At 73.5% G+C, this 114527-nt stretch carries 96 protein-coding genes and 1 pseudogene (1 of these 97 running past the window's edge); 52 read left to right on the forward strand and 45 right to left on the reverse strand.

The window, feature by feature from the left end; genetic code table 11:
• Nucleotides 1–100 precede the first annotated feature (100 nt).
• Nucleotides 101–607, forward strand: a complete 507-nt coding sequence (locus ADL22_RS30180; RefSeq protein ID WP_066987010.1) for a MarR family winged helix-turn-helix transcriptional regulator — start codon at nucleotides 101–103, stop codon at nucleotides 605–607.
• A gap of 51 nt (nucleotides 608–658) precedes the next feature.
• Here the strand turns inward: ADL22_RS30180 and ADL22_RS30185 are convergent, their stop codons facing one another.
• Complete coding sequence (locus ADL22_RS30185) at nucleotides 659–1300, reverse strand: TetR/AcrR family transcriptional regulator (RefSeq protein WP_066987013.1); 642 nt, start codon at nucleotides 1298–1300, stop codon at nucleotides 659–661.
• A gap of 302 nt (nucleotides 1301–1602) precedes the next feature.
• On the opposite strand from ADL22_RS30185, the gene ADL22_RS30190 reads away from it, so the two are divergent.
• From ADL22_RS30190 to ADL22_RS30200, 3 genes are all read left to right on the forward strand, one after another.
• Entirely contained in the window at nucleotides 1603–2121 is a 519-nt protein-coding gene (locus ADL22_RS30190) for a PH domain-containing protein (protein WP_066987016.1), read from the forward strand.
• Nucleotides 2118–3746 carry a PH domain-containing protein gene (locus ADL22_RS30195; RefSeq protein WP_066987019.1) on the forward strand — a complete coding sequence of 543 codons (1629 nt, stop codon included), beginning with the start codon at nucleotides 2118–2120 and terminating at the stop codon, nucleotides 3744–3746. Before ADL22_RS30190 ends, ADL22_RS30195 begins: the two co-directional genes overlap by 4 nt.
• Nucleotides 3747–3849: 103 nt before the next feature.
• Nucleotides 3850–4260, forward strand: coding sequence for an SsgA family sporulation/cell division regulator (locus ADL22_RS30200; RefSeq protein ID WP_066987022.1), 411 nt, complete (start codon nucleotides 3850–3852; stop codon nucleotides 4258–4260).
• A 148-nt stretch (nucleotides 4261–4408) separates the two neighbouring features.
• Here the strand turns inward: ADL22_RS30200 and ADL22_RS30205 are convergent, their stop codons facing one another.
• Nucleotides 4409–5191, reverse strand: a complete 783-nt coding sequence (locus ADL22_RS30205; RefSeq protein WP_066987025.1) for a polysaccharide deacetylase family protein — start codon at nucleotides 5189–5191, stop codon at nucleotides 4409–4411.
• Nucleotides 5192–5346: 155 nt separating this feature from the next.
• On the opposite strand from ADL22_RS30205, the gene ADL22_RS30210 reads away from it, so the two are divergent.
• From ADL22_RS30210 to ADL22_RS30225, 4 genes are all read left to right on the forward strand, one after another.
• Complete coding sequence (locus tag ADL22_RS30210; RefSeq protein WP_066987030.1) at nucleotides 5347–6051, forward strand: response regulator transcription factor; 705 nt, start codon at nucleotides 5347–5349, stop codon at nucleotides 6049–6051.
• Nucleotides 6048–7655, forward strand: coding sequence for a sensor histidine kinase (locus ADL22_RS30215; protein ID WP_066987033.1), 1608 nt, complete (start codon nucleotides 6048–6050; stop codon nucleotides 7653–7655). Before ADL22_RS30210 ends, ADL22_RS30215 begins: the two co-directional genes overlap by 4 nt.
• Nucleotides 7652–8317 carry a GerMN domain-containing protein gene (locus tag ADL22_RS30220; RefSeq protein ID WP_066987036.1) on the forward strand — a complete coding sequence of 222 codons (666 nt, stop codon included), beginning with the start codon at nucleotides 7652–7654 and terminating at the stop codon, nucleotides 8315–8317. The genes ADL22_RS30215 and ADL22_RS30220 overlap by 4 nt, the downstream gene beginning before the upstream one ends.
• 127 nt (nucleotides 8318–8444) lie before the next feature.
• Entirely contained in the window at nucleotides 8445–8846 is a 402-nt protein-coding gene (locus tag ADL22_RS30225) for a DUF1992 domain-containing protein (protein ID WP_066987040.1), read from the forward strand.
• Between the two features lie 50 nt (nucleotides 8847–8896).
• Here ADL22_RS30225 and ADL22_RS30230 read toward each other — a convergent pair whose 3' ends face one another.
• The gene (locus tag ADL22_RS30230; RefSeq protein ID WP_066987043.1) at nucleotides 8897–10198 is read right to left on the reverse strand and encodes a DUF4185 domain-containing protein; all 1302 of its coding nucleotides are present in this window, start codon (nucleotides 10196–10198) and stop codon (nucleotides 8897–8899) included.
• A 184-nt stretch (nucleotides 10199–10382) separates the two neighbouring features.
• On the opposite strand from ADL22_RS30230, the gene ADL22_RS30235 reads away from it, so the two are divergent.
• From ADL22_RS30235 to meaB, 3 genes are read left to right on the forward strand one after another with little or no spacing between them, the layout of a single operon-like run.
• On the forward strand, nucleotides 10383–12269 hold the full coding sequence (locus tag ADL22_RS30235; protein WP_066987046.1) for a methylmalonyl-CoA mutase subunit beta: 1887 nt from the start codon (nucleotides 10383–10385) through the stop codon (nucleotides 12267–12269).
• Nucleotides 12266–14488 (forward strand): methylmalonyl-CoA mutase, encoded by a 2223-nt coding sequence (gene scpA / locus ADL22_RS30240; RefSeq protein ID WP_066987049.1) that lies wholly within the window; start codon nucleotides 12266–12268, stop codon nucleotides 14486–14488. Before ADL22_RS30235 ends, scpA begins: the two co-directional genes overlap by 4 nt.
• Before the next feature lie 11 nt (nucleotides 14489–14499).
• Entirely contained in the window at nucleotides 14500–15513 is a 1014-nt protein-coding gene (meaB, locus tag ADL22_RS30245; RefSeq protein ID WP_066987052.1) for a methylmalonyl Co-A mutase-associated GTPase MeaB, read from the forward strand.
• 15 nt (nucleotides 15514–15528) lie between these two features.
• On the opposite strand, the gene ADL22_RS30250 is transcribed toward meaB, so the two are convergent.
• Together ADL22_RS30250 and ADL22_RS30255 are read right to left on the reverse strand one after the other, a co-directional pair.
• Nucleotides 15529–16434 (reverse strand): LysR family transcriptional regulator, encoded by a 906-nt coding sequence (locus ADL22_RS30250; protein ID WP_066987055.1) that lies wholly within the window; start codon nucleotides 16432–16434, stop codon nucleotides 15529–15531.
• A gap of 37 nt (nucleotides 16435–16471) precedes the next feature.
• A complete protein-coding gene (locus tag ADL22_RS30255) occupies nucleotides 16472–16996 on the reverse strand; it encodes an ATP-binding protein (RefSeq protein WP_066987058.1) in 525 nt (174 codons plus the stop codon).
• 223 nt (nucleotides 16997–17219) lie between these two features.
• Here ADL22_RS30255 and ADL22_RS30260 point away from each other — a divergent pair, with 223 nt between their 5' ends.
• Nucleotides 17220–17453, forward strand: coding sequence for a DUF397 domain-containing protein (locus tag ADL22_RS30260; RefSeq protein ID WP_066987274.1), 234 nt, complete (start codon nucleotides 17220–17222; stop codon nucleotides 17451–17453).
• Between the two features lie 116 nt (nucleotides 17454–17569).
• Nucleotides 17570–18478 carry a helix-turn-helix domain-containing protein gene (locus ADL22_RS30265; RefSeq protein WP_066987061.1) on the forward strand — a complete coding sequence of 303 codons (909 nt, stop codon included), beginning with the start codon at nucleotides 17570–17572 and terminating at the stop codon, nucleotides 18476–18478.
• A 46-nt stretch (nucleotides 18479–18524) separates the two neighbouring features.
• Here the strand turns inward: ADL22_RS30265 and ADL22_RS30270 are convergent, their stop codons facing one another.
• On the reverse strand, nucleotides 18525–19343 hold the full coding sequence (locus ADL22_RS30270) for an SAM-dependent methyltransferase (RefSeq protein WP_066987064.1): 819 nt from the start codon (nucleotides 19341–19343) through the stop codon (nucleotides 18525–18527).
• Between the two features lie 211 nt (nucleotides 19344–19554).
• On the opposite strand from ADL22_RS30270, the gene ADL22_RS30275 reads away from it, so the two are divergent.
• Nucleotides 19555–20316: an ATP-binding cassette domain-containing protein gene (locus ADL22_RS30275; protein WP_066987067.1), complete on the forward strand. Its 762-nt coding sequence runs from the start codon at nucleotides 19555–19557 to the stop codon at nucleotides 20314–20316.
• A 9-nt stretch (nucleotides 20317–20325) separates the two neighbouring features.
• Nucleotides 20326–21228, forward strand: a complete 903-nt coding sequence (locus ADL22_RS30280; RefSeq protein ID WP_079064538.1) for a class I SAM-dependent methyltransferase — start codon at nucleotides 20326–20328, stop codon at nucleotides 21226–21228.
• Between the two features lie 19 nt (nucleotides 21229–21247).
• Here the strand turns inward: ADL22_RS30280 and ADL22_RS30285 are convergent, their stop codons facing one another.
• On the reverse strand, nucleotides 21248–21682 hold the full coding sequence (locus ADL22_RS30285; protein WP_066987280.1) for a DUF6314 family protein: 435 nt from the start codon (nucleotides 21680–21682) through the stop codon (nucleotides 21248–21250).
• A 218-nt stretch (nucleotides 21683–21900) separates the two neighbouring features.
• Between ADL22_RS30285 and ADL22_RS30290 the strand changes: the two genes are divergently transcribed.
• Both ADL22_RS30290 and ADL22_RS30295 read left to right on the forward strand, forming a co-directional pair.
• Nucleotides 21901–23370 carry an aldehyde dehydrogenase family protein gene (locus ADL22_RS30290; protein WP_066987069.1) on the forward strand — a complete coding sequence of 490 codons (1470 nt, stop codon included), beginning with the start codon at nucleotides 21901–21903 and terminating at the stop codon, nucleotides 23368–23370.
• Nucleotides 23358–24935, forward strand: a complete 1578-nt coding sequence (locus tag ADL22_RS30295; protein ID WP_420711612.1) for an APC family permease — start codon at nucleotides 23358–23360, stop codon at nucleotides 24933–24935. The genes ADL22_RS30290 and ADL22_RS30295 overlap by 13 nt, the downstream gene beginning before the upstream one ends.
• Before the next feature lie 30 nt (nucleotides 24936–24965).
• Here ADL22_RS30295 and ADL22_RS30300 read toward each other — a convergent pair whose 3' ends face one another.
• Nucleotides 24966–26045, reverse strand: coding sequence for a HoxN/HupN/NixA family nickel/cobalt transporter (locus ADL22_RS30300; protein ID WP_066987076.1), 1080 nt, complete (start codon nucleotides 26043–26045; stop codon nucleotides 24966–24968).
• Between the two features lie 221 nt (nucleotides 26046–26266).
• Complete coding sequence (locus ADL22_RS30305; RefSeq protein ID WP_066987081.1) at nucleotides 26267–27199, reverse strand: hypothetical protein; 933 nt, start codon at nucleotides 27197–27199, stop codon at nucleotides 26267–26269.
• A 229-nt stretch (nucleotides 27200–27428) separates the two neighbouring features.
• Here ADL22_RS30305 and ADL22_RS30310 point away from each other — a divergent pair, with 229 nt between their 5' ends.
• From ADL22_RS30310 to ADL22_RS30320, 3 genes are all read left to right on the forward strand, one after another.
• On the forward strand, nucleotides 27429–29705 hold the full coding sequence (locus tag ADL22_RS30310) for a heavy metal translocating P-type ATPase (protein ID WP_066987084.1): 2277 nt from the start codon (nucleotides 27429–27431) through the stop codon (nucleotides 29703–29705).
• 75 nt (nucleotides 29706–29780) lie between these two features.
• A complete protein-coding gene (locus ADL22_RS30315; RefSeq protein ID WP_066987087.1) occupies nucleotides 29781–30296 on the forward strand; it encodes a DUF6153 family protein in 516 nt (171 codons plus the stop codon).
• Between the two features lie 115 nt (nucleotides 30297–30411).
• Nucleotides 30412–31128, forward strand: a complete 717-nt coding sequence (locus ADL22_RS30320) for a DUF305 domain-containing protein (RefSeq protein WP_066987090.1) — start codon at nucleotides 30412–30414, stop codon at nucleotides 31126–31128.
• A gap of 91 nt (nucleotides 31129–31219) precedes the next feature.
• Here ADL22_RS30320 and ADL22_RS30325 read toward each other — a convergent pair whose 3' ends face one another.
• A complete protein-coding gene (locus ADL22_RS30325) occupies nucleotides 31220–31465 on the reverse strand; it encodes a hypothetical protein (protein WP_066987093.1) in 246 nt (81 codons plus the stop codon).
• Nucleotides 31466–31618: 153 nt separating this feature from the next.
• Nucleotides 31619–32074 (reverse strand): MarR family winged helix-turn-helix transcriptional regulator, encoded by a 456-nt coding sequence (locus ADL22_RS30330; RefSeq protein WP_066987096.1) that lies wholly within the window; start codon nucleotides 32072–32074, stop codon nucleotides 31619–31621.
• 174 nt (nucleotides 32075–32248) lie between these two features.
• Between ADL22_RS30330 and ADL22_RS30335 the strand changes: the two genes are divergently transcribed.
• Nucleotides 32249–33145 carry an MBL fold metallo-hydrolase gene (locus tag ADL22_RS30335; protein ID WP_199836408.1) on the forward strand — a complete coding sequence of 299 codons (897 nt, stop codon included), beginning with the start codon at nucleotides 32249–32251 and terminating at the stop codon, nucleotides 33143–33145.
• A 105-nt stretch (nucleotides 33146–33250) separates the two neighbouring features.
• Here the strand turns inward: ADL22_RS30335 and ADL22_RS30340 are convergent, their stop codons facing one another.
• The 3 genes and pseudogenes from ADL22_RS30340 to ADL22_RS30350 all read right to left on the reverse strand — a co-directional run.
• Nucleotides 33251–34174, reverse strand: coding sequence for an arginase family protein (locus tag ADL22_RS30340; protein WP_234430912.1), 924 nt, complete (start codon nucleotides 34172–34174; stop codon nucleotides 33251–33253).
• Nucleotides 34171–35376 carry a bifunctional glutamate N-acetyltransferase/amino-acid acetyltransferase ArgJ gene (argJ, locus tag ADL22_RS30345; RefSeq protein ID WP_066987099.1) on the reverse strand — a complete coding sequence of 402 codons (1206 nt, stop codon included), beginning with the start codon at nucleotides 35374–35376 and terminating at the stop codon, nucleotides 34171–34173. Before argJ ends, ADL22_RS30340 begins: the two co-directional genes overlap by 4 nt.
• 192 nt (nucleotides 35377–35568) lie before the next feature.
• Nucleotides 35569–36048 (reverse strand): annotated as a pseudogene (locus ADL22_RS30350) (MarR family winged helix-turn-helix transcriptional regulator); the annotation flags it as partial.
• A 338-nt stretch (nucleotides 36049–36386) separates the two neighbouring features.
• Between ADL22_RS30350 and ADL22_RS30355 the strand changes: the two are divergent.
• On the forward strand, nucleotides 36387–37712 hold the full coding sequence (locus tag ADL22_RS30355) for a hypothetical protein (RefSeq protein ID WP_066987102.1): 1326 nt from the start codon (nucleotides 36387–36389) through the stop codon (nucleotides 37710–37712).
• A 107-nt stretch (nucleotides 37713–37819) separates the two neighbouring features.
• Here the strand turns inward: ADL22_RS30355 and ADL22_RS30360 are convergent, their stop codons facing one another.
• The 7 genes from ADL22_RS30360 to ADL22_RS30390 all read right to left on the reverse strand — a co-directional run bounded on the left by ADL22_RS30360 (nucleotide 37820) and on the right by ADL22_RS30390 (nucleotide 47163).
• On the reverse strand, nucleotides 37820–39970 hold the full coding sequence (locus ADL22_RS30360; RefSeq protein WP_066987105.1) for a serine/threonine-protein kinase: 2151 nt from the start codon (nucleotides 39968–39970) through the stop codon (nucleotides 37820–37822).
• Nucleotides 39971–40155: 185 nt separating this feature from the next.
• Entirely contained in the window at nucleotides 40156–40707 is a 552-nt protein-coding gene (locus tag ADL22_RS30365; RefSeq protein WP_234430913.1) for a restriction endonuclease, read from the reverse strand.
• A gap of 175 nt (nucleotides 40708–40882) precedes the next feature.
• Nucleotides 40883–41092, reverse strand: coding sequence for a hypothetical protein (locus ADL22_RS30370; RefSeq protein WP_066987111.1), 210 nt, complete (start codon nucleotides 41090–41092; stop codon nucleotides 40883–40885).
• A 188-nt stretch (nucleotides 41093–41280) separates the two neighbouring features.
• Nucleotides 41281–43953, reverse strand: coding sequence for a SpoIIE family protein phosphatase (locus tag ADL22_RS30375; protein WP_079064539.1), 2673 nt, complete (start codon nucleotides 43951–43953; stop codon nucleotides 41281–41283).
• 233 nt (nucleotides 43954–44186) lie between these two features.
• Entirely contained in the window at nucleotides 44187–45185 is a 999-nt protein-coding gene (locus ADL22_RS30380) for an HD domain-containing protein (protein WP_066987114.1), read from the reverse strand.
• A gap of 85 nt (nucleotides 45186–45270) precedes the next feature.
• Nucleotides 45271–45951 (reverse strand): hypothetical protein, encoded by a 681-nt coding sequence (locus ADL22_RS30385; protein WP_066987117.1) that lies wholly within the window; start codon nucleotides 45949–45951, stop codon nucleotides 45271–45273.
• Between the two features lie 204 nt (nucleotides 45952–46155).
• Complete coding sequence (locus ADL22_RS30390; protein WP_066987120.1) at nucleotides 46156–47163, reverse strand: phospholipase D-like domain-containing protein; 1008 nt, start codon at nucleotides 47161–47163, stop codon at nucleotides 46156–46158.
• A gap of 282 nt (nucleotides 47164–47445) precedes the next feature.
• Here ADL22_RS30390 and ADL22_RS30395 point away from each other — a divergent pair, with 282 nt between their 5' ends.
• The 7 genes from ADL22_RS30395 to ADL22_RS30425 all read left to right on the forward strand — a co-directional run bounded on the left by ADL22_RS30395 (nucleotide 47446) and on the right by ADL22_RS30425 (nucleotide 54285).
• Nucleotides 47446–48087 (forward strand): class I SAM-dependent methyltransferase, encoded by a 642-nt coding sequence (locus ADL22_RS30395; RefSeq protein ID WP_066987123.1) that lies wholly within the window; start codon nucleotides 47446–47448, stop codon nucleotides 48085–48087.
• Between the two features lie 127 nt (nucleotides 48088–48214).
• Nucleotides 48215–50230, forward strand: coding sequence for an FAD-dependent oxidoreductase (locus tag ADL22_RS30400; RefSeq protein WP_079064540.1), 2016 nt, complete (start codon nucleotides 48215–48217; stop codon nucleotides 50228–50230).
• Nucleotides 50231–50445: 215 nt separating this feature from the next.
• The gene (locus tag ADL22_RS37050; RefSeq protein WP_066987127.1) at nucleotides 50446–50742 is read left to right on the forward strand and encodes a general stress protein; all 297 of its coding nucleotides are present in this window, start codon (nucleotides 50446–50448) and stop codon (nucleotides 50740–50742) included.
• 169 nt (nucleotides 50743–50911) lie between these two features.
• Entirely contained in the window at nucleotides 50912–51478 is a 567-nt protein-coding gene (locus ADL22_RS30410) for a hemerythrin domain-containing protein (RefSeq protein WP_066987130.1), read from the forward strand.
• Between the two features lie 50 nt (nucleotides 51479–51528).
• Complete coding sequence (locus ADL22_RS30415; protein ID WP_066987133.1) at nucleotides 51529–51945, forward strand: CBS domain-containing protein; 417 nt, start codon at nucleotides 51529–51531, stop codon at nucleotides 51943–51945.
• A gap of 278 nt (nucleotides 51946–52223) precedes the next feature.
• Nucleotides 52224–53921 (forward strand): cytochrome c oxidase subunit I, encoded by a 1698-nt coding sequence (gene ctaD / locus ADL22_RS30420; protein WP_066987136.1) that lies wholly within the window; start codon nucleotides 52224–52226, stop codon nucleotides 53919–53921.
• Between the two features lie 16 nt (nucleotides 53922–53937).
• Nucleotides 53938–54285, forward strand: coding sequence for a cytochrome C oxidase subunit I (locus ADL22_RS30425; protein WP_199836409.1), 348 nt, complete (start codon nucleotides 53938–53940; stop codon nucleotides 54283–54285).
• Nucleotides 54286–54341: 56 nt separating this feature from the next.
• Here ADL22_RS30425 and ADL22_RS30430 read toward each other — a convergent pair whose 3' ends face one another.
• Nucleotides 54342–55385 (reverse strand): helix-turn-helix transcriptional regulator, encoded by a 1044-nt coding sequence (locus ADL22_RS30430; protein WP_079064541.1) that lies wholly within the window; start codon nucleotides 55383–55385, stop codon nucleotides 54342–54344.
• A gap of 72 nt (nucleotides 55386–55457) precedes the next feature.
• Here ADL22_RS30430 and ADL22_RS30435 point away from each other — a divergent pair, with 72 nt between their 5' ends.
• Both ADL22_RS30435 and ADL22_RS30440 read left to right on the forward strand, forming a co-directional pair.
• A complete protein-coding gene (locus tag ADL22_RS30435) occupies nucleotides 55458–55895 on the forward strand; it encodes a VOC family protein (protein ID WP_066987139.1) in 438 nt (145 codons plus the stop codon).
• 76 nt (nucleotides 55896–55971) lie between these two features.
• A complete protein-coding gene (locus tag ADL22_RS30440; RefSeq protein ID WP_066987297.1) occupies nucleotides 55972–56649 on the forward strand; it encodes a CatB-related O-acetyltransferase in 678 nt (225 codons plus the stop codon).
• Between the two features lie 14 nt (nucleotides 56650–56663).
• Here the strand turns inward: ADL22_RS30440 and ADL22_RS30445 are convergent, their stop codons facing one another.
• Nucleotides 56664–58199, reverse strand: a complete 1536-nt coding sequence (locus tag ADL22_RS30445) for an MFS transporter (protein WP_107116446.1) — start codon at nucleotides 58197–58199, stop codon at nucleotides 56664–56666.
• A gap of 231 nt (nucleotides 58200–58430) precedes the next feature.
• Complete coding sequence (locus ADL22_RS30450) at nucleotides 58431–59330, reverse strand: aminoglycoside phosphotransferase family protein (RefSeq protein ID WP_066987146.1); 900 nt, start codon at nucleotides 59328–59330, stop codon at nucleotides 58431–58433.
• A gap of 902 nt (nucleotides 59331–60232) precedes the next feature.
• Between ADL22_RS30450 and ADL22_RS30460 the strand changes: the two genes are divergently transcribed.
• Nucleotides 60233–61423, forward strand: coding sequence for a cytochrome P450 (locus ADL22_RS30460; RefSeq protein WP_066987300.1), 1191 nt, complete (start codon nucleotides 60233–60235; stop codon nucleotides 61421–61423).
• A 112-nt stretch (nucleotides 61424–61535) separates the two neighbouring features.
• Nucleotides 61536–64934: an AfsR/SARP family transcriptional regulator gene (locus ADL22_RS36545; protein WP_324615626.1), complete on the forward strand. Its 3399-nt coding sequence runs from the start codon at nucleotides 61536–61538 to the stop codon at nucleotides 64932–64934.
• Nucleotides 64935–64973: 39 nt separating this feature from the next.
• On the opposite strand, the gene ADL22_RS30470 is transcribed toward ADL22_RS36545, so the two are convergent.
• Nucleotides 64974–65360, reverse strand: a complete 387-nt coding sequence (locus ADL22_RS30470) for a nuclear transport factor 2 family protein (protein WP_066987152.1) — start codon at nucleotides 65358–65360, stop codon at nucleotides 64974–64976.
• A 131-nt stretch (nucleotides 65361–65491) separates the two neighbouring features.
• On the opposite strand from ADL22_RS30470, the gene ADL22_RS30475 reads away from it, so the two are divergent.
• A complete protein-coding gene (locus ADL22_RS30475; protein WP_066987155.1) occupies nucleotides 65492–66130 on the forward strand; it encodes a TetR/AcrR family transcriptional regulator in 639 nt (212 codons plus the stop codon).
• Between the two features lie 51 nt (nucleotides 66131–66181).
• On the opposite strand, the gene ADL22_RS30480 is transcribed toward ADL22_RS30475, so the two are convergent.
• Nucleotides 66182–66925, reverse strand: coding sequence for a class I SAM-dependent methyltransferase (locus ADL22_RS30480; protein WP_066987158.1), 744 nt, complete (start codon nucleotides 66923–66925; stop codon nucleotides 66182–66184).
• A 460-nt stretch (nucleotides 66926–67385) separates the two neighbouring features.
• On the opposite strand from ADL22_RS30480, the gene ADL22_RS30485 reads away from it, so the two are divergent.
• Complete coding sequence (locus ADL22_RS30485; protein WP_066987161.1) at nucleotides 67386–67772, forward strand: hypothetical protein; 387 nt, start codon at nucleotides 67386–67388, stop codon at nucleotides 67770–67772.
• Nucleotides 67773–67808: 36 nt separating this feature from the next.
• On the opposite strand, the gene ADL22_RS30490 is transcribed toward ADL22_RS30485, so the two are convergent.
• The 4 genes from ADL22_RS30490 to ADL22_RS30505 all read right to left on the reverse strand — a co-directional run bounded on the left by ADL22_RS30490 (nucleotide 67809) and on the right by ADL22_RS30505 (nucleotide 74835).
• Nucleotides 67809–68582: a class I SAM-dependent methyltransferase gene (locus ADL22_RS30490; RefSeq protein ID WP_066987164.1), complete on the reverse strand. Its 774-nt coding sequence runs from the start codon at nucleotides 68580–68582 to the stop codon at nucleotides 67809–67811.
• Nucleotides 68583–68627: 45 nt separating this feature from the next.
• On the reverse strand, nucleotides 68628–71822 hold the full coding sequence (locus ADL22_RS30495; RefSeq protein WP_066987167.1) for an FAD-binding and (Fe-S)-binding domain-containing protein: 3195 nt from the start codon (nucleotides 71820–71822) through the stop codon (nucleotides 68628–68630).
• Between the two features lie 26 nt (nucleotides 71823–71848).
• The gene (locus ADL22_RS30500; protein ID WP_066987304.1) at nucleotides 71849–72970 is read right to left on the reverse strand and encodes an enolase C-terminal domain-like protein; all 1122 of its coding nucleotides are present in this window, start codon (nucleotides 72968–72970) and stop codon (nucleotides 71849–71851) included.
• A 65-nt stretch (nucleotides 72971–73035) separates the two neighbouring features.
• Nucleotides 73036–74835: a thiamine pyrophosphate-requiring protein gene (locus ADL22_RS30505; protein WP_066987170.1), complete on the reverse strand. Its 1800-nt coding sequence runs from the start codon at nucleotides 74833–74835 to the stop codon at nucleotides 73036–73038.
• 230 nt (nucleotides 74836–75065) lie between these two features.
• On the opposite strand from ADL22_RS30505, the gene ADL22_RS30510 reads away from it, so the two are divergent.
• On the forward strand, nucleotides 75066–75335 hold the full coding sequence (locus ADL22_RS30510; protein ID WP_066987172.1) for a hypothetical protein: 270 nt from the start codon (nucleotides 75066–75068) through the stop codon (nucleotides 75333–75335).
• A gap of 63 nt (nucleotides 75336–75398) precedes the next feature.
• Here the strand turns inward: ADL22_RS30510 and ADL22_RS30515 are convergent, their stop codons facing one another.
• The 4 genes from ADL22_RS30515 to ADL22_RS30530 form a co-directional block, all read right to left on the reverse strand.
• Nucleotides 75399–76646 (reverse strand): peptidoglycan-binding protein, encoded by a 1248-nt coding sequence (locus ADL22_RS30515; protein ID WP_066987176.1) that lies wholly within the window; start codon nucleotides 76644–76646, stop codon nucleotides 75399–75401.
• Nucleotides 76647–76717: 71 nt separating this feature from the next.
• Nucleotides 76718–77518: a hypothetical protein gene (locus ADL22_RS30520; RefSeq protein ID WP_159048743.1), complete on the reverse strand. Its 801-nt coding sequence runs from the start codon at nucleotides 77516–77518 to the stop codon at nucleotides 76718–76720.
• 4 nt (nucleotides 77519–77522) lie between these two features.
• Entirely contained in the window at nucleotides 77523–78035 is a 513-nt protein-coding gene (locus ADL22_RS30525) for a signal peptidase I (RefSeq protein ID WP_066987182.1), read from the reverse strand.
• Between the two features lie 128 nt (nucleotides 78036–78163).
• A complete protein-coding gene (locus ADL22_RS30530) occupies nucleotides 78164–78814 on the reverse strand; it encodes a hypothetical protein (protein ID WP_159048744.1) in 651 nt (216 codons plus the stop codon).
• Nucleotides 78815–79320: 506 nt separating this feature from the next.
• Between ADL22_RS30530 and ADL22_RS30535 the strand changes: the two genes are divergently transcribed.
• The 3 genes from ADL22_RS30535 to ADL22_RS30545 all read left to right on the forward strand — a co-directional run bounded on the left by ADL22_RS30535 (nucleotide 79321) and on the right by ADL22_RS30545 (nucleotide 83603).
• The gene (locus ADL22_RS30535; RefSeq protein WP_159048745.1) at nucleotides 79321–80202 is read left to right on the forward strand and encodes a MurR/RpiR family transcriptional regulator; all 882 of its coding nucleotides are present in this window, start codon (nucleotides 79321–79323) and stop codon (nucleotides 80200–80202) included.
• A 352-nt stretch (nucleotides 80203–80554) separates the two neighbouring features.
• A complete protein-coding gene (locus ADL22_RS30540) occupies nucleotides 80555–82882 on the forward strand; it encodes a hypothetical protein (protein WP_066987188.1) in 2328 nt (775 codons plus the stop codon).
• Complete coding sequence (locus tag ADL22_RS30545) at nucleotides 82869–83603, forward strand: response regulator (RefSeq protein WP_066987191.1); 735 nt, start codon at nucleotides 82869–82871, stop codon at nucleotides 83601–83603. The genes ADL22_RS30540 and ADL22_RS30545 overlap by 14 nt, the downstream gene beginning before the upstream one ends.
• Here ADL22_RS30545 and ADL22_RS30550 read toward each other — a convergent pair.
• From ADL22_RS30550 to ADL22_RS30565, 4 genes are all read right to left on the reverse strand, one after another.
• Nucleotides 83584–83994: a hypothetical protein gene (locus tag ADL22_RS30550; protein WP_066987196.1), complete on the reverse strand. Its 411-nt coding sequence runs from the start codon at nucleotides 83992–83994 to the stop codon at nucleotides 83584–83586. The genes ADL22_RS30545 and ADL22_RS30550 overlap by 20 nt on opposite strands.
• A 202-nt stretch (nucleotides 83995–84196) precedes the next feature.
• Nucleotides 84197–85150 carry a C40 family peptidase gene (locus ADL22_RS30555; protein ID WP_066987199.1) on the reverse strand — a complete coding sequence of 318 codons (954 nt, stop codon included), beginning with the start codon at nucleotides 85148–85150 and terminating at the stop codon, nucleotides 84197–84199.
• Nucleotides 85151–85218: 68 nt separating this feature from the next.
• Nucleotides 85219–86529 (reverse strand): SPFH domain-containing protein, encoded by a 1311-nt coding sequence (locus tag ADL22_RS30560; RefSeq protein WP_066987202.1) that lies wholly within the window; start codon nucleotides 86527–86529, stop codon nucleotides 85219–85221.
• A gap of 263 nt (nucleotides 86530–86792) precedes the next feature.
• On the reverse strand, nucleotides 86793–88016 hold the full coding sequence (locus tag ADL22_RS30565; RefSeq protein WP_066987205.1) for a globin domain-containing protein: 1224 nt from the start codon (nucleotides 88014–88016) through the stop codon (nucleotides 86793–86795).
• 213 nt (nucleotides 88017–88229) lie between these two features.
• On the opposite strand from ADL22_RS30565, the gene ADL22_RS30570 reads away from it, so the two are divergent.
• Nucleotides 88230–89861: a GAF domain-containing sensor histidine kinase gene (locus ADL22_RS30570; RefSeq protein ID WP_234430916.1), complete on the forward strand. Its 1632-nt coding sequence runs from the start codon at nucleotides 88230–88232 to the stop codon at nucleotides 89859–89861.
• 57 nt (nucleotides 89862–89918) lie between these two features.
• Here ADL22_RS30570 and ADL22_RS30575 read toward each other — a convergent pair whose 3' ends face one another.
• Together ADL22_RS30575 and ADL22_RS30580 are read right to left on the reverse strand one after the other, a co-directional pair.
• On the reverse strand, nucleotides 89919–90392 hold the full coding sequence (locus tag ADL22_RS30575; RefSeq protein WP_066987211.1) for a hemerythrin domain-containing protein: 474 nt from the start codon (nucleotides 90390–90392) through the stop codon (nucleotides 89919–89921).
• Nucleotides 90393–90449: 57 nt separating this feature from the next.
• Entirely contained in the window at nucleotides 90450–91661 is a 1212-nt protein-coding gene (locus ADL22_RS30580) for an MFS transporter (RefSeq protein WP_066987310.1), read from the reverse strand.
• A gap of 620 nt (nucleotides 91662–92281) precedes the next feature.
• Between ADL22_RS30580 and ADL22_RS30585 the strand changes: the two genes are divergently transcribed.
• Genes ADL22_RS30585 through narI form a run of 4 tightly spaced genes read left to right on the forward strand, consistent with a single transcriptional unit; the run spans nucleotide 92282 to nucleotide 99090 of the window.
• Nucleotides 92282–95980 (forward strand): nitrate reductase subunit alpha, encoded by a 3699-nt coding sequence (locus tag ADL22_RS30585; RefSeq protein ID WP_066987216.1) that lies wholly within the window; start codon nucleotides 92282–92284, stop codon nucleotides 95978–95980.
• 1 nt (nucleotide 95981) lies between these two features.
• Nucleotides 95982–97565, forward strand: a complete 1584-nt coding sequence (gene narH / locus ADL22_RS30590) for a nitrate reductase subunit beta (RefSeq protein WP_066987220.1) — start codon at nucleotides 95982–95984, stop codon at nucleotides 97563–97565.
• Nucleotides 97562–98359: a nitrate reductase molybdenum cofactor assembly chaperone gene (gene narJ, locus ADL22_RS30595; protein WP_066987223.1), complete on the forward strand. Its 798-nt coding sequence runs from the start codon at nucleotides 97562–97564 to the stop codon at nucleotides 98357–98359. The genes narH and narJ overlap by 4 nt, the downstream gene beginning before the upstream one ends.
• Nucleotides 98356–99090 (forward strand): respiratory nitrate reductase subunit gamma, encoded by a 735-nt coding sequence (narI, locus tag ADL22_RS30600; RefSeq protein ID WP_066987226.1) that lies wholly within the window; start codon nucleotides 98356–98358, stop codon nucleotides 99088–99090. The genes narJ and narI overlap by 4 nt, the downstream gene beginning before the upstream one ends.
• 92 nt (nucleotides 99091–99182) lie before the next feature.
• On the opposite strand, the gene nirB is transcribed toward narI, so the two are convergent.
• The gene (nirB, locus tag ADL22_RS30605) at nucleotides 99183–101960 is read right to left on the reverse strand and encodes a nitrite reductase large subunit NirB (protein ID WP_234430917.1); all 2778 of its coding nucleotides are present in this window, start codon (nucleotides 101958–101960) and stop codon (nucleotides 99183–99185) included.
• A 339-nt stretch (nucleotides 101961–102299) separates the two neighbouring features.
• Here nirB and ADL22_RS30610 point away from each other — a divergent pair, with 339 nt between their 5' ends.
• Nucleotides 102300–103004, forward strand: coding sequence for a sirohydrochlorin chelatase (locus ADL22_RS30610; RefSeq protein ID WP_066987232.1), 705 nt, complete (start codon nucleotides 102300–102302; stop codon nucleotides 103002–103004).
• A 30-nt stretch (nucleotides 103005–103034) separates the two neighbouring features.
• Here ADL22_RS30610 and ADL22_RS30615 read toward each other — a convergent pair whose 3' ends face one another.
• On the reverse strand, nucleotides 103035–104516 hold the full coding sequence (locus tag ADL22_RS30615; RefSeq protein WP_079064546.1) for a PucR family transcriptional regulator: 1482 nt from the start codon (nucleotides 104514–104516) through the stop codon (nucleotides 103035–103037).
• A 400-nt stretch (nucleotides 104517–104916) separates the two neighbouring features.
• Between ADL22_RS30615 and ADL22_RS30620 the strand changes: the two genes are divergently transcribed.
• From ADL22_RS30620 to ADL22_RS30645, 7 genes are all read left to right on the forward strand, one after another.
• Nucleotides 104917–106500 carry an MFS transporter gene (locus ADL22_RS30620; RefSeq protein ID WP_079064547.1) on the forward strand — a complete coding sequence of 528 codons (1584 nt, stop codon included), beginning with the start codon at nucleotides 104917–104919 and terminating at the stop codon, nucleotides 106498–106500.
• 89 nt (nucleotides 106501–106589) lie between these two features.
• Entirely contained in the window at nucleotides 106590–108245 is a 1656-nt protein-coding gene (locus tag ADL22_RS30625) for an amidohydrolase (protein WP_066987242.1), read from the forward strand.
• Nucleotides 108246–108452: 207 nt separating this feature from the next.
• Nucleotides 108453–109289: a hypothetical protein gene (locus tag ADL22_RS30630; protein WP_066987246.1), complete on the forward strand. Its 837-nt coding sequence runs from the start codon at nucleotides 108453–108455 to the stop codon at nucleotides 109287–109289.
• Between the two features lie 120 nt (nucleotides 109290–109409).
• Nucleotides 109410–109976, forward strand: a complete 567-nt coding sequence (locus ADL22_RS30635; protein ID WP_079064548.1) for an HPP family protein — start codon at nucleotides 109410–109412, stop codon at nucleotides 109974–109976.
• A gap of 304 nt (nucleotides 109977–110280) precedes the next feature.
• A complete protein-coding gene (locus ADL22_RS35570) occupies nucleotides 110281–110538 on the forward strand; it encodes a hypothetical protein (protein WP_159048746.1) in 258 nt (85 codons plus the stop codon).
• A gap of 264 nt (nucleotides 110539–110802) precedes the next feature.
• Nucleotides 110803–111156, forward strand: coding sequence for an STAS domain-containing protein (locus ADL22_RS30640; protein ID WP_079064549.1), 354 nt, complete (start codon nucleotides 110803–110805; stop codon nucleotides 111154–111156).
• 136 nt (nucleotides 111157–111292) lie between these two features.
• Nucleotides 111293–111700, forward strand: coding sequence for a hypothetical protein (locus ADL22_RS30645; RefSeq protein ID WP_066987255.1), 408 nt, complete (start codon nucleotides 111293–111295; stop codon nucleotides 111698–111700).
• Between the two features lie 107 nt (nucleotides 111701–111807).
• Here ADL22_RS30645 and ADL22_RS30650 read toward each other — a convergent pair whose 3' ends face one another.
• The 3 genes from ADL22_RS30650 to ADL22_RS30660 all read right to left on the reverse strand — a co-directional run.
• Nucleotides 111808–112872: an L-threonylcarbamoyladenylate synthase gene (locus ADL22_RS30650; RefSeq protein WP_079064557.1), complete on the reverse strand. Its 1065-nt coding sequence runs from the start codon at nucleotides 112870–112872 to the stop codon at nucleotides 111808–111810.
• A gap of 242 nt (nucleotides 112873–113114) precedes the next feature.
• The gene (locus ADL22_RS30655; RefSeq protein WP_066987258.1) at nucleotides 113115–113924 is read right to left on the reverse strand and encodes an amidohydrolase family protein; all 810 of its coding nucleotides are present in this window, start codon (nucleotides 113922–113924) and stop codon (nucleotides 113115–113117) included.
• 220 nt (nucleotides 113925–114144) lie between these two features.
• On the reverse strand, nucleotides 114145–114527 hold the 3' portion of the coding sequence (locus ADL22_RS30660; RefSeq protein ID WP_234430918.1) for an RDD family protein. 169 nt of this gene lie beyond the right edge of the window; 383 of the gene's 552 nt are visible here — the last part of the coding sequence; its start codon lies beyond the right edge, outside the window — the gene reads right to left on this strand; it ends in the stop codon at nucleotides 114145–114147.

Here is a 114527-nt window from a genome sequence, read left to right on the forward strand (position 1 = left end):
CCCCGACGTGGCCCAGCCCCCGCCCACGTACAGGCACAATGAGAGATCCGGCAGGGGACCGGAACGCCGGCCGGATGGATGGGCCGAGAGGAGAGTGCGGGTGACCGAGGACATCGTCGCGGGGGTGCTGCGGCAGTGGCAGCAGGTGCACCCGGGGCTGGACACCGGCCCGATGGCGGTGATCGGGCGGCTCAACCGCTGTTCCGCGCTGCTCCAGCAGGCCGCCGACGCGCCGCTGCGGCGGGCGGGCCTGACCCGCCCCGAGTTCGACATCCTCGGCACGCTGCGCCGGATGGACCGCGAGCTGACGCCGGGCCGGGTGGCGCGGGAGACCTTCGCGTCCGGCGCGGCGGTCACCAAACGCGTACGGCAGCTGGAGGCGCGCGGGCTGATCAGCCGCCGGCCGGACGACCGGGACCGGCGGGTGGCCCACCTCTCGCTCACCGGGGAGGGCCGCGAGGTCATCGACCGGCTGCTGCCCGAGCAGTTGCGCTACGAGGCCGCGCTGCTGGAGGGCATCGGCGAGGAGCGGCAGGAGGAACTGTCCACGGCGCTCAGCGAGTTGCTGGTGGTGCTGGAGGGGCGGCTGGCGAGCCTGATGGACTGAGGGCCGGCGGGCCGCAGCACGACGACCGCGCCCCGCCCCCGCCCCGCCAACTCACCCCGGACGCCCACCGCCCTCCGCCGGGCCCTCCCCCTCCTCCGGACCGAAGAGCCCGGCCAAGTGGCGGTCCAGCAGTGCGAGGGCCTGCTCAGGACTGTGCACCCCGAGCAGGGCGTACGAGGCGAGGCCGTCGGTGAGGCTGATCAGCAGCATGGCCTCGTCCTCGGTGGCGCGTTCCGGCGGGATCTCGCCGCGTTCGGCGGCCTGCCGCAGCTGGTCGGCGTAGAAGTCGCGGAGCTTGGGGATGCCGTCGCGGGCCTCGGCGCCGAGGGCCGGGTCGTGCACGGCGCGGGAGTAGTAGGCGGCGCTGACCAGCAGACCGGCGCGGCTCTCGGCGTCGAGCGGCAGCAGGGCGGCGCAGCAGGCGCGGAGGATGATGCGCGGGGTCGGTTCGGCGTCCAGGGCCTCGATGCGCTCCCGGATGCGTTCGGTGGCCAGCTCGTTGATGATCCGGAGGGCGTACAGCAGCAGGTCGTCCTTGCTGCGGAAGTAGTGCTGGACGCGGCCGAGCGAGACGCCGGCCTCGGCGGCGACGTCGCGCAGGCTGACGCCGTCCACGCCCCGGGTGTTCGCGAGCCGCCAGAGCGCCGCGGAGATCTCCTGGCGCCGGGCTTCGTGATCCACCTTCTTGGGCACGGGGGTTCCTTTCGTTGCCGGGTTCCACGAATCCATGCCGGATCCCGCCGGATCCGTGCCGGTTCTCCGCCGGACTCACCCCGGACCCCCGATGCGGCGTCCTTACCCGGTGTCCGGCCACCCACCAGCCAGCTTTTACAAGTCGCTCGTACCGTTATAACGTACGGGACGCAATACGAATGACTTGCCAAGCGCCTTGCCGAGTGACGTACCAAGTGACGTACCGCATGCCTGGCCAACGTGATTCGCCCACGCGACGCGCCGACGTCACATATCACGACGTATCACCCCAGGGGGACCGCATGCCCGACCACTCCGCACCACTTCTCCGGCCGCCGCGCCACCGCGTCGATCCGCGCGCCCGCAGCTGGTGGCGGGCGCAGGCACTGCTGGCGGTCAGCGGCCCGATGCTGCTGACGGCGGTGGCGCTGGGGGCGCTGTCGGCGCTCTTCTTCCCGGGGGCGCTGCCGTGGCTGGGGCCGCTGCTGCTGGTCGTCCTGGTGCTGCCGGCGGTGGGCTATCTCGTGGTGATGCCGCGGATGCGGTACGCGGTGCACGCCTGGGAGCTGGGCGAGCGGGCGGTCTACGCGGCGGGCGGCTGGTTCTGGCAGCGGCGGCGGATCGCGCCGCTGTCCCGGGTGCAGACCGTGGACACCCTGCGGGGGCCGGTGCAGCGGCGGTTCGGGCTGGCGACGGTGACCGTCACCACCGCCTCAACCGCCGGCGACATCAAGATCGTCGGCCTGTCCGAGGCGGACGCCGAGGAGCTGTCCCGGCGGATCGGCGAGGTCGCGCAGGACGTGCCGGGTGATGCCACATGAGCACCACTCCCACCGTTCCCGACACATCAGCAGCCCCCGCCCCGGAGTGGCGCCGGCTGAGTCCGCGCACGCTGCTGGTGCACTGCGGCTGGCTGGGGGCGCCGCTCGGATCGCTGGCGCTGACCGCGCTGGCCACCGGGGGCCGGATCACCACCGGGGCGTGGTTCACCCTCGCCGGGATCGCCGCCGCGTTCGCCCTGATGACCGCGGCCGGGCTGATCCGGTGGGCGCGGACGGACTTCCGGGTCACCGGCGAGACGCTGGACGTCCGCAGCGGACTGCTGACCCGGCGGCTGCGGAGCGTACCGCTGCACCGGATCCGTACCGTCGATCTGACCGCCTCGCCGCTGCACCGGCTGCTGGGCGTCACGGTGCTGCGGGCCGGTACGGCCGGTTCCGGTCCGGCCGCCGGTGAACTGTCGCTGGAGGCGCTCCCGGTGGCCGAGGGGGAGCGGCTGCGGGCCGAGCTGCTGGCCCGCGCGGACACCGGCGCGGCGGCCGAGGACCCGGTGCTGGCGCGGATCAGCTGGCGGTGGCTGCGGTACGCGCCGCTGACCTTCTGGGTGATCGGCGGGGTGTTCGCGGCGGGCGGTTCGGCGTACCGGGCGCTGCACGAGATGGGCATCGAGCCGTGGAAACTCGGTTTCGTATGGCGGGCGTTCGCGGAGTTCGGCAACGGGATGCTGTGGCTGACCGTTCCGGCGGCGCTGCTGGCGGTGATCGCGCTGGGCTCGGTGGGCGCGGTCGCGCTCTACGTCGAGAACTGGTGGGGCTACCGCCTGGAGTGGTCCGACGCGGGCACCCTGCGGGTGCGCCGGGGCCTGCTGACCACCCGGTCGGTGACCATCGAGCGGGCCCGGCTGCGCGGGGTGGTGCTGCGCGAACCGCTGCTGCTGCGGGCCGGCGGCGGGGCGACCGTACGGGCGGTGGCCGGCGGACTGGGGTCCGCGGAGGAAAACCGCAAGCGCAGCGGGCTGCTGCCGCCGGCGCCGCGCCGGGAGGCGGTCCGGGTGGCCGGCGGGACGCTGCGGACGCCGTTCCCGGACCCCGGTCCGGGCCCGGCGAGCCCGTCCCACCGGGCCCCGGCGCGCGCGACCACGAATCTGACGCTCCATCAGGACCTGGGTCACATCCGCCTGACTCCCCACCCCCGCGCCGCCCTCCGCCGCCGGCGGGTGCGCGGACTGCTCTACGGGGTGCTGCCGGGCACCGCTCTGGCGGCGGGTCTCGGGGTCGCGTTCACGCCGGTGCTGCTGCGCGTCGCGTGGATCTACGCGGTGGTGTCCGCGCCGGTGGTGTGGTGGCTGGCCCGGGACGCGTACCGGAGTCTGGGGCACGGTATCGCGGGGGCCCATCTGGTCGTCCGCGCGGGCACGTTCAGCCGGGACACCGTGGCGCTGCGGCGGGACGCGGTCGGGGCGTGGACGTTCACCACCTCGCCGTTCACCCGGCGGGCGGGGCTGGTGACACTGACCGCGGCGGTGGCGGCGGGCGAGGAGGCGTACCGGGTGCGGGATGTCGCGGCGGGCGCGGCGCCCGGCTTCGCGGCGGCGGTCACTCCGGGCATCCTGGACGAATTCCTCGTCCGCCCGGAGCGCGGCGGCGGCCCGGCGTCCTCGACATGACACAGATCACACCTAGGCGTGATGCACGGTGAGCCCGGACACACCGTCATACAGGACGACCGTTGCCCCGTGACCGGGGGCCGACAGTGAGGGAGCCGCCGCGATGCACACCGCCATCGACCATGCCGTTCAGGTACGACTCCTCGCGACGTCGGTCGGGCACTCGGTGCCGGCGGTGCTGCACTACCAGCGGGCCGATCCGCTGGCGGTGCGGATGACGTTCCCGCCGGAGATCTCCCTCGACGGCGCGGCGGTGGACTGGGCGTTCGCCCGCGATCTGCTGGCCGAGGGGCTGCGGACCTCGGCGGGCCGGGGGGATGTGCGGGTGCGGCCGTCGGGGCCGGACCGGACGGTGATGGAGTTCCACGCCGACGAGGGCATCGCCATGGTGCAGTTGCGGACCGAGGACGTCCGGCGCTTCCTGGCCCGCTCCTACGAGGCGGTGCCGGCCGGGGAGGAAGAGACGTTCCTCGGCGTGGACCGCGGACTGGCGGAGCTGTTCGGGACCGCGTGAGCGGGACCGGCCGGGCGCGCCACGGACACCGAACGGGCCCGGCCGGACGTCTCACGGACGCCGGACGGGCCCGGCCGGGCGCCTCGCACACCACAGGGCACGGGCCCGGACCCGGGCGCCCCGCCCCCGCGCGGCGCCCGGGGACGCCTCACCGCTCCGGGAAGCCGAAGCCGTAGCCCTGCTGCTTCATCCACGGCAGCAGCCGCTTCAGGGCTTCGACGGTGCGGGCGCGGTTGCCGCCGCCGTCGTGGAAGAGGACGGTCGGGCCGTTGCGGAGTTCGGCGCGGACCCTGGCGTCGATCGCGGCGACGCTGCCGCCCTCGAAGTCCTTGCTGTCGACGTTCCAGCCCAGCGGGCGCATCCCGTGGTCGGCGGCGAGCTTCCGGCTGTACGGGGTGAACGCGCCGCCGGGCGCCCGGTAGTAGTCGACCGTGGCACCGCCCGCCGCGTCCTCGATCATCTTCTGCGCGTCGAGGATCTGCCGGGCCTGGTAGCTCTCCGGCCGGTGGTCCATGCCGGTGTTGTGGCTGACGGTGTGGTCGCACAGCCGGTGCCCGTCGGCCACCACCTTCTTGACCAGCTCCGGGTGGGCTGCGGCCTGCGGGCCGATCATGCAGAAGGTCGCCTTGACGCCGTTCTCCTTCAGGACCGCGAGCACCCGCGGCGTCCAGACCGGGTCCGGGCCGTCGTCGATGGTGATGTTCAGGCTGCGGCCGGGGCGGTCCGAGGCGTGCGCGATGGACGGGTCGACGGGCGCGGTGCGCGGTGGCTGGGCCGACTTCCGGGCCGCGGAGACGGTGTCGGCCTCGGCGCTCGGCTGGAGGAGCGCGAACGCCCCCACCGCCGCCAGTGAAGCCACCGCCGCGGTCGCCACGCCGATGATCCCGCCCTCGACCCCGAAGCGCCGTCCCCTGCCGAAGCGCCGTGCCATGTCGTTCCCGCCCCTCATGTGCTGTGCTGGTGTGTCCTGTCGGCGGCGTGCTGTGCCCCATCGCACGGACGCCGTTCCACCACCACAGATGCACGCGAGCGCGAGCCGGATCCCCCTGTTACGGATCCATCATGAAACTTATCGATACTGGACCCATGCCACGTGTACTGCTGATCGAGGACGACGCCGCCGTCCGCGACGGGGTCTGCCTCGCGCTGCGGCGCCGGGGCCATGACGTCGCGGCCGCCGCCAGCGGCGAGGAGGGGCTGGCCGCGCTGCCGGCCTTCCGCCCGGACATCGTGCTGCTGGATCTGATGCTGCCCGGCAAGGACGGTTTCGAGATCTGCCGGCTGATCCGGGCCGAGCGGCAGCTGCCGATCATCATGCTCACCGCGCGCGGCGACGACCTCGACGTGGTCCTCGGGCTGGAGGCCGGCGCCGACGACTACATCGTCAAGCCGGCCCGCGGCGAGGTGCTGGAGGCCCGGATCCGGGCGGTGCTGCGGCGCACCGCGCTGCCCGCCGACGGGGCCCCGGCCGCCGAGCCGGGGCCCGCCCCGGTGGAGACCTACGGCGAACTGGCCATCGACCGGGCCGGGCTGGTGGTCAGCAAGGGCGGCCAGGATCTGGCGCTGGCGCCGTCCGAGATGAAGCTGCTGCTGTTCCTGTCCGCCACGCCGGGCCAGGTCTTCAGCCGCCAGCAGCTGCTGGAGCACGTCTGGGAGCACAGCTACCACGGCGACGCGCGGCTGGTCGACGCCTGTGTGATGCGGCTGCGGACGAAGATAGAGGACACCCCGCGCAGCCCCCGCTACGTCCAGACCGTCCGCGGCTTCGGTTACCGCTTCGGGCCGCTGTGAGGCGCCTGCGCCGCCTGGTGCCGGGCGTCTCCGCGGTGCGCGGGCTGCGCGCCCGGCTCGTGGTGGCGTTCCTGCTGGTCGCCGCGGTCAGCGCGCTGACCACCGCGGGACTGACGTACCGGGAGGCCCGGAACGCGATCCTCCAGCGCTCCCAGGACACCGCCGTCAACGACCTGCGGGCGCAGGTCGATTCGCTGGCGCCGGAGCTGACCGTGCCGCCGTCCCGGGCCGACCTGGACTTCTTCCGGGTGCAGCTGGAGCGGTCCGGCAAGTCCCGGGACTGGGACATCTCGGTGCACTACAACGGCATGCCGGACAGCGACGAGGGCGGGCTGCGCCGCGAGGTGGTGGTCCCGGCGGGCTTCAAGACGTCGGTGGAGAAGCGCCGGGTGCCGGCGTTCCAGCGCATCGACCGGGACGGCGATCCCTGGCTGCTGATCGGCATGCCGGTGCGGCAGAGCGACGGCGGGGCGTCCCCGCTGACGGTCTACGCGCAGCTGCCGCTGCGGGCCGAGGAGGCCAATGTGGAGGCGCTGGTGCGGGCCGCGCGGGGCGGGGCGCTGCCGGCGTTCGCGCTGGCGGTGATCCTGCCGCTGATCGCGGCGCGCGGGGTGCTGCGGCCGGTGCGCGGGCTGCGGCAGGCCGCCGGGCGGATCGCCGAGGGCAAACTGGACACCCGGCTGGTGGTCAAGGGCACCGACGAACTCGCCGACCTGTCGCGGACGTTCAACGAGATGGCGGCGAAGCTGGAGGAGAGCATGGCGGAGCTGCGCCGGATGGAGGCCAACTCCCGGCGGTTCGCGGCCGATGTCTCGCACGAGCTGCGGACGCCGCTGGCCGCGATGACCGCGGTCACCGACGTCCTGGACGAGGACGCCGACTCGCTCGACCCGGACACCGCCTCCGCGGTGCGGCTGATCAGTCAGGAGACCGGGAAGCTGGCGCGGATGGTGGAGGACCTGATGGAGGTCTCCCGCTTCGACGCGGGCGCCGCCGCGCTCCATCTCTACGAGGTCGATGTCGCGGAGACCATCCGCAAGACGCTGCAGGCCCGGGCCTGGCAGCAGCGGGTCGAAGCGGAGCTGCCGGACGGTGTTCGGGCCCGGCTCGATCCGCGCCGGCTGGACGTGGTGGTGGCCAACCTCGTCGGCAACGCCCTGCACCACGGCGGCGAACCGGTCCGGGTGGTGCTGCACGCGCCGGAGCCCGGCGATCCGACGCTGCTGATCGAGATCCGCGACAGCGGCCCGGGCATAGACCCCGAGGTGCTGCCGCACGTCTTCGACCGCTTCTACAAGGCGGACTCGGCGCGCGCCCGGTCCGAGGGCAGCGGGCTGGGGCTGGCCATCGCGCAGGAGAACGTCCGGCTGCACGGCGGTACGCTGCGGGCCGCCAACGCGCCCGAGGGCGGCGCGGTGTTCACCGTGGAGCTGCCGCTGCGGCAGGAGGAGGCGCCGGCCGGCGAGGAACCGGGCGAGCGGGACGGGGACGGGAACGGGGACGGCGGCGCTCCGCGGTCCGGTGCCCGGGACGGCCGCTCCCCGAAGACCGGTGCCTCGGACGCCGGTGCCCAGGACGGCGGGAAGGACGGGGACGCCCGATGACCACCCGACGGACGACCAAGCGAGGGACGGCGGCCCGGCGGACGACGGCCCGGCTGGCCGCGCCGGCGGCGCTGGCCGGTGCGCTGGCCGTGGCACTGGGCGTGGCGCTGGCCGGCTGCGGTATCGAGCCGACCGATGTGATCGACGCCGGAGAGCCCGCGTCCGGGCTGCGCGCCCCGGGCAAGCCGACGCCCGCCGACGTGCAGCTGTACTTCTACGGCCCGGAGGGGCTCCATCCGGCGACCCGGCGGGCGAAGGAGCCGCTGGACCCGCAGGCCGCGATCGACCTGCTGGCCGAGGGCCCGAACCACGCCGAGCGGATGCGCGGCCTGTCCAGCGTGCTCCCGAAGTTCCCGGCCCCGCTCACCGCGACCACCGGGCCGGGCCGCGTGGTGATCAACCTGCCGGTGAACGCCAAGCTGCTCGACCCCGCGTCGCTGAACCAACTGGTGTGCACCGCCGCCAACGCCCGCGTCCCCGGCGACAAGCCCCCCGGGCAGGTCACGGTCACCCTGATCGGCGACGGGGTGCGGGTCGGCCCGATGGTGTGCGGCGGCAACAACGCCTTCCCGCTGGTCCAGCCGACCCCGACCGGCCCGGGCGACACCGGCGGCGGGGGCGGCGGGAACGGCGGGACCGGCGGAACCAGCGGGGGCGACTGACCGGCCGGGTCCGGCCCGTTGCCGGGGCCGGGCCGGGGCGCGCCGCCGTCCCCGGGCCCGGCCGTACCGCCGCGCTACGGTGAAAGGCACGAGGCCCGTCCGTTCGCGCCCCTCGGGAGGATCGACGATGACCGAACGCAAACCCCCCGGCGTCAGCTTCGAGAGCTGGGTGGACAAGCAGATCCGCGAGTCCGCCGAACGCGGCGGCTTCGAGGACCTCCCCGGTTTCGGCAAGCCCCTCCCCCACCTCGACCGGCCCTACGACGAGATGTGGTGGATCAAGGAGAAGATGCACCGCGAGGACCTCTCCCTCCTCCCGCCGAGCCTGGTGCTGCGCAAGGAGGCCGAGGACGCCCTGCGGGCCGCCGCCGACGCGCCGAGCGAGGCCGCGCTCCGCCGCGTCCTGGCGGAGATCAACGAGCGGATCCGGGCCGCGCTGGCCGCCCCGCCCGAGGGCCCGCCGCTCAACCTCGTCCCGTACGACATCGAGGAGCAGGCCCGGCTGTGGCGCGAGCGGCACGGCGGGTGACCCTCAACGAGCTTGTATGGCAAGGGAGTTGAACCGCGCCACCGGGCGCCTCACCGCCCCGCCGCCGGCGCGAAGCGCACCCGCAGGAAGCGCGGCCGGTACAGCTCCACGTCCCCGTTGACGACCGGGTCGGCGGGCGCGCCGGGCGGGCCGAGCCAGTTGACGTCGTAGCTGACCAGGAGTCCGGCGCCGGTGGTGAACTCCGGGTGGAACTGCGGGTTGTAGACCGCGATGTGCGCCGGGTCGGGGCCGGCCGGGCGCGGCGGGGTGATCTGGCCGGCCGGGCCGTGCCACGGCCCCTGGGGCGCGCAGGACCAGTAGCCGGTGAACGTCCGCAGGCCGGCGGCGCCGCCGGCCGGGGTGTCCATGGTGAGCAGCACCCAGGCGCCGCCCGCGCGGGCGACGGTGAAGGCGCTGCCGGTGCCGCGCCGCCCGCCGCCGCGCAGCACCGGCGCGGCCCGCCCGGCGTCCGGCTGCCAGCGGGCGCCGTCCCAGAACCGCCAGGCCGCCGGGTCCGCGAGCCGGCCGGCCGGGACCCGGGCCAGGTAGGCGCTGTCCGCCGGGGTGGCGGGCGGGTCGTCGCCGCCGTAGACGTACGTCCAGGCGCCGTCGCGGACCGCCGCGGTGCCGTAGAGGACCCGCCGCGCCGGATCGGTGGCGGCGGGCTGCGTGGCGACCGGGGTGATCGACTCCAGGTGGAGGCCGGGCAGCGAGAGGGTGGCGACCTCGGTGCCGCGGGGCTTCCCGAAGGCCCAGGCGCCGGTGCCGGGGACGCGGTTCCACAGCAGGACCCGGACGACCCGGTCGGCGGAGCCGGGGGCGCGGAGTTCGACGGCCGCGTGGACCGGCCAGCGCCAGCCGCCGCCGGGCGGGTCGGGGAAGAAGGGGCCGGGCGCGGCCGGGGTGCCGCCGGTCAGGGTGCGTTCCGGGACGCCGGCCGGGGACATCACGACGAGGGAGTTGTGGCGCAGGTAGGGGGTGGCGCCGGTGGCGGTGGTGCGCCAGCGGTAGGGCTGCCCTTGGGGGTTGGGCGGCGGGTGGACGCGGTCGAGGAAGGTGTCGGAGAACAGCCACAGGGTCCGGCCGTCCGGGAGCCGTACGGAGTGGGTGCCGTCGCCGCCGGTCCAGTCGTCCGTACGGGTGTTGTCGTCGCCGTAGCGGGCGAAGGCGGCGGTGGGTCCGGGGTCGGCGGACCATCCGGCGGGGGCCTGGCCGGTGCAGGCGGCGCGGTCGTCGGGGGCGGGGTGCGGCGGCGGGACGGACAGGGCCGCGGCGACGGTGAGGAGGACGACGGCGAGCAGGGCGGCGGGGAGGGTGGCACGGGAAGTCGGCAGGGTCGGCGGGGTCGGCATTCCGCTCCTCGGTCGGGTGCCGGGCCACCGTAACGCGGCGGGCGGGGCGGGTGCGGGAGCGGCCGGGCGGCCCGTCCGGTGCGGGTTCGCCCGGCTACGTGGTGATCGGGTGGCGGGCCAAAGAGGGCAAGGTCACAGCCCGAGCCCCTGCTCCGGCTAACGGACGTTCGCCTAGCCTGCTGCCATGACCGCCGAGTCCCCCGAACTCCCCCTGGCCGCCGCGTTTCCGGCGGCGGACCGCGAGCAGTGGCAGCGTCTCGTGGCAGGCGTACTGCGCAAATCCGGCGCGTCCGAGGCCGCGGGCGACGCCGCCGAGGACGCGCTCGCCACCGATCTGGAGGACGGTATCCGCGTCCGTCCGCTCTATACGGCTGAGGACGCGCCGCCCCTGCCGGGCCCGCCCGGTTTCCCGCCGTTCGTCCGGGCGTCCCGGCCGCAGGGCACCGCGGTGTCCGGGTGGGACGTCCGCCAGCGCCACCAGGGCACCGACCCGCGCCGGGTCAACGAGGCGCTGCTCGCCGACTTGGAGAACGGCGTCACGTCGGTGTGGCCGGTCGTCGGCGCCGGCGGGGTGCCGGTGTCCGGCCTGGCCGAGGCGCTGCGCGGTGTCTATCTGGACCTGGCGCCGGTGGTGCTGGACGCGGGCGCGGAATTCCCGGCGGCGGCCGAGGAGTTGCTGCGGCTGTACGGCGAGTCCGGGGTGGCGTTGTCCGAGGCGGCCGCGGTGCTGGGCGCCGACCCGCTGGGCGTGCTGGCCCGCACCGGCGACGACCGGGGTCTGGCGGACGGGCTGGCGGCGGCCGCGCGGCTGGCCGGCCGGGTCGCGGAGCAGGCGCCGCGGATCCGCACGGTGGTGGTGGACGCGCTGCCGTACCACGAGGCGGGCGGTTCGCCGGCCGAGGAGCTGGGCGCGTCGCTGGCGACGGCGGTGGCGTATCTGCGGGAGCTGACCGCGGACGGCCAGGGGCTGGGCGTCGACGCGGCGTGCCGGCAGCTGGAGTTCCGCTACGCCGCGACCGCCGACCAGTTCGTGACCATCGCCAAGCTGCGCGCGGCGCGGCGGCTGTGGGCCCGGGTGGCGGAGGTGTGCGGGGCGTCGCCGGCCGCGGCCGGGCAGTCCCAGCACGCGGTGACGTCCACGGTGATGATGGCGCGCCGGGATCCGTGGGTGAACATGCTGCGGACGACGGTGGCGGCGCTGTCGGCGGGGCTGGGCGGCGCGGACGCGGTGACGGTGCTGCCGTTCGACACGGCGCTGGGCCTGCCGGACGCGTTCGCCCGCCGGATCGCCCGGAACACCCAGGCGGTGCTGCTGGAGGAGTCGCAGCTGGCGAAGGTGATCGACCCGGCGGGCGGCTCGTGGTACGTCGAGTCGCTGACCGCCGAACTGGCCCGCGCGGGCTGGGCGTTCTTCCAGGAGATCGAGGCGGCGGGCGGCCAGGCGGCCGCGCTGCGGTCGGGGATGATCGGCGACCGGCTGGCACAGACCTGGCGGCGGCGCAGCGAGGATCTGGCGCACCGGCGCGAACCGATCACCGGTGTCAGTGAGTTCCCGCGGCTGGCGGAGGCGCCGCTGGAGCGCGAGCCGGCGCCGGAGCCGGCCGGCGGGGGGCTGCCGCGGGTGCGGCGGGACGACGCGTTCGAGGCGCTGCGGGCCCGTTCCGACGCGCTGCTGGCGGCCCGCGGGGCGCGCCCGTCGGCGTTCCTGGCCGCGCTGGGGCCGGTCGCGGCGCACACCGCGCGGGTGGCGTTCGCCGCCAACCTCTTCCAGGCGGGCGGGATCGAGACGGTGGCCGAGCAGGTGACGGCCGAGACCGCGGCCGCGGCGTTCGCGGCGAGCGGCGCGCGGATCGCCTGCCTGTGCGCGAGCGACGCGGTCTACGCCGAGCAGGCGGCGGAGGTGGCCGCGGCGCTGAAGGCGGCGGGCGCGGTACGGGTGTATCTGGCGGGCCGGCCGGGCGAGCGCCGGGCGGAGTTCGCGGCGGCCGGGGTGGACACGTTCGTGTTCGCCGGCTGCGACGCGGTCGGGGTGCTCTCCTCGGCCCTGGATGTCACGGAGGTGGCGGCATGAAGGAAACGGCACCGCGGTCCGGCCCCATCCCGGACTTCAGCACGGTGGAGCTGGGCGAACCGTCCGGGCCGGCCGACGGCGGCCGGTGGGCGGAGGCGGTCCAGCAGGCGACGGGCAAGAGCGTCGCGGACCTGACGTGGGAGACGCCGGAGGGCATCGACGTCAAGCCGCTGTACACCGCGGACGATCTCGACGGCCTGGACTTCCTGGGCACGTATCCGGGCATCGCGCCGTATCTGCGCGGCCCGTATCCGACGATGTACGTCAACCAGCCGTGGACGGTGCGGCAGTACGCGGGCTTCTCGACGGCGGAGGAGTCCAACGCGTTCTACCGGCGCAATCTGGCGGCCGGCCAGAAGGGCCTGTCGGTCGCGTTCGACCTGCCCACGCACCGCGGGTACGACAGCGACCACCCGCGGGTGACCGGTGACGTCGGCATGGCGGGCGTGGCGATCGACTCGATCTACGACATGCGGCAGCTCTTCGAGGGCATCCCGCTGGACCGGATGACGGTGTCGATGACGATGAACGGCGCGGTGCTGCCCGTTCTCGCGCTGTACATCGTGGCGGCGGAGGAGCAGGGCGTACCGCCGGAGAAGCTGGCGGGGACCATCCAGAACGACATCCTCAAGGAGTTCATGGTCCGCAACACCTACATCTATCCGCCGCAGCCCTCGATGCGGATCATCTCCGACATCTTCGCGTACACCTCGCGGAAGATGCCGCGCTACAACTCCATCTCGATCTCCGGCTACCACATCCAGGAGGCCGGGGCGACGGCCGATCTGGAGCTGGCGTACACCCTCGCGGACGGGGTGGAGTACCTGCGGGCGGGCATCGCGGCGGGGATGGACGTGGACGCGTTCGCGCCGCGGCTGTCGTTCTTCTGGGCGATCGGCATGAACTTCTTCATGGAGATCGCCAAGCTGCGGGCGGCGCGGCTGCTGTGGGCGCGCCTGGTGGCGAAGTTCGAGCCGAAGAACCCCAAGTCGCTGTCGCTGCGCACCCATTCGCAGACCTCGGGCTGGTCGCTGACCGCGCAGGACGTCTTCAACAACGTCACCCGCACGTGTGTGGAGGCGATGGCCGCGACCCAGGGCCACACCCAGTCGCTGCACACCAACGCGCTGGACGAGGCGCTGGCGCTGCCCACCGACTTCTCGGCGCGGATCGCCCGCAACACCCAGCTCTTCCTCCAGCAGGAGTCGGGCACCTGCCGGGTGATCGACCCGTGGGGCGGCAGCGCGTACGTGGAGCGGCTGACCCACGATCTGGCGCGGCGGGCGTGGGCGCACATCGAGGAGGTCGAGGCGGCCGGCGGGATGGCCAAGGCGATCGACGCGGGCATCCCGAAGCTGCGGGTCGAGGAGGCGGCGGCGCGGACGCAGGCGCGGATCGACTCGGGGCGGCAGGCGCTGATCGGCGTCAACAAGTACCGGGTGGAGACCGACGAGGAGATCGAGGTCCTCAAGGTCGACAACTCCGCGGTGCGGGCGCAGCAGATCGAGAAGCTCAAGCGGCTGCGGGCGGAGCGGGACGAGGACGCCTGCCGGCGGGCGCTGCGGGCGCTGACCGAGGCCGCGAAGTCCGCGCCGGGCCCGGGACTTGAGGGCAATCTGCTGGCGCTGGCGGTGGACGCGGCGCGGGCGATGGCGACGGTCGGGGAGATCTCGGACGCCCTGGAGGAGGTCTACGGCCGCCACTCGGGCCAGATCCGTACCATCTCGGGTGTGTACCGAGACGAAGCGGGCCCCGCGTCGGGGGTCGAGCGCACCCGGGAGCTGGTGGCCGCGTTCGAGCGGGCCGAGGGGCGCCGGCCGCGCATCCTGGTGGCCAAGATGGGCCAGGACGGCCACGACCGCGGCCAGAAGGTGATCGCCACGGCCTTCGCCGACCTCGGGTTCGACGTGGACGTCGGCCCGCTGTTCCAGACCCCGGCCGAGGTGGCCCGCCAGGCGGTCGAGGCGGATGTGCACATCGTCGGGGTGTCGTCGCTGGCGGCCGGGCACCTGACGCTGGTGCCGGCGCTGCGGGAGGCGCTGGCGGCGGAGGACCGGGACGACATCACCGTCGTCGTCGGCGGGGTGATCCCGCCGCAGGACGTGCAGCCGCTGCGGGACATGGGCGCGGCGGCGGTGTTCCTGCCCGGTACGGTCATCCCGGAGGCCGCCCACGACCTGGTGCGGGATCTGGCGGCGGCGCTGGGCCACGAGCTGTAGGGCGGAGGGGCATGCCTGCGACGATCGATGTGGACCGGTACGCCGAGGGGGTGCGGGCCGGTTCCCGGGCCTGGATCGCCCGCGCGGTCACGCTGGTCGAGTCCACCCGCGCCGACCACCGGGCGGCGGCCCAGGAGTTGCTGGTGCGGCTGCTGCCGTACGCGGGGGCGGCCCGGCGGGTGGGGATCAGCGGGGTGCCGGGGGTCGGCAAGTCGACCTTCATCGACGCGCTGGGCTCGCTGCTGACGGGGCTGGGGCACCGGGTGGCGGTGCTGGCCGTCGATCCGTCGTCGAGCCGGACCGGTGGTTCGATCCTGGGCGACAAGACCCGGATGGAGCGGCTGGCGACGGACCCGGCGGCGTTCGTCCGCCCCTCCCCCACGTCGGGGACGCTGGGCGGGGTGGCGCGGGCGACCCGGGAGTCGATCGTGGTGATGGAGGCGGCCGGCTACGACGTGGTGCTGGTCGAGACGGTCGGCGTCGGCCAGTCGGAGACCGCGGTCGCCAACATGGTCGACACGTTCCTGCTGCTGACCCTGGCCCGTACCGGCGACCAGCTCCAGGGCATCAAGAAGGGCGTCCTGGAGCTGGCGGACCTGGTGTCGGTCAACAAGGCCGACGGGCCGCACGAGAAGGACGCCCGGTCGGCGGCGCGCGAACTGGCCGGTGCGCTGCGGCTGCTGCAGCCCGCGGACGCGGTGTGGACGCCGCCGGTGCTGACCTGCAGCGCCCGCGAGGGCACGGGGCTGAAGGCGGTGTGGGAGCGGGTCGAGCAGCACCGGGCGCTGCTGGAGTCGCGGGGCGCGCTGGCCGAGCGGCGGCGCGCCCAGCAGGTGGAGTGGACGTGGTCGATGGTCCGGGAGCGGCTGATGGACCGCCTCCAGGAGCATCCGGAGGTCCGCCGGCTGGGCCCGGAGGTCGAACAGGCGGTACGGGCGGGCGAGATCACCGCGACGCTGGCGGCGGAGCGGCTGCTGTCGGCGTTCGGCGCGGGCGACGGGCCGGGGAGCGGGCCGGCGGACTGAGCCGTACCGCGCCCGTCAGCCGAGCCGGTCCGGTACGGCGCCGCCGCCGGCCGCGAAGTGCGCCAGGGCCAGGTCCCGGAAGCGTGCGGCGGCCGGTGACAGATAGCTGTCGGCGCGCCGGACGAGGCTGAGGGTGCGGTGGCAGCCGGGCGCGTCGATCCGTACCCAGGCGATCGGTTCGTTGGCGGTGGCCTCGCGGGCGATGGTGGGCGCCAGGCCCACGCCGATGCCGGCCCGGATGAGGAAGAGCGTGACGCCCGGCTCGTCGCCCTCGCAGGAGATCACCGGCCGCTGCCCGGTCGGCGCGAACAGCCGGTCCAGCAGGGCGCGTTGCCAGTGCCCGGGGCGGGTGGTGATGAACGGTTCGGCGAGCAGGTCGGTGACCGCGACCCGCTCCCGGCCGGCCAGCCGGTGGCCGGCCGGGACGACGAGCTGGACCTCCTCGCGCCGCAGCCGGACGGTGTCGAGGCCGGGCGCGGCCAGCGGCTGGGAGGCGACGCAGTAGTCCACCTCGCGCGCCCGGAGCTGGTCGAGCATGGCGTCGGGGGTGGACTGGTGGAGGCGGACGGCGACGCCGGGGTGGGCGGTGCGGTAGTCGCCGAGCAGTCCGGCGAGCGGCAGCAGGGTCTCCGCGGCGACCGCCAGGCTGCCCTGGTCGAGCCCGGCCGCGTCGGCCAGCTCCCGCCGCCCGTCGTCGAGTTCGTCCAGCGCCCGCTCGACCCGGCGGAGGAACGCGGCGCCGTAGCGGTTGAGCCGGATGGCGCGGCCCTGCCGGTCGAAGAGCGGGACGCCCAGCTCGGCCTCCAGGCGGGCGATGGTGCGGCTCACCGAGGGCTGGGCGACGCGGAGTTCCTCGGCGGCCCGGCTGATGTGCTCCCGGCGGGCGACCTCGCGGAAGTAGCGCAGCGACAGCAGGTCCATCGGCTCCCGTCCCCCGGCGGTCGGCTCCCGCGGCCGGTCAGCCGCGCGCCATCACCGTAGCCCACACGGTTTTGCCGGAGTGGTCGGGCGGGGTCCAGCCCCAGGAGTCGCTGAGGCGGTTGACGAGCTGGAGTCCGCGGCCGGACTCGGCGAGTTCGCCGGCCGGGCGGAGGACGGGGGCGCGGGTGCCGCCGTCGGAGACCGCGCACAGCACTCCGCGGTCCTGGCGGGTCAGGGCCAGCCAGGCGTGGCAGAAGCGGCCGGCGGCGGGCGGGCCGGCGGGCCCGGCGGGGGCCGCGGCGCCGTGCCGGAGGGCGTTGGTGACGAGTTCGGAGACGATCAGGACGGCGGTGTCGGCCAGGCGGGGGCACATCCGCCAGCCGTCGAGGGTGGCGCGGGTGAAGCGGCGGGCCTCGGCGACGGTGCGGGCCGAGCCGCTGAGGGCGCAGGCGGCGAAACCGTCGGGTCCCGGCATCCACCACGTCTCCCGGCCCGTCGCGGCCGCCGGCGGCCGCTCGTCCCGGAGGGTGTCGTGCTCGGACTGTGCCGGGTGTGTGGTCATCACGTCTCCGCGAAGGGGCATACGGGGGTGGGCGCGTCGGGGACGGTCTGGGCGGGGCCGCCCCGGAGGGCTAATATCCTCGTCGGCCGTCCGACGCTGCAAGTGCATCTGCAATTACATCGACACGGACGGCCCCCCAGGGTCGGGATCACGCCAAGCTGGTCGCGGCCCGGCCCGGTCCCGAGCACACCCCCGCAACAGAGGAGCAGTGGTGAGCGAGACGATGACCAACGGCATGCCGGCCGACGCCCTGGAGGGCGCGATCTGGCGCAAGAGCCGCCGCAGCAACCCCAGCGGCAACTGCGTTGAGCTGGCAGTTCTTCCGGACGGAGAGGTCGCGGTGCGCAATTCCCGGCACCCGGCGGGCCCCGCGCTGATCTATCCGCGGGCCGCGATGGCGGCCTTCGTCCAGGGCGCCAGGGACGGCGAATTCGACGATCTGTTCGCCCGCGACTGACCAACTGCCGCTTCCGGCAAGGCCGTACGGCGTCATATGTCGGCCGGATAGTCGGCGCAGGAGTGACCCCGCACGGGGACACTGGGCATTCGCCCGACCACTCAGGGGAGTTACGCATGAGCGCCGCGCAGCCGAGCAGCGAACCGTCCCTGCGCCGCTATCTCGACCAGCCGCGCGGCGGCCCCACCGTGCTGCGCATCGTGCTGGGCACCCAGCTGCGCCGGCTGCGGGAGGCCGCCGGTATCACCCGCGAGGCGGCCGGGGACGCCATCCGCGCCTCGCACGCCAAGATCAGCCGTCTGGAGCTGGGCCGGGTGAGCTGCAAGGAGCGCGATGTCGCGGATCTGCTGACGCTCTACGGCGTCACCGAGGCGACCGCCCGGGACACCTTCCTCGCACTGGCCCGCCGCACCGGCACGCCCGGCTGGTGGCACCAGTACGGCGATGTCCTGCCCAGCTGGTTCGAGACCCACCTCGGGCTGGAGTCGGCCGCGTCGGTGATCCGCACCTATGAAGTGCAGTTCGTCCCGGGGCTGTTGCAGACCGCGGAGTACGCGCGGGCGGTGGCGCTGCTGGGCCACCCGGGCGCGACCCCGGAGGAGACCGAGCAGCGGGTCGCGCTGCGGGTGGAGCGGCAGCGGCTGCTGACCCTCCCGGACGCGCCCCGGCTGTGGGCCATCCTCGACGAGGCGTGCCTGCGGCGGCCGCTGGGCGGTCCCGAGGTGATGGCCGGGCAGGTGCGGCATCTGCTGGCGATGGCGCGGCTGCCGAACGTCACGCTCCAGGTCGCGCCGTTCGCGCTCGGCGGGCTCGCCGCGGCGGGCGGGCCGGTCACCATCCTGCGGTTCCTGGAGCCGGACCTGCCCGACATCGTCTATCTGGAGCAGCTGACCAGCGCGCTCTATCTGGACAAGCGCGATGACGTCGACCACTACCTGGCGGTGATGGACCGGCTCTCGGCACAGGCCGAGTCGCCGCGGGAGTCGCTGGCGATGCTGGAACGGCTGCTGGGGCGGGCGGGCTGAACGACCGGGCCGGCCCCGGCTTCCGCCCGCCCGGCCCCGGCGTCCGCTACGGCTTGCGGGCCACTCCCCCGTACTCGATCCACTCCAGCGTGAGCTGCCGGGGACCGGCGTCCGCCGGGTCCGGCCGCCAGGTGGAGACCTCCACCAGGCCCGGTTCCTCGATCTCCAACCCGTCGAGAAACGACCGGAGTTCATGCGCCTGGCGCACCCGGCCCCAGTTCCCCTGGGTGCTGACCCGCATGAACTCGGTGACGAAATCCCGAGTGGCGGCGTCCTCGCTCACCAGCTGACACACCACCAGAAAGCTGCCTGGCGCGAGCCGTTCGGCCACCCGGCGGACCAGTCCGGCCGGATCGTCGGCGTCCGGGATGCAGTGCAGCACCGAGACGAACAGCGCCGCGGTCGGCTCGTCCGGGTCGATCAGGCGGCGGACCTCCGGGCTGGCGAAGATACCGTCGGTGTCCCGCATATCGGCCTGGATGACCGCGGTGTTGTCGTTCTCCTCCAGCAGCGCCCGGCCGTGGGCCAGCACGATCGGGTCGTTGTCGATGTAGACGACCCGGGAGCGGGGGTCGACCCGCTGGGCTACCTCGTGGACGTTGTCCTGGGTGGGCAGGCCGGAGCCGTGGTCGAGGAACTGCCGGATGCCGCGCTCCTGCGCCAGCCAGCGCACCGCCCGGCGCAGGAACCGCCGGTTGTTGATGGCCAGCACCTGCGTACTGGGCACGACCTTGCTCAGCTCCTCGCAGGCGGTGCGGTCCACCGCGTAGTTGTCCTTGCCGCCGAGGTAGTAGTCGTACATCCGGGCCACGCTCGGGATGCTCACGTCAACGGCGCCGGACAGCGGCCGGATTTCTTGGCTCATTCCCCACTCTTCCCGTCGGATTGCGGTGCCGGTAACCGTACGTCCGCCGGGCGCGGGCGCCAACTGCCCTGCTGGCGGCGGCAGTCGGGCCGGGCGCGAGCGGGCCGGGCGGCCTTCTCATCCGGCTCTCACCGTCCGCTCACACTCCGGTCACCCGGCGTTTCTACGCTGGCGGGCGGGGCCGCGGCGGACGGCCCGGAGGAGAGCGCGCGTGTACCACCTGACCGGCGTGGAGAAGCACTACCGGCGCGGCGGTGACGTGGTCCGGGTCCTGGACGGCGTCGACCTCTACGTACCGGACGGCACGGTGCTGGCCGTGCGGGGGCGGCCCGGTGCGGGCACGTCCACGCTGCTGCGGATCCTGGGCGGGCTGGAGCGCCCGACCCGGGGCCGGGTGCTGCTCGACGGCACGGATCTGGCCACCCTCACCGCGTCCCGGCTCGGCCGGCTGCGCGGCGACGCGATCGGCCTGCTGGGCGGTGCGGACGGCGGCGCCACCGGCCCGGCCGCCGGGGCGACGGCGCGGCAGTGGGTGGCCGCCGCGCTGGTCCCGCTGGGGCTGCGGCCCGCCGACCGCCGGGAGCTGGCCGGGGCGGCGCTGGCCGAGGTCGGACTGGCCTGGGCGGGCGAGGTGCCGCCGGGGCGCCTGCCCGCCTCCGCGCGGCGGCGCGCGGCGCTGGCCCGGGCGCTGGTCACCCGGCCCACCGTGCTGCTCGCGGACCGGCCGACCGCGGGCCTGCCGCCGGACGGGCGGGCGGAGTTCGCGGCGCTGCTGGCCCGGGTGTGCGGCGAGCGGCGGCTGACCTGCGTCCTGGCCACCGGCGACGAGGAGCTGCTCCGGTGCGCGGGCCGCCGGGTGGTGCTCGCCGGGGGCCGGCTGACCGCCGAGTGGCCGGCGGCCGGGGCGGGCCCGGTGGCCGGTAACGGGCGGGCCGGGGCCGCGGCCTGGTGCGGACGCGGCGCGGGCCGGTAGAAGAGGACCATGACCACAGAGCAGAGCGAGTCCCCCGGGCAGGCGCCGTCGAAGCCGTCCGCCGCCACCGCGTCCGGCCTCCCGGACACCGCGGAGATGGTGCGCGCCAACGAGGCCAACTGGGACGCCCGCACCCCGGTGCACGCGGCCAGCGCGTTCTACGGCCTGGACGGGTCCCGGCGCCCCGACGACTGGTTCGCACCGTTCGAATGGGACGACCTCGGCGAGCTGGCGGACCGCGACGTCCTGCACCTCCAGTGCCATCTGGGCACCGAGACCGCGGCGTTCGCCGACCGGGGCGCGCGGGCGGTGGGCCTGGACTTCTCCGCCGAGGCGGTCGCGCAGGCCCGGCGGATCGCCGAACGGACCGGCCGGGAGCTGGAGTTCGTCCGGTCCGACGTCTACCGCGCGCGGGAGGCGCTCGGCGACCGCCGCTTCGACGTGATCTACACCGGCAAGGGCGCGGTGTGCTACCTCCCCGACCTGGCCGCCTGGGCCCGCACGGTCGCCGGACTGCTGCGGCCCGGCGGCACGTTCTACCTGGTGGAGTTCCACCCGCTGCTGAACGCCCTCGGCCCCACCCCGCCCGCGGACCCGGACACCCCGCCGCTGCTGCTCCGCCACGACTACCTCGCGGGCCGGGGCGCGCTGCGCAGCGACACCCCGACGACGTACACCGACGGTCCGCCGCTGGCCGGCGCCACGACGAGCTACGAGTGGCGGCACGGCATCGGCGAGGTGGTGAACGCGGTGGTCGGGGCCGGGCTCGCGGTGCGCACGCTGCGGGAGGTCGCGTCGCTGCCGTGGCCGCGGTTCGCGTCGATGGTGCCGGACGGCCACGGCTGGTGGCGGCTGCCGGACGCCGAACCGATCCTGCCGATGCTGTACGCGCTGAAGGCGGTCAAGCCGTAGCGCGGCCTCGGCCCCGGGGTCAGCGGGCGCGGCGGTAGACCGAGCGGAGCAGCTGGTCCTTGGCCGGGCCGGTGACCCGCCACCGCAGGTGCCAGCGGTCCGCATTCAGCGCGGTGAAGGTGCCCTCGTAGCGGTCGGCGGCGCAGGGGTGGTGGGCGGTCCAGCGGCCGGTGCGCAGGTCGAGATCGTGGAAGGGGCGGCCGTCGGCGAACGTGACCGCGGCGGTGCCGTCCGGGCGGGGGCCGATCCGCAGTGTGCGGGTCGCCGGGTGGACGGTGCCCTGCCAGGTCAGCTCGCCCTCCTCGAGGTGGACCAGGGTCCCGCCGGGGCCGTCCGGGCGGATCTCGGCGGTGCCGCGGAAGCTGCCCTCCGTGCCGGTCCGCAGGTCGTGGACGGCGCGCTCGATGTGCCAGCGGCCGGTGAGGTAGGCGGCGGTGTCGGCGACGGCGTACATGGCCCCATTCTCGCCGCGGCGGCGGGCGGTCACCCCATCGGCCCCACCGGCGGTCCGGCCCGGCGGCGCCCCGGCCGCGCACCGTGCGGTCCGGGTGCGCCCGCCTTACGCTCGGTACCGGCCTCACCACCGAGGGGGACCACCGCGCCCGGCCGCCCGTACGGCCGCGCCGCCCGTCCCCGGCCCGGACCGGACCGCGAGACCCGAAAGGCGCACCCATGCCGGAGCTGTTCATCGGCGGTCAGTGGACCGCGGCGGCCGACGGGCGGGTGCGGGAGATCCGCTGCCCGGCGGACGGCACACCGGTCGCGACCGTGGACGAGGGCGGACCGAAGGACGCGGCCGCGGCGGTGGCCGCCGCCCGGCTGGCGTTCGACGACGGCCCCTGGCCGCGCACCCCGGCCGCCGAGCGGGGCCGGGTGGTGGTGCGGGTCGCGGAGCTGCTGGAGCGCGACCGGGACGCGCTGGCCCGGGCCGAGTCGCTGGACACCGGCAAGCGGCTGGTGGAGAGCGGCTACGACATGGACGACATCGCGGGCTGCTTCCGCTACTTCGGCCATCTCGCGGCGGCCGGCGGCGGCGACCGGGTGGTGGACGCCGGGAACGACGCGGTGGAGAGCACCGTGCAGCATGAGCCGGTCGGCGTCTGCGCGCTGATCACACCGTGGAACTATCCGCTGCTCCAGACCGCCTGGAAGGTCGCCCCGGCGCTGGCCGCGGGCAACACCTTCGTCCTCAAGCCCAGCGAGCTGACCCCGCACACCGCGATCCACCTGATGCGGCTGCTGGCGGAGGCCGGGGTGCCGGACGGGGCGGCCAACCTCGTCCTGGGCACCGGCCCGCTGGTCGGCGCACCGCTGACCGAGGATCCGCGGGTGGACATGGTGTCGTTCACCGGCGGACTGGCCACCGGGCGGCGGATCATGGCCGCGGCGGCGCCCACGGTGAAGAAGATCGCCCTGGAGCTGGGCGGCAAGAACGCCAATATCGTCTTCGCCGACGCGGACTTCGACACCGCGGTGGACTACGCGCTGACGGCGGTGTTCCTGCACTCCGGGCAGGTGTGCTCGGCCGGGGCGCGGCTGCTGGTGGAGGACGGGCTGCACGACCGGTTCGTCACCGAGCTGGTGGACCGGGCGCGGCGGATCCGGCTCGGCGGCCCGTTCGACGAGCGGGCGCACACCGGTCCGCTGATCTCCGCGGAGCACCGGGCGAAGGTCGCGGCGTATGTGGCGGCCGGGCTGGCGGAGGGCGCGGTGCTGCGCTGCGGCGGCGCGCCGCCGGACGATCCGGAGCTGGCCGACGGCTTCTACTACCTGCCGACGGTGCTGGACGAGTGCACCCCGGACATGTCGGTGGTGCGGGACGAGTCGTTCGGTCCGGTGCTGACGGTGGAGCGGTTCCGTACGGAGGCGGAGGCGGTGTCGCTGGCCAATGACACGGTGTACGGGCTGGCGGGGGCGGTGTGGACGGGGGACGCGGGGCGCGCGCACCGGGTCGCGGACCGGCTGCGGGCCGGCACGGTGTGGATCAACGACTTCCATCCGTACGTACCGCAGGCCGAGTGGGGCGGGATGAAGCAGTCCGGGATCGGGCGGGAGCTGGGGCCGGCCGGGCTGGCGGAGTACCTGGAGGCCAAGCACGTCTGGCGGAACACCGCGCCGCGGCCGCAGCGGTGGTTCGGGTGACGGGTCCGGGCGGGCCGGCCGGCGACGCCGGACACGACGACGGGCACGACGACGGGGCGCTGGCCGAGCTGGGGTACAAGCCCGAACTCAAGCGCACGCTGGGCAACTTCCACACCTTCGCCGCCGGTATCAGCTATATCTCCATCCTCACCGGCACCTTCCAGCTGTTCTACTTCGGGGTGAGCCACGGCGGTCCGGCGTACTGGTGGTCCTGGCCGATGGTCTTCTGCGGGCAGCTGATGGTGGCGCTGTGCTTCTGCGAGCTGGCCGGCCGCTATCCGGTGGCCGGGTCGGTCTACAACTGGGCGAAGAAGCTGGGCGGTCCGCATGTGGGCTGGCTCGGCGGCTGGATGATGCTGACCGCGTCGATGGTGTCGCTGGCCGCGGTGGCGCTGGCGTACCAGGTGACGCTGCCGCAGATCTCGGCGTTCTTCCAGGTCATCGGGGACGGCACCGGGAAGACCGACGCGGCGGCCAACGCGGTGCTGCTGGGCACCGTCCTGATCACCTTCACGACGCTGGTCAACGCCTTCGGGGTGAAGCTGATGGCGCGGATCAACTCGGCGGGTGTGGCCATCGAGCTGGTCGCGGCGGTGGTGCTGATCCTGCTGCTGGCCGCGCATCTGGCCCGGGGCCCGTCCGCGGTGACCCAGACGTTCGGGCACGGCCGCGGGGAGAGCCTGGGGTATCTCGGCGCGTTCCTGACCGCCTCGCTGGCCTCGGCGTATGTCATGTACGGCTTCGACACCGCCTCGTCGCTGGGCGAGGAGTCCCGGGACCCGGCCCGCAACGCGCCGCGCGCGATCCTGCGGGCGCTGTGCGCCTCGTTCCTGATCGGCGGCCTGATCCTGCTGTTCGCGCTGCTCTCCGCGCCCGATCTGCGCGATCCGCGGCTGGCGGCGGACGGGCTGCAGTACGTGGTGCTGGCGACGCTCGGGCCGGCGGTCGGGCAGGCGGTGCTGTGGTGCGTGGTCATCGCGATCACGGTGTGCGAACTGGCCGTGCACACCGCGGCGATCCGGCTGGCGTTCGCGATGGCCCGGGACACCAATCTGCCGGCGTCGGCCCGGCTGGCGCGGGTCAGCCCGCGCTTCCAGACGCCGGTGCTGCCGGCGGTGGTCATCGGACTGGTGGGGATCGCGATCCTGCTGCTCAACGTCAACCAGCCGCAGATCTTCTCGGTGATCACCAGTATCGCGATCATCATGATCTATCTGGCGTATGTGATGGTGACGCTGCCGATGCTGGTCCGGCGGCTGCGCGGCACCTGGCCGCCACCGGGGCCCGGCACGTTCTCGCTGGGCCGGTTCGGGCTGCCGGTGAACGTGCTGGCGGTGGCGTGGGGCCTGGCGATGTCGGTGAACCTCGCCTGGCCGCGGGCCGCGGTCTACAACGCCACCGGCCCGCAGCACTGGTATCTGCGGTGGGGCGCGTTCCTGTTCATCGGCGTGGTGGCGCTGGGCGGCTTCGCGTACTACTGGTGCGTCCAGCGCCACCGCACGGGGGTGCTGGCCGCGCACGCCGCGGGCGGCGGGGAGGCCGACGAGGCGGCCCCGGCGCCCTGACCCGCGGCGGGCGGGCCGCGGCGCGGGCGGTCAGTCGGCGGCCGGTTCGGCCGCGGCCGGCTGGACGTGCGCGGTCCACTTCTCCTCGATCCGGGCGGCCTTCCACACCACCAGGGCCACGATCCAGGTGACGAAGAACAGGCCGACGATGACGAAGCCGACCATGTTGAGGTCCAGCCCGCCGATCCAGTCCCAGAACGCGCCGTGCAGGTCCAGCTTGTCGGCGAGCAGGCCGAGCAGCTCCACCGTCCCGATGATCAGGGCGACGGCGACCGACAGGCCGGTGATGGTGAGGTTGTAGTAGACCTTGCGGACCGGCTTGGAGAACGCCCAGCCGTAGGCGAAGTTCATGAACGAGCCGTCGATGGTGTCCAGCAGGCTCATCCCGGCGGCGAACAGCACCGGCAGGCAGAGGATCGCGTACCAGGGCAGTCCGGAGGCGGCGCCGGAGCCGGCCAGCACCAGCAGCGCGACCTCGGTGGCGGTGTCGAAGCCGAGGCCGAAGAGCAGGCCGAGCGGGTACATCTGCCATGGCTTGGTGATCGACTTCATCACGCGGCCCAGCAGGCGGTTCATCAGGCCGCGGTTGTTGAGCTGCTCCTCCAGCGCCGCCTCGTCGAAGTCGCCGGCCCGCATCCGCCGGAAGACGCCCCAGATGCCGGCCAGGATGACGAGGTTGATCGCGGCGATGACGTAGAGGAAGACGCCGGAGACGGTGGTGCCGATCAGCCCGGTGATCGCGTGGAGTTCGGAGTTGTCGTCCTTGACCGGTCCGGCGAGCGCCTTGACGCCGAGGGAGAGCAGGAACGCCAGCCCGAAGACGATGCTGGAGTGGCCCAGCGAGAACCAGAAGCCGACCGACAGCGGCCGCTGGCCCTCGTGCATCAGCTTGCGGGTGGTGTTGTCGATGGCGGCGATGTGGTCGGCGTCGAAGGCGTGCCGCATACCGAGGGTGTACGCGGTCACGCCGATGCCGATGCCGAAGCTCTTGGTGCCCAGGCTGTAGTGCTCCGGGGCCACGATCGCCACCAGCGTGAACCAGCCGATGACGTGGAGCGCGAGGATGAACCCGGCCATACCGGCCATCCGCCCCCACTCGGCGCGGGTCATCGACCGCGCTATCCGCTGCCGGCGCGACGGCGGGGCCTGACCGGCGAGGGTCGGGGAGGGGGAGGTAGGCATCGGTGACACTGCTCGCTTTCTTCTTCCGCCCCGGCCTCCGCCAGGGCACCCCGCCTACATTCCCGCTGGTTGGTTTTAGTTGCAACCAATGTGCAGTAAAACCTTGCGTGCCTGGTCAGGCGGCGTGGGGCAGGGGTGCGCGGCGAGGATCAGTGGTGGTGGCCGTTCTCCGTCGCGCCCGGAGCGGCCTGGGCGCCGTCCCCGGGGGCGCCGGCCGTACGGACGGTGAAGGCGGCGGTGTGGACCGTCCCCCGGTGCCGGAAGTCGAGGAAGAGGCGGTAGGTGCCGGCGCTCGGCGCGGTGGCGGTGAAGGACACCTCGGGGCCGGCCGGTGTCCGCCGGTCACCCGCTTCGCCGTTGGGGTGGACGTGCAGATAGGCCAGATCGCCGGAGCGCAGCGCGACCAGGTGCCCGTACGCGCCGAGGTAGGGGTCGAGGTCGGTGACCGGCTTGCCGTCCTTGGTGACGCGCAGCGTCAGGGCGGCGGGCGCGCCGGGGCGGAGGGTGCCGTCGAGGGTGACGCGGTAGCCGTCGGTCTCGGCGGTGGCGGCGGGCGGAGGCAGCTCGGCGGGCCGGTACGTGCCGGTGACCGCCAGGTCGGCGCCGAGCGTGCGGCCCTCCTGGGCGCCCTCGGGGGTGAAGTCGGCGAAGACGCGGTACCCGCCGGCCGCGGGCAGGTCGGCCGGGGTTGACCAGGTGCCGTCCGCGGCCCGCCGCGGGTGGAGGTGGCGGAAGACCGACAGGTCCCGGGACGCCACGATGAAGTGCAGCTCCTTGCCGTGCTCCCGGCGGTAGGCGGTGACCGGGCGGCCGGTGCGGTCGTCGCGGACCGCGAAGCGCAGTTCGGCGGGGGCGCCGGCGGCGACGGCCGGGGTCTTCAGGTCGAGGGTGTAGCCGCCCTCGGAGACCTGGAGCCCGCCGGGGGTTTCCGCCGCCTGGCCCTTCCCCGCCGTATGGCCGGCGTGCGCGGGGGCCGGGGCGTCCGCCGCCACGGGGCCCATCGCCGCGCCCACGCCGTAGGCGGTGCCGAAGGCCGCGGCGAGCGCGGTGGCGAAGAGGCCGGCTTTCAGTCCGGTGTGCATGGTGCGTTCCCTCCCCGAACGGGCCGCGGGCGGCGGGTGCCGCGAGCGAACGCGGCCGTTCAGCTCGGGCCAGACAATACCCCCTGGGGGTATCTCGTCAAGCAACCGGACCCCCTTGCATTCAATACGGGCGGGGGGTATACATTGAGCCGCATCGAGCGATACCCCCCTGGGGTATCTCGCCGCACCGCCCGTAGACCTTCTCCGTGAGCTGCGAGGAGCAGACGACATGACCACCACCAGTCCCGGCACTGCCGAGGTCGAGCTCGCCATCGGCGGGATGACCTGCGCCTCCTGCGCCGCCCGGATCGAGAAGAAGCTCAACCGCATGGACGGGGTCGAGGCCACCGTCAACTACGCCACCGAGAAGGCCAAGGTCACCTTCCGGGACGACGTCTCGGTGGGCGACCTGATCGCCACCGTGGAGGCCACCGGCTACACCGCCCAGGAGCCGGCGCCGCCCGCCGCGGCCGGCGGCGGCGCGGCCGAGCCCGGCGCGGCGGACGGCGGCGCGGCCGGCGACCCGCTGCGCCCCCTGCGGCAGCGGCTGGTCACCGCGGTGGCGCTGGCCGTCCCGGTGATCGCCCTGGCGATGGTGCCGGCGCTCCAGTTCACCTACTGGCAGTGGCTGTCGCTGACCCTGACCGCGCCGGTCGTCACCTACGCCGCCTGGCCGTTCCACCGCGCCGCCTGGACCAACGCCCGGCACGGCGCGGCCACCATGGACACCCTGATCTCGGTCGGCACCTCGGCCGCGTTCCTGTGGTCGCTGTGGGCGCTGTTCTTCGGTACGGCCGGCATGCCGGGAATGACCCACCCGTTCGAGCTGACCATCGGCCGCAGCGACGGCGCGGGCAACATCTACCTGGAGGCCGCGGCCGGCGTCACCGCGTTCATCCTGGCCGGCCGGTACTTCGAGGCGCGGTCCAAGCGCAAGGCGGGCGCGGCCCTGAAGGCGCTGATGGAGCTGGGCGCGAAGGACGTGACCGTATTGCGCGGCGGGCGCGAAGAGACCGTCCCCGTAGGGCGGTTGAGCGTCGGGGACCGCTTCCTGGTGCGGCCCGGCGAGAAGATCGCCACCGACGGCACGGTGGTGGAAGGCTCCTCCGCGGTGGACGCCTCGATGCTGACCGGGGAGTCGGTGCCGGTGGAGGTCGCGGCCGGCGACAGCGTCACCGGTGCCACCCTGAACGTCGGCGGCCGGCTGGTCGTCGAGGCGACCCGGGTCGGCGCGGACACCCAACTCGCCCGGATGGCCAAGCTGGTGGAGGACGCGCAGAACGGCAAGGCCGCCGCCCAGCGGCTCGCGGACAAGATCTCCGCGGTCTTCGTCCCCGTCGTCATCGGACTGGCGCTGGCCACCCTCGGCTTCTGGCTCGGCAGCGGCGCCGGACTGACCGCCGCCTTCACCGCCGCGGTCGCCGTACTGATCATCGCCTGCCCGTGCGCGCTCGGACTGGCCACCCCGACCGCCCTCATGGTCGGCACCGGCCGCGGCGCCCAGCTCGGCATCCTCATCAAGGGCCCGGAGGTCCTGGAGACCACCCGCAAGGTCGACACCATCGTCCTGGACAAGACCGGCACCGTCACCACCGGCCGGATGACCCTGCTGGCCGCGCACACCGCGGCGGGCACCGACCGGGCCGAGGTCCTGCGGCTGGCCGGCGCGCTGGAGCACGCCTCGGAGCACCCGATCGCCCAGGCCGTGGCGGCCGGCGCGAGCGCCGAGGTGGGCGCCCTGCCGGTGCCGGAGGACTTCGCCAACCTCGCGGGCCTGGGCGTCCAGGGCATCGTCGAGGGGCACGCCGTCCTGGTCGGCCGGGAGCGGCTGCTCGCCGAGTGGGCGATCCCGCTCCCCGACGAGCTGGCGCGGGCCAAGGCCGGCGCCGAGGCGGCCGGGCGGACCGCGATCGCGGTGGCCTGGGACGGGGAGGCCCGGGCGGTGCTGGAGGTGGCCGACGCGGTCAAGGAGACCAGCCCGGAGGCGATCCGGCGGCTGCGCGCGCTGGGGCTGACACCCGTCCTGCTGACCGGCGACAACGCGGCGGTGGCCCGCTCGGTGGCGGCCGAGGTCGGTATCGACGCGGACCGGGTGTTCGCCGAGGTGCTGCCGCAGGACAAGGTGGACGTGGTCAAGCGCCTCCAGCGGGAGGGCCGTTCGGTGGCGATGGTCGGCGACGGCGTCAACGACGCGGCGGCGCTGGCCCAGGCCGACCTCGGACTGGCCATGGGCACCGGCACCGACGCCGCCATCGAGGCCGGCGACCTGACCCTGGTCCGCGGCGACCTGCGGGCGGCGGCCGACGCCATCCGGCTCTCCCGCCGCACCCTGGGCACCATCAAGTCCAACCTCTTCTGGGCCTTCGCCTACAACGTCGCGGCGCTGCCGCTGGCCGCGACCGGCCTGCTCAACCCGATGATCGCGGGCGCGGCGATGGCCTTCTCCTCGGTGTTCGTGGTCGGCAACAGCCTGCGGCTGCGCGGCTTCCGGGCGGCGGACAACTGACCGGTCGGGCCCGGGCCCCGGGGGCGGGGCGCGGGCCCGGCTGCTCTACCCTCGGTCCGGGAGGAGGTCGAGAGCATGCGCGCGAACCGGCGGATCCGGGCGGCCGGTGCCTGGGGGCACCTGCTGCTGATCGCCGTCCTCGCGCTGGGCGTCTTCGCGATGCACACGCTCGGCCATCCGAGCGGGGACCGGGAGATGACCGCGGGCCCTGGGGCGGGGGTCGTCGCAGGTGCCGGCGCTGCCGCGTACGACGGCGGCGCGTATGACGACACCGCGTACGGCAACGCCGCGCACGCCATGGCCGCGATGTCCCCCATGGACCGCCCGGCCGCGCACCACACCAGCCACACCACCCACGCCCACCACACCAGCGGCCCGTCATCACACCACTCCCCCGGCGCGGGAATGGACATGACCTCGCTGTGCGTGGCCGTGCTGGGCGGCTGGGCACTGGCCTGTCTGCTGCGCCTGGTGGTGCGGCGGCGGGCCGACTGGCTGGTGCTCCTGCGCGCGAGCGCCCTGGCGGTGCTGCGTCCCAATCCCCCGCCGCGCCCACCCGATCTCGCCCAGCTGTCGATTCTGCGGATTTAGGCCGAACGCCACCGCGGGCGCTCAGCGCTGCCCGCACACGGTTCCGTTCCCCTTTTTTTCCGCGTACGGGGGCCTCCCCCTGCGTATCGACGAATCGACAGCACGAGGTATCGCCATGACCGCGCATCAGCGCACCCCCCGGCCTGCCCGCCGGCTCGCCCTCACCGGTCTCGCCGCCACCGCGGCCCTGCTCCTGGCCGCCTGCGGCAGCACCGGCGGCACGGACCAGGGCAAGGCGGCCGACCCCGGCCGGACCCCCTCGGCCACGGCCGGCTCCCCGACGGCCAACCCCGCCCCGGGGCCCGTTACCGACGCGGACGTGATGTTCGCGCAGATGATGATCCCGCACCACCAGCAGGCGCTGGAGATGGCGCGGCTGGCCGATGGCCGCGCCGCGGACCCGGAGGTCAAGCGGCTCGCCGCGGCCATCGAGAAGGCCCAGGACCCGGAGATCCAGCGGATGCGGTCCTGGCTCACGGCGTGGGGCAAGCCGCAGTCCGCGGGCTCGGCGCCGGGCATGGACCACGGTTCCGGCGGCATGCGGCACGGCTCGGCCGGCCACGGTTCCGGGGCTACCGACACGCCCGGCGCCTCCGGCATGTCCGGGATGATGTCCGACGCGGACATGAAGGAGCTGACGGCCGCCAAGGGCCGGGACTTCGACCGGAAGTTCGCGGCCATGATGATCAAGCACCACGAGGGCGCGATCGAGATGGCCAAGAACGAGCAGCGGCACGGCAAGAACCCGGCCGCCAGGAAGCTCGCCGACGATGTCGTCCGCGGCCAGTCCGCCGAGGTCAAGCAGATGAAGGCCCTCCTGGACCGGCTCTGACGCCCCCGGCCGCCGCGGCCCGTCCCGTCTCCTTCTGTCCTGCGGGCGGACCGCGGCGGCCCGGACGGCCAACGGGCCCGGGCCCCCGGGCTCAGCGGTAGTCGTCCTCGTCCAGCTCCACCACCCGCGCCTGCTCGGCCCGGTCGGCCTCGTCGGCCGGCTCGGGCAGGTCGGTGGTGGGCGGGGTGTCGCGCGGCGGGCGGAGGGCGGCCTGCTGCTCGGCCGCGTCCGCCTCCGGGGCCTCCACCCCGAACTCCGCGGCCTCCTCGCCGCCGACGAGGTCATCGGGGTCGTCGAGGTAATCGGGGTGCTCGGGATCGGTCGGTTCCACCGGCATGGCTGCCTCCTGGCGTGCTCGGTCACGGGACGCGCGCCGCGCCCCTTCCCTGCGCCTGTCCCCCGCGCCCGCCCGGCAACCCTGCCACCTGCGCACCTCACCCGTTCCGCCGCGCGGCCGGCCGGGGCCGTTCGCCGCCGCGCCGGACGCGCGTCAGCCGCGGGCCGGCGGCTCGCCCTCGGGCGGGTGGGTCATCGCCCGCTCCAGGAGGAGGCGGAGGGTGGCCCGCTCGGCGTCGGTGAGCCCGGCGAGCGGGGATTCCTCGCCGAGCAGCGCCAGCAGGCGGTCGCGGAGGGCGGCGCCCTGGGCGGTCAGTACGAGCTGCTTGGCGCGCCGGTCGGTGGGGTGCGGCCGACGCTCGATCAGCTCCTGCTTCTCCAGTTTGTCGACGACGAAGGTGGCGTTGGACGGCTCGCAGGTCATCCGCTCGGCCAGCTCGCGCATGGTCATCGGCCCGGTCAGCTCGCGCAGTGCGATCGCCTGCGGGGCGGTCAGGCCGAGCCGGCCCGCGCCGCGGCGGACGTGGTCGCCGATCCGCTGGGCCATCCCGTTCAGCAGACCGCACAGCTGGCGCTCCGCGACGGTCTGCGCTTCCGGGTTCGTCGTCATGCCCTCATCGTACCAAGTGCACCTAACCTAAATAATCCGAGCTTGAATGATTCAAGCTTGATGCTTATGGTGGTGGTGCCGCCGCGATGCGGCCCGTTTCGCCGGGCACCGCGGGCCCGGCGGCGCCCTGTCCTGCCCTGCCCGTCCGCCCGTCCGTCTTCCGGAGGTACCGCCATGAGCACATCCACCACCCCCGACGCCGACACCACCCGCCTCCGCCGCCCGGGCGTCGTGCGCTCACTGCGGCTCGGCGAGACCACGGTGACCTACGTCCCGGACGGCGCGGCGCGACTGTCCGGGCGCGGCTGGCTCCCGGCGGCCACCGAGGAGGACTGGGCGGCGTACGGGGAATATCTGGACGCCGACGGGTATCTGACGGCGGGCGTCGGCGGGCTGCTGGTGGAGCGCGGCGATCGCGCCCTGCTGATCGACGCCGGCTTCGGCCCCGGGACGCGTCCGGCCGAGCCCGGCAGCCCGGTGAGCGACCTGCGGGGCGGCGCGCTGCTCGACAACCTCGCCGCGCTCGGCCGCCGGCCGGCCGGCATCGAGGCGGTCGCCGTCACCCACCTGCACACCGACCACATCGGCTGGCTCCACCACCCGGCGCCCGGTGGCGACCGCCCCGCCCTCGCGCACGCCCCGTACCTGATACCCGAAGCGGAGTGGACCGGCCGCGCCCACCTCGCCGCGCACGGCACCGGCCCGGAGGTCCTGGCGGTGCTGGAGCCCCAGGTCCGGACCGTGGCGGACGGCGAGGAGATCTTCCCCGGCGTCCGGGTCCACCTCTCCGCCGGCCACACGCCCGGGCACGCTTCGTACGTCATCTCCGGGGGCGGGCGGCGGCTGATCGCGTTCGGCGACGCGCTGCACTCGCCGGTCCAGATCAGCCACCCGGAGTGGTACGCCGCCCCCGACCACGACCGCGCCGCCGCCTCGGACGCCCGCCGGCGGCTGGTCGCCGAACTCCAGGAGCCGGACACCCTCGGCTTCGGCATCCACTTCGCCGATGTCGTCTTCGGACGGGTACGGGCCGAGGGCGCGGGGGTGGTGTGGGAGGCGGTGGATGCCTGAAGCGGTGGATGCCTGATCCAGGGGATGCCTGAACCGGCTGCGGCCGGGCGGCCGCCGGGCGGGCGGTGGGGCGCCCGGCCGACGCCCGGCCGCTCGTACCGGCCTCTAGCGGAAGACCGGGCCCGCGAAGAGCCGGTGCAGCACCGCTTCCGCGGCCTGGTCCCCTTGCCCCTCGCCGTCCCCCTCCCCCGGCGCGTACTCCGTGACGCCGAAGCCCGCGACCGGGAAGGCGTCGGCGAGCGCGTCCAGGGCGGCCGCCAGGCGCGCCGGGTGGAGGCCGCCGGGCTCAGGGCAGGAGAGCCCGGCGAAGTGGCCGGGGTCCAGCACGTCCAGGTCGAGGTGGACGTAGACGCGCCGGGCACCGGTGGCCGCCACGGCCGCGACCAGCCGGCCCGGGTCGTCCAGGCCGGCGACCGGGACGGAGCCGATACCGGCCTCGGCGGCGAACCGCCGCTCCCCGGGGTCGAGGGCGCGTACGCCGGCCAGTACCACCTGCCGGGCGGCGAGCCGGCCCGCCGGCGCGGGCACCAGCTCCGCCGGGCCGTCCCCCAGCAGCGTCCGCAGCACCATGCCGTGGAAGCCGCCGGACGGGGACGACTCGGGGGTGTTGAGGTCGGCGTGGGCGTCGAACCAGACGACCGCCAGCTCGTCCCCGTGGCGGGCCACCGCGCGGGAGACCGGCCCGAGTTCGGCCCCGCAGTCCCCGCCGGCGGTCCGCAGCGTTTCCGCGCCCCAATCGTCCAGGGCCTCCCGGGTGGCCCGCAACGCGCCCGCCAGCACGTCGAGATGGCGTACGCCGCCCTCGGTACGGCCCGGACCCGCGCTGACCGGGACGACGGTCCGCCGGGCCGCGGGCAGCAGCGCGCCGAGCCGGTGCGCCCCCGCGGCCAGCCGGCGCGGCTCGCCCGCCGCCGACCCCTGCCACTGCGGAACGATCAGCAGCCGCCGCGACGACGGCCCCGGCCCGCCACCGGTCCCCTCCGGCGCGCGGCCCTGGTCCGGCCCGCCGTGCCGCCCCTGTCCGCTCATGTCGTGTAGTCCGCGTTGATCCGGACGTAGCCGGCGGAGAGGTCGCAGCCGAACACGGTCGCCGTACCACCGCCGATACCGAGCCCGACCGTGATCTCGACCTCGCTGGCCCGCAGCTCCTCGGTGAGCTTCGCCAGCGTCTCGCCGGTCGGTTCGGCCGGATACACCTCCGTGCCCCCGAAGGCCACGGTGACCCGCTCCGGGACGATGTCCCGCTCCCCGGTGTTCTTGCCGATGGCCATCAGGACGCGCCCCCAGTTGGGGTCCGCGCCGTGCACCGCGGTCTTGACCAGCGGCGAGTTGACGACGCTCTTGGCGATCCGCTTGGCCTGCGCGGCGTCCCGCGCGCCGCCCACGGTGACCCGCAGCAGCTTCGTCGCGCCCTCCCCATCACTGGCCAGCTGGAGGGTGAGGTCCAGGCACAGATCGGCCAGGGCCGCGGCGAACTCCGCGCGATCGACCGGCCCGGCCGCCCCGTTGGCGATCACCGCCACGGTGTCGGAGGTGGAGGTGTCGGTGTCCACGCTCAGGCAGTTGAACGTCCGGTCGACGGCGGCGCGCAGCGCCTCGTCGAGTTCGTCCGCCGGTACGTCGGCATCGGTGAAGACGTAGGCGAGCATCGTCGCCATATTGGGTTCCAGCATGCCGACCCCCTTGGCGACACCGGTGATCCGGGCGCCGCCAACGGTGCGGACGGCCGTCTTCGGGCGGGTGTCGGTGGTCATCATCGCCCGTGCGACGGCCTGCGGCGCGGCGGTGAACGCCCCGGTGCCGCGCCGCCCGGCGGCGTCGAAGTGCGCGCGGATGGTGTCCATGGGCAGCGGCCGGCCGATGACCCCGGTGGAGCCGATCAGCACCTCGTCGGCGGGGATGTCCACGAGTCCGGCGACCCGGCCGACGACTTCGGCGGCGTGGTCCGCGCCCTGGCGCCCGGTGGCGACATTGGCGTTCTGGGCCAGGGTGACCACGGCCCGCAGCTTCCGCCCGGCGGCGTGGGCGCGGCTGAGGACGACCGCCGGCCCGGCGAACAGGCTCGTGGTGAACATCGCCGCGCTGACCGCCGGCCGCTCCGACACCACGATCGAGATGTCGTCGCCGTCCGCGCGCAGCCCGCCGTGCCCGGTGTACGCCCGGAAGCCGGCCGGCCACTCGGGGCCCGCGGCTGAGCTGTCCGGACCGCCATTCGAATTGTTATGCGTCATGCGGCATATGTTTGCAGTGGCGGAGTGGGGCTGTCCAGAGGTTTTCGTTCGGGCGTCCGCCGCCCGCCCTCACGCGCCCACCGGGCCGTGTTCCCCACCGGCGGCCCCGTGTTCCCCATCGGCACCCTCGTGTTCCCCACCGGCAGCCCCGCGCTCGTCCGCGTCCCCCTGGTGACCGCCGGCTCCCGCCCGCCGCCGGCCGCTGCGCCGTGGCGCCGGGTCCGCGCCGCCGAGCAGCAGCCGCCGCCGCTCCACGCCGTGGTCCTCGACCTGCGCCACGATCCGCTGGAGCAGCTCGGCCGCGTACCGGCACTCGTCCTCGTCCAACTGCCCGGTGACGAAGACCTCTTCGGCGTTGAACTCCGGGAACAGCCGGCGCATCAGCGCCTCCCCCCGCTCCGTAAGACTGAGCAGCACCAGCCGCCCGTCCCCGGGGTGCCCGGTCCGGCGCACCAGTTCCCGGGACTCCAGCGTCCGCACCACCCCGGTGAGCGTGCCCTTGGAGATCCCGGCCTCCTCGGCCACGTGCCGGGTCTCCGCCTCCTCCCGGAGCCAGACCACCCACAGCACCACGAAGCCGGTCCAGGTCAGATCCGCCCCCCGCAGCACCGAGTTCTCGAAGTGCTGCCGTACGGCCGCCGCGGCCCGGTAGATCCCGGCGACCACCGCCATCTGCTCCCACCGGACCGGCAGGCCCCCGGTCCTCGCCTCGACCAGTCGCCCGGTCTCCTCCACGGCACGCCGGTCCAGCACGGCCTCTCCTCCCTCAGCGGGCGCGCATCCGGCTGCCCAGGTCGGTCATGAGAGCGTTCGGCGCCACAGCGTACGCCGCGCCCCGCCCGCCCCCAGCGCGCCACACGCCGCGCCCTCCTGACGGCGCATCAGCGTTCCCGCGAGCGGACGGAACCCGGCCGGAGCCCGGCCGCAACCCGACTGTCAGTGGTCGCTGCGACAATTCGCGGCATGGGGGACGGCAGGGGAACGGTCGGGGGAAAGGCAGGGGGAGCGTCATGGAGAAGCTGACCGTGCGGCAGCTCGCCGAGCGGCTGGTCGGGCTGGGCGTGGTGCCGCGGGAGAAGGCCGCCGGGGTGCTGGCCGGCCTCGCCGCGGGGCGGGCGCACCACCCGGACGAGGAGCTGACGCGGCGGGAGCTGATCCGCCTGCTGCCGGACTTCGGCACGGCCGTCGCGGTGCCCGGCGGGGACGTCGACGACGCGGCGGCGTACTACGCGCGCCTCCTGGCGGACGTGACCGCCTGCACCGGCGGCGCGGTGGTCTGCTCCGACGCCGAGCTGGTGCGCGTCGCGGTGGATGAAGGGGGTGGGGCGGCCGGGCAGTACGGGGAGGACCCGGAGTGTGGGGAATACGAGGAGTACGGGGAATACGAGGAGTACGGGGAATACGAGGAGTACGGGGAATACGAGGAATATCTGTACTTCCGCCGCGACGGCGAGCCGGTGTGGTGGCACGTCGAGCACCTTTCCGATGGCTATGTGGACCAGGCGTCGGTGGCGGAGCAGTTCGGCGATCTGGATCCGGGCGGTGACGATCCGCGCGTTTTCCACCTGCTGGAGCGGGGCGGCGGGGAGGGTTCGGAGAGTCCGGAGGGTTCGGAGGGTTCGGAGAGCCCAGGGGGTCCGTACGGTCCGGAGTCCTGCCAGGACGATGTCTATGTCTTCGCCACACCTGAGCAGGCCCGGGCGCTCCGGGCGGAATTCGGGCTGGAGTTCCTGGGGCTGGAGGGTCCACCCCGGCCCCGGCGCGGGGCGCCGCCGGCGGCCGCGCCGGAGACCGCCGAATGGTACGTCCAGGAGGACCGCCGGTATCTGACCGAGCCGGCCAGGGCCGCCTTCGACCGGTGGCTGTCCGGGATGGCGGGCGCCCTCGCCGCCTGGCGGGCGCGCTTTCTGCCGGCGGATTTCCCGTTCGATTTCACCACCGGGTCGCTGGGCGCGTTGGAACGGCTCGTGGGCGGGCGGTTCGCCGGGCCGTCCGCCGGCGGGGCCGCGTTCCGTACGGCCGTGACCGGCGGCGACCCGTTCGTGGCGGGCGCGGTGCGGTATCTGGGCGAGACGCTGATACGCACCGGACTGGCGCACTGGACCTACCGCGCGGTGGACGAGGAGGGACCGTACGACCGGCTGCCGACCGTCCGGGCCAACGCCCCGCTCGCGTTCTTCGGCGACATATCACTGCTGTACGAGCTCAGCCGCGCCGCCGGGGCCGGCGAACGGGGCGTGCTCGGGACGCCGGTGGCGGAGCTGCGCGAGGCGGTCGACCGCTACCGCGCCGCCCGGCGGGCACTCACCGCGAGCCGGGCGGCGGCCATGGGCTGAGAGGACCGGCGGACCGGCCCCGGACCAGCGGCGGAGCGGCGGCGGACCCGGACCCAGGCCGACCGGGACCGGCCGGAGCCTCGGCCCGCCGACCGGGGGCCGGAGCGTCAGCCGCCCGACCGCTCGTAGTGGTAGCCGCTGCCGTGGGCCGGTCCCACGTCGTGGCGGATGCCGCTGGGGTCGTCGAGGAGGAACGCGGAGGGATCGGTGGTGCCGCAGATGCCGTTGGAGCGGGCCTGGTCCACGGCGGCCGAGCTGATGTTGATGCGGCTGCCGCCGCCCGCCACCGACACCAGCTTGGCCACGTTCTCGCAGTGCCCGGTCCCGGGGACATCGCTGATGAGCCGGACCGCGTTCGCGCCGGTGGACGCCCGGAAGATGACCACCGTGCCCGGCTGCTGGGCGTACGGATTGGTCAGCTTCCAGGTGCCGACGAAGGCCGAGGGCACCGCGTTCCCGTTGGACCCGGTGCCGGGAGCCGGCTGCCCGCCGCCCGAGCTGCCGGAACCGCCGGACGACCCGCCGCCACCCGACGTACCACCGCCGCCCGTGCTGCCGCCGGAGGACGCCGAACCACCGCTGGACGAGCCGCCGTTCGCGCTGCCGCCGCCCGGCCCGGCCGTCCCGTCCGCCGGGGCGCCGCCCGTCCCCGCGTCCTTGCCGCCGCCCGGGTCCTTGGCGTCCGGCGCCGCGTCGGACTGTCCCGGCGACGGCTTCGAGGAGGCCGACGCGCCCGGCGTCCCGGGCGTTCCGGAGCTGCCCGGGCCGGCCGTCTGGTTGGCGGTGGCCGGGGGTGCCGCCTCGAGTTTCTGGTACGGCTGGAGCACCATCACCGCGCCACCGCCGACCGTGACCACGCCGACGAAGACGGCCCCGACGACCAAGGGCCGCCGCCGGCGCCGCTCGCGGTCGCTCCCGCCCGGGGCGGTCTCCCGCACGGCCGCCACCGGCTGCGCTTCCTTCACCTCGCCGCCACCGGCCCGAGCAGCGGCAGCACCGGCGGCAGCGCCGACAACGGCCCCACCCGCGGCACCGGCAGCAACACCAGCCGCGCCGTCACCGGCACCGGCGCCGGCACCGGTCCCAGCACCGGCATCCGCGCCCGCACCGGCAGAAGCCGCAGCACTCCGCCCCCCGAGCGCCTTCGTAGGCACGTCCCCGGCCCCGGCCGCGGCCTCATCCGCCTGGGCGTCCGCCTGGACGCCCCCGTCCACGCCGCCCTCCGCGTGCGCCTGAGCGCCCCCGCTCCCGTCCGCATCCATCCGCGCCGGGGCGTCCGCGACCCCATCCCCACCCCCGCCCACCTGGGCGTCCACATCCAGCAGCCGGGCCGCCTGCTGGGCGAGGGCGACGACGAGCTTGGGCGGCAGCCACTCCCCGTCCGAACCGGCGGGCCGGGCCGACGCGGTCGTCTCCAACAGCTCGGTGACACCGGGCCGTTGGCCGGCGTTCTTGGTCAGACAGCGCCCGATGAGATCCCGCAGCGCCTCGTCCGCCACCTCGTCCAGATTCGGCTCGCCCTCGACGATCCGGTACATGACGGCGTGTTGATTGGTGGCGTCCTGTCCGAACGGCAACTGGCCCGTCGCCGCGTACATCAGGACGCCGCCGAGGGTGAAGACATCGCTCGCGGGCCCCACTCGCCGGCCCACGATCTGCTCGGGTGACATGAAGCCCGGGGAGCCGATGACCATGCCGGTGCTGGTCAGCAGCGACTCCACCGAGGCGTCCAGGGCGCGGGCTATACCGAAGTCGATGACCCGGGGGCCCGCCACCGTGAGCATCACGTTCGACGGCTTCAGGTCCCGGTGGACGATCCCGGCCTCGTGGATGTCCTGGAGCGCCCGCAGCAGCCCGTCGGCGAGCGCGTGCACCGAGGCGGCGGGCAGCGGCCCGTATTGGCGGACGACGTGCTCCAGGGAGGGCCCGGGCACGTAACCGGTGGCGACCCAGGGGAGTTCGGCGTCCGGGTCCGCGTCGAGCACCGGCGCCGTGAAGCGCTCGCCGACCCGCCGCGCGGCGTTGATCTCCCGGCGGAAGCGGGCCCGGAACTGCGGATTGGCGGCGTGCTCCTCGTGGACGACCTTGACCGCCACCGTGCGGCCACCCGCCGAACGGGCCAGGAAGACCCGCCCCATTCCCCCGGCGCCGAGCCGGCCCAGCAGCGCGTAGGACCCGATCCGCCGCGGGTCCCCCGGTGCGAGCGGCCGCATACCGCCGAGGTGCTCGTCCTGTCCGTCCGTGTCGGCACTGCTCATGACTGTTCGCTTCCCCCTGGTCGTCGGCGCTCGGTCCCTGCGCTCCCGTCGAGGCAAGCAGTATGACAACCGCGCGGCGGGGCAAGGGCGGTGAGGTGATCACCGGCGGCGGACATATCCCGGCCAAGGGGGCGCGCCCGGACGCATCCCCCGGGCCAGTGGATACAGCGGGCCGCAGCGGACCGTCACGCCCAAGGCGCGCGGCCGCCGCCGGCCCAGCGGGCCAGCCCCCGGCCGTCGATCAGCCGCAGCGGTTCCGGCAGCGCCGCGTTGGCCGCCTCGGCGTCGCGCGTGAAGCGCGAGGTGGTGACGATGACGGCGTGATCGCAGTGGTGGAACGCGCGGTACGTACCGTTCGCGGTGTAGACGGCCGGGGCGCCGACCCGGTTCCCCTCCGCGTACCGCTTGCACTGCACGGCGACGCGCCGGCCGTCGCGCAGGACGACGAGGACGTCCAGCCCGCGGTCGTTCGCCCCGCCGGAGACGGTGGCGGAGCGGACGGCCGGATCGCGCCGGGCGAGCGCGGCGATGGCGTGCTCGAACTGCGGGCCGGTCATCCGCTGGTAGGCCGCGAGGGTGTGCGTGACGTCCTGCTGCTCCCCGGCGGGCCCGGGGAGGCGGAGGCGGCCGGTCCGGACGAGCACGACGACGACCGCGAGGGCGGCGGTGACGGTCCCGAGGACGAGTGCGGTGACGGGGTACTCCCGGACGACCGCCGCGCCGGCGAGGAGCACCACGGCGCCGACGCCGAGCCGCGCACCGGCCCGTTCGCGCCCGCGACGCCGCGCGGCGGAGCGCCGGGCCGCCGCTCTCCGGGCCGCCGATGCGCGCCCCGCAGGCCCCCGAGCCGCAGACCTCCGCCCCGCGGACCTCCGAGCCGACGCTCCCCGGCCCGCCGCCCCACGCCGGGATTCAGTCACCGGCCTGCCCGATCCCGTGCACCACCTGGCCGAGGAACTGCACGATCCCCTGCCCGACCGGCGTCGGCGCGAGCAGCACGCCCAGCACCAGCACGATGGCCACGGTCATCTTCTCGTCACGGCGGCTTCTGGACTCGGTGCGGCGGCGCAGCCGCAGGATGACGATCACCACGAGCAGCACCACGATATTGACCGTCGGCAACCGTCCGGACCTCCCGCTCAACCGCCGCCCACACTCCGTACGAGCGAGGCGCCCCGCCACTCCCATATCTAGCCCGAACCGGGGTGCGCCGAGACGCAGTTGCAAAGGGTTGGCGCAAACGTATCGGTGCGCACGGGCCCGGCCCCCGGGTGCGCACATCCCTCAACTCAACTTCGCGGCAGTCCAGTTCACGCCAGCGGCACCGGCCGTGCCGCCAGTACCGCGATGTCGTCGGCGCTGTCCGCCCCGAGCTTGATGATCAGCTCGTCGCAGAAGACGTCCAGCGGTTCCCGGGCCAGGGCCGCGGTCTGCTCACGGAGCCGGGCCATGCCCTCGTCCAGGGACTCCCCGGCGCGTTCGATCAGGCCGTCGGTGAAGAGCAGCAGCGTGGCGTGCGGCGGCAGCGGATCGCAGGCCGCGGGCCGCGGCAGGTCGGGGTCCATCCCGATCAGCAGGCCCAGCCCGTCCTCCAGATAGCGGGCGTCGCCGTCCCGGGTGGTGAGCAGCGGCGGGAGATGGCCGGCGGACGAGTGGTGGAGCGCCCAGGGGCCTTCCGGCGGGCCCTTGAGCATGGCGTAGATGCAGGTGGCGGTGGAGTGCGGGTAGAGGGTCTGGCTGGCCACGTCCAGGCGGCGCAGCACCTCGCCGGGCGGTTCCTGGCGGTCGACGGCCACTCCGCGCAGCATGTTGCGCAGGGCGCTCATCGCCACCGCGGCCTGGAGGTCGTGGCCGGCCACGTCGCCGATCACCAGCGCGGTGTCGCCGGTGGGCAGCTCGAAGGCGTCGAACCAGTCGCCGCCGATCTGCGCGGTGGAGCTGGACGGCGCGTAGCGGGCGGCCAGCTCCAGGTGGTCCAGGTGCGGCAGCTGGGGCAGCAGGGAGCGCTGGAGGCGTTCGGCGGTGTTCTGGGTGTGCCGGTGCAGCCGGGCGTTGTCCACGGCGAGACCGACACTGCGGACCAGTTCGGCGACGAGGAGGATGTCCTCCTCGGTGAACGGGTGCTCGCCGTGGACGCGTACGAGGGTCAGGGCGCCGAGGACCTGGCGGCGGGCCCGCAGCGGGGCGATGATCGCGCTGTCCGCGCCGAGCTGCGCGACGAGGTCCTGGTGGCGGACGTCCACGCGGCCGCCGCGGCGGCTCTCGAAGACGCTGGGGAGCAGCAGCGGGCCCGCGCCGCGCAGCGCCCGTTCCAGGGCCGAGCCCCGCGCCGCTTCGGACACCGGCGGCAGCGGGCCCAGCGCGACGCCCGGCTCCAGCGCCTGCGGATCGCGGTGGACGACGCAGACCCGCTCGACCCGGCCGGGCTCGTGCTCGTCGATGAGATCCACCACGCACCAGTCCGCCAGCCGCTGGGCCAGCACCCGGCACACCCGGCGCAGCCGCTCGCCCAGGTCAAGCGTGCTGGTCAGGGCGCTGCCGGTGGCGGCCAGCAGGGACAGCCGCTGCATCGCCGCCCCGCCCGGCCCGCCGGCCGCCGCGGCCGGCTCCGCCTCGTGCTCCTTCTTGGCCCGGGACGCGGCCGGCCGGTGCACGGGCCGCGGCTGCGGTCGCGCCTCCGCGCCGTGGTGCGTCTCGGGGACGCGCGGGGCGGGCGGCGCGATCGTCCTGGGGCTGAGGTGGGCGACGAACACGGTGCGGCCGTCGACCGCCTGCTGGGTCTGCACCAGCAGCCGGATGGGGATCAGCCGGCCGTCGCGGTGCTGCGCCGGGACCGGTACGGGGCGGCCGAGGATGCGGGGCCGGCCGGTGAGCATCAGCGAGGTGTAGGCGGCCATGTGCCGCTGCCGCAGGTGCTCCGGGATGAGGACGTCGAGGCTCTGGCCGACCAGTTCGCCGGACGACCAGCCCAGCAGGTCGGCGACCTGGCTGTTCGCCGCGATGATCCGGTTGCCGTCGTCGATGGCGACGGTCGGTACGGTGCTGGCCTCGACGTCGCCGGCGTCCCAGGGCGCCAGTTCGGCGGAGGAGATGCCCGCCGCCCCGGGGACCAGGGACCAGGCCATGGGGTCCGCGCCGGTGAGCTGGCCGGCGATCTGGTCCAGCAGCCAGTGCCGGAAGGCGCGGAGCTGCGGAAGGGACGGGAGGGTGAGCAGCGCCTCCTCCTGAGCCGCCGCCTCGGCCGCGTCGAGCACCTGCGACAGCGTGGCCACGGCCGGCGCGGCGTCCGCCGGGAACGCCACGATCAGGGAGTACGTGACGCTGTCGGGGGTCTCCTGCTCGACCGCCGCCGTCATGCAGGAGCTGATCACATCGCAGATGTCCTGGGCGGTGGCGAGGTCCGCCGGCCGGACGCCCGGGGACGCCCCGGTGGCCGCCACCAGGTGCAGTTCGCGCAGCAGCCCTTCCCACTGCTGCTGGGCGCCCCAGTACAGCGCGTAGGGCAGATCGATCAGTGTCACGGTCCCGGTGCGCCCGGTGGGCGGCACCGCCTCCCAGACCGAGGCGGGCGGCGCCGACGCCTCGGACCACAGGTCGAACCACACCGTCTTGCGGTCCTCGCCGACGACGACGCCGTGGCTGGGCGCCAGCTCCTCCACGAGCGCCAGACCACGCCCGGTGGTGGCGTACGGGTGGCGCTCGTGCGGCACCAGACCGCGCTCCGGCCGCTGGTCGGTGACCCGTACACCGATCCGGCCGTCCGTGGCCGAGACCTGGACCTCGATCTCGGTACGGGCGTGGAGTACGGCGTTGGTGACCAGTTCGCCGGTCAGCAGCTCGGCGGTGCGCACGGCGTCCGGCTCGGCGTTCGCCAGCGCCGCCCGCACGAATCCCCGGGCCACCGCGACACTCTCGGGCGCCGGTGGCAGCCGCCGGGACGGCACCTCCGCCGGGCTGGAACTGCGCGTACGAGGACTGCGCATACCACTAGCTATACCCCGAAATGTCGGGCGGAACATGGCGGCGGGGCGGGGGCCGACCGGGCGCCGGGGTGGGCGGTGGCACGGGGCGGTGGCGCGGATGACCGTGCGTGGGCGGGCGTCGCGAAGGGTTGCCGCGCGGGGTCGTGCCCGGGTGGCCGGCGGCCGTCCCCTCGACCCGTCGTACATCCACCGGAGAGCGCGGCCCCGCCGTCACGTACGAGCAGCCCGCAGGCTCAGCCCCACCACACCCGGAAGTCCGTGGGCAGCTCGCGCAAAGCGGCCAACTCCGCCGCCAGCTCAGGCGCGGCCGCCTCCACCCGCTCACCCTCCACCAACGGCGCGGACCGGTAGATCTTCCGCAGGGAGAAGTCCCATCCCCCGCCGCCGTCCCCGAGTCCGCCGGACCGGCGGTCATCGGTACGGTCCACGGGCACGACCCGCAACCGGTGCGGCTCGTACCGCACCATGGCGCTCTCCGCCCGCGTGGCGGCGCACGCGTCGAACGCGGCCCACAGGTGCGGATCAGTCATCCGGGCCAGCTCCCGCGCACCGAGCCCGGAGCTGTCGAGAAGTTGGCGGGCCAGCCGCCGGACCACCGACACCGGCCCCACGTTGTCCCACGAGGTGTGCAGCCGCGCTTCCGCACAGACCAGGCGGACCAGCGTGCGCGCGGCCGCCCGGTCGGCCGACACCGCGCAGCCTTGGAGGGCGAGCCCGCGCAGCAAGGCCGCCGGATCGCCGTCGAGCCACCCGGCGGCCCGCCCGCTGCGCACATAGGAGTCGAGGTGGTCGAGATTCAGCAGACCGGACCGGTTGGCCAGCGGCGACGGTGCCTGGCCGCCACCGAGCGCGGCGACCACGGCCTCGACCGCGATCCCGTACCGTTCCAGGCACCCTTGGACCGGCTCACTGCGGAGCAGTCCCCTCCCCAAGGCATGGTGATCCAGCCCGGCCACGCCCTCACAGGTATGGCTCAGCGGCAGATGCCCGATGTCGTGCACCAGCGCCGCGACCCGCAACGGCTCGTCGTCCGGGCGGAAATGCGCCACCAGCGCGAACACTCCGAGGGAGTGCTCCAGCCTGGAGTACGACTGGAGCGTGGTGAGCGCCGAGGCCCCGCCATGGGCGACGAAGTGCAGCCGCCGGAGCGGTTCGGAACGCAGCAGCGCCACTTCAACAGGCGCCAGGCGTACGGCTGTCCGCCACAGCGGATCGGTGAATTCCCCGGCCACCCCCACCACACTCGCCGGAACGGGCCGCCCAGCGCCATCCCCGGACCCCATACCTCCCCCTCTCCCCCGCAGCGTCGCGGGCCGGTCAGCCTCGCGGCATCGGCGGCAGCTCGGCGTGGTGCACCGTGTAGCCGCCCTTGGTGACGGGAGCGTACGGGGCCGGGGCCATGCAGGTGCCGACCTCGGCCTCAAGAGGTTCGGTGGTACCGCTCGGGAGCAGGTTCACGCCGTTCCAGGAGAATCCCACCCGGTCGCGGGACCGGCCCTGGTCGCTGCCGCCGTCGTAGACGCTGAACCCCAGCCGCTTGCCCACCCAGGGCGGTCCGCCGGGGCTGACCTTGGTGACGACGGCGGTCAGCGTCGCCGTGTGCGGGCCGGTGACCAGGCAGTCCACGCGTCCTTCGGAGGTGTACGTGATACCGCGTTCGGCCGAGTAGTGGGACACCTTCACCGTGCCGCGCGCGTCGGTGGGCAGCCCGGTGGGAATTCCGGGCAGCGGATTGCTGTAGGGCGCGGCGTGCGCGTCGAATGTGAACGAGCGGATATCGGCGTCCTTGTAGTACGGCAGCTCGAATTCCGCGCTGCCGGTCACACTCGCGTGGGCGGGTGTCTGCCGAGCGCCGGCGCCGCTACCACCGCTACCGCTGCCGCGGTCAGCCGCTGCGGATGCGGACGCTGTGGCGGACGTCGCGGCGCTTACGGTGACCGTCGCGGCGAGCGCGGCCAGAACGGCCACGGCCTTGCGGGACGAGGACAGGGAAGGCATGCAAGTCTCCAGGACTTGGGAGGAGTTGGGAGGTTGGGACGGTAGGCGGAGCTTCGCGGCATCGTGACGTGTCGTCCACCGCGACACCTCCATCGCCCTTCACCGGCCTCCATCGTTCACGAAGGACGCCCTCCGCCCCATCCGCCTCAAGCCGTAACTCCCAACCCCCCGCTCTCACTCCCCGGTCGCCGCCCCGCATCAGCCTCAGGTAGCACTCCGGCGCGCGCCGTACCCCTTCCGGAAGTCCGCGCTGAACGCCTTCTCGATGCCGTTGACGACACCGGAGTCGGCGACGATCAGGCCGAGTTCGCGGTTGTGGTTGAGGGAGTTGTCGGAGAAGTTCTCCGATCCGGCGAACACCTTCGCGGACGGCGTGCCGTAGTCGGCGACGATCGCCTTGGCGTGGATGTAGTAGCCGGTGGGGCTGGTGTAGGTGACCACCTTGCCGCCCGCGGCGGTGACTTGCCGCAGCCGCTTGCTGTACTTCGAGGACTGGTTCTCGGCGACGACGCGCACGGTGACGCCGCGCTTCGCGTCCGCGACCACCGCGTTGACCAGCGCGGCGTCCCCGAACTCCTCCTGCTGCACGTCGAGGCTGCGCTTCGCCCCCTTGATCAGGGCCAGCAGGCGGGTCTGCGAGTCGGTGGGCGACCAGACCAGGTCGGTACCGTCGCCGGGGGTGACGGAGGTCTTCGCGTAGTCGGCCTCGAAGACCTTCTCGATCGCCGCGACATCGGCCTTGTCGGAGTCGAAGACACCGTAGTCGCGGGAGGTCGCGTAGTACTTGGTGTCGAAGTTGCCGGTGCTGATGTACGACGTGGCGCCGTCGACGGTGATCGTCTTCTGGTGGGTGTAGACGTACGCCGACGAGGAGTACGTCACTCCGGCGCCGGCCGCGGAGAGCGCCTTGTAGGCGGCGCCGTCGATGGACGCGTGCTGGGAGTCGAAGACCACCCGGACCTTGACTCCCGCCTGCTGCTTCTTGACCAGGTCGTTGACGAGAGTGGTGTCGCGCAGCTCGTAGATTGTCACGTCGATCGACTTCTTCGCCGAGTTCACGAAGTCGTGGATCGGGCCCTGCTTCTGGTCCGGCAGGACGACCAGGGAGTAGGCGCTCGCGGCGTGGGTGGTGGCGGGCGGCACGAGGGCGCCGGTCGCGGCCAGGGCGCCTGCGGCCAGGGCTGGGATGAGGCGGCGGTGGGTGGGGCTCACCGGGACTCCTGACGTGGTCGAAGGATGCGCGCAACGCGCGTAGCGCACCCAGTAAGGCACGGCGCCCGGGCCCGCGGAATCCCAGTTGGGTGAACACCAGGGCAGCAGTTGGACAAGACACTGTCGCGGTCTGGTAAGGCGGCAAGTGTGCGGCCTCAACCCGGCATTGACTGCCCGTGACCCAGCGCGCGGCGGCCACCGGTCATCGAGCAGCGACCGGCGAGGGGCGAGCGGCGACCGGCGATCCGGCCAGGGCCGCGCGGCGGGATAGGGTCCTCGCTCGTGACTGAACCTTCCTCCTACCTCGGCACGACCGCCGGCGCCTACGACGCCATGGCCGCCCGCTATGCCGAGTTCGCCCGTGATTACCTGGATTCCCTGCCGTTGGACCGCGCGGTGCTCGCCGCGTTCGCCGAGTACGTACGGGCCACCGGCCCCGGACCCGTCGCGGAGCTGGGGTGCGGCACCGGGGAGGTGACCGCGCACCTGCGGGACCTGGGACTGGACGTCTTCGGCGTCGACCTGTCGCCGGCGATGCTCGACTTCGCCCGCGAGGCCCATCCCGACCTGCGGTTCGAGGTCGGTTCCATGGACGCCCTGGACCTGGCCGACGGCACGCTGAACGGGGTCGTGTCCTGGTATTCGGTCATCCACACGCCCCCGCGGGAAATACCGGGCTGTCTCGCGGAGTTCCGGCGGGTGCTCGCCGCCGGCGGCCTTCTCCTCCTCGCCTTCTTCGAATCGGAGGGCGGGCCGGTCTCGGCGTTCGACCACAAGGTGACGACGGCGTACCGCTGGCCGATCGGGGAGTTGGCGGCGCTGGCGGCCGAGGCCGGGTTCACCGAAGTAGGCCGGATGCTCCGGGAGCCGGGCGAGGGGGAACGGTTCCGCCGGGGCCATCTCCTGCTGCGCAGGGGCGAGTGACCGCGGGTCCGGACACTCGTCAACTCCCTTGCACCAGCGGATGGTTGCCCTCCTCAGGGTGGTTTACCGTTCCCATCCGTGTGAATGTCCTTCCACCACATCAGCCGCATGCCAAGAGTGATGCGCCATGGATACACACGATGTGAGCACCCCGGACACCGACGCACCGGTCACGCGGGCGCCAGGCACGGACGCCTCGGCCGTGGGCACGCCCTCGCGCCGTTCCGTCGTCGCGGCGACCGGTGCCTCGGCGCTCGCCGCCGGACTCGCCACCGGGCTGGCCTCCGCCGCGCCCGCGACCGCGCTGAGCCCCGGCACCGCCCCCGCGGTGGCGCCGGCCGACGTACCGCCCGGCATTGACCGCAAGGCACTCACGACGGTGGCCCGCGCCATCGCCGTCTACGACGAGCACGACAAGCCCCTCGTACCGACCTACTTGAAGATCATCAAGGACGGTCTGCCCGCCCGCCCGGGCAAGCCGACCAAACGCGTCCTGGTGGTCGGCGCCGGACCGGCCGGTCTGCTCGCCGCCGATCTGCTCAACCGCGCCGGCCACGACGTCGTCGTGATCGAGGCCAACGACAACCGCGTCGGCGGCCGTATCAAGACGTTCCGCAAGGGCGGCCACGAGAAGGGCGAGCAGCCCTTCGCCGATCCCCAGCAGTACGCCGAGGCGGGCGCCATGCGGCTGCCCGACAGCCATCCCCTCCTGATGGCGCTGCTGCGGAAGCACGGCCTGCCGCTCCAGGAGTTCTACCTGGTGGACGTGGAGGTCGGGGATCCGTCGAAGCGGGCCAACCGCACCTGGATCCACGTCAACGGCGTCCATATGCGCCGCGCCGATTACGAGAAGAGCCCCGCGAAGATCAACGGCACCTTCGGCGTCACCGGCGCCAACCGCACCAGGACCGCCGCCGCCATCCTCGCGGACGCCCTGGAGCCGGCGTTCCGGCTCATCCGGGGCAAGGAGGGAACGGCCCTGGTCAAGGGGTGGGTGGAGGTCCTGGAGAAGTGGGGCAACTGGTCGATGTACCGCTACCTCACCGAGGTTGCCGGGCTCGACACCAGGACCATCGACCTCATCGGCACGATCCAGAATCTCACCTCCCGCCTGCACCTCTCCTTCCTCCACAGCTTCTTCTCCAGCGCCCTGATCGACCCCAAGACGAAGTTCTGGGAGATCAGGGGCGGTACGGCCCTGTTCGCCGACGCGCTCTACAAGCCGGTGGCGGGCAAGGTGAAGCTCGACCGGCGCGCGGTACGCGTCGAGCGCAGCGGCTCCAAGGTCCGGGTGCACACCGTTTCCGAGAAGTGCCAGACCGGGCAGGGGGGTGCCACGGAGGTCTTCGAGGGCGACGAGGCGATCATCACCGTCCCGTTCTCCGGACTGCGGCACGTACCCTTCGACCCTCCGCTCAGCTACGGCAAGCGCCGGGCCATCACGGAACTCCACTACGACGCCGCGACGAAGATCCTGCTGGAATTCTCCCGCCGCTGGTGGGAGTTCACCGAGGCCGACTGGAAGACCGCGCTGAACTCCATCGAGGACAGGCTCTACGACAAGTACAAGGCGGGCGCGGTCAAGGACGGCAGGTATCTCGGCGCGCACCAGTCCGTGAAGGACCTCGGGGTGACGATCCCCGCCGCGCTCAAGCACTGCTTCGCCCCCTTCCGCCCGGCGGCCGGCAGCGATCCGGAGGCCGCGCACACCCGTGGCGGCGGCTCGGTGAGCGACAACGCCAACCGCTTCGTGTACTTCGAGCACTCCGGCGGTACGGAAGTGGGCAAGGGCGGCGTCATCCTCGCCTCGTACAGCTGGTCCGACGACGCCCTGAAGTGGGACGCGTTCGCCGACGACGAGCGGTATCTGCGCGCGCTCGCCGGCATCCAGCAGATCTACGGCCGCCGGTGCGAGGTCTTCTTCACCAACAAGTGCAAGACGCAGTCCTGGATGCGCGACCACTACGCCTACGGTGAGGCGTCCGTGCTCTTCCCCGGCCAGCACGCCGAGCTGTTCCCCGACATCCCCACGTCCGAGGGGCCGCTGCACTTCGCGGGGGACCACACCTCCATCAAGCCTGCCTGGATCGAGGGCGCCCTCGAATCGGCCGTCCGGACCGCCTTGCAGGCCCACATCCGCTGACAGGCAGACCACATCCAGGGCCCACTCAGGGGCCAGGGCCCAAGGGTCCCTTCCCGGCTCGGGGAGGGGCCCTCGCGCCGTGGTGGGGACGGTGCGTGCCTGGGTGCCTGTCCGGCCCCGCGCCCGCTTCGGAAATCAGGGTGCATATGGGTGGGAGTGTCGGGCACGTGCGTGGTTGGAAGGAAGTACGCCACCACAGAAGGGAAGGACCAACCATGGCTGCGTCCAACAACCCGGGCAACTTCGCCAACGACCGTGAGCGGGCCGCCGAGGCCGGCCGCAAGGGCGGCCACGAGAGCGGCGGGAACTTCGCCAACGATCCCCAGCGCGCCTCGGAGGCCGGCCACAAGGGCGGCCAGGAGAGCAGCGGCAACTTCGCCAACGACCCGCAGCGCGCCGCCGAGGCCGGCCACAAGGGCGGCCAGGAAAGCGGCGGCAACTTCGCCAACGACCGCGAGCGGGCCGCGGAGGCGGGCCGCAAGGGCGGCAAGGAAAGCGGCGGTGGCCGGTAAGGAGGGGCCGGGCCCGTAGCCTCTGGGCCCCCTCCTCCGCGTCAGGCCGCAGACGCCGGCGTGCGCCTGCGGCCTGACCTCCCGCCTACGGACGGATGGACGCGACGCGTACGGAACCACTGCCGCCCGCGCGTACGCGTCCCCGCACCCAACGCCGAAAGGAGCCGGTATGGGACCGGGACACGACGGAAATGTCATCGCCGAGCTGACGAAGGACCACCGCGAGGTGGACGCGCTGTTCACCCGGATCGAGGCGCAGCCCGTCGGGGACAAGCGCCGCCGGGAGCTGGCGGACGAGCTGACGGTGGAGCTGGTACGCCACTCGGTCGCCGAGGAGCAGTACCTCTACCCGGCGGTCCGCGAGCACGTCGCCGACGCGGATTCCCTGGCGGACAAGGAGATCGAGGACCACAGCCAGGTCGAGCGGCTGCTCAAGGACCTGGAGGGCCGCGAGGCCGATGACGCCCGCTTCGACGCGCTGGTGGCGGAGGTGAAGGCCGCGGTCACCGCGCACGTCCGGGACGAGGAGGACCGCCTCTTCCCCCTGCTCGCGGCATCTTGCAGCCCGCAGACCCTTGAGGATCTGGGCGAGCAGGTCCGCAAGGCCAAGAAGACCGCACCGACGCGTCCGCATCCGTCGGCGCCGGACACCCCGCCCGCCAACAAGATCCTCGCGCCGGGCGCCGGCCTGGTCGACCGCCTCCGCGACCACCTGACCGGCCGCGCCGCCCACTGACCCGCCCCGCCCCTCCTCCCTCTCCCTCCCATCACAGCGAAAGGACGATCATGAGCACCACCGCACGGCAGATCATGACGCCGGACGCCGAGTGCATCGGCGAGCAGGACACGGTCGCGGAGGCGGCCCGCAAGATGGCCGGCCTGGACGTCGGCGCCCTGCCGGTCTGCGGGACCGATGACCGGCTCAAGGGCATGCTCACCGACCGAGACATCGTGGTGAAGGTCCTGGCCCAGGGCAAGGACCCCGAGCACACCACGGCCGGCGAACTGGCCCAGGGCGAGGCCGTGACCATCGGCGCGGACGACAGCGCCGACGAGATCCTGCGCACCATGACCTCCCACAAGGTGCGCCGCCTGCCGGTGATCGACGGGCACCGCCTGGTCGGCATCGTCGCCCAGGCCGACGTCGCCCGCGCCCTGCCCGACCCCCGCGTGGGCGACCTCCTCGAAGCCCTCTCCGCCTGACGGGCCCCCGCCCGCCTCGGAACGCCGCGCACCAGGCCCTGCGGCCGCCGCCCGCGCGGCGTCCGAGCACGTCCGGACCGCCGTGCCCGGCCGCCCCCCTGACCAATTCCCGGCATTTCCGCATCACTGCGCTGATGAATTGCTCCATTCGCGTGCGGCTGTCGGGTGAGGGCCGCGTGTCGGCCGCCGGGGGCCGCCGGTGATCTTCCGCGTCGGAAAAATGGCGGCTGGCAGACGCCACGGCTTCGGTGCACCGCCTATCGGGAGACCCAGGAATTGTGAGCATTCTCAACGACCCCACGGGGTCGGCCGCCACCCGCGAACGTGACGTACCGGTCCGGCGGAAGCGGCCCGGTCTGGTCGTGGTGAAGTGGCTGACGACCACCGATCACAAGGTCATCGGCTCGCTGTATCTGGCGACGTCGTTCGCGTTCTTCCTCGTCGGCGGAGTGCTGGCGCTGGTGATGCGGGCCGAGTTGGCGCGGCCGGGGCTCCAGATCATTTCCAAGGAGCAGTTCAACCAGGCGTTCACCATGCACGGCACGGCCATGCTGCTGATGTTCGCCACACCGCTCTTCGCCGGCTTCGCGAACTGGATCATGCCGCTGCAGATCGGCGCGCCGGACGTGGCCTTCCCCCGCCTGAACATGTTCGCCTACTGGCTGTACCTCTTCGGCTCGCTGATCGCGGTGGCGGCGTTCCTCACTCCGCAGGGCGCCGCCGACTTCGGCTGGTTCGCGTATTCCCCGCTGACGAATGACGTCTTCTCGCCGAATATCGGCGGCGATATGTGGGTCATGGGCCTGGCGTTCTCCGGTTTCGGCACGATCCTGGGGTCGGTCAACTTCGTCACCACCATCATCTGCATGCGCGCCCCCGGCATGACGATGTTCCGGATGCCGATCTTCACCTGGAATGTGCTGCTCACCGGCGTCCTGGTCCTATTCGCCTTCCCCGTCCTGGCGGGGGCGCTGCTGGCGCTGGAGGCGGATCGCAAATACGGCGCCCATGTCTTCGACACGGCCAACGGCGGCGCCCTGCTGTGGCAGCACCTCTTCTGGTTCTTCGGGCACCCCGAGGTGTACATCATCGCCCTGCCGTTCTTCGGCATCATCAGCGAAGTCATCCCGGTGTTCGCCCGGAAGCCGATGTTCGGCTACATCGGCCTGATCGCCGCGACGATTTCCATCGCGGGCCTCTCGATCACCGTCTGGGCGCACCATATGTTCGTCACCGGCGGCGTCCTGCTGCCGTTCTTCTCCTTCATGTCCTTCCTCATCGCGGTCCCGACCGGGGTGAAGTTCTTCAACTGGATCGGCACCATGTGGAAGGGCGCCCTCTCCTTCGAAACGCCGATTCTGTGGGCCGTCGGATTCCTCGTGACCTTCCTCTTCGGTGGTCTGACGGGCGTGATCCTGGCCTCCCCGCCCATGGACTTCCACGTCTCCGACTCGTACTTCGTCGTGGCCCACTTCCATTACGTCGTCTTCGGCACGGTCGTCTTCGCGATGTTCGCCGGATTCCACTTCTGGTGGCCGAAGTGGACCGGGAAGATGCTGGACGAACGGCTCGGCAAGATCACCTTCTGGACGCTGTTCGTCGGATTCCACACCACGTTCCTGGTGCAGCACTGGCTGGGCGCGGAAGGGATGCCGCGCCGCTACGCCGACTATCTGGCCGCCGACGGATTCACCGCCCTCAACACGGTCTCCACCATCGGCTCCTTCCTGCTCGGCGCGTCCATGCTGCCGTTCCTCTACAACGTCTGGAAGACCGCCAAATACGGTGAGCCGGTGGGAGTGGACGACCCGTGGGGCTACGGCCGCTCGCTGGAATGGGCCACGTCCTGCCCGCCCCCGCGGCACAATTTCGTCGCCCTGCCGCGAGTCCGCAGCGAATCCCCGGCGTTCGATCTGCACCACCCGGACATCGCGAGCGTGGAGGCGGCCGCGACCCCCCACCAAGTCCGGCGATGACCGATCGAGGACACCCGTGAGCGGGACGCCGAACCAACGCATCGACGCCGAACGCCTGAGCAATGAGGTCGAGGGCTATCTGCTCTGGCAGGCCAGGATCAGCGAGGCGGAACAGCGGGCGCGGGAATTCGTCCGCCCGCTGGAATGGCTGACGACCTCGCAGCGCGTCGAGATCGAACAGCGTTATGTGGACGACAGCCTCCACCGCGCCCAGCGAGACCTCGAACGCATCGCCGCGCGCTGCCGCTCCCTCCGCACCGAGTACGAATCCCGCTACCGCCACCTGCGCCACCGCTGCCTCGCCCTGACCCTGGCCACCTGCGCCGGCCTGGGCCTCCTCGCCACGCTGCTGTATCTGGCGTGACGCCGGGGGCCGGGGCGGGAGGCGTGACTTTGCGGACACCCCCTAGGCAAGGGCCGTTACTGGGGTGAGGGCTCGCCGGGCGCAGCGTCGTTGGCGTCATCGTTTCCGCCGTCGTTAGCGCCGTCGTTCTCGTTCGCGCCGTCGTTCTCGTTGGCGTTGGCGGTGAGGAGGTGCTGAGTGCGGCGGACGAGGGCGCGTCGTACGGCGTCGGGGGTCAGGACGCGGAGGGGGGTGGCCAGGCCGAGGAGATAGGCGGCGAGGCCGTCCGGGTCGGGGCCGCCGATGTCGACGATCGTGGCGTCGGGGCCGTCCGGGCGGTGGCTGCCGACCGTCGAGGGGATCAGGCGGAGTGCCTGGTCCATGGGGAGGGGGAGGCGGATCGTGGCTTGGAGGGGGTAGGGGCCGGTGGCTATGGAGCGGGAGACGAGCCGGGCCGGGTCGGGTGGGTCGAGGAGTTCCACCGGGCGCCCGGTGGGCTGGAGTTGATTGACCCGGTCGGCGCGGAAGGTGCGCCACTGGCCCCGCGTCACGTCCCGGGCGACGAAGTACCACCGGCGTCCGGTGTGGACGAGGCGGTACGGGTCGACGTCGCGGACGGTGGCGTTGCCTGTCCTGTCGCGGTACGACAGGCGGGCGCGTTCGCCGCGGCGGCAGGCGGTGGCCAGTTCCAGGAGCATGCCTGGCGGGATCTGCGGCTCGTCGGGCCTGGGGGTGTGTACGAAGGCGGCGTCCATATCGCCCAGCCGGTCCGCGATCCGCTTGGGGAGCACCTGACGGAGCTTCAGGAGTGCGGACAGGGCCGCCTGGTCGCCGCCGAGTGCGCCGCTCAGCGCCGCCTGGCGCAAGCCGATGGCGACGGCGAGCGCCTCCTCGTCATCGAGGATCAGCGGCGGGACCCGGGAACCGGCGCGGAGGCGGTAGCCGCCCCAGGGGCCGGGGTCGGACTCGATGGCGTAACCGAGCTCCCGGAGCTTGGCGATGTCCCGCCGCACGGTGCGGTCGGTGACCGCCATCCGGTCGGCCAGTTCGGCGCAGGTCCACGACGGCCGGGCGGCCAGCAAGGCGATCAACCGCAGCAGGCGGGCGGAGGCGCTGATCATTTTCCGAAGTCTTCCACACAGTTCGGATGACCCGGACCGGAACTGTCCTGGTCCCGTCGTAGCGTCCTCTCCATGAACACGGAGAAAGTGGCAGCAGCCACGGAAACGACGACGGGCAGTGCGGACAGCGCGGAGACTGGTTCCGCGCCTGTCTTTCGGTACGCGGCGGTGACGTTCGACTGTGCCGACCCGGCCGAACTGGCCCGCTTCTACGGTGAGGTTCTCGGTCTGCCGGTGGCCTACTCCACGGACGACTTCGTCCTGCTCGGGCAGGAGGGCGCGGCCGGACTGGGCTTCAACCGGCTGGCCGACTACCGCCGTCCCACCTGGCCTGACCCGTCCCAGGAGAAGCAGGCGCATATGGAGTTGGGCGTTGATGACGTGGACGCGGCCGAGGCCCATCTGCTGGCTCTTGGCGCCGAGAAGCCCGATTTCCAGCCCCAGCCGGAGCGGTGGCGGGTCCTGCTGGATCCGGCGGGGCATCCGTTCTGCATCACGACGCTGGTGTGAGGAGTGGCGTAGCGTCTGGGAGGGGCATGTGCCAGTCAGCTGATCCTCCCAACTTGTCAAGAAGGACGTAATGACCATGACGTCGTCGCCCGTTCCCGTCGGTCCCAACCCCGATCCCAACGTGGTGCATCCGATGCCCGATCAGCCGCGGGTGGTGTTGCTGAAGCCGTTGATCACCTCACCGCTGATCGAGGTCGGCGACTTCTCGTACTACGACGATCCCGATGACCCGACCGCGTTCGAGACCCGCAATGTGCTGTACCACTACGGGCCGGAGCGGCTGGTCATCGGGAAGTTCTGCGCGCTGGGCGAGGGCGTGCGGTTCATCATGAACGGGGCCAACCACCGGATGGACGGGCCCTCGACGTTCCCGTTCCCCATCATGGGCGGGCCCTGGGCCGAGCACTTCGATCTCATCACCGGACTGGCCGGGCGGGGGGACACTGTGGTGGGCCACGATGTCTGGTTCGGTTACCGGTCGATGGTGATGCCTGGTGTGCGGATCGGGCACGGCGCGATCATCGCGTCCGGCTCCGTGGTGGTGGACGACGTCCCCGACTACGGCATCGTCGGCGGTAATCCGGCCCGGCTCATCCGCCGCCGCTACAGCGACGCCGACATCGCGCGCCTGCTGGCCGTGGCCTGGTGGGACTGGCCGCTGGAGCGGATCACGGAACACGCCCGGACGATCATGTCGGGCAGCGTTGAGGAGTTGGAGAAGGCGGCGGCTGGGCATGCGCCGCCCGTAGCGTAGGGCGTACGCCCCGGTCAGCCGGTCGTGCCGTCCGGCAGGGTCGTGGGTGAGGGTTGGGGCGGCGGTGCGGCCTGTGGCGGTACGACGGCCACCGGCTTCGGTGGGGCGGGCAGGCGGCGGGCTGCCGCCCAGGAGGTCGCCATGACGCAGGCGATGACCGCGTAGACCGCCGGGTAGCCGCCGGTGGTGTCGGCGAGGCGCCCGGTGACGGACGGGCCGGCGAAACTGGCGATGTTGGCGAGCGCGTTGACGCCGGCGATGGCGGTCGCCGCGTGCCGGCCGGCCAGGGCGCCGGTGCAGCGGCTCCAGAGGGCGGGCACCGCGGCGAGGTTCGCCGCCACCATCACGGTGAGCGCGGCCAGAGTGAGGAGGGGGAGGCGGGAGACCGCGGCGCAGGCGGCGGCGAGGGCGGAGGCCGCGATGGGCCCGGTGATCAGCGATGTCCGGTGGCCGACCCGGTCGCCGTAGCGGCTCCAGAGGAGCATGACCGGTACGGCGACCGCGTACGGGAGGGCGGCGAGCGCGGAGACGCCGGAGGTGTGCGCGCCGGGGAAGAGGGCGGTGAGGACCTGCGGGAGGAAGAACTGCAGGGAGTAGGCGCCGAAGGCCATACCCGCCTGGACGAGTGCGAAGTGGGCGACGCGGCGGACGACGGTGCCGCCCGTGCGAGCGGGCGGCGCGTCGTGCGCCAACTCGCTTGCCAGTTCCCGGCGTTGGGCGGTCGTCAGCCAGGCTGCCCGGTCCGGTGAGTCGGGCAGGAGGCGGAGGGCCGCGATCCCGAGGACGACGGCGGGCGCGCCCTCGATCAGGAACATCGACCGCCAGCCGCTGAACCCGAAGAGGCCGGCATGTTCCACCAGCAGACCGGAAGTCGGCAGGCCGATGGCGGTGGCGATGGGGATGGCCAGCAGGAACGCCGCCAGGGCGCGGGTGCGCCGGCGGGCCGGGAACCACGTGGTCAGATAGGCGACGACCCCGGGGAAGAAGCCCGCCTCGGCCAGTCCGAGGAGGAAGCGGGCCAGATACAGGCCGCGGGCTTCGGTGACGAACGCCGTGGCCGCCGAGCACAGGCCCCAGGCGGTGATCACGCCGGCCAGCCAGCGGCGGGCGCCGAACCGGTTGAGGGCCCAGGCAGCCGGGACCTGGAAGGCGAGATAGCCGATGAAGAAGATGCCGGCGGCCGTTCCGTACGCGGTGGTGGTGAGGTGGAGTTCGGCGTTCATGGCCAGGGCGGCGACGCCGATGTTGGCGCGGTCGAGGAAGTTGACCACGTAGAGGACGAAGAGGAGGGGGAGGAGGCGGCGGGCGACTGTGCGGACGGCGGGCGGGCCGGGCGGGTCACCCGTGTCCGTTTCCGTTCCCGTTGCCGTGTCCGTTGCCGCTCCTGTTTCCGGTCGTGATCCTGCTCCTGCTCCTGTTCCCGCCCCCGCCCCTGCCCCGGCTCCTGTGCCCGGCGCTCTTTCCGCCGCTGTTCTCTCCTCCGGACCGCTCTCCTCCGTGGCGTTCTCGCCCGCCGTTCCGCCCGGGCCTGTCTCCGCTGCTGCCGTCATCTGTGCCGCCTTCGCTCACTCGCCGTGTCACGACATGTCGCCTTCTGTCATGACGTACAACGAGTGGCGGCGGCACCGGATATGCGCGTTGAGGCGCACCGGGGCGCACGGAACGGCCCGCGCTCGCGCGGTCGCCGCGTACCGCGCGCCGGAGTGCGGACGGGGGCGGTCAGGGGCGGCTGGGCGCGGCTGGCGCGGGCCGGGAGGGACAGGCGGGCGGGCGAGAGGCGGTCAGGAAGCGCCCTTCAGAACACGGTCGAGTGCCGCCCGGCCTAGAGGTCCCCAGTTCGGCTTGCCGCCGGGGAGGCCCCGATCTCCGTTCTGTCCCATGAGCATCAGGAAGAGGCTCTTCATCGCGGCCAGCCCGCGGGCGCGCCGGATCGCCGCCTCGTCCGCGTGCGCGTACATGTCGAAGAACCGTGAGGCCGTACCCGCCGGCAGCAGCACCCATGCGGCGGCGAGGTCCCACGCCGGGTCGCCGGCGAACAAGTCACCGAAGTCGACGATGCCCGCGAGCGTTCCGTCCGAGACGACGACGTTCGCGGGATGGAGGTCGCCATGCACCCACACCCGCGGGCCCTCCCACGCGGGGGCCGCCACGGCGTCGTCCCAGACGGCCCGGACGTCGGCAGCGAAGCCGTCGAGGGCAACGGCCTGGAAGAGCTTCTCGAAGCCGTCCGTGCAGTCCTTGGGATGGGTGCCGCGGTCCGCAGCGATCGGCGCCTCGGCGGGCGCCTCCACATGGAGCGCCCGGAGGAAGCCCGCCAGCGTGTCGGCCGCGTGGGCGCCGCGGCTGATCGAGCCGTGGTCCAGCGGCTCGCCGGGAACCCACGTCATCACGGTCCAGTGTTTGGGGAAGCGCTCGGACGGTTCGCCGAACCGCACCGGAGTCGGCACCGGGAGCGGCAGGCGCGGAGCCAGCGCGGGTAGCCACCGCCGCTCCTTGAGCTGGAGTTCCGGGGTGGGGTCCATGCGCTGCATGCGCACGGCCAACTCGTCCCCGAGACGCCACATGTGGTTGCCCCAGCCGCCCGCCACCTCGCGGATGGCCAGCCCTGCAAGGTCTGGATGTTGCTCCCGCAGCAGATCGCGGACCAGGTCCGCGGTGATCTCGATCTCGGCGTCGGTCATGTGACGTCACAGTACTGAGGCGGCAGGCGGGGCGGGCGGAACAGCTCCCAAGCCGGTGCTGGTGCGCCGACAGCTCCCGCAGACGCTCGCCGTCCAGCTCCTCGTGGGCCTGCCGCAGCGCCGCGCCGAGCCGGGGCAGCCGCTCGGCCTCGTCCGTCTCTTCGCCCACCGCACAGCACCCCTTACGCCGCCGCCCCGCAGGCCACCCGCCCTTTTACGCACCCCAGACGCCGTCCTCGACGGCGAGGTGATCACCTACCGGGAGGGGCGGCTGGACTTCGGCGCACTCCAGCAGCGCATCAGCCGCAGACCCGGCACCACGGCCCGACTGGCCCGCACGCAGCCGTCCCACTTCATCGCGTTCGACCTGCTCCACCGCGCCGGCACCGGGACACCGCCGAGGCCATCATCGGCGCGGTCACCGGGACGCTCACCGGCCCGGACACCGTACTGCTCGGCCGCTACACCCCGGACGGGGAGTTCCGCCTGGCCGCCCGCAGCGCGACCCTGCCCGCCGGCCTGCGCCGCGAACTCGCCGGGCGACTGCGGCCAGCCGCGCCCGATCACCCGTGGCACGGTATGCGTGTCTCGTCCCCGGTGCAGGAGGAGAGGAACTGAAGCGGGACCGGGACGAGGAACGGTAGAACGAACCACGGTGACGGGAGGACGACGGGTCGGGAGGATGACGAGGACGGTACGTCGTAAGCCGGGTTTGCCTGGCGCTCGCTGCCCGGTGGCCGGTGCCCGCTGCCCGGCGTCAGAGCCGTGTCAGCCGCATGTCAGGACCGTCGCTGATCGTGGTCGCATCAACCGCCACGAAAGGACACCCGGTGAGCGACCCGACCTCCGTCCCCACCTCTGACCCGACCGCCGACCCGACCTCCGTCCCGCGCGGTCTGCCCATGGAGCGCGACGCGGGCCCCTTCGACCCGCCGCGCGCCCTCACCCGGCTGCGCGAGGCCCGTCCGGTCAGCCCGTTGGTCTTCCCCGACGGCCATGAGGGCTGGATCGTCACCGGTTACGACGCGGTCCGCCGGCTCATGGCCGACACCCGCTTCAGCTCGCGCCAGGACCTCGGCGTACTGCACATTCCGTACGAGGCGACCGGTATGCCCGTCATGACCGAGCCGGCCCCGCAAGTGCCGGGCCTGTTCGTCGCGATGGACCCGCCGGACCACACCCGGCTGCGGCGCAAGCTCACCGGCGCGTTCACCGTCCGGCGCATGAAGCAGCTCGAGGAGCACATCGGCGAGATCGTCGCGCGGCAGCTGGACGCGATGGCGCGGCTGGCGCCGCCGGTCGATCTGGTCAAGGAGTTCGCACTGCCGGTGCCCTCGCTGGTGATCTGCGAACTGCTCGGCGTCCCCTACGAGGACCGGGACACCTTCCAGACCAACTCCGCCCAGATGATGGTCAAGGACCAGACACTCGACGAGAAAATGGCCGCGTACGGCGCGCTGACCGCGTACCTGGCCGAACTGGTCACCCGCAAGCGCGCCGAGCCCGGCGAGGACATCCTCTCCGACCTGGCCCGCCACGACGACCTCAGCGTCGAGGAGCTGGTCGGCATCGCCTTCCTGCTGCTGCTCGCGGGCCATGAGACGACCGCCAACATGCTGGCGCTGGGCACGTTCGCGCTGCTGGAACACCCCGACCAGCTGGCCGCACTGCGTGCCGATCCGGACCTGATGCCCGACGCCGTCGAGGAACTCCTGCGCTATCTCGCCGTCGCCGATATCTTCTACCGCTACGCCACCGAGGACATCGAACTCGGCGGGGAGACGATCACCAAGGGATCGACCGTCGTCGTCGCGCTGCTGGCCGCCAACCGCGACCCCGGGCGCTTCGACGACCCCGACACCCTGGACGTGCACCGCAACGCACGCGGCCATATGGCGTTCGGCCACGGCATCCACCAGTGCCTGGGCCAGCAGCTGGCCCGTGTGGAGATGCGCGCCGGCTTCGAGGGCCTGCTGCGCCGCTTCCCAACCCTCCAACTCGCCGTCCCCGCCCGGGAGGTGAAGCTCCGCACCGATATGAACATCTACGGCGTCCACGAGCTGCCGGTCACCTGGACGGAGACGGGACGGTAGGTGGCAGCGGGGGCGGCAGCGGCGGCGGGACGGCGGGAGCGCCATGGGCGCCCGCCCCGAACCCCCCGACCCGCCGCTGTGGCACGATTGCGCCGTGCGTAACGGGAACGGGATGCGCTGGCCGCTCCGGATCGGGCTGCTCGGGCCGTTCCAGGTCCAGGCCGGCGACGGGGCGGCGGTGGAGGTGCCTGGCACCAGGTCGCGCGCGCTGCTCGCCGCGCTCGCGCTCCAACCGGGCCGGATCGTCCCCCGCGAGCGGCTCGTTGACTGGATCTGGGGCGAGCGGCCGCCCGCCGACGCGGCGAATGCCGTCCAGGCACTGGTGTCCAGGCTGCGCAGGGTGTTGCCGGCCGGGGTGATCGAGGCCAAGTCAGGTGGGTACGGGCTGGTCATCGACCCGGACGCGGTGGATGTGAGCCGGTTCGACCGCCTCGTCGCCCAGGCACGCGCCGCCCAGGAGCCGGTCCGGGTGGGCCTGCTGCGCTCGGCGCTGGAGCTGTGGCGCGGGGACGCGATGGAGGGCATCGCGCTGCGCGGCAGCCAGGCGTTCGACGCGGCGGTGGCGGGGCTGGGCGAGCGGTATCTCGCCGCGCTCGGGGACCGTATCGACGCGGAACTCCGCCTGGGCCTCGGCGCCGGCCTCGTCCCCGAACTCACCGGTCTGGTGGCGAAGTACCCGCTGCGGGAGGGCTTCGTCGCCGCGCTGATGCGGGCGCTCGCCGAGGCCGGCCGGGGCGCGGAGGCGCTGGCGGCGTACCAGCGGCTGCGCGAGCGGCTGGCCGACGAGCTGGGCGCCGATCCGTCTCCTGAAGTGGCCACGTTGCACACGTGCTTGCTACGCGGCGAGCTGGGCAGTGCGCCCCGCGGCGGACCGCCGAGCGGACCGCACGACGGACCGCACGACGGACCGCACGGTGGGCCGCGCGGCGGACCGCACGGCGGACTGGATGGCGGGCCGCCCGGACCCCGGGGGCACAGGCACCCGGAGAACCACACCACAGCGGACCCGCCCGCCAACAGAACCAACCTGCGCGCCGAACTCACCAGCTTCATCGGCCGGGACGAGGACGTCGCCGCCGTAGCCGAACTGACCGCCAGGCACCGCCTGGTCACCCTGACCGGCGCGGGCGGCTCCGGCAAGACGCGGCTGGCCACCCGGACCGCGCGGACCGTGCTCGACGGGCTGCCGGACGGGGTGTGGCTGGTCGAGCTGGCCGCCGTACGGGCGGGCGGGGAGCTGGCGCAGGCCACCCTGACCGCGATCGGCCTGCGGGACCAGGCACTGCCCGGCGGGGCGGCGGGCGGGGACGCGGCGGACCGGCTCGTCGCCGCGCTCCGCGAGCGCGCGGCCCTGCTGATCCTGGACAACTGCGAGCATCTGATCGAGGCGGCCGCGGCGTTCGCGGACCGGCTGCTGGGCGAGTGCCGGCGGCTGCGGATCCTGGCCACGAGCCGGGAATCGCTCGGCATCACCGGCGAGGCGCTGTGGCAGGTCGAGCCGCTTCCGCTGCCCGCGCCGGACGCCGGGCCGGACGAGGCCGCCTCCTCCCCCGCGGTGCGGCTGCTGCGCGACCGGGCCGCCGCGGTGCGCCGGGACCTCGGCTCCGACCCGGGGGCGCCGGCCGCGATGGCGCGGATCTGCCGCGCGCTCGACGGCGTGCCGCTGGCGATCGAACTGGCCGCGGCGCGGCTGCGTACGATGTCCGCCGAGCAGCTGGCGCGCCGCCTCGACGACCGGTTCCGGCTGCTGACCGGCGGCAGCCGTACGGCACTCCCCCGGCACCGGACGCTGCGCGCGGTGGTGGACTGGAGCTGGGACCTGCTGTCCGAGGACGAACGCCGGGTGCTGCGGCGGCTGTCGGTGTTCTCCGGCGGGGCGAGCCTGGAAGCCGTCGAGCGGGTGTGCGCGGACGGGGAGTACGTCCTGGACCTGCTGACCGCGCTGACGGAGAAGTCGCTGCTGCTCGCGGACGTCGAGGGCACCCCGCGCTTCCGGATGCTGGAGACGATCCGGGAGTACGCGGCGCAGCACCTCGCCGAGGCGGGGGAGGCCGAGCGGGCGCGGCAGGCGCACCGGGCCTACTTCACCGAGCTGGCCGAGACCGCCGAACCGCATCTGCGCCGCGCCGAGCAGCTGGACTGGCTCGCCGTCCTCGAAGCCGAGCACGACAACATCGGCGCGGCACTGCGCGGCGCCATCGCCGAGGGCCGGGCCCAGGAGGCGATGCGGCTCGTCGCGGCCGCGGGGTGGTATTGGTTCCTCAGCGGGCACAAGGCCGAGGGCACCCAGCTGAGCATCGCGGCGGCCTCGCTGCCCGGTGAGGTGGCCGACGAGACGCGGGCGATGGCGTACACCATCGTCGCCATGCTGGTAACGGCCGGGCACGGCGATCAGTTCCAGGCACGGGAGTGGATCGAGCAGGCGCACCACTACACCGAACGCAGCAACCACCGCCATCCGCTGCGCTGGCTCGTCGGGCCGCTGGAGCGGATGCTGCGGGAGCCGACCGGCTTCCTGCCCGCGTTCGAACCGCTGCTGGCCGACGACGACCCGTGGGTACGCGCCCAGGCAAGGCTGAACCGCGGCCGCTTCCGGCTGAGGCTGGGGAACGGGGACGGGGGCGGGGGCCCTCACGGGGACTTCGACGATCCGCACGCGGAGGCCGGGGCCGCGGCCGAGGCGGACATCACCGCCGCCCTCGCCGAACTGCGCACGCTCGGCGAGCGATGGGGCATCTCCTTCGCCCTGACCACACTGGCCGAACGGCTCGCGCTGCGCGGCGAGTTCGCGCGCGCCTGCGACCACTACGAACAGGCCGTCGCCGCCCTGACCGAGGTGGGCGCGACCGAGGACGTGGTGGGCTTGCGCGCGCGCCAGGCACACCTCTACTGGCTGCTCGGTGACGAACGCTCCAGCGCCGCCGCCATGGCCGAGGCGGAACGCTGCGCGGACCGCATCGCCTGGCCCGACGCCCTCGCCGAGCTGGCCCTGTCCCAGGCATACCTGGCCTGGTGGCGGGGCGATACGGACCAGGCACACGCCCGACTGGCACTCCTGCGGACGAGACTCGGCGACGCCGAACGGGCCGGCATCCAGGCCGCGGCCCAGGACTTGTACGGCTACCTCGCCGACGATCTCGCGCAGTCCCGCGCGCACCGGGCCGAGGCGTTCCGCGCCGCCGTGGCGATCGGGCACCCGCCACTGACCGCCCAAGTCCTCGTCGGCGTCGCCGAGTTGGCATTACGCCAGGGCGAACACGCGCAGGCCGTACGCCTGCTCGCGGCGAGCGACCGGGTACGCGGCACCGCCGACCGCGCCCACCCCGACGTCTCCCGCATCACCGAGACCGCCCGCAACCACCTCGGCGACGCGGCGTTCACCGAGGCCGCGCACCCGGCCCGACACCATGACTGGCAGGAACTGGCCGAGTCCACACTCACCGGGCGAATCCCCGACTCCGAACGCGCCGGACACAGCGAACGGACCGAACGCGCCGACGACACGGGCTGACGCCCGGCCGGGCACCGGGCGGGGCCCCTGCCAGCTGACTCAGACAAAGAACGCGTTCATACCAGGCACATCCGACAGATACGTCTCGATGCTCGCGATCTTGCCGTCGCGCAGGCGGCAGACCGTGGACAGGTACTCGTCCAGCCGGACATCGCCCCGCCGCGCGGTGTTGTGCAGGGAGAGCGCCATGTTCTCGCGGCTGACGAGGATGTGCAGCAGCTCGAAGCGGAGACCGTAAGAGGCGATCTCCTTGGCCCGCGCCACCACCTCATCAGCACCGTTCGCCGTACCGGAGACGGTGTTGTCGCCAGGCAGCGTCCAGGTGGCGTCGTCGGTCAGCAGCGACCGGATGCCGTCCCAGTCACCGGCGGACAGGCAACCGTGGAATTTCGTGCCGAGCTGGTGGGCGGCCTCGTACTGGGGCATGTGTCCTCCCGGAGCGCACTCGAAGCACCACTTCACTTCAAGCGCGGACTCACTTAAAGCGGTGATCATTGCGTTAGAGAGCGTAGCCACGCCCCTCGCTAAAGCGCAACTCTTTGCTTTAAGCTGGACCCATGCCCCCTAAAAGCACAGCCGGCGGCGAGAGCCGGCCCAGCCGCCCCGGCGGGCGCAGCGCCCGCGTCCGCGCCACCGTCCACGCGGCGGTGGTGCAGCTCGTGCACGAGGTCGGCGCCGACAAGGTGACCATCCCGGCCGTCGCGCGTCGCGCCGGCGTCAACCCCAGCTCGGTGTACCGGCGTTGGGGTACGGTCTCCGCCCTCCTGGCGGACGTGGCCGCCCGCCGCCAGGCGGAGGAGATTCCCGAACTGGCCGGCGACCTGCGCGAGGACTTGGAACGGGTGGCGGTGTGGACGCTCCGGGACCTGTCCCGGCCGGGCGGCGTGGCCTTCTTCCGCGCCGAGGTGGCACCGGACGTGGACGACCGCCGGGCCGGCCTGCGGGCGTGCCTGGAGCGGGTCAGCGCCCGCTTCCAGGCACCCCTGGAAGCCGCCGCGCGGCGGGGCGAGCCGGTGCCCACCCTGGAGCGCGTCCTCGATCGAGTGGTCGCGCCCCTCTACTTCCGCGTGGTCTTCTCCCTCCCGGGAACGGACGAGCACTTCGCACGAACCCTCGTCACCGAGCTCTACGAGTTCCACGAGTCCGAGTACGCCAGTCAGCCACCCGACGAGACGAGCCGAACGACCCCCGCGTAAGCCCTCGGCCCGGCACATCAGGCCCGGCAGCGCCTTAAGCCCGACATCACCTCAGGCCCGGCAGCGCAGCATCTCCAGCGGCGGGTGGGCGAGGAGATCCGCCCAGAAGTCCGCACCGAACTCCTCAATACCGGCCTCCGACACCTTCAGCGGAAGCCATTCCACCTCGCCGAAACCGGCCGCGGCCAGACACTTCTCGTAGACCTCGCGCCGCGGCGCGTTGGTGACGATGCTGATCGGCTGCGGGTCGAGCAGAGCGGTGACCCGCACCCGCGGCCCGGTCTCGGCCTCCTCACCGGTCGGTTCGCACCGGAATCCGTAACTCTCCAGGGACTCGCAGTCGAACCGGTAGTCCGGCTTCTGGACGAAGAGACAGAACTCCCCACCGGGTACCAGGCTCCGGTGGATGTTCCGGCACATCCGCTCCATCTCGGCGATGTCCTGGGCGTAGTTCAGACACTGCACCCCCACCGCCACATCGAACTGCCGCTTCCCCGCCCGCAGTTCGGCCACGTCACCGACCTCGTAGCGCACCCCCAGCGGTTCCCGCTGCTCGATCCCCTGCGCGGCCGCGATCATCTCGCCCGAGATATCGACGCCCAGCACATCGGCGGCACCGCGCCGCTTGAACTCCCGGCTGTAGAAACCGGTGCCGCACGCCACGTCGAGCACCGACTTCCCGCGCACGTCACCGACCAGCTCCAGAACGCTCGGCACCTCCGCGTAGCGCGTCAACGGCAGGGCCTTGAACCCCTCGAACGCCTCACCGATCTCGTCATACTGCTGCTCACTCACCTGTGGCCCCCTTGCACCTCAACCTGTACGCGGCCACGCCGACTCGCCCACGGACGCGGGCAGACAGTCGCCGGACCGCCTTCGTGGCTGAAAGTGTGCGCTCCCCCGCCCAACTCACCGAACTGGCAAATGCCACAAGAAGTCAGCCGGCCGATCCTCGTAACACCCAACATCCCCCGCTCAGTTCCGGGTGCTGGCCCAGGCACTTCCCCAGGGGTAGCCACGCTCCATCGAGCCCTTCGGCGCGTCCCACGACCATTCACTGTGCACATGACTGTCCGCCGGCAACATCACGCAGCCCCCCTTGTCTGCCCCGGCTACCCCTTTCGGGTCAATTGCCGTGCGGCTGACCGTAGTTGATCTCGTCAATGGGCAGGTACGTGACAACGGCCGGCCGTCCGCTCAAGAGCCCGTGGGACCCGAAGAACCACTCACCGCTCACCATTCAGAAAGGAACGCCATGGTGACACCCCTGCGTGCGCGGCGCCGTGTCCGTGCCGCGCTCCGGCCCGCCGCCCTCGCGATCGCCACCGGAATCTTCGGCGTGGCGCTGGGCGGAATGGTCTCCGCCTCGGCCGAGCACCCGCAGCCGCAGCCTCCGCCGCAGCCGCGCCTGGCCGACGTCTCCAACATCACTCTCGAGTCCTCCACCGGCACCTGGCAGACCACGGCCAGCTGCCGGAACGGCAAGACAGCCATCGCCGGCGGCGTCGACGTCGGCGTGGACCAGGGCGCCACCGTCGAGGCGTCCCGGCCCACGGGCACGTACCGGCACGGCTGGTACGTCCGCGCCTCGACCGGCAAGGCCAGGATCACGGCCTACGCGATCTGCGCCAACACCTCTTGAGGTCCGGCGGCGGCTGCGGCTGTCGATGGGGGCGCCTCACGCCTCCGCCCGCGCAAGCCGGAGCACATGCTGGCCGTGGTGGAAGGCATATCCCCCCTCGCCGTCGCTGAAGTGCCGGCGGACGTACGCCTCGACCGCTTCCCGGGCGGGCAGTGGGCCGCCCGGGACGCTGAGGTGGAAGGTGGCGACCGCGACGGTCTCCGCGAGGTCCCGGCTGCGGTAGCAGGCAGGCACGATGTCCATCCCGGTGCCGGCGAGCAGACCGGGCGGGAGCGCGGTGAGTTCGCCGGCCAGTTCCCTCAGGTCGAAGCGCCGGCCGGTGAAGTGGTGCACCATGCGCATACAGGCGTCGTCGGGGTTCTGCAGGATGACGAGCAGGACGCCGCCCGGCGCCAGCCACCCCATCACCCGCGACACCGTCGCCAGCCATTGCGCGCGCGGTACGTAGTACAGCACGTGGGACAGCAGCGCCAGATCGGCCCGCGCGGCCGGCCGCGCCGCGAGGACCGGCTCGGCCACCAGCTCGGCCTGCGGGCACACCCGCGCCAGAACGCGCCGCATCGGCCCGCTCGGCTCGATGCAGATCGTCCGCCCGAAGTACGGGGCGATCTGCCGGGTGGTCGTGCCCTCGGCGGCGCCCACGTCCAGGAACACCCGCCGCGCGGGCAGCCGCTCCACGATCCCGCGCAGATACGTATGGGTGACGGCCTTCTCATCCGTCCCGGCGAGGAACCGCCCGAAGACTTCCCGGTACTCCTCCCCGTCCGTCCGCAACTCCCCCGGCTCCTCCCCGGCCTTCCCCGTCTCCACTCCCGCACTCCCTCCATCCGAACCGGTCTGCCCGCGCGAACGCGGCTACCTCCAGGACACCCCCCGCCGCACCGACCGCACCGACCGCGCCCCCGACGCCGCGGCCGCCGCCGCGAGGCCGATACCACCCGCGAACGCCACGACCACCGACAGCCTGGCGGCCCGTTGCGCCAGGGGTGGTTTCGGTTTGGTGGGGGCTTGGCGTTCCGGGAGGCGGGTGAGGGTGTGGCGGCCGCCGTCGCGGGCGAGTTTCATCACCTCGGCGAGGTGCAGGGCGTGCCGGCCGGTGCGGGCGTCGGCGATCTGGGTTTTGCAGGAGAAGCCGTCGGCCACCACCAGGCAGTCCTTGGCGGCTTCGCGGACGGCGGGGAGGAGGGCCTGTTCGCCGCAGTCCATGGAGATCTTGTACTTGCCGGACTCGAAGCCCCAGGAGCCGGCCAGGCCGCAGCAGCCGCCCTGGAGGTTCTGGACGTCGAGGCCCATCGACTCCAGGAGTTCCTGCTCGGGGGTCATACCGCCGGTGGCGCGCTGGTGGCAGTGGCCCCAGAGCAGGGCGGAGCCTTCGAGCGCGGGCGGGTCGATGCCGAAGGTCCGGAAGAACTCGGGGAAGTGGTACGCGTTCTTGGTGAGGCGTTTGGCGTCGTCGTCGTGCGGGAGCAGCTTGGGGAGTTCGTCCTTGAAGACGGCCAGGCAGCTGGGTTCCATGCCGACGATCGGGGTGTCGGCGCGCAGGTGGGGGCGGAGGGTGTCCAGGACGCGGTGGAGGTAGCGCTCGGCGGTGTCGAGGAAGCCGTAGTCGTAGAGCGGGCGGCCGCAGCACAGGTGCCGGCCGGGCATGATGACCTGCCAGCCGGCCGCCTCGATGGCCTCGACGCAGGCCACGCCGACGTTGGTGTGGAAGTGGTTGTTGAACGTGTCGGGGAAGAGGACGACCGGGCGGCCGTGGGGGTTGGTGGTGCCGCCGCGCCGCCTGAACCACTCCTGGAGGGTCATGGGGGCGAAGCGGGGCAGGGGGCGGCGCGGGTCGATGCCCGCCAGGCGCTTGGCGATCCGGGCGAGGCCGGGGGTGTGGGTGGCGAGGTTGGCGAGTTCGGGGAAGCGGGAGGCGATGCGGGCGGCCTGGTCGATGAAGCCGAAGGCGTAGGCGTAGCGGGGGCGCCGGCGGTTCGGTGACTTGAAGTGGTGGTAGAGGAATTCGGCCTTGTAGGTGGGCATGTCGACGTTGACGGGGCAGTCGTTGGTGCAGCCCTTGCAGGCCAGGCACAGGTCGAGGGCGTCGTACACCTCCTTGGACTGCCAGCCGTCGGTGATCACCTCGCCCCTGAGCATCTCGTAGAGCAGGCGGGCCCGGCCGCGGGTGGTGTGCTTCTCCTCGCGGGTGACCTGGTAGCTGGGGCACATGGTGGTCTCGGCCCGCGGGACGCGGCATTTGCCGATGCCGACGCAGCGCAGGGCGGCGTGGGCGAAGTCGCCGCCGTCCTCCTCGTAGGCGAACTTCACCGGGGGGCGCGGCGGGTTGTAGTCGGTGCCGAGCTTGAGGTTCTCGTCCAGGCGGTAGGCGTCGACGACCTTGCCTGGGTTCATCTTCCCGTCCGGGTCCCAGATGGCCTTGAACTCCCGCATGGCCTGGACGAGTTCGGGGCCGAACTGCTTCTCCAGCAGTTCGGCGCGCTGCTGGCCGTCGCCGTGTTCGCCGGAGACCGAACCGCCCATGGAGACGCACAGGTCGGCGGCGTCCTCCAGGAACGCGCGGTAGGTGGCGATCCCGCCGGCGGTGCGCAGGTCGAAGCTGAGCCGGCTGTGGATGCAGCCCTGCCCGAAGTGGCCGTACATGGCGCCGGTGATGCCGTGCCGGTCCATCACCTCGCGCAGCCGGCGGACGTACTCGCCGATCCGGTCGGGCGGGACGGCGGAGTCCTCCCAGCCGGGCCAGTGGTCCTTGCCGTCCGGTGGGAACGCGGTCGCGCCGAGGCCGCCCTCCCGGATCGCCCACAGGTGGCCGCCGGTGCCGCCCTCCTGCTCGCTCTTGGCCAGGCGGATACGGTCCGGCGCGTACCCCTTCTCGCCGGTCAGCCACCGCTGGAAGCGCTCTGCCTGGGCTACGGAGTCCTCGGTGGTGTCCGCGCCGAACTGCACCAGCAGCCAGGCGGCGCCGCCCAGGCGGGGCAGCTCCTTGATGTGGGCGACGTTCATCTTCTGCTGCTGCTGGTCGTGGATGAGTTCCTGGTCGAGGGCCTCCAGGCCGATCGGGCGGAAGCGTTCGATGATTTCCAGGCAGTGCTGGGCGGCGTCGGCCAGTTCGTCGTACTCGACCACGACCGTGGTGCGCTGGAGGAGGGCGGGGGTGAGCATGAGGACGGCCTGCAAGGCGGTGGCGCAGGTGCTTTCGGTGCCGACCAGGGCGCGGGCGACGTTGAAACCGCGCTCGGGCAGCAGTTCGTCGAGGTTGTAGCCGGAGACGCGGCGCGGTAGCTCCTCGGCCGGGCGGAAGCCGGCCCGGATCGCGTCGGCGTACTTGTCGCGCAGATCGCGCAGGGCCGCGTAGATCTCGCCCTTGCGGCCGCCGGCGGCGATGATGGCGTCGAGCTGCTGCTCCTCGTTGACGCCGACCCAGAAGCGGGCGCCGTCGTAGGTGACGATCTCCAGGGCGTGGACGTTGTCGCTGGTGCGCGGGCCGGGTCCGTACAGCTGGGACTGGACCGAGTGCACGCCGCAGGAGTTGTTGCCGATGTTGCCGCCGATCAGGCAGCGGGAGTGGGTGGAGGGGTCGGGGCCGAAGACGAGGTTGTGCTCGCCGGTGCGGCGGTTCAACTCCTCGTTGATGACGCCTGGTTCGCAGGTGACGAGGCGGCGGCGGGGGTCGACGGGCCCGATGCGGGTGAGGTACTTGGAGTGGTCGATGACCACGGCCTCGTTGACGGTCTCGCCGGACAGGCTGGTGCCGCCGCCTCGGTTGAGGATCGGTGCGCCGAAGCGGTGGCAGACCGTGTGGGTGGCGACGACGTCGTCGAGGGTGCGGGGGACGACGACGCCGATGGGCACCTGGCGGAAGTTGGAGGCGTCCTGGGCGTACAGGCCCAGGGAGGCGGTGTCGAAGCGGACCTCGCCCTTGACGGCCTTGCGCAGGGCCCGTTCCAGTTTGCCGACGTCGAGTGTCTGGCGGGCGCGTGGGGCTCCGGGGATCTGCGGGTGGCTCTTGGCCGGGATCTCGCGCGTGGCGCGGCGGGCGGGCTTCGCCATCGGTCTGCTCTCCTTTGCGGGCCTGGTCAGGAGGTCCGCGTTCCGTAGACGCGGTAGCGCTCGGCGTCGGGCCACTTGACCGTCAGGCCGAGGCCGGGCCGGCCGGGGTCGGGGCGGAGGGCGCCCCCGTCGGGCGCCAGGGTGCCGTCGAGGATCAGGCGTTCGAGCCGCACATGGTCGTGGAAGTACTCCAGGTGCCGCAGCCGGCGTACGGCGCAGAAGGCGTGCGCGGAGATCGCGGGCGCGCAGTGGGCCGAGAGGTCGAGGTGGTGGGTGGCGGCCAGGCCCGCCGCCGCCAGCAGGCCGGTGATGCCTCCGCAGCGGGTGACGTCGGCCTGGAGGCAGTCGACGGCGGGGCCGGCGGCCAGGTCGGCGAAGTCCCGGGCGGTCCAGGCGTATTCGCCGGCCGCGATCTCCAGGCGGCCGGGGCCGCGTTCGCGCAGCATCCGCAGGCCCGCGAGGTCCGGCTGGCCGACCGGTTCCTCGAACCACCGCACGTCCCACTCCTCATGGAAGCGGTGCGCCCAGTACAGGGCCTCCTTGCGGCCGAGGGCGCCGTTGGCGTCGGTAAACAGCTCCGGTGCGTCGCCGATCGCGGACCGTACGGCGGCCAGGCGGGCGGGGTCCTGCGCGGGGTCGCGGGAGGTCTTGAGCTTGACGCGCGGGATGCCTTGCTGGACCCAGCCGGTGAGCTGGTCGGTGAGGCGGCCCAGGGGGTAGTTGGTGAAGCCGCCGCTGCCGTAGACCGGGACGCGGTCGTGGTACGAGGGGAGCAGGTGGGTCAGCGGCAGGCCGAGGAGTCTCGCCTTGAGGTCCCACAGCGCCACGTCCAGGGCGGAGACGGCCATGGCGCCGGCGCCGGGGCGGCCGGCGTTGCGGATCTGCCGGTCCATGCGCTGCCAGAGGGCCGGCGGCGAGGTGGGTGCCTGCCGGTGCACCACGGGGACGAGCTGGGACTCGAGGAACGAGGCGACCGATACGTCCCCGTAGGTGTAGCCGAGGCCGGTGCGGCCGCCGGCGTGCACGCGGACCAGGACCATGGTGGTGGCGTCCCACTCCAGCGTGCCGTCCTGCTCGCGGCCGTCCGGCCCGTCGGTCGGCACCTCGAAGGCGTGCACGTCCACCGCGTCGATCCGGCAGTCGTCCAGGCCCGGTGCGGCCGGGTCCGGTGCGTCCGGGTCCGGTGCCGCACCGGCCGCCGCCCGTTCACCGCTCACGCATGCCGCCCCGGCAGCCGCTCGGCCATGTCGGTCAGCTTCTGCCGTACACCCTTGGCGGCGATACCGGCCCGCTCCGGGTCGTGGACGGCGGCCTTGGCGGCCTTCTTGGCCTGGGTCTTCATGATGTGCGGCGGGATCGGGGCGATCTCGTTGTCCACCTTGAATTCCAGGACCACCGGGACGTCGGAGGCCAGCGCCTCCTCCCACGCCTTGCCGATCTGCTTGGGCTTGTCGCAGTAGATGCCCTTCAGGCCCAGGAGCTGGGCGTACCGGGCGTAGGGAACGTCGGGGATCACCTGCGAGCCGGGGTACTTGGGGTCGCCGGCCATGGCGCGCTGCTCCCAGGTGACCTGGTTGAGGTCCTGGTTGTTGAAGACGCAGAAGATGAACGGGGCCGGGCCGGAGAGCCGGTCGAGGTAGCGCTTGATGGTGATCATCTCGTTCATGCCGTTCATCTGGAACGCCCCGTCGCCGACGAACGCGATCACCGGCCGGTCCGGGTACGCGAACCGCGCGGCGATCGCGTACGGCGTCCCCGGGCCCATCGTCGCCAGGGTGCCGGACAGCGACGCCCGCATGCCCTGACGCAGTCTCAGGTGCCTGGCCCACCAGTTCGTCCCGGAGCCGGAGTCCGCGGTGAGGATGCAGCCGTCGGGCAGGCGGGGGGACAGCTCGGCGGCGACCGCCTGGGGGTTGATGACGCCGCCGAAGTGCTGGCCCGCCCACCGGTCGCACAGGTCGGTCCACTCGCGGACGTCCTTCTCGATCTGCTCGCGCCAGGAGCGGTCCTCCTTGCGGTGCAGGAGGGGGATCAGCGCGCGCAGGGTCTCCTTGGAGTCGCCGACGAGGTGGGCGTCCATGGGGTAGCGGATGCCGATCATCCGCCCGTCGATGTCGATCTCGACGCCCTTGGCCTGGCCCTCGTCCGGCAGCCACTCCGCGTACGGGAAGCTGCTGCCGATCATGAACAGGGTGTCGCAGTTCCGCATCATGTTGTCGCTGGCCCGGCTGCCGAGCAGGCCGATCGGGCCGGTGACGAACGGCAGGTCGTCGGGCAGCACCTCGCGGCCGAGCAGCGCCTTGGCGACGCCCGCGCCCAGCAGTTCCGCGACCTCGGTGACCTCGGCCTGGGCCTTCGCGGCGCCCTGGCCGATGAGCATCGCCACCTTCCGGCCCTCGTTGAGGATGTCCGCGGCCTTGCGCAGCTCGTCCGGGTCGGGCAGGACGCGGGGCTGGGACCAGCCGACGCTGGAGAAGACCGAGCCGTGCGCTTTCGGCGGTGACGGCTGGGCGTCCGACTCCTGAACGTCCTCGGGGATGATGACGGTGGCGACGCCGCGCGTGGTGAGCGCGGTCTTGAAGGCCCGGTCGATCACATGCCTGGCCTGGCCCGGGTGCACCACCATCTGGCAGAACTCCGAGACGTCCGCGAACAGCCGCTCCAGGTCCACTTCCTGCTGGTAGTGCGCGCCGAGGCTGAGCCGCTTCTGCTGGCCGACCACGGCGACCACCGGCTGGTGGTCCAGTTTGGCGTCGTACAGCCCGTTGAGCAGGTGCACCGCCCCCGGCCCGGAGGTCGCCGTGCAGCAGCCCACCTCACCGGTGAACTTGGCATGCGCGCAGGCCATGAAGGCGGCCATCTCCTCATGGCGGGTCTGGATGAACTCCGGATGCCCCTTGGCCCGGTCGAACGCGCCCACCAGGCCGTTGATGCCGTCGCCGGGGTAGCCGTAGACCCGCTCGACCCCCCATTCGCGCAGGCGCTGCAAGACGAAGTCGGCGACCAGCGTCATCACGTTCTCCCTCGGACTCGTACCGCGACCCACACCTCGGCCGTCACCAGCACCGGGTGACCTGCGGCACTCCTCCGTAAACGGACCCCGGCCCCGGCTCTCCCGAGCGGACGAGGAAAGCTCAGCCGACTGGCGGAGGGGGAAGCGGCGGGGCGGGCGGGAGAACGGGGAGCGGACCCGGCGGCCACCCGGGACGTCCGGGCCGGCGGCGGGCCAGGCATGATGCCGGTATGGAAACCGGTTTCCCCTGGGGGTCCATCCCCACCGTCGACCTCCGCCTGTGGCGCTCCGACGCCATCGTGCTGTTCGACTGGCTGATGACCACCGACCTGACCACCGTACCGACCACGCATCCGGCGCAGCGGCAGGCCCTCGCCGACCTGCTGACGCGGCTGGAGGAGGTGGACGTCATCGAGTCCACCGAGGAAGAGATCGCCGCGGCCCAGGCAGAGGTGGCCAGGGACATGGGCTGCTCCCCCGGCCCGGGAACGGACGGATAGCGCAACCCCGCCGCCCGCCAATGGTCCACTTCAAGGGCCTCCCCGCAGCAAGGCCCGGGGCCGTCACTGGAAGAGGCGGCGCCAGGTTTCCGGGCCCGGGTAGCCGTCGGCGTCGGGGCCGCGCCAGCCCTGGGCGCGTTGGAATGCCTCGACGTTGCGGCGGTCGCTCTCGGACCAGTGGGGGCTGGGGCCGACCGTGTAGTGCCGGCCGAATCCCTTCTTCACCAGTTGCTGGCCGAGCTGGGTCACGAAGGTGTTGGACTGGCCCGGTCGGAATACTCCGCGTCCGGGGAAGGCGGGTCCGGTCCCCGCCGTCCCGCTGCCGTTCGCTGCCGGTGGGATGTCGTGGCCGATGCCGTTCACCAGGTGCCGCCAGGTGTCGGGGCCCGGTATGCCGTCGGCCTCCGCGCCGTGCCAGCCCTGGGCGCGCTGGAACGCCGCGGTGGCCTGCTGGTCGGCCTGTCCCCAGGACGGGCCGGGGCCGACGGAGTAGAAGCGCGCGCCGCCGCGCTGGACGAGCATGTTCCCCAACTGGGTGATGTAGGCGTTGTGTTGGCCGGGGGCGAACATCGCGGCGCCGGGGAAGGCGCCGTGGGCGGGTTGGGGGGAGGTGCCTCCGCCGGTGTGGCTCGCGCCGCTGTCGCTTCCGCCGCCGGCCGGGATCGCGCGTGAGCGGTAGGCCACGTAGCCGGCGGTGTGGTTCCAGTACGGGAAGGGGGTCACCCGGCGCAGTGCGTGGGGCGGGGTGAGTTCGTAGGCGATGTAGCGGGTGTGCGCGGTGTTCGCCCAGCCGCCGAAGAGGACGACGTGCGAACCGTGGGTGGGGTTGGCCGGGTTGTGGTAGAGGAGCATGTCGCCGGGCTGGAGGGCGTTCTTGCTCACCCGGACCCCGTAGGAGGCCAGGCTTCCGGTCCACTGGCTGCCGGACAGGCCCCACGCCATCGACACGAATCCCGAGCAGTCCTGCCGGTAGCCCTCGTAGTAGCTGCTCATGCTGTACCGCACCCCGCGGTCCACCCAGTGCTGGGCGCGGCGCAGGATCTCCGCCCGGCTCGTCACGGCGCCGTGGCGGGCGGCGGTCTGCAGCGCGGTCCGGCCGGCGGCGGCCGTGCCCGGCGCGGCGGCCGCGGGCTGGGCGGCGCAGACCTGGGCGGCGCCGGCGACGGTGGTGACGGTCGCCATCGCCACCATCAGCGCCCCGGTCGTGGCGCGCCCCGCCCGCGCCGAACGCGCCGCGCACCGGCCCTCGTCGCAGCCGGGGCAGTCGCAGTCGGACGGGGCGAGGACTTCCTGGAAGAGGGGGAGGGACATGGCCTCTGCTTTCGGGCGGGAGGGGGCACGTCACCGCGCGGGCCGGCGGGTGAGTGAGGTGCGTGGGGGCGTCAGGGCTCGGCCGGGGTGGCGGGCGCGGCGCCCGTGCCGTCCGGCGCGGTCCGGCGGCGGTTGACGAGGACGGCGGTGCCGGCGCACAGTGCGCCGAGGCTGAGCAGGATCAGGCCCCACAGGCCGCCGGCGCCGGTGCGGGCGAGTGCCCCGCCGAGTGACGAGCCGCCGGTGGAGTCCGCGCCGCCACCGGAGCCGGCGGTGGCGTCCGCCCCGGTGGCGCCGCCCGTCCCGGACCCGTCCCCCTGGGCCGTTCCGGTCGCCTGGAGGGTGACGCGGGCGGTGGCACCGGCGAGGGCGGGCGGAAGGTCGGCGGGGACGGCCAGGGTCAGTTTCAGGTGGCGGGTGTCGCGGGCGGGCACCGTACGGGCGTCGCCCAGTCCGACCGCCTTGGCCAACGGCGTGCCGGGCGAGGCGAGTTGGTGTTCGTGGCCGCCGCATTCCCCGTTGCGCCAGGCGACCGAGCATTCGCGTACGCCGGCGACCAGGCCCCCGCCGTCGGTGAGCCGGCCGGTGCCCCACAGCCGCAGCGACTGCGTGAGCGGCGCGCTGTGGGTGGAGACCACGTCGAGGTAGCGGTCCACCTGGTCGCCGGGGTGCAGGCCGAGGGTGTCGGCCGTCCAGGAGACGCCGGGGCCCGAGCGGACGTAGACCCGTTGCGGGCTGCCGGCGGATCCGTCGTGGCCGGTGGCCGCGGCCGGGGTCGCCGCGCCCAGTACCGCCACCGCCGCCAGCGCCGCCGCCGCGCCCCTTCGCGCGGCCGGGCGCACCGGCCGCTTCACTTGCCGTGCGAAACGCACCGCTTCACGCTCCTCGATTGTGTCGTCCACCGCGCCTGGGCAGGAGTTGCCGCGCGCCCCAGCCCAGGAAGTACAGACCCAGCAGCGCGCCGCCGAGCGCGACCGGCCCGGCCTGGTGCGCCGCCTTGGCCACCGTCCCGACGTGGGGGACGACCGCGACGACCCGGGCGTACTCGCCGGGGCCCGAGAGGTCGATCTTCCAGGGGTCGGGCCCGGGGTTGGCATCACCCTTGGTCGTGAGCACCCGGCCCGCCGCGTACTGCTCGATCCCGGTGACCCGGTGCAGGACGGGCCGGCCGTCCTTCGGCGCCCACGGCTCCGGGGGCCGGAACGCCACGACCTGGCCGGTCCGGATGTCCGCGGCGGCGAGGGGCCTGGTCACGGCCAGCGAGCCGGGCGGCATACCGGGGCGCATCGACGGGGTGAGCACCGGTACGTACCGGACGCCGTACGCCAGCCAGGCGATGCCGGCGGCCAGCGCGCCGAGCGCCAGGGCCGTGACCAGCAGGGTTGTCACGGTCCTGAACGCCCGGCGAGCCATCCGCGCCGCGGTGGTACGAGCCGCCGCGGCGCGGTGGACCGGGGGCGGGCTTGAGGCCGCTCGATGGTGCCCGCCCCCGGAGTTCCGCACCGTCGGGCCGGTCATCACTTCCCGTCGGCCGACGGCGTACCGCTACCGGTGAAGCTGAAGGAGATCGACTTGATGGTCTGGTCCTTCACCTCGTCCCAGCTCTTCTCGGTGCCGTCCTTGAGGTAGACGTGCAGGCGGACCGGGAGCGCGTTGGTGCCGTCGTGCAGCAGCTTCTCGCCGGACACGGAGGAGAGCGAGATCGGGAGGGTGGTCTTCTTGGCGATGTCCGCGGCCGAGAGGCCGGAGGCCACGCGCTTGCCGTCCGCGTCGACGTCGACCACCAGCTGCTTGGCCAGGCCCTCGTTCGCCTCGGTCTTGGCGTAGTTGACCTTCAGGCCGACCGTGTCGATGTCGGTCTTGCCGCCGGCGGTCAGCTTGACGGTGGTCTGCGCGCCCTCGCCGTCGTTGGCCATCTTGGCGTTGGTCAGCTCGTTCGACAGGTCGGCGTGCTGGTGGCCGTTGACCAGCAGCGAGACGTCGGCGTTCGAGTCGGGGTCGGGACCGTTCTGCGTGGTGGTGCCGAACAGGCCGGAGGTCGCCAGGCCGGTGGAGGTGCTCAGCGCGTAACCACCCGCGGCGAGGAGTCCGGCGCCGGCCAGTACGGCAACACCGGCGATGGCCTTCTTCTTGCGCAAGGCCCGCTTGGTGTTCGTGTCAGTTTCCACAGGATCCCAACTTCTTTTGTGTGTAGGGGTTTTGACTGGAGGCTTTTCGCCGGAGGCGCACGAAGGTGAGGTGGCATGCGCCTCCGGCGAGGGAGCGGGCCGGCGGGGTCACCTCTCCGGTGCCCGCCCCGCGGGAGCCCGGCGCCAGGAAGCGCGGCGACAGGGCTCACATGTCGGGATTTGCGGGTTATGTCCGCAGATCCCGTGTTCGGCACCCATTAGAGACGCGAAGATTCATTGCAGTCAAATCCGTATGCAACGAATGTGGCGTACGAGACGCTCGGAGGCGCGGGCGGGCGTGCAACGGGTGTTGCGCCGGGTTGCGAGCCGGGGCCGGGTCGGGCACGAGACGGGGCGCTACTCGGGCGTGGGTCGGGGCGCGAGTCGGGCGTGGGTCGGGGCGCGAGCCGGGGCCGGGCTTCGGCGTCGCGCACCGCCATGCCCGGCTCCCCCGGCCCGTAGACTGGGGGCGCATATCCGCGCCGCGGCGCGGCCCCAAGGTGGAGGTGGGAAGGTCGCTCCAGGTACGTATCGCGGAGCAGCTGGCGAAGTTGCCGCGCGGCAGCCAGGCTGCCCGGGTCCTCGAAGTCGTCCAGACCAACCCGCAGTTCGCGTCCTACGCCTCCGCGCGTGACATGGCCCAGCGGGCCGGTGTCAACGCCTCGACGGTCACCCGCGCGGCCCGCCAGATGGGGTTCGGCGGCTGGCCCGACCTCCAGCTGGAGGTCCGCAGCCAGTACCTCTCCGCGCTGTCGGCGCCGGAGCTGCTCGACCGGCACTCCACCGAGATGACCGAGACCCCGGCGCGGGCCGCGCTCCACCAGGACGCCGACCACCTGTCGCGGATGGCGCACACCCTGGATCCGGACGAGATCAAGGCGCTCGCGGCGGCCGTCATGGCGGCGCCGCGCACCCTGGTCGCCGCGTCCGGCAGCTTCGCCGCGCCGGCCATGGTGCTGTCGTACGTCGGTACGGCGATGGGGTTCGACCTGCGCCTGGAGACCCAGGCCGGGACGGAGCGGGCGACGCAGCTGATGGGCCTGCCCCCGGGCGGCTGCCTGGTGATCTTCAATTTCTGGCGCACTCCGCGCGAGCTGATCACCATGGCGCAGGCCGCGTCGCGCCGCGATCTCACGGTCTGCCTCGTCACCGACCGCCGCACCAGCCGGCTCGCGCAGGCCGCCGATGTCGTGGTGGCCATCCCCAGCGAGAGCACGTCGATCTTTCCCACCCTGACGCCGGCGGTCGCCGTCAGCCAGGCCGTGCTCGCCGAACTCGCCGCCGGCCGGCCCGAGCAGGCCGCTCGCGCCATCAGCGACATCGAGACGCTGTGGGGCGAGATGGATCTCATGGCCCCGTCGACGGTGGTGTCCGGCCCGGGGCAGTGAGCGGTGCGGGGCGATGATCGCCCCGATATCCCTTCCTGCCCGCTCTCCCCGCCTTCTCTTGCCACCCCTCTTTCCACCCCTCGATCGTTGCGCGCGTAGCTAATTTTGGTGCGCGCTCACAGCTGTGCAACGATTGCAGCAATCCCGGGTGGATGACTCTGGGCGAAGGACGCGCGAGGAACGCACCGCTCTCGTCGCGGAGCGGTGCTCCGGCAGCGCACGGGTGGCCGCCCGTACCCAGGCCCTGCCGCACCGCGCCCCGCCGCCGCGCGCCCAGGCGGCGGACCTCACCAGGGCCTCTCCCCCACGGGCCGCGTCGTACCGCCGCCTCATACGAAGGAGCGACAGCAGCATGAAACATCACGGAGAGGCGGAAACCGCCCCGCAGGGGGCTCCCCGCCCGCGGCACGCCCGGCCGCACCGGGCCCTGTCCGCGACGAGCCTGGGCGCCGCCACCGCGCTCGCCCTCCTCCTGACCACCGCCACGTCCGCGCCCGGCCACGCCGCGCCGATGGCGACGGCCACCGCTGTCACCGGCACCTTCGCCCCGGCGGACGAACCCGGCCCCGGTGTGGTCGCCCCCGTGATCACCCGGCCCGCGGACCACTCCACCGTGCAGCTGGGCCGGCGGAACGCCCTGATCAACTTCGCCGGCACCGGCGCCCCCGGCGCCACCGTGGCGTTGCAGTACCGCCCGGCGGGCACCGACCGGCCCTGGAAGACCCTGGCGGGCTTCACCGGACTCGTCGGCCCGGACGGGAAATGGGCGGTCACCGCCCGCTTCCCCGATGGGGAGCTGGCGGACGGCGACTTCGGTTTCCGCATCCTCCAGAAGACCGGCCGACGGGAGCGCGACTCGGCGCCGATCACGCTCACCATCAAACTGGGCGTGCAGCCCGCCCAGTTCACGACTCCGCGCGAAGGCGTCTCGCTGTCCAAGGCGTTCCTGCTCGACTTCGGCGGCATCGGCGAGCCCGGCGCGCGGATCTCCCTGTCCTACGGCCCGGACCGCATACCGATGGCGCTCAGGCAGAACGTGCGGGTGGGCGCGGACGGTACCTGGGCCGCGTCCGCGCTGCACGACGCCGTTCCCGCCGGTACGCACGACATCTACGTCACCGAGGACGCCGCCCCCGGCCTGGAGGACAAGCGCACCCTCACCTTCATCACCGACCGGAACGCGTCGCAGCTCCAGTGGAACGTGAACCGCACCACCAGCCGCGTCCGGGCCGGCGACACCATGCGGCTCTACGGCTGGACCAACTCCTTCGACCCCATCGGCGACGTGGAGGTCCACCTGGTGACCCGGGGCCGCCGGTTCCCCCTGGGCACGTTCGCCACCAAGCCCTACGGGGACAGCCAGAGTTCTGCGCTGTTCGACGCCAACCGCGTCCCCGTCCCGCTCGACGTGCCCGCCGGTATGGCGAACCTGGTGGTGACCGATCCGCGCGATCCCGACAACTTCGACAGCATTCCCGTCGACATCCGTCCCCTGGTGCCGCTGATGCTGAAGCTCACCGGCAAGAACGGGGAGAAGGGCCGGACCCTGGTCGGTTACGGGCAGCCGGGCGGATCCGTGCAGTTCCGCACGGCCGGCGGCGACTGGGTCACGGACACCTGGACCGATATCGCCTCGGACGGCTCCATCAGCCACGTCTACCAAAACGTCTCCCGCAAGACGGAATGGGACTGGGCGCACCTGACGGCCCGTGAGGTGTATGCCGGTGGCAGTGCGGGTCCCGAGGTGCCGGTGCGCGTCGAGGTGCCCGCGCCGGAGGTCTCCACCGTCACCTGGAGCGGGTCGAAGGTGGTGGTCAAGGGGAAGACCCTCGGCGATGACGCGGCCAAGGGCACCGTGCAGGCCCAGGCGGCCGACGGCACGTGGTTCGACGCCGGCGGGATCAGCGCCGACGGCAGTTTCAGCGTCTCCGTGGACCCGGACCGGCTCGGCGCCACCTTCAGGGTCCGCTTCCTCGACGACTGGACGAAACGCCCCACACCGGCGTCCGCGGAGCTCCGGTATCGCGCCCCGCTGAAGCTGGAGCTCACCGGCAGGAACGGGGAGGCCGGCCGGACCCTGGCCGGGTCCGGCCAGCCGGGCACGACGATCGAGTTCCGGAAGCCGGACGGCAGTTGGGTGGCGGCGGACCCGTCCACGAAACCCTCGGACGACGGGAAGATCGCCGACACGTATGCCTACGCCAACCGGAAGGCTTCCTGGGACTGGCGCCATCTCGTCGCCCGTCAGGTCTACCCGAACGGCGACACCGGCCCCGCGGTCGACGTGGCCCTCGCCTACCCGGCTCCCAAGATCTCCGCGGTGACGCGCACGGAGACGGACGTCACCGTCACCGGCACCACGCTCGGCGACGACGGCGGCAAGGGGCGGATGCAGGTCCTCGGGGCGGACGGGAAGTGGTTCGACCAGCCCGGATACTCCGGCAGCGGCGCGTTCACCCTGCACATCGACCCCGCGAAGCTCGGCGGCACCTTCGCCGTCCGCTTCGTCGACGACTGGACCGGCAAGGCCACACCCGCCAGTCCGGCCCGGCACACCCCCGAGCCCGTACCCGCGAAGGCCCCTGCGCAGGCTCCCACGCCGGACCCGACGCCGGACCCCAAGCCCACGCAGGCACCCACCCCGGCCCCCTCCCGGACTCCCGCCGATGACCAGCGCTGACGGCCCGATCCGGGTGTTCGTCCTGGACGATCACGAGATGGTGCGCCGCGGGGTGTCCGGTCTGCTCAACGCCGAACCGGATCTCACCGTGGTGGGCGAGGGCGCGACGGCCGCCGAGGCCCTGACCCGCGCCCCCGCCCTGCGTCCGGACGTCGCCGTCCTGGACGTGCACCTGCCCGATGGCGACGGCGTGGCCGTGTGCCGCGATCTGCGCGCGGCCGCGCCCGGGCTGGCGTGCCTGATGCTGACCACCTACGCCGACGACGAGGTGCTGCTCGACGCGCTCACGGCCGGGGCCTGCGGGTTCCTGCTGAAGCAGGTGCGCGGGCCGGAGCTGGTGGGCGCGGTGCGCGAGGCGGCCGCGGGGCGCTCGCTGCTCGGTCCCGGGGCGGTCGCCGCGCTCATGGAACGGCTGCGTACCGGTCGCAAGCCGAAGCGCGGGCTGGACGCCTTCCCGGATCTCACCGAACGCGAGCGTCAGCTTCTCGAATTGATCGGCGAAGGGCTGACCAATCGTCAGATCGGGCAGCGGCTGTTCCTGGCCGAGAAGACGGTCAAGAACTATGTCTCGCGGCTGTTCGTCAAACTGGGGGTGGAGCGGCGTGCGCAGGCCGCGGTCATCGCCGGGCAGGCGGCCGTCCTCACGAGCGGCGGCCAGGGGCCGGGCGAGGGTTCGGGCCAGGATCAGGGCCGGCGCCTGCTCAGCCCGCAGGCTCGCTGAGCGTGGCGTGCGGCCGCGGACCGGCCGCCGTCACCAGCCCCATCACCGCCACCGGGATCGAGTCGATCTCCATCGGGTTGCCCGGATCGATCACCACCAGGACGGCCGTTCCCGGCGGAACGTCGCCGGGAACGGCCACCCCGCTGCGGCAGAAGTGGGCTGAACCGCCGCCGCCCGCCCCGCCGGCACCGATCCGCGCCAGGCTGTACGTCGTGCCCTGAGCCACCAGGAAGACGTCCACCGGACCGGCGTCCCGGGACGCGCCGGTCCAGCCCGCGAGCGAGATACGGCCCCCCGGCCGCACCCGTGCGTCCGTCCGCGCGGCGTCCCATCGCAGTTGCGGTACGACGCCCGCACCGCTCGCGCGCTTCGGACCGGCGGGATCCGTCATGGTCGGGCTCCTTCGTCGTGTCGACAGCGGGGCGGTCCCGGCACCTTCCGGACCCGGGACCTCGCCCACCTCCCGTGGGGTGGCCACCACCCGCTCTGCAAACGACGGCGGCGGGCGACGGGTAAGCGCGCCATGGTGCGCCCGGCTCACCCCCGTTCACCCCGGCGCACCCCGGCTCGCGGCCCCGGCTCATCGCATCCGCTCAGCCGACCCGTCCGTACAGGGTGGGGTTGTAGTAGGCGAACGAGGAGATCCGCACGGTCTTGCCGGGGCGCGGGGCCTCCAGGTACTGGCCGCCGCCGAGGTAGATCGCCACGTGGTGGATACCCGAGGGCGAACCGTTCGAGGACCAGAAGACCAGGTCGCCGCGGCGCAGCTGCGAACGGGAGAGCTTCGCGGCGGCGCGGTACTGGGCGTCGGCGACCCGCGGCAGCGAGATGCCGGCGTGGCGGTACGCCTGCTGCACCAGGCCCGAACAGTCGTACCCGTACGGGCCGTTGCCGCCCCAGATGTACGGCTTGCCGAGCTGGCCCATCGCCCAGCGGATCGCGGCTTCGGTGCCGTGGCCGGCACGGCTGGTGTGGCTGGCGTGGCTGCTCGGTGACGAGCCCGGGGAGCCGGCCCGGGCCGTCGAGCCGGAGCGGCCGGTGCGGGCCTCGTACTTCCACTGGTGGCTGGTCCACCACCAGCTCCCGCCCTGCTGGTACCAGTACACCCGGTCCGTGGCGTCCCAGCCGGCCCGGCCGCGGAAGGTGGGGTTGGGGTTGTGCCCGGCGGAGGAGGGGGCGGGCGCGGTGTGCGTGCCCCGGGACGCGCCGGCTCCGGACGCCGAACGGCCGGTGTGGCGGAGGTACTTGTCGTAGTGGCTGGTCCAGCGCCACCAGCCGGTGGCGTCCTGGTACCAGTACTTGCTGCCGTCCCAGCCGGCGTGGCTCGGGGCCGGTTCGGCGGCGGCCGTGCCCGCGCCCGCGCCGATCACCGCGGCCGCGCCCACCGCGGCCGCGACCGCGCCGCGTACGGCACAGCGGGCCCGGCGTCCGCCGTGCCGTCCCCCGGCGGCCCCGCCCGGTCCGGCGACCCCAGCGCCTGCCGCGCCCGCGCAGAACGCACAGGCGCAGTCCGCGGGTATCTCCTCGGTGAATTCGGGGGTGCGCATGCGCTCACCTGCCTTCCGTGTTGTGTGGTGCGTGTTCCGTGTTCCGTCTCGCGTGTTCGGTGGTCCGCTCAGGTCTCCGCCGGCGCGCTGCCGCGTGAGGTGTAGAAGGCGATGGTCAAGTCCCGTACCAGCGCCCGGCGTTCGTAATCGTCCAGCTCGACCAGGCCGCGCGAGGTCAGCCGGTGGATGGTCTCGTCCACGGCGTCGATGACCGAGGTCAGTACGGTGTCGCGGTGCTTGGCGTCGAGGGCGGCGAGCTGGCTGCGCCGCATCGCGGCCGCCACCTCCGGCGCGTACTCGATCCGGGTGGGCTGGGCGGAGAAGACCTCGATGCCCACCGGCCGGCAGTCGGCGGACAGGGTCTTCGTCAGCGCGTCGCCGACCGCCTCCGCGTCCCGCAGGGTCGGGGTGTCCTCGTGGAAGGCGTCGGCGGGCAGCTGGGAGAGCACCCGGGCCATCGCCGCCTCGACCTGTTCGCGCAGATACGCCTCGTGGTCGTTGACGGCGAGCAGCGCCCGCGCGGTGTCCTTGACGCGCCACACCACCAGGACGACGACCCGGAGTTGGACACCGGCCGCGTCCACGGCGGGCATCGGTTCGCTGCGCCAGTGCCGCAGCCGGACGTCCACCCTGCGGCGCAGCACCATCGGGTTGATCCATACGAGCCCGGTGCGCCGCACACTGCCCCGGTACCGTCCGAACAGGCTGAGCACCCACGCACTGCCGGCCCGCCCCCGGGTGATCCCGCCGAGGGCGAGCAGCGCCACGACCCCGCCGCACGCGACGAGCGCCCACTCCCACAGCCGCATGGGGCCGTGGTCCGGGGCGAGCGGCAGGCCCGCGGCGCGTACCGCCCGCTCCGGGATGAGGGCGTGCCACCAGAGCAGTGCCGCGCAGCCGGCGAGGGCGAGGACGGCGAGGAGTGCGGCCGCCCAGCCGGAGAACGAGCGGCCGCGCCGTTCCACCAGGTCGGGGTCGGCGGAGGGGATGCGGCGGCTGGGGACGCGCCCCTCGGCGCGGTGGGGTTGGGGGTGGGGCTCGGGCCGGGGCTCGGTGGGCGGCGGGGCGGTCCTGGCCGGGGCCGGGACCGGTGGCGGGGCCGGGACCGGAGCCGGCGGCGGGGCGATCGGCCCCGGAGCACCCCTGGCGGCGGTGCGCTCGGCGGTGTCCAGCAGGTCGTTGACGAGGGCGATACCGGCCACGGCCACGTCCTGGGGGCGCGCCGGGCCCTCGGTCGGGACGGGGGCGGGCGCCGGACCGCCGGTCTCCGGGCGGGGCGGTGACACGACCACGGACGGCAGTTCCTCGGTGTCGTCCTCCGCTCCGCACGCCTCGTCGGGGCGCCGCGCCCCGTCTTCTCCCCTGGTCCCGGCTGCCATCGTGCTTCGCTCCGTCTCCGTCTCCGGCACCGCTGTCCGCGCGGTGCCGGCTCGTCCGCGCGCGCACCGCGAAACCGTGATCCACAGGACCCGGCGCACGTCGATGGGGCGGTGCGCCGAGGTGGCGAGGTGGCGATGCCCACGGCCGATGATCTTGCGCCCTGGACAAGATCCTCCCCGATCGCCGCGCGCGCCGGTCCCGCCGAAGGTCAGCACCTCCCAGGACTTCCGCCCTCTCCCGTACGCGCGAGAGTGGGGAAGGTTCAGTTGTCGGAGTGGGCCAGCCACAGGTCCGGGCCGAAGACCTCGTAGCGGATGCGGCGGGCGGGGACGCCGGCCCGGAGCAGGCCGGTGCGGACGGCGCGCATGAAGGGCAGCGAGCCGCACAGGTACACATCGGTGTCGGCGGACAGGTTGAGGTCCAGGCCCAGGTCCGGGCCGTCGAGGGCCATCCGGCCCGGGCGGGCGCCGGCCTCCTCGTCCGCGCCCTGTTCGTACCAGAAGTGCGCCTGGGCGTCGGGGAGTCGGTACACCAGGCGCTTGGTGTCGGCGCGCAGGGCGTGGTCGGCCGGGCTGAGGTCGGCGTGCAGCACCCGCACCGGGCGGGACGAGCCGGTGGCGGCGAGGTGTTCGAGCATGCCGACCATCGGGGTGCAGCCGATACCGGCCGAGACCAGCAGCAGCGGGGTGTCGGCGCCGTCGAGGACCACATCGCCGAACGGTGCCGACAGCGTGAGCTCGTCACCGGCCCGTACGGTGCGGTGCAGCTGGTTGGAGACCTCGCCCTCGGGGGCGTCGGCCACGCTCGCCACCCGCTTGACGGTGATCCGGCGCAGCCGGTCGCCGGGCGCGTTGGACAGGCTGTACTGGCGGGTCTGGTGGATACCGTCGGGCATCAGCACCTTGACGCTGACGTACTGGCCGGCGCGCGCCCGGGGCAGCGGGCCGCCATCGGCCGGGCGCAGCAGGAAGGAGACCGCGTCCGGGGTCTCCTCGCGCCGCTCCACCACCGTCCACTGGCGCCACGGCCGGCGCGGATCGATCTGCGCCTCGTGGTAGAGGCGGGCTTCCCGCGCGATCAGCGCGCCCGCCATCAGCCAGTACACCTCGTCCCAGCCGGCGGCCACCTCCGGGGTGATCGCCTCGCCCAGGACCTCGGCGATGGCACCGAAGAGGTACTTGTGAACGATCGTGTACTGGTCCTCGGTGACGCCGAGCGCGGCGTGCTTGTGGGCGATCCGCGACAGCAGGGCGTCCGGGTGGGCGCCGGGGTCGGCCAGCAGCGCCTTGGCGAACGCGGCGATGGATCCGGCCAGTGCCTGGCGCTGCTCGCCGCTGGCCTGGTTGCCGCGGTTGAACAGCCCGTCCAGCAGCTCGGGCCGCGCGCCGAACATGGCGGCGTAGAAGCGGGCCGTGATCTCGTTCAGGGCCGCGTCGACGGCGGGCAGGGTGGCGCGGACAACGGCGGCCGAATCGGACGACAGCATGGGACTCCCCGGGGTGGTGGGAACGTGGGTGAGCGTCAACGCGAGCGTTTTGTGCTGCTCGTCGCAGTGATCGCTCTGTTGATCGTTCTGCCGGGAAGGGCGGCTCGGTAGGGGCGAACTTCCCTTCTGACCAGGTCTTTCGGGCCAGGCACGGGGTGGGCATCGGCGTCCGGCATGCTGGTGGTGGGCCGCACGGAAACGAACGGAGCTGCGGTGGAAGAACGAACACAGGGGCCCGGGGCCCACACACTGCTGGACGCCGTGCTGGCCATCGGCTCCGACCTCGACCTGGAAGTCGTCCTGCGGCGGATCGCCCAGTCCGCGGTCGCCCTGGTCGACGCGGAGTACGGGGCGCTGGGCGTGCTGGGCGAGGACGGCACCATCACGCAGTTCCTCACGGTCGGCCTGGACGAGGCGACCGCGGCCCGGATCGGCCACTATCCGCGCGGCGAGGGCATCCTGGGCCTGCTGGTCCGCGAACCGCGGCCGCTGCGCCTGGCGGACCTGACCCGCCATCCGTCGTCCGCGGGCTTCCCGCCCGGCCACCCGCCGATGACCAGCTTCCTGGGCGCCCCGGTCCGGGTGCGCGACCGGGTGTTCGGCAATCTGTATCTGACCAACAAGAAGGGCGGCGCGCAGTTCGACGCCGATGACGAGGCGGTGCTGCGGACACTGGCCGCGGCGGCCGGTGTGGCGATCGACAACGCCCGCCTGTACGAGGACGCGCGGCGCCGGCAGCGGTGGCTGGCGGCCGGCAACGAACTGACCCGCAGCCTGCTCTCCGGCGAGGAGCCCGCGGCGGTCCTGGAGCGCTTCACCGGCACCGTCCGGGAGATGTCCGGCGCCGATCTGGTCACGCTCGCGGTGCCGGTCGGTGACGGCGGCGATCTGGTGGTGGAGGCCGCCGCCGGGGACCGCGCGGACGAGGTGCGGGGGCTGGCCCTGCCCGCCTCCGCGCTGGCCGCGCGGGTCTTCGCGTCCGGCGAGACGGTCATCAGCGAGGCGGTCAGCAGGGATCCGCGCGCCGAGGGCGGCAGCGCGTCGCGGGTGGAGCTGGGGCCGGCGTTCCTCGTCCCGCTCGGCACCCGCGAGCACGTCCGCGGGGTCCTCCAGGTGGCGAACGCGCCGGGCGGCCCGGCCTTCTCCGACGCCGTCGTGGACATGGTGATCGGGTACGGGAACCAGGCGGCCCTGGCGCTGGAGGTCGCCGAACGCCGCCGCGACAGCGAGCAGATGCTCGTACTGACCGACCGCGACCGGATCGCCCGCGATCTGCACGATCTGGTGATCCAGCGGCTGTTCGCGGGGGCCCTGACGCTCCAGTCGACGCTGGGCCGGGTCGCCGACCGGCCGCAGGTCGGCGAGCGCGTCCAGCGGGTGGTGGACGATCTGGACGACACCATCAAGATCATCCGCTCCACGATCTACGGACTGCGCGAACACGACCGGGACCGCCTCGGCGCCGGGCTGCGCTCCCGCCTGGTGGCCGCCACCGACCGGGCCGGCCAGGCGCTCGGCTTCGCCCCGGCGCTGCGGATGACCGGGCTGCTGGACACCACCGTCCCCGCCGGGCACGCCGACCATCTGCTGGCCGTGGTCGGCGAGGCGCTGTCCAACGCGGCCCGGCACGCCGGGGCGACGGCGGTGGACGTCAGCGTCGCGGTCACCGCGGCCGAGCTGCGGGCGCGGGTGGCCGACAACGGCCGGGGCATCGAACCCGGGTCCGGCCGCCGCAGCGGACTGGCCAACTTGCGCTGCCGGGCGGAAGAGTTGGGCGGACGGTTCCGGGTGGCCGCGAACGAGCCGCGCGGCACCGTTGTCGAGTGGGTGGTGCCGCTGCCCTGAGCGCACCGCCGCCCCGGCCGGGCCCGTACCCGCGGGACCGGCCGGGCGGCGGTCCCGTCAGGCGGCGGGCCGGACCAGCGGGCTGCCCGCCCTGGCGCGGGTGGCCTCGACCGCCTCCCACTCCTCGGTGCCGAGGTGGGCCAGCGCGGCGGGGAACACGCCGTCCTGCTCCTTGAGGATGTGATCGCGCAGGACGGCCATGGCCGCCAGCAGCCGGTCCGGCCAGGCGGGGTCGGTCGGCGTCCCCTCGGCGGCCTCGGCCAGCACCGCCTCGATCCGGCGGTGCTCGTCCGCCAGCGCGGCGATCTGCTCGGGGAAGTCCCCGGCCAGCGCGGGGAACAGGCCCTGCTCCTCGACCTCGGTGTGCGGGCCGAGGACCCGCGCGATCTCCCGGGCCACCTCCGCCATCCGGGGCGTCACCCCCTCCTGGCGGGCCGAGCGGAGGTGGCCGATGAGGCGGACCACCTCGTCGTGCTCCCGGGTCAGCTCATCGATGGCCGTCAGCGACTGGCAGCCGCAGTATTCGCACACCGGCGGTCTCCTTTTTCCTTGCGCGCGGGGCTTGTTGGTGAGGGGCGGGGCAGGTGGCTACGCCGTGGTGTCCGCGGTGCGGGGGCCGCCCCGGCGGTCGGCGCCGCGGCCGGGTTCGCCGCCCTCGGCGGCGGTGCGCACCCCGGTGACGGTGTACGCCAGCGCCGCCGCGGCCACCACCGCGAGCAGGGCGAGCCCGGCCGCGTAGGTGCCGTACGCGTCGTACAGCGAGCCCATCACCAGCGGCGGGACGAAACCGCCGAGGCCGCCCGCGGCACCGACCACCCCGGTGACCGAACCGACCTGGTCGGCCGGGGACACCAGGGCCACCAGCGCGAAGGTCGCCCCGCTGCCGGCGCCGAGCGCGGCGGCCATGGCGAGGAAGGCGAGGGTGCCGAGCGGGGCCAGGGCCGGCGTGAACGCCTGCACCACCGCCCCGGCCGCGACCACGGCCAGGGAGCCGGCCAGCACCCGCCGGGGGCCCAGCCGGTCGGAGAGCCAGCCGCCGACCGGGCGCATCACCACGGCCAGCAGGACGAACCCCGCCATGCGGTTCGCGGCGTCGGCCTGGGCCAGTCCGTAGCCGGCCTTGAGGTAGGTGGGCAGGTAGACCGAGAACGCGACATAGCCGCCGAACGTGACGGCGTACAGCGCGGACGCCTGCCAGGTGATGCCCAGCCGGGCGGTGGCGGCCAGCCGGCGGCCCAGGGGCGCGGTCGGCACGGTGCGGCCGGGCGCGTCCCGCAGCAGCAGCGCGGCCACCACGGCGTACACCGCGAGCACCGCGGCGGTGATCAGGAACGGGGTGGGCACACCGTGCGCGCCGACCAGTTTCACCGTGGTCAGGGCGCTGATGGCGGTGCCTCCCATCCCGACGCCGAAGACGCCGACCGCCAGTCCGCGCCGGGCCGGCGGGAACCACGCGTTGACGAGCGGGACGCCGACGGCGAAGGCGGTGCCGCCGATGCCGAGGAAGAAGCCGCCCACCAGCAGGGCGGTGAGGGAGGAGTGGCCGGCCAGTCCGACGTAGAGCACCGGCACGATGGTGGCCGCCGAGACCAGGGAGAACAGCAGGCGCCCGCCGAACCGGTCGGTCAGCGCGCCCACCGGCACCCGCCCCAGCGAGCCCACCACGACCGGCACCGCCACCAGCAGCGACTGCTCGAACGAGGTCAGCCGCAGGCCGTCCTGGAACGCCGGGCCGAGCGGGCTGAGCAGCGCCCACGCCCAGAAATTGACGGCGAAGCCCACCGTGGCCAGCGCCAGCATCAGCCAGGCCCGGCCGGGCACCGCCTGCCGCTCCGGCTCGTGCGCCTGCGCCTGCCGTGTCGCGTCGCTCCCGTACTGCTGGAGCACCATCATCTTCCTCCTGTTCACGGTGGCCGGACCGCTTCGCGCGACGGTCGGCGATGCGGTGGCCTCGTCCAGGATTCGTGCGGCGGGGCGCCGGCGGAGGGGGCCGTAAGTGCCTCGTTCCGCTCCGACCGGTCCTGCCGCGCAGGCCCTTCGGTCCACGGGCCGGACGCCGCTCGGCGCGGGGGATGCGTCCGGCCGCCCGGCGATCAGGGCAGACGGGCGGGGCGGCCGGACGGTGGCCGGCCAGGGCCGTGCGCGGGGTCCGCGATGCGGGACGGCGGTGGACGCCGCCGCACGGGTGCCGGTCACCGTGGTTCACGGGCCGTCTCCTGGCCGGTCGCTGCTCAGCATGCGGCAGCGGCGGCGCCCGGCGGGGCGGCCGATCAGCCCTTTCCCCCGGGCCGTCCGGCCCTCATCGGCGGTATACGGACCGGTCCCCGGCGATGACCGGCGGGATTGGGGACGAAGGGACGGGCCACCAGGGCCGTTGGACCCCCCGTTCCGGCAATGGCCAAAACCTAACGTTGGCCACCATGGAGAATGACCAGACAGCACCACCGGAGCGGCCGCGCGCCGAACGGAATTGGCCACTGGCCGCCCGCAGGCTGCTGACCCGCGGCGAGGTCTCGGCCGACGGGCGCGCCGCGTTCGGGACCGGCGACCCGGAGTGGGAGGGCTTCTACCGGGACCGCTGGGCGCACGACAAGGTGGTGCGCTCCACCCACGGCGTCAACTGCACCGGTTCCTGCTCGTGGATGGTGTACGTCAAGGACGGCATCATCACCTGGGAGCACCAGGCCACCGACTACCCCTCGGTCGGCGCCGACCACCCCGAGTACGAGCCGCGCGGCTGCCCGCGCGGGGCGTCGTTCTCCTGGTACACCTACTCCCCCAGCCGCGTCCGCTACCCCTATGTGCGGGGCGCGCTGCTGTCGCTGTGGCGCGAGGCGCGGCAGCGGCTCGGCGACCCGGTGGCGGCCTGGGCGGAGATCACCGGCGACCCGGAGAAGGCCCGCGCCTACAAGCGGGCCCGCGGCAAGGGCGGTCTGGTCCGCGCGGACTGGGACGAGGTGACCGAGCTGATCGCCGCCGCCCACGTCCACACGGTCAAGGCGTACGGCCCCGACCGGGTGGCGGGCTTCTCGCCGATCCCGGCGATGTCCATGGCGTCCTACGCGGCCGGCGCGCGGTTCCTATCGCTGATCGGCGGCACCCTGCTGTCGTTCTACGACTGGTACGCCGATCTGCCCGTCGCCTCGCCGCAGGTGTTCGGCGACCAGACCGACGTCCCGGAGGCGGCGGACTGGTGGAACGCCGGCTACCTGGTCATGTGGGGTTCCAACATCCCCGTCACCCGCACCCCGGACGCCCACTTCCTGACCGAGACCCGCTACAACGGCACCAAGGTCGTCGCGGTCAGCCCCGACTACGCCGACAACGTGAAGTTCGCGGACGAGTGGCTGGCGCCGCACCCCGGGACGGACGGGGCGCTGGCGATGGCGATGGGGCATGTGATCCTGCGCGAGTTCCTGGTGGACCGCACGGTGCCGTACTTCGAGGACTACCTGCGGAAGTACACCGACGCGCCGTTCCTGGTGACGCTGCGCGCGCACGAGCGCGGTCTGGTCCCGGACGGCTTCCTGACCGCCGCCGACCTCGGGCACCGCACCGAGCACGCCGAGTCCAAGACCGTGCTCGTGGACTCCGCCACCGGTGACTGCGTGGTGCCGAACGGCTCCCTCGGCTTCCGCTGGGGGCAGGCCGGCCAGGGCCGCTGGAACCTCGATCTGGGCGGCACCGTCCCGGAGTTGAGCCTGCTCGACAGCGCGGAGGAGACGGTGGCCGTGGCGCTGCCGCGCTTCGACGAGGGCGGCACCGAGGGCGGTGCGGTGATGGTGCGCGGGGTGCCCGTGCGGCGCGTCGGGGGCCGCCTGGTCACCACGGTCTTCGATCTGCTGCTGGCGCAGTACGGGGTGCGGCGGCCCGGTCTGCCGGGTGACTGGCCGGCCTCGTACGAGGACGCCAGTCAGCCGTACACGCCCGCCTGGCAGGAGACCGTCACGTCCGTGCCGGCCGAGCAGGCGGCGCGGATCGCGCGGGAGTTCGCCCGCAACGCCGAGCGCACCCGCGGCCGTTCGATGATCGCGATGGGCGCGGGCACCAACCACTGGTTCCACTCCGACACCATCTACCGGGCGTTCCTGGCGCTGACCACGATGACCGGCTGCCAGGGCGTCAACGGCGGCGGCTGGGCGCACTACGTGGGCCAGGAGAAGGTCCGCCCGCTGACCGGCTTCCAGCACCTGGCGTTCGCGTTCGACTGGCAGCGGCCGACCCGGCACATGGCGGGCACCTCGTACTGGTACCTGCACACCGACCAGTGGCGCTACGAGGCGTTCGGGCCCGACGAGCTGGCCTCGCCGCTGGGCGCGGGCCGCTTCCGGGGCAAGGCGTTCGCGGACTGCCTGGCGCAGGCCGTCCGCCTGGGCTGGACCCCGGGCCACCCCGGCTTCAACCGCAACCCGCTGGACCTGGCCGACGAGGCCGCGGCCCAGGGGCGCGAGGTCGCCGAGCACATCGTGGACGAACTGACGGCCGGGCGGCTGCGGTTCGCCGCCGAGGACCCGGACGATCCGGCCAACTTCCCGCGCGTGCTGACCGTCTGGCGCGCCAACCTGCTGGGCTCGTCCGGCAAGGGCAACGAATACTTCCTGCGCCATCTGCTGGGCACCGACGCGGCCGTCCGCTCGGCGGAGACCCCGGAGGGCGAGCGGCCCGAGGAGGTGGTGTGGCGTGCGGAGGCCCCCGAGGGCAAGCTCGATCTGCTGGTGTCGATGGACTTCCGGATGACCTCCACCGGCCTGCTGTCCGACGTGGTGCTGCCGGCCGCGACCTGGTACGAGAAGGACGACCTGTCCAGTACGGACATGCACCCCTTCGTGCACGCCTTCACCCCGGCCATCGCCCCGCCCTGGCAGGCCCGCACCGACTACGACACCTTCCTGGCCCTGGCCGACCGCTTCAGCGAGCTGGCCGCCACGCACCTGGGCACCCGCACCGACGTCCTGCCGGTGCCGCTCGCCCACGACACCCCGGACGAACTCGCCCAGCCGGGCGGGGTGGTGCGGGACTGGCGGAAGGGCGAGTGCGAGCCGGTGCCTGGCCGCACCATGCCGAAGCTGGTCGTGGTGGAGCGGGACTACCCGGCCGTGGCGGACAAGCTGCGGGCCGTGGGCCCGCTGCTGGAGACGCTGGGCACCACCACCAAGGGCGTCACCGTCCGCCCGGACCGGGAGATCGAGGAGCTGCGGCACCGCTGCGGCACGGTCCGCGACGGCGCCGGCGCGGGCCGCCCGTCGCTGGCCACCGCGAGCGATATGTGCGAGGCGATCCTCGCGCTGTCCGGCACCTCCAACGGCCGCCTGGCGACGGAGGGTTTCCGGGAGCTGGAGCGGCAGACCGGCAGCACCGGCCTGGTGGCGCTGGCCGCCGAACGCGAGGCCGAGCGGATCACCTTCGCCGACACCCGCACCCAGCCACGCGCGGTGATGACCTCCTACGAGTGGTCCGGCTCGGAGTCCGGCGGCCGCCGCTACTCCCCGTTCGTCATCAACGTCGAGCACGACAAGCCGTGGCACACCCTCACCGGCCGCCAGCACTTCTTCGCCGCCCACGACTGGATCAGCGAGCTGGGCGAGCAACTGCCCGTCTACCGGCCGCCGTTGAACGCGCTGCGCCACTACGGCGACGAGCATCTGCACGAGCCCGGACGGGCCGAGGTGACCGTGCGCTATCTGACCCCGCACTCCAAGTGGTCCATCCACTCCGAGTACCAGGACAACGCCTACATGCTGGCGCTGTCCCGGGGCGGCCCGGTCATCTGGATGTCCACCGCGGACGCCGGGAGGATCGGCATACGGGACAACGAGTGGATCGAGGCGTACAACCGCAACGGCGTGGTGGCGGCCCGCGCCGTGGTCAGCCACCGCATGCCCGAGGGCACGGTGTACATGTACCACGCCAAGGACCGCACGGTGAACGTGCCGACGACCGAGGTCAGCGGCCGGCGCGGCGGCAGCCACAACGCGCTGACCCGCCTGCTGGTCAAGCCCACCCATCTCGCGGGCGGCTACGCCCAGTTCACCTACGCCTTCAACTACTACGGCCCGACCGGCAACCAGCGTGACGAGGTCACCGTCATCCGCCGGCGCGACCAGCGAGTGGAGTACTGACATGCCCCGCGGCACCGCCCCCATCGGACGCGTCATGGCCCAGGTGGCGATGGTGATGAACCTCGACAAGTGCATCGGCTGCCACACCTGCTCGGTCACCTGCAAGCAGACCTGGACCAACCGCACCGGCGTCGAGTACGCCTGGTTCAACAACGTCGAGACCAAGCCCGGCGTCGGCTACCCGCGCCGCTACGAGGACCAGGAGCAGTGGAAGGGCGGCTGGATGCTCGACCGGCGCGGCCGCCTGGTGCTGCGCTCCGGCGGCCGGATCAGACGCCTGCTGTCCCTGTTCTCCAACCCCGACCTGCCCGCCATCGAGGACTACTACGAGCCGGTCACCTACGACTACGACACCCTCGTCAGCGCCCCCGCCGGCCCGGACCTGCCGGTCGCCCGCCCCCGCTCCCTCCTCACCGGCCGGCCCACCGCCGTCACCTGGGGCGCCAACTGGGAGGACGGCCTCGGCGGCGCGCCGGAGCACGCCGGCGGCGACCCCAACCTGTCCGGGGAGTGGGCGGAGCGGGTGAAGTTCGCGTTCGAGCAGACCTTCCTGTTCCACCTGCCCCGCCTGTGCGAGCACTGCCTGAACCCGGCCTGTGTGTCGGCCTGCCCGTCCGGCGCGATGTTCAAGCGGGTCGAGGACGGCATCGTCCTGGTCGACCAGCACCGCTGCCGGGGCTGGCGGATGTGCGTGACCGCGTGCCCGTACAAGAAGGTGTACGTCAACCACGCCACCGGCAAGGCCGAGAAGTGCACGTTCTGCTTCCCGCGCATCGAGGCCGGGCAGCCCACCGTGTGCTCCGAGACCTGCGTCGGCCGGCTGCGCTACCTCGGACTGCTGCTCTACGACGCCGACCGGGTCGGTGAGGCCGCCGCCACCCCGGACGAGCGGGACCTCCTCGACGCCCAGCGCGACGTCTTCCTCGACCCGCACGACCCCCACGTCATCGCCGCCGCCCGGGAGTCCGGAATCCCCGAGGACTGGCTGGCCGCGGCCCGCCGCTCCCCCGTGTACGCGCTGATCTCCACGTACCGGGTCGCGCTGCCGCTGCACCCGGAGTACCGCACCCTGCCGATGGTCTGGTACGTGCCGCCGCTCTCGCCCGTCCTGGACGCGGTGACGTCGGCGGGCGGCGACCAGGACGATCCCGACCATGTGTTCGCGGCCGTCACCCGGCTGCGGATCCCGCTGGAGTACCTGGCCGAACTGTTCACCGCCGGGGACACCGACGTGGTCGGCGGGGTGCTGATGAAGCTGACCGCGCTGCGCTCGTACATGCGGGCCCGCACCCTCGGCGAGGACGGGGACGAGGCCGCGCTCCGGGCCGTGGGGCTGACCGCCCGGGAGGCGGAGGACCTGCACCGGCTGCTGGCGGTGGCCAAGTACGCGGACCGGTACGTCGTCCCGGCCGCCCACAAGGAGGACGCCGCCGCGCTCACCGCCCTGGAGAACCGCTGCCCGGTGGAGACGGCCGGGCCGCCGGCGGAGGGCGGGGTCATGCTCGGGGAGCGCGGGGTGATGCTCGGCATGCCCACCGTGCGCCGGCGCGGCACCCCGGACGCGGCCGCGGGAGGCCGCCGGTGAGCGCGCGGACCGTCCTCGTACGCGGCCGGCGCCGCCGTGCGACCCGCCTGACGCCCCGGGAGGCCAGGGAGCGCTCGTTGCTGCTGCGCCTGCTCTCCCTGCTCCTCCAGTACCCGGACGACGAACTGGCCTCCGCTCGGGGGGAGTTGGCGGACCGGGTGGACTCCCTGCCCCCCTCCCCCGCCGCCAGGCACCTGACCGCCTTCACCGGCTGGTTCGCCGGCCAGTCCGCGGACGCGCTCCGGGCCCACTACGTCGAAATCTTCGACCTGCGCCGCAAGAGCAGCCTCTACCTCACCTACTACCTGCACGGCGACACCCGCCGCCGCGGGATGGCCCTGCTCACCCTCAACCGGCGCTATCGCGCGGCCGGTTGGCGGGCGGACGGCGGGGAACTGCCCGACCACCTCCCCCTCGTCCTGGAGTTCGCGGCGCTCGCCGGACCGGGCGCGGGCGAGGCGCCGCTGCGGCAGCACCGGCGCGGCCTGGCGCTGATCCACCGGGCGCTGGCCGACGCCGACTCCCCGTACCGGCACGTCCTGGCCGCGCTGCTGGCCCTGCTGCCGCCGGCCACCGCCGCCGATCTGCGCGCCGTGGCCGAGCTGGCCGCCCAGGGGCCGCCGCGGGAGGACACCGGCCTGGAGCCCTACGGGGCGTACGGCAGCGGCGAGTTCGCGCCACCGGGCACCTTCGCGCCGCCCGAGCAGGCCCCGCCCACCCTCATGCCGACCCCGGCCCCGGCCCCGCACTCGTGTCCGTCCTCCCCTTCGTCCACTCCGGAAGGCCCTCGATGACCACCGCCTCCGCCTCCGCCTCCGTTGGCGGGACCGACCTGCTGCTGTGGGTGGCGTTCCCCTACGCCTGCCTGGCGGTCTTCGTCGCCGGGCATGTCTGGCGCTACCGCCATGATCAGTTCGGCTGGACCTCCCACACCAGTCAGCTGCTGGAGCACCGCTGGCTGCGCTGGGGCAGCCCGCTGTTCCACCTCGGCGCCTTCATGGTGATCGCCGGGCACGTCATCGGCCTGGCCGTACCCGCCTCGTGGACTGCCGCGGCCGGCCTCGGCGAGCACGGCTACCACCTCGTGGCGGTCTGGGGCGGCTCGATCGCGGGCGCCGCCATGGTCGCCGGACTCGGTCTGCTGTGCGCCCGGCGGCTGCTGTCCCGCCGCGTCCGCCTGCGCAGCCTCCGCAGCGACAAGGTGCTCTTCCCGCTGCTGGCCGCCACCGTGCTGCTCGGCATCACGGCGACCCTGGCCCACAACACCTTCGGCCCCGGCTACGACTACCGCGCGACGGTCTCCGTCTGGTTCCGCGGCCTCTTCACCCTCCGGCCCGTCCCGGGGGCGATCAGCGGCGCACCGCTGCTGTTCCGGCTGCACGCGCTGAGCGCCTGCCTGCTCTTCGCCGCCTGGCCGTTCACCCGGCTCGTCCACGTCTGGAGCGCGCCGATCGGCTACCTGGCCCGCCCGTACCTGGTCTACCGCCACCGGGCCGCGGCGCCCGCCGCCGGACGGGGCAGGTAGCGGCGGCGGACGCCGACCGGCCCGTCCGGAAACCGCGAACGCGCCCCCTGGCCGCAGCCGGGGGGCGCGTTCGCGGTTCCGGGCGCCGGGATTCAGCGGCCCGTGCCGGCCGGGACCTCGTGGACCGGCAGGCGGACCCGCGGGTCGTCCAGGCACTCCCCGGTACGCAGGTCGAACTCCTGCTTGTGCATGGGCGAGGCGACGACCGGCACCCCGTCCCGGCTGCCCATGATGCCGTCGGCGATCACGTCGGCGCCGGAGAACGGGTCGCGGTTCCCGACCGCGTACAGGGTGCCGTCGCGGTCCTTGAACAGCGCCGCCTCGGTCCCGTCCGGCAGCACCGCCGGGCGGCCCCGGCCGGTCTCCAGGAACGCCGGGGACCCGGCCGGCGGGGCGTCGTCGGGGCCGATCCGCCGGAAGCGGGCCAGCGCGGCCGGGTCCGCCAGGACGGCCCGCCACTCGTCGCGGTACGCCGCCACATGCCGGTCCATCTGGGCCTCCAGCTCGGCGCACAGGCCCAGCGCGTCATCGATCAGCACGGACTTCAGGTGGTCCGTGCCGCCCATCCGCTCGCACCACGGAGCGGTGCGTTCCAGCCGCTCGGCGGTGCGCAGGTAGTACATCAGGAACCGGTCGATCAGCCGGAACAGCTCCGCGGCGGACAGGTCGGAGGCGAGCAGATCGGCGTGGCGCGGGGTGGTCCCGCCGTTGCCGCACACGTAGAGGTTCCAGCCGCCGGCCGTGGCGATGACACCGATGTCCTTGCCCCGGGCCTCGGCGCACTCGCGCAGGCATCCGGAGACCCCGCCCTTGATCTTGTGCGGGGTGCGCAGGCCCCGGTAGCGCAGCTCCAGGTCGATGGCGAGCTGCACCGAGTCGCCCTGCCCGAAGCGGCAGTACCGCGCGCCCACGCAGGACTTCACGGTGCGCAGCGATTTGCCGTAGGCGTGTCCGGACTCGAATCCGGCGTCCACCAACCGCCGCCAGATGTCCGGGAGTTGCTCCTTGCGGGCGCCGAACAGATCGATGCGCTGCCCGCCGGTGATCTTGGTGTAGAGCCCGTGGTCGCGGGCCACCTCGGCGATCACCATGAGCTTCTCCGGGGTGATCTCACCGCCCGGGATGCGCGGCACCACCGAGTACGTGCCGTCCTTCTGGAGGTTGGCGAGGAAGAGGTCGTTGGAGTCCTGGAGGGCGGCCTGCTCGCCGTCGAGGATGTGGCCGAGGCCGAGTTCGGGCGCGAGCGAGCCGAGGGCGTTGGCGACCACCGGTTTGCAGACCGCGCAGCCCTCGCCGGTGCCGTACCGCTCCAGCAGTTCGGTGAAGGAGCGGATGCGCTCGGTCCGGATCGTCTCGAAGATCTCGGAGCGGGTCAGCGCGAAGTGCTCGCACAGACCGCGCCGCACCTCCGCGCCGGCGGCGGCCAGTTCCGCGTCGAGCAGGGTCTGCAGGGAGCCGGCGCAGCCGCCGCAGCCGGTGCCGGCCTTGGTGCACCGCTTGATACCGGCGAGGTCGGTGAGGCCGTGGTCGGCGATGGCGGCGCGCACGGCGCCCTTGGTGACGTTGTGGCAGGAGCAGATCACCGCGTCGTCCGGCAGCGCCTCCGCGCCCGGCGGCCGCGCGCCGGCCCCCGCGGCCGCTACGAGGTAGGACTCCGGCGCGGCCGGCAGGACCCGGTCCACCTGCGGTGTGAGCGAGCCGTACGCCGCGGTGTCGCCGACCAGGACGCCGCCCAGCAGCTGCCCCTGCGGGCCGAGCAGCAGCTTCTTGTAGACGCCGGCGCGGGAGTCGGAGAAGACCACGCGGACCGCGTCGCCGTCCTCGTCGGCGAACGGCGCGCCGAACGACGCCACGTCGGCGCCCAGCAGTTTGAGCTTGGTGGCGGTGTCCGCGCCGGTGAAGACGGCGGTGCCGGAGCCCGCCAGGGCGTCGGCGGCCACCTCGGCCATCCGGTAGCCGGGGGCCACCAGCCCGTAGACCCGGCCGTCCGCGGTCCGCGCGCAGTCGCCGATGGCGTGGATGCGGGGATCGGCGGTGCGGCAGTGCTCGTCCACCACGATCCCGCCCCGGTCGCCCACCGCCAGCCCGGCTTCCCGGGCGAGCCGGTCCCGGGGCCGGACCCCGGCGGAGAAGACCACGACATCGGCCGCCAGGTGCCGGCCGTCGGACAGCCGCAGCCCCCGTACGGCCCCCTCGGCGCCGGTGTCCACGGCGCTCGCGCCGACCCCGGTGTGCACGGCCACGCCCATCGACTCCACGGTGGCACGCAGCGCGGCCGCGCCGCCCTCGTCCACCTGGAGGGGCATCAGCCGGGGCGCGAACTCCACGATGCCGGTGTCGAGTCCGAGCGTGCGCAGCGCGCCGGCGGCCTCCAGTCCCAGCAGCCCGCCGCCGATGACGACACCGGTGCGGGCTTTCGTGTCCCGGGTGTAGGCGGTGAGGTTCTCGACGTCCTCCAGGGTGCGGTAGGTGAAGCAGCCGGGGGCACCGGCGCCGTCGATCGGCGGGACGAAGGGGGCGGCGCCGGTGGCCAGGACGAGCGCGTCGTAGCCGAGGGCGGCGCCCGAGGCGGTGGCCACCAGCCGCCGCTCGCGGTCGATGCGGACGGCCGGATCGCCCAGCCGCAGGTCGATGCCGTGCCGGGTGAGGAAGCCGGGGTCGCAGACGGACAGCTCCTCGGCGGTCGTCCCGGCGAAGACGGAGGACAGGTGCACACGGTCGTAGGCGGGCCGCGGCTCCTCCGCGAGGACGGTGACCCGCCAGGCGTCCGCCGTCGCGCCCGGGCCCGCGAGGGCCCCGCGTGCGGCGAGCGCCTCCAGGAAGTGCTGGCCCACCATGCCGTGGCCGATGAGCAGCAGAGTGCGAGCCATACGGTCACGCTCCATCGTCGTCAAGGGTCGGGTGTGTCCCGTCCGACGCTAGGCGGCGCTCAGGGCCCCCGAGGGCGGCGGAACGGCCCCCGCGCGCAGGTCGTCCGGCCCTTTTCCCGGGTCCGGGGTCCGGCGCGAACGTACCGCCGGATCCAGGTCGGTTGGCGTTCCACCAGGGCCTCCCGGCGCCCTCCGCCGCCCGCCCGGGCTCCCTAGGCTCGGATACGCGGACGCCGCGCGACGCGCGCTCGGTCCCACCGGCGCGGCGTCCGCACTCCCACGCCGGCCGGGCAGGACCCCGTCCACCGGCCGGGAACGCCTCCGGAAGGAAGGACCGCCATGCAACCGCCGCTGGTCCTCGCCGTGCACGGCAGCACGGTACCCGCCGCGACCGCCACCCTCGACCGGCTCTGCGAGGAGGTTCGCCACGTCTGCGGGGTGCGCCCCGTGGTGGGCTACCTCAGCCACCAGGAACCGTCCGTGCCGCAGGCCCTGGACGCGGCGGGGCCGGGCGCGGTGGTCGTCCCCCTCCTCCTCGGCGACGGCTACCACCGGAACGTCGACCTCCCCGCCCTCGTCCGCGGCCGGGACTGCCTGCTCGCGCCCGGCCCCGGGGGCGACGAGGAGATCGCGCACGCCCTGCACGAACGCCTGCGGGAGGCGGAGCGCGGGGCCGGCGACCGGGCCGACGCGGTGGTGCTGGCCTCGGCGGGTTCCCGGCACCCCGGCGGCAACGACGGCGCCCTGACCGCGGCCCGCCGGCTGCACGTCCTGCTCGACGAGTGCCGCGGTCCGGTGCCGGTCCTGACGGCCTACTGCGCGAAGTCCCTGCCCACCGTGCCCGCGGCGGTACGGCGGTTGCACGGCGACGGCTACCGGCGGGTGGCGGTGGTCACCCATCTGCTGGCGCCCGGCCGGTTCACCCGCGCCCTCGGCCGCACCCGCGCCTGGGCGGTCACCGCCCCGCTGGCCGACCATCCGCGGGTGGCCCGCCTCGTCGCCCACCGCTGCGCCGAGGCGGTGCCGGTGGCGGCCGGCCGGTAACTGACGATACGTCAGGCCGGTGCGGCCTCCTCACCCCGTGCCGCCCCCGCCGCGTTCGGCGTCCGCCTCGTCGTGGAAGAGCAGCCAGAGGCCGAAGGACGCGTCCGGGGCGTGCAGCGGCGCGCCGAGGAGCTGCTCGCAGCGGCGCAGCCGGTTGTTGAGGGTGTGGCGGTGCACGCCCAGGGCCGCGGCGGTGCGGTCGTTGCGGTACTCCTCGCGGACCCAGGTGCGCAGCGTCGCCAGCAGGACATCGCCGCCGGGCGCCGCCTCCAGGGTCTCCAGCAGGCGCGCCCGCAGCAGCGCCACCCCGGCCAGGTCGATGGTCGCCGGCACCAGGTCGCGCCACTCCAGTTCGCCGTGGGTCACCAGGGGCACCTGCCGGCGGACGGCCTGGCGGGCGGCGGACCGGGCCTGCTCGTAGGCGACGCCCAGTTCGGAGCGGTGCTGGAGGGGGGCCAGGCCCGCGTGCACGGGGCGGGCGAGGTGGCCGGCCAGCCCGTCGACCAGGGTGCGGGCGTCCAGGAAGACCTCGGCGCGGGCCACCAGCAGCATCCCCTCGGGGACCTCGCACGGCGTCACCCAGCGCCCCAGGCCCCAGCACTCCTCCAGCGCCGCGCCGAGCAGCACGGGCGAGGCGCCGGTGAGCACCAGCATCGCGTACGGGCCCGCCTGCGGGAGCCGGAACTCCTCGACGACCTTGCTCCACACACTGCTCCGCAGCGCGTGGCCGGCCAGCAGCCGTATCCCCGCCTGCAGCATGAGCAGTTCGTGCGGGGCGGGCGGACGGCGCCGGTTGAAGTGGTCGGCGAGTTCGGCCGCGGCGCGGTCCAGGCGCTCCAGCCGGGCCGCGTCCAGGGGGCGGCCGGTCACCAGCAGCACCGCCCGGACACCGCCGCCGACGGCGATGGACCGCACCCGGACCCGCGCGCCGCCGCAGTCCACCACCGCGCGGAACATCGGATCGTGGCCGGCGGCGGGCGGCAGCTCCTCGCGCAGCCGGCCGAGCAGCGGACCGTCCGCGTCGGGGTGCCCGGCCAGGGGCCGCAGCCCGGCGTCGAGGACGTGGACGTGCGCGTCGAGTTCGGTGGCCAGCGCGCGGGCCCAGGCGCCCAGGTCCGGGACGGTCGGCCGGGCGCGGCGCAGCGCGGCGCGGATCTCGGCCGCCGGGTCCTGGCCGTGCGCCGGGAGCCAGCGCACCACCGGCACCTCGTACTGCTCGGCCAGGGCGAGGAAGCCGATGGGGACGGCCTGGGCGGCGTCGGCCACCTGGACGACCGCGAGCGGTACGTGGCGCAGGCGGGCGATCAGGGCGCGCTGGGCGTCCCGGCCGGCCGGGATGGCCGCGGCGTCCAGGGTCACGGCGTGTCCGGCCGGCGGCGGGTCCGGCTCCGTCAGGGCGCGGCCGCGCAGGTCGGTCAGGCCGGTCACCCGCCGTTCCACACCCCAGGCGCCGACCAGCAGCCGGGCCTGCGGGGAGAGATTCGCCAGTAATTGCACTGTCTGTACCGCCATGCCCCCATTATTTCGGCCGGTGCGCGTGCCGCGGCGCTGCCGCCCGGTGACCGGAATCACCCCGGGTCTTCGGTCCCGTCGGCTCCGGGACGTCCGGCATCACCCCAGGGCGGGCCATCGGTCCTGGACGCGTGGCCACCGGCGGCCGTCCGGGGCGGTGCGGCACCGCCTCCGGTGCGGACCGCGGGCGGCGGCCGCTGGCCGCGTGGCCACCGGTGCCCGGCACCGCCCCGGCGCACCGCCGGCACCGGTCCGCGGGGCGGGACTTTCGCCGGGAATTCCGCCGTCCCGGGCGGCCCAGGCTGGAGGCGCACCACACGAGCACTCCGCCGGCCCGGGGGAACGCCGCCCACCTCGCGGCACCGGGAACGGGCGGACCCCGTAGAGGAGATGACCGACAATGCCTGGTCCCGCGGTTTCCACCGACCCACCGGTGCCGCAGAACTGGTCGCCCCGGATGCTGCGCAATCCGCGGCGGCGGGAGGCGGCCCTGCTGGGAGTCAGCGCGGTCTCCACGATCCAGATGGTCGACCCGAGCCTGAATTCCACCGCCCTGCCGCGGGCCGCCGAGGGCCTGGCCATGAGCTCCGGAACGATGACGCTGGCGGCCAGTATCGCCACGCTGCTGCTGGCGGCCTCGATGCTGGGCACCGGGTCCCTGGGCGACCTGCGCGGACGCCGCAAGGTCCTGCTGGCCGGAGCCCTCGCCGCGGTCGTCGGCTGCCTGGTGACCGCCCTGGCCGGCAACGGCGCGGTTTTCCTCATCGGACGGATCGTCACCGGTATCGGGACGGCGGCGGCCTTCGGTATGAGTCTGGCGATCATCCCCCTGCTGTTCCACCCGCGTGAGCTGCCCCGGGCGTTCGGGATCTGGCTCGGCGTGCAGGGCATCATGATCGTGGTCGCCTGTATCGGCGGTGGTCTGCTGGTCACGCACTTCAGCTGGCGGATCGGCTACCTCGTCATCCCGGTGATCGGCCTGATCGCCACCGCCTGGGCGTATCTGACGGTGCCGGACAGCCGGGCCGAGAAGGCGCGCCGCTTCGACACGGTCGGGGTGCTGCTCGCGGCCCTGGCGCTGATCTGCCTGATCGAAGGGTTCAGCCAGGTCGGTGCGCACGGCTGGCTGTCGCCGGTCACGCTGGGGCTGATGGCGGCCGCGGTGGTGCTGTTCGGCCTGTTCGCCGCCTGGGAGCGGCGGGTGGACGAACCGGCCTTCCCGATGGAGCTGTTCACCTCCCGCCCGTTCGTCGCGGCGATCGTGGTCGGGGTGGTCTTCAACCTCGGCAACGCGGCGGTGACCATGCAGTACCCGCTGATGGTCCAGCAGACGCTCGGCAAGTCGGCCTTCGTCTCCTCGATCGTGATCGCGATGTTCGGCGCGGGCTCGATCGGCGGCGCGTTCGGGGCCGGGGCCTTCCAGACCCGGCGGGGCATCAGCGACCGGGCGATGTTCGTCAGCGGTCTGGGCATCATCGCGGTCGGCCTGCTGGCCATGGCCTTCACCACCGAACACACCCCGCTGTGGCTGTTCCTGGCGACCTCCGCGGTGATCGGCTTCGGCGTCACCTGGGCGCAGAACCCCCAGTCCGCGGTGATGATGCGGTCCGCGCCGTCCTCGATGGTCGGGTCCGTGGGCGCGGTGAAGCCCGCGGTCGGCCAGATGGGCATGGGGCTCGGACTGGGCGGTCTCATCCCGGTGGTCAACTCCTTCACCGCCGCCTCCTCCGGTACGCCGCAGCACGCCGCCGCCCGCGGCTTCGGACTCGGCATGCTGCTGGTCGCCGTCTTCCTCGCGGTCGCCGCGCTGGTCGTCTGGCGGATGATGCGGCCCCGGCGGGACGACGGCCCCGCCACGGTCCCGAACCGGGCCGCCACCGAAGCGGCCGAAGCGGCTGAAAAGGCCGAAGAGGCCGAACCGGCCCAGGCAGCCGAACCGGCCCAGGCGGCCCAGGCGGCCGCACGCACCGACGAACCGGCCTGACCCCAGGCGCGCCCGGCTCCCCCGGCCGCCTCCCCCTTCCCCCACCCGCACCCACGTGCACCCACCTGCACCACCCAAGGAGGGCCCCCATGAGCACCACCACCCCCGCGATAGAGCCCGCCGGCCAGGCACCCGAGCGGATCTTCGTCAACGCCAACCTGATCACCGTCGATCCGTCCCGGCCCCGGGCCGAGGCGCTCGCGGTGAGCGGCGGCCGCATCACCGCCCTCGGCGACAGCGACGAGATCCGCGCCCTGGCCGGCCCGGAGACCGAGATCGTCGACCTCGGCGGCCGTACCGCGCTGCCGGGCTTCATCGAGGCGCACGGCCACCCGACCGTCAGCATGACCACCGACGGCCCCGACGTGGTGGACATCCGCCCGATGACCTGCCCCACCGCCGAGTCCGTGCGCGAACGGATCAAGGAGACCATCGCCGCCGCCGAACCGGGTGTGCCGCTGGCCTTCGTGGGCTGGGACACCCTGCTCCAGGAAGGTCTGGAGGAGCCCACCCGCGCCTGGCTGGACGAGCTGGCGCCCGCCAACCCGGTGGCGATCCTCCAGAACTCCGCGCACATGTCCTGGGGCAACTCCCTTGCCATCAAGGCGATCGGGCTCACCCGCGACACCCCGGACCCGGCCGGCTGCCACTTCGAGCGCGACGCCCACGGCGAGCCCACCGGCAAGGCGGTCGAGGCCCCGGCCTCCCTGATGATGATCGGCGCCCCGCTGAACCCGCCCGCCGACCGCGCCCCCGCGCTGCTCGCCGACGAGCACCGGCTGCTGGCCGCCCGCGGCCTGACCACCTGCGGAGACCTCGGCCTCAAGGGCGACATACGGGAGGTCTGCGCCGAGTTCGCCCGGAGCCCGCAGGCCCGGGTCCGGGTGCGGGCCTACGAGATGTCCAACGCGGAGCTGCACACGGACGCCGTCCCCGGCCAGGGCGACGCCATGTTCCGCCAGATCGGCATCAAGATGTGGGCCGACGGCAGCCCGTGGATCGGCAACATCGCCACCAGCTTCCCGTACCTCACCAACGACCGCACCGCCGCCCTCGGCCTGGGCCCCGACCACCGCGGCTGCGCCAACTACACCGCGGAGCAGGCCCGCGCGATCGCCGAGGCGTACCTGCCGCGCGGCTGGCAGCTGGCCTGCCACGTCCACGGCGACGTGGCGGTGGACATGATGCTCGACGTCTTCGAGGAGGTCCTGGCCGAGCACGGCCGCCCGGACCACCGCACCCGCTTCGAGCACTGCGGCACCATGACCCGCGAGCAGTACCGGCGGGCCGCGAAGCTGGGCATCACCTGCAGCCTCTTCGTGGACCACATCTACTACTGGGGCGACGTCCTGGTGGAGAGCCTGTTCGGTGAACGTGCCGAGGACTGGGCCAACGCCCGGGCCGCCCTGGACGCCGGCATCCGGATCTCGTTCCACAACGACTCGCCGGTCACCCCCGTGGAGCCGCTGCGCAACATCCAGGTCGCGGTCACCCGCCGCACCCGCTCCGGCGCCCGCGTCCTGGGCCCGCACAACCGCGTCACCCTCGACGAGGCGATCCGCGCCGAGACCATCGACTCCGCCTGGCAGCTCCAGAGCGAACACGAGGTCGGCTCCCTCGAAGTGGGCAAGCACGCCGACCTGGTGGTCCTGAGCGACGACCCGTACGCGGTGGACCCGGACACCATCGGCGACCTCCAGGTGCTCGCCACCTACCTGGACGGCCGCCCCACCTACACCGCCTGACACCCGGGCACCGCCCCTCCTGCCCCGCGGCCCCGCGACCCGGCACCGGCCGGCGTCGGCGGGGCCGCGGGCGCCGGGGCGTGGGCGGGGCCGGGACGGGACCTTGGTCCCGCCGGTAGGTGACGTTCACCGGGCTGAGCACATCCCCCGCCCTGCCAAGATCGCCATGAAGGTGACGAAAACCCACCGAAAGGAACGTGCCCCCACATGGCCAAGCACGCGCGCCCCCGCGTCAACAGGATCACCAAGGCCGCCGCGGTCGCCGGCATCGCCACGGCCGTCCTCGCCCCGACGACCTCCGCGGCCGCCGACTCCCCCACCGACCACCCGACCAGCACCGGCGTCCGGGACGACGCCCACCAGGACCACCCGGACACCCATACGGCCACCAAGCCCGACACCAAGCCCGACGCCAGACCGGACACGAAAACCGACACCAAGCCCGACACGAAGACCACCGGCCAGGACCAGGCCGATACCGCTGGCACCGGCAGCGACACCGCCACCGCCGCCGACCTGGAGCAGATACGCCGGAAGATGCACCTCCAGGGCCTGACGCAGATCGGCACCAAGTACGGCCAGCCCGTCTTCGCCAACAACCCGAGGGCCATGACCAACGGCTTCGGCCTGTGGCCGCTCCAGGAGAAGGACGGCACACACGCCGTCATGTACCGCAACCGGGTCGTCGGTTGGATGGTCCCCCTGCCCGGCACGACGGCGAACAAGCCCCACGACCAACACCAGGACGGGAAGACCCCGGCCACACCGGCCACCCCGACCACCCCAGCGACGCCGACCGCCCCGGCCACGCCCCCCGCACACCCCTCCACCGAAACGACACACCCGTCGGCACACCACACGACACCCCCTTCCGCACACCCCACCGCACACCCCACCGAGCAGGCCGGAAAGCAGCTCGCCCGGACCGGATCCGACGGCCTGACCGGTGTGGGCATCGCCGCCGCTGCCACACTCGCCGGCGGCATCGCCACCACCGCCTACGCCTCCCGCCGCCGCCACCGCGCCCAGCCCGCCAAGGGCTGACGGGGGCTCGGCCGGCCCCGCCCCGCGCGCCATTCGCCCGCGCCCGCCACCGCCCCGCGTAGGGTCGTCGTGGCCCCGCGCAGGGCCGTCGAGTGAGCGATCCGGCGCGAAGGAGAAGATGTGAGCGGGCCGCGCGGCGACGCCGCTGGGCAAGGGCGTCCTCCCTGGGCGCCGTGGTTGGCGGGCGCCCGGCTGCTGGTGCTGGGCGCGGTGGCGCTGACGGTGGTGGGCCTGGCCGGCCACGCCGCCGGCGGAGTGTGGCTGACCACGACCGTCGGCCCGACCGCGTACCTGCTGCTGGCGCACCCGGAGCACGAGGCGTCGCAGCTGCGCAGCTCCCTGCTGGGCCACGCGGCGGCGACCGCGTGCGGACTGGGCTGCCTGGCCGCCTTCGGCCTGTGGGACCACCCCTCGGTCGTCGAACTGCACCGCGACAGCCTGCCCCAGATCGGCGCGCAGGCACTGGCGGTCGGCTTGACGCTGCTCCTGCTGACCGTGTGCCACGCCCACCACCCGCCCGCCGCCGCGACCGCCCTGCTCATCGCCTCCGGCATCGCCCGGCCCGGCCCACCGCTGTACGGGATGCTGATCGGCCTGGCAGTGGTCATCGCCCTGGCGGCCGTCCTGGCCCGCGTCCCCGGCGCCCACCCGGACCGCGCCAAGAGCCGTACAGCAGACGGTAGTTGAGCACGGCGCGACCTCGACGAACCCAAACGAATCGAAGCGAAACGCAAGGCAGCGGACCGACCACCCGGCGCGAAGCCGAGCAGGCGCTCAAGCCGCAGACCCCGTAGCCGGCCTCGGCCCAGACACAGGCCCAGGCCCAGGCCCAGACACAGGCCCAGGCACAGGCACAGGCACGCCACCGTGCAACACCCGCAGCGCGCCCTGATGCGTAAGCCATCCGGCGAGCCGTTCCCCGCCCGGCTCCAGGACAGGCAGACCCGCGCCAGGGGCGGCGAGCAGCGCGGGCAAGGCGCGCGCCAACGGCATGTCGGAGGTGAGCGGGGAGCCCGCCGGCTCGACCAGATCGCGTACCCGGGACGGGCGGACACCGTGTCCGGCGCCCACCGCCGCGACGACAGACGTCGAGCAGCTCGGCCATGCGTTGCGCGGCCTCTACCTCGGCGCGCTGTACCGCTGGTGCGGCCGGCCGGAGGCAGCGGCCGACCAGCTCACCGACGAGCTCCTGACCATCCTCGACCTGGTCCTGCTCGGCATCCAGGACACCCGCCCCTCCCCCGCCTGACCGGGCCGCCACCCCGCCGTACGCCGTACACCGCACGCCGCACGCCGCACCACTTGACACCGGAATATCCCGGATTTATCTAAAAACTCAGTACGCGGCATTCGCCGGTTTCCACAGGTTGCCCACCCCCTGCCTGCGGGCCGCCCGGAGGATCCCCATAGGTTGCCTGGCCGCCTGATCGTCTGGCCGCCTGGCCGCCTGTCCGCCTGTCGGAGATGGTGGGGAGACCGAGGCACCGGCATCGGCGCGTCCGGGAGGTGGACCATGGCTGCGATGCTTGACGGCTTCCGGGCCGTTCCGCGCTGGAGCGACGGTGTGGCCACAGTCGTGGTGTCGGGGGAGATCGACTACGTCACCGCGCCGCACCTGCGGCAGGCGCTGGACGACTGCCTGGCCCGCCGCCCCCGGCGCGTCGACATCGACTTCCGCGAGGTGACCTTCTGCGACCTGTGCGGTCTCAACGCGCTGCTGCGGGCCCGCCGCAAGGCGCGCGCCGCAGGGTCCGGGCTCCGCGTCCTCAACGTCAGCGAATCCATCGACGCCCATCTGTTCCGCCCCCTGGGGGCCGGCGACCTGATCGCCCCCAAAGTGGCCCGCGCCGACCGCCTCGCCGACTGAAGCCGATCCGGAAGAGGGCCGGGAGGCACGGCGATCAAGCGAAGCGATCAACCGAAGTGACCAAGCGAAGCGACCAAGACGACAAAACGAAGGCGGCCAAGCGAAGGCGGACCAAGCCGACCAACGGAAAGTGATCATGGCCGAGTTGCGGATCTCCGGGGACGCGCTCGTCGTCCGTCTCTCCTGGTGGGAAAAGGCGGCCGGGCGCCACGGCGACGTGCGCGTTCCGCTCTCCGCGGTGCGCCGGGTCTCCGTCGAACCCGACTGGTGGCGCGCCCTGCGCGGCACCCGGCGGCGCGGCCTGTGGGTTCCGCAAGGACGGTGCGTCGGCGTCCGCGAGCACGCCGGCGGACGCGACTTCGTCGCCGTCCGGCCGCACCACCCCGTGGTCTGCGTCGAGCTGCGGCCCCCCGCGCCCTTCGACCTCCTCGCCGTCTCCCCCGCGCACCCGCAGACCACGGCGGATCGGCTGCGACAGCTCGCCCCGGCGATCGACCCCGTGCGCTGGCGCCAGGCGATCTCCCCACCACCGGACGCCGCATGAACGGGACGAACGAGCGAGCCGCACGAGTGAGACAACGAGCGGGGGCGGTGCCTTGGAGCACGGCCCCCGCCTCGTAAGGGAGTTGACGCTACGGTCCGGGCGCCGGCTCAGCCCTCCTGAAGGCTGGAAGCCGTGGGAACCACGGAGGCGGCGGAACCAGTGGGAACCCCAGCGGCTGCGGACGGCGCGGACGCACTGGGCACCGTCCGGGGACCCGCCGCGCGGCGGAGGCGGTTGGCGATCGCCAGCCCCAGCCCCCGCTCCTCCGGCAGGGACGCGACAATGAGATCGCACCCGCGCTGATCGAGCTCCCGCAGGAACCCGTACAGCTCACGCGCGTACTCGTCCATCGCCCCGGGGACCGCCACCACGGCGTGCGCCGCGACCGGAGCGCCGGCGAACGCGGCAGGCAGGAAGACACCCACCCGGTGCCCCAGCTCCTGCGCCGCCTCCGCCTCGGCGATCACCTTCTCCGGCTCGACGAGGACGACCCGCGCCCGCGGCGCGTAGTGGGACGGATGCTGGCCGGGCACCCGGACGCGGCTCGTCGCGGGCACCGCGAGCGGACGCCCCACCACCGCTTCCAGCTCCTCACGCGTCACCCCGCCGGGCCGGAGCACGCTCAGCTCCTCGCCCGTGGCGTCCACGATGGTCGACTCGACGCCGACCGCGCAGGGCCCGCCGTCCAGCACGAAGTCAACCGACTCCCCGAGCTCCGCGCGCACGTGGTCCGCCGTCGTGGGGCTGACCGAGCCGAAGCGGTTCGCGGACGGGGCCGTGACACCGCCGCCGAAGGCCGACAGCAGGGCGAGCGCGACGGGGTGATCGGGCACGCGGACGGCCACCGTCTCCAGGCCGCCGGTCGCCTCCAGGGGGACCCGGCGACCGCGCCGCAGCACCAGCGTGAGGGGCCCGGGCCAGAAGTGCTCGGCCAGCAGGCGCGCCGTCTCCGGCACCTCCTCGACCCAGTCCGCCAGCTGCTCAACGCTCCCGAGATGAACGATCAGCGGATGGGAGGGCGGACGCCCCTTCGTCTCGAAGATGCGCGTGACCGCGGCAGGGTCCTCGGCGTTGGCGCCCAGACCGTAAACCGTCTCGGTCGGGAACGCCACCAGGCCGCCGGCGCGCAGCACCCCGGCCGCCTTCTCGATATCAGTGTTTCGTGCGCTCACCCTCGCAATCCTCTCACTGATCCACTCTTCCCCCTGCCGCCGTAGAAGCCGGCCTACGAAGTCGCCCCGGAAGCCGACGTAGGGCTTAACGTCCGCACCCAGCCACGCGTTCCTCCGCCTCTTATCCCTCAACTCAGACAAATCGGCCAATATCAGGCGAGGGATACGGGAGGGTGAGAGACGGGGCAGGGAGATACGGGCCACCCGCCCGCCGCGATACGAACTGGCCAAACGATCACCCCTCAGAGCTTGACCAGCTCGGCCAGGGTGCCGCCGAGGACACGGTCGCGCAGCGCGCCCGGACGCGTAACACGTTCGACGGCCATACGGGAGAGCACCGGGTCGCCGTACGGGGCGTCCGATCCGAACAGGGTGCGATCGGGCACTTCACTGATCGCGAGCCGGACCGCGAAGATGATGTTGGCGGTCGACAGCTCCAGAAAGATGTTCGGGGTGTCCCGGGCCACCTCGATCGCGGTCAACCAGTGCGCGCCGCCGAGTTGGCTGATCACCAGAGGGACGGTCGGGTATCGGCGCGCGAGGCCGGCCAGCGTCCCCAGGTCGCGCTCGGTGGTCGGCGCGGCGCCATGCACGACGACGGGCAGCCCACCATGATCAGCGGCCGCGCGCAGAACCGGCTCGATCCACTCAGCGTGTCCGGGCGGCGGCGTCAGCTCGCCAATCCCACGGAAACCCCGCCCCACCACATCCCGCTCGACGTCCCCAGCGACCTCATCAGCGACTTCCCCGGCGATCCCGTCCGCCGGCGGGCCGAGCCGCACGGACCGGAATCCGATGTACCGGTCGGGGTATGCGGCGAGCGCGGCATCGAGTTCCTGCCACGCCGCCTGGTAACCGTCGGGACCGCCCGCGCGGCCGCCGACCGCCTCGGCCAGCACCCGCATCTCGCACCGGAACGACGCCAGATCCACAGCCCGCTCCGGGTGCGGCCGAGTGGCGAACAGCACCGCACGATCCACCCCCGCCTCGTCCAGCAAGCCGATGTGACTGTGCACGGGATCGTGGACATGGCTGTGCGCGTCAATGATCACTGTTCTCTCCAGCTCAGCAGGGGAACGGACCGCGAAACACGGCCACCCGGAACAGTGTTGAACGTTGACACGGTGGCAAGGTCAAGCCCGGCGGAGAGGCTGCGCAGCAGAGGGACGAGGACATGCCTGCTGATCCGCCACCGGCACGGGTCGCGGAAGACCGCGAGCGACGGGCGACGGGCGGTTCGACGACCGCGCTGCCGGTCGGAGCGGGCCCCTCTCACCGCCAACGGCGCTTGATGACCGCCGTCTTCGCGGCCTTGTCGTGCATGCACTGCCGGAACGGCTCGTTCCAAATGCACGACAGCACGTTGACGAGTCCCAGGACCGGGACCATACCGATGCCCAGATAGGCCAGCCAGCGCCCCAAGGCGTGGCCGAAGCCGAGCTTCTCGCCCGTTTCCAGGCGGACGACGCGCAGACCGCAGATGGCCTTGCCGAGGGTGCCGCCCATCGCCATCGTCAGCGGTTCGAAGAAGAGGCCGACGAGCAGCGTCCAGGCGAAGAGGCCGAAAACCACAGGCACCCCGCGGCTGTCCTCCGGCTTGAACGTGCTGGACATCCAGATCGTCGTCGGCACCCAGGCACCCGCGATGAGCGCGG

The organism is Streptomyces sp. NRRL F-4489, assembly GCF_001509485.1.
Taxonomy (GTDB): Bacteria; Actinomycetota; Actinomycetes; order Streptomycetales; family Streptomycetaceae; genus Streptomyces.

Excerpts from the sequence above, each read along its gene's own strand:
- ADL22_RS30625 (WP_066987242.1), top strand. The coding sequence starts at position 106,590 with ATGAGCACCACCACCCCCGCGATAGAGCCCGCCGGCCAGGCACCCGAG.
- ADL22_RS30610 (WP_066987232.1), top strand. The coding sequence starts at position 102,300 with ATGCAACCGCCGCTGGTCCTCGCCGTGCACGGCAGCACGGTACCCGCC.
- narI (WP_066987226.1), top strand. The coding sequence starts at position 98,356 with ATGACCACCGCCTCCGCCTCCGCCTCCGTTGGCGGGACCGACCTGCTG.
- ADL22_RS30460 (WP_066987300.1), top strand. The coding sequence starts at position 60,233 with ATGGAGCGCGACGCGGGCCCCTTCGACCCGCCGCGCGCCCTCACCCGG.
- ADL22_RS30290 (WP_066987069.1), top strand. The coding sequence starts at position 21,901 with ATGCCGGAGCTGTTCATCGGCGGTCAGTGGACCGCGGCGGCCGACGGG.
- ADL22_RS30315 (WP_066987087.1), top strand. The coding sequence starts at position 29,781 with ATGCGCGCGAACCGGCGGATCCGGGCGGCCGGTGCCTGGGGGCACCTG.
- ADL22_RS35570 (WP_159048746.1), top strand. The coding sequence starts at position 110,281 with ATGTCGGAGGTGAGCGGGGAGCCCGCCGGCTCGACCAGATCGCGTACC.
- ADL22_RS30505 (WP_066987170.1), bottom strand. The coding sequence starts at position 74,835 with ATGACGCTGGTCGCCGACTTCGTCTTGCAGCGCCTGCGCGAATGGGGG.
- ADL22_RS30250 (WP_066987055.1), bottom strand. The coding sequence starts at position 16,434 with ATGGACCTGCTGTCGCTGCGCTACTTCCGCGAGGTCGCCCGCCGGGAG.
- ADL22_RS30645 (WP_066987255.1), top strand. The coding sequence starts at position 111,293 with ATGGCCGAGTTGCGGATCTCCGGGGACGCGCTCGTCGTCCGTCTCTCC.
- ADL22_RS30410 (WP_066987130.1), top strand. The coding sequence starts at position 50,912 with ATGGGACCGGGACACGACGGAAATGTCATCGCCGAGCTGACGAAGGAC.
- ADL22_RS30510 (WP_066987172.1), top strand. The coding sequence starts at position 75,066 with ATGGAAACCGGTTTCCCCTGGGGGTCCATCCCCACCGTCGACCTCCGC.
- ADL22_RS30545 (WP_066987191.1), top strand. The coding sequence starts at position 82,869 with ATGACCAGCGCTGACGGCCCGATCCGGGTGTTCGTCCTGGACGATCAC.
- ADL22_RS30555 (WP_066987199.1), bottom strand. The coding sequence starts at position 85,150 with ATGCGCACCCCCGAATTCACCGAGGAGATACCCGCGGACTGCGCCTGT.
- ADL22_RS30540 (WP_066987188.1), top strand. The coding sequence starts at position 80,555 with ATGAAACATCACGGAGAGGCGGAAACCGCCCCGCAGGGGGCTCCCCGC.
- ADL22_RS30585 (WP_066987216.1), top strand. The coding sequence starts at position 92,282 with ATGGAGAATGACCAGACAGCACCACCGGAGCGGCCGCGCGCCGAACGG.
- ADL22_RS30265 (WP_066987061.1), top strand. The coding sequence starts at position 17,570 with ATGAGCGCCGCGCAGCCGAGCAGCGAACCGTCCCTGCGCCGCTATCTC.
- ADL22_RS30225 (WP_066987040.1), top strand. The coding sequence starts at position 8,445 with ATGACCGAACGCAAACCCCCCGGCGTCAGCTTCGAGAGCTGGGTGGAC.
- ADL22_RS30205 (WP_066987025.1), bottom strand. The coding sequence starts at position 5,191 with ATGGCACGGCGCTTCGGCAGGGGACGGCGCTTCGGGGTCGAGGGCGGG.
- scpA (WP_066987049.1), top strand. The coding sequence starts at position 12,266 with ATGAAGGAAACGGCACCGCGGTCCGGCCCCATCCCGGACTTCAGCACG.
- ADL22_RS30230 (WP_066987043.1), bottom strand. The coding sequence starts at position 10,198 with ATGCCGACCCCGCCGACCCTGCCGACTTCCCGTGCCACCCTCCCCGCC.
- ADL22_RS30615 (WP_079064546.1), bottom strand. The coding sequence starts at position 104,516 with ATGGCGGTACAGACAGTGCAATTACTGGCGAATCTCTCCCCGCAGGCC.
- ADL22_RS30200 (WP_066987022.1), top strand. The coding sequence starts at position 3,850 with ATGCACACCGCCATCGACCATGCCGTTCAGGTACGACTCCTCGCGACG.
- ADL22_RS30210 (WP_066987030.1), top strand. The coding sequence starts at position 5,347 with ATGCCACGTGTACTGCTGATCGAGGACGACGCCGCCGTCCGCGACGGG.
- ADL22_RS30285 (WP_066987280.1), bottom strand. The coding sequence starts at position 21,682 with ATGTACGCCGTCGCCGACACCGCCGCCTACCTCACCGGCCGCTGGCAC.
- ADL22_RS30235 (WP_066987046.1), top strand. The coding sequence starts at position 10,383 with ATGACCGCCGAGTCCCCCGAACTCCCCCTGGCCGCCGCGTTTCCGGCG.
- narH (WP_066987220.1), top strand. The coding sequence starts at position 95,982 with ATGCCCCGCGGCACCGCCCCCATCGGACGCGTCATGGCCCAGGTGGCG.
- ADL22_RS36545 (WP_324615626.1), top strand. The coding sequence starts at position 61,536 with ATGCGCTGGCCGCTCCGGATCGGGCTGCTCGGGCCGTTCCAGGTCCAG.
- ADL22_RS30630 (WP_066987246.1), top strand. The coding sequence starts at position 108,453 with ATGGCCAAGCACGCGCGCCCCCGCGTCAACAGGATCACCAAGGCCGCC.
- ADL22_RS30320 (WP_066987090.1), top strand. The coding sequence starts at position 30,412 with ATGACCGCGCATCAGCGCACCCCCCGGCCTGCCCGCCGGCTCGCCCTC.
- ADL22_RS30515 (WP_066987176.1), bottom strand. The coding sequence starts at position 76,646 with ATGTCCCTCCCCCTCTTCCAGGAAGTCCTCGCCCCGTCCGACTGCGAC.
- ADL22_RS30400 (WP_079064540.1), top strand. The coding sequence starts at position 48,215 with ATGGATACACACGATGTGAGCACCCCGGACACCGACGCACCGGTCACG.
- ADL22_RS30190 (WP_066987016.1), top strand. The coding sequence starts at position 1,603 with ATGCCCGACCACTCCGCACCACTTCTCCGGCCGCCGCGCCACCGCGTC.
- ADL22_RS30270 (WP_066987064.1), bottom strand. The coding sequence starts at position 19,343 with ATGAGCCAAGAAATCCGGCCGCTGTCCGGCGCCGTTGACGTGAGCATC.
- ADL22_RS30255 (WP_066987058.1), bottom strand. The coding sequence starts at position 16,996 with ATGACCACACACCCGGCACAGTCCGAGCACGACACCCTCCGGGACGAG.
- ADL22_RS30310 (WP_066987084.1), top strand. The coding sequence starts at position 27,429 with ATGACCACCACCAGTCCCGGCACTGCCGAGGTCGAGCTCGCCATCGGC.
- ADL22_RS30640 (WP_079064549.1), top strand. The coding sequence starts at position 110,803 with ATGGCTGCGATGCTTGACGGCTTCCGGGCCGTTCCGCGCTGGAGCGAC.
- ADL22_RS30385 (WP_066987117.1), bottom strand. The coding sequence starts at position 45,951 with ATGCCTTCCCTGTCCTCGTCCCGCAAGGCCGTGGCCGTTCTGGCCGCG.
- ADL22_RS30475 (WP_066987155.1), top strand. The coding sequence starts at position 65,492 with ATGCCCCCTAAAAGCACAGCCGGCGGCGAGAGCCGGCCCAGCCGCCCC.
- ADL22_RS30450 (WP_066987146.1), bottom strand. The coding sequence starts at position 59,330 with ATGACCGACGCCGAGATCGAGATCACCGCGGACCTGGTCCGCGATCTG.
- nirB (WP_234430917.1), bottom strand. The coding sequence starts at position 101,960 with ATGGCTCGCACTCTGCTGCTCATCGGCCACGGCATGGTGGGCCAGCAC.
- ADL22_RS30580 (WP_066987310.1), bottom strand. The coding sequence starts at position 91,661 with ATGCTGGCGCTGGCCACGGTGGGCTTCGCCGTCAATTTCTGGGCGTGG.
- ADL22_RS30355 (WP_066987102.1), top strand. The coding sequence starts at position 36,387 with ATGGAGAAGCTGACCGTGCGGCAGCTCGCCGAGCGGCTGGTCGGGCTG.
- ADL22_RS30485 (WP_066987161.1), top strand. The coding sequence starts at position 67,386 with ATGGTGACACCCCTGCGTGCGCGGCGCCGTGTCCGTGCCGCGCTCCGG.
- ADL22_RS30495 (WP_066987167.1), bottom strand. The coding sequence starts at position 71,822 with ATGGCGAAGCCCGCCCGCCGCGCCACGCGCGAGATCCCGGCCAAGAGC.
- argJ (WP_066987099.1), bottom strand. The coding sequence starts at position 35,376 with ATGACGCATAACAATTCGAATGGCGGTCCGGACAGCTCAGCCGCGGGC.
- ADL22_RS30300 (WP_066987076.1), bottom strand. The coding sequence starts at position 26,045 with ATGACCCGCGCCGAGTGGGGGCGGATGGCCGGTATGGCCGGGTTCATC.
- meaB (WP_066987052.1), top strand. The coding sequence starts at position 14,500 with ATGCCTGCGACGATCGATGTGGACCGGTACGCCGAGGGGGTGCGGGCC.
- ADL22_RS30565 (WP_066987205.1), bottom strand. The coding sequence starts at position 88,016 with ATGCTGTCGTCCGATTCGGCCGCCGTTGTCCGCGCCACCCTGCCCGCC.
- ADL22_RS30325 (WP_066987093.1), bottom strand. The coding sequence starts at position 31,465 with ATGCCGGTGGAACCGACCGATCCCGAGCACCCCGATTACCTCGACGAC.
- ADL22_RS30340 (WP_234430912.1), bottom strand. The coding sequence starts at position 34,174 with ATGAGCGGACAGGGGCGGCACGGCGGGCCGGACCAGGGCCGCGCGCCG.
- ADL22_RS30360 (WP_066987105.1), bottom strand. The coding sequence starts at position 39,970 with ATGAGCAGTGCCGACACGGACGGACAGGACGAGCACCTCGGCGGTATG.
- ADL22_RS30260 (WP_066987274.1), top strand. The coding sequence starts at position 17,220 with ATGACCAACGGCATGCCGGCCGACGCCCTGGAGGGCGCGATCTGGCGC.
- ADL22_RS30470 (WP_066987152.1), bottom strand. The coding sequence starts at position 65,360 with ATGCCCCAGTACGAGGCCGCCCACCAGCTCGGCACGAAATTCCACGGT.
- ADL22_RS30330 (WP_066987096.1), bottom strand. The coding sequence starts at position 32,074 with ATGACGACGAACCCGGAAGCGCAGACCGTCGCGGAGCGCCAGCTGTGC.
- ADL22_RS37050 (WP_066987127.1), top strand. The coding sequence starts at position 50,446 with ATGGCTGCGTCCAACAACCCGGGCAACTTCGCCAACGACCGTGAGCGG.
- ADL22_RS30620 (WP_079064547.1), top strand. The coding sequence starts at position 104,917 with ATGCCTGGTCCCGCGGTTTCCACCGACCCACCGGTGCCGCAGAACTGG.
- ADL22_RS30550 (WP_066987196.1), bottom strand. The coding sequence starts at position 83,994 with ATGACGGATCCCGCCGGTCCGAAGCGCGCGAGCGGTGCGGGCGTCGTA.
- ADL22_RS30415 (WP_066987133.1), top strand. The coding sequence starts at position 51,529 with ATGAGCACCACCGCACGGCAGATCATGACGCCGGACGCCGAGTGCATC.
- ADL22_RS30335 (WP_199836408.1), top strand. The coding sequence starts at position 32,249 with ATGAGCACATCCACCACCCCCGACGCCGACACCACCCGCCTCCGCCGC.
- ADL22_RS30280 (WP_079064538.1), top strand. The coding sequence starts at position 20,326 with ATGACCACAGAGCAGAGCGAGTCCCCCGGGCAGGCGCCGTCGAAGCCG.
- ADL22_RS30220 (WP_066987036.1), top strand. The coding sequence starts at position 7,652 with ATGACCACCCGACGGACGACCAAGCGAGGGACGGCGGCCCGGCGGACG.
- ADL22_RS30430 (WP_079064541.1), bottom strand. The coding sequence starts at position 55,385 with ATGATCAGCGCCTCCGCCCGCCTGCTGCGGTTGATCGCCTTGCTGGCC.
- ADL22_RS30195 (WP_066987019.1), top strand. The coding sequence starts at position 2,118 with ATGAGCACCACTCCCACCGTTCCCGACACATCAGCAGCCCCCGCCCCG.
- ADL22_RS30560 (WP_066987202.1), bottom strand. The coding sequence starts at position 86,529 with ATGGCAGCCGGGACCAGGGGAGAAGACGGGGCGCGGCGCCCCGACGAG.
- ADL22_RS30440 (WP_066987297.1), top strand. The coding sequence starts at position 55,972 with ATGACGTCGTCGCCCGTTCCCGTCGGTCCCAACCCCGATCCCAACGTG.
- ADL22_RS30305 (WP_066987081.1), bottom strand. The coding sequence starts at position 27,199 with ATGCACACCGGACTGAAAGCCGGCCTCTTCGCCACCGCGCTCGCCGCG.
- ADL22_RS30375 (WP_079064539.1), bottom strand. The coding sequence starts at position 43,953 with ATGCGCAGTCCTCGTACGCGCAGTTCCAGCCCGGCGGAGGTGCCGTCC.
- ADL22_RS30435 (WP_066987139.1), top strand. The coding sequence starts at position 55,458 with ATGAACACGGAGAAAGTGGCAGCAGCCACGGAAACGACGACGGGCAGT.
- ADL22_RS30445 (WP_107116446.1), bottom strand. The coding sequence starts at position 58,199 with ATGACGGCAGCAGCGGAGACAGGCCCGGGCGGAACGGCGGGCGAGAAC.